General features: G+C 67.9%; 91 protein-coding genes, 2 tRNA genes and 4 pseudogenes. 38 read left to right on the top strand and 59 right to left on the bottom strand.

The annotated features are described in order from the left end of the window. Positions 1–125: 125 nt before the first annotated feature. The 6 genes from X946_RS08545 to X946_RS35435 all read right to left on the bottom strand — a co-directional run bounded on the left by X946_RS08545 (position 126) and on the right by X946_RS35435 (position 5,866). The gene (locus tag X946_RS08545) at positions 126–1,232 is read right to left on the bottom strand and encodes an MraY family glycosyltransferase (protein WP_038745820.1); all 1,107 of its coding nucleotides are present in this window, start codon (positions 1,230–1,232) and stop codon (positions 126–128) included. Positions 1,233–1,259: 27 nt separating this feature from the next. Continuing rightward, the gene (gene galE, locus X946_RS08540; protein ID WP_038745818.1) at positions 1,260–2,282 is read right to left on the bottom strand and encodes a UDP-glucose 4-epimerase GalE; all 1,023 of its coding nucleotides are present in this window, start codon (positions 2,280–2,282) and stop codon (positions 1,260–1,262) included. Positions 2,283–2,296: 14 nt separating this feature from the next. After that, positions 2,297–3,433 carry a glycosyltransferase family 4 protein gene (locus X946_RS08535; RefSeq protein WP_038745816.1) on the bottom strand — a complete coding sequence of 379 codons (1,137 nt, stop codon included), beginning with the start codon at positions 3,431–3,433 and terminating at the stop codon, positions 2,297–2,299. 67 nt (positions 3,434–3,500) lie between these two features. Next, positions 3,501–4,337: a glycosyltransferase gene (locus tag X946_RS08530; RefSeq protein WP_038745814.1), complete on the bottom strand. Its 837-nt coding sequence runs from the start codon at positions 4,335–4,337 to the stop codon at positions 3,501–3,503. Continuing rightward, complete coding sequence (locus tag X946_RS08525) at positions 4,334–5,668, bottom strand: lipopolysaccharide biosynthesis protein (protein ID WP_186448567.1); 1,335 nt, start codon at positions 5,666–5,668, stop codon at positions 4,334–4,336. Before X946_RS08525 ends, X946_RS08530 begins: the two co-directional genes overlap by 4 nt. Then, positions 5,669–5,866: a hypothetical protein gene (locus X946_RS35435; RefSeq protein WP_162483261.1), complete on the bottom strand. Its 198-nt coding sequence runs from the start codon at positions 5,864–5,866 to the stop codon at positions 5,669–5,671. Between X946_RS35435 and X946_RS08520 the strand changes: the two genes are divergently transcribed. The 4 genes and pseudogenes from X946_RS08520 (at position 5,826) to waaA (ending at position 10,742) form a co-directional block, all read left to right on the top strand. Further along, positions 5,826–7,244, top strand: a complete 1,419-nt coding sequence (locus X946_RS08520; protein WP_081989442.1) for a phosphomannomutase/phosphoglucomutase — start codon at positions 5,826–5,828, stop codon at positions 7,242–7,244. The genes X946_RS35435 and X946_RS08520 overlap by 41 nt on opposite strands. A gap of 132 nt (positions 7,245–7,376) precedes the next feature. After that, positions 7,377–8,419 (top strand): annotated as a pseudogene (gene waaC / locus X946_RS08515) (lipopolysaccharide heptosyltransferase I). 15 nt (positions 8,420–8,434) lie between these two features. Continuing rightward, entirely contained in the window at positions 8,435–9,319 is an 885-nt protein-coding gene (locus X946_RS08510) for a Kdo hydroxylase family protein (RefSeq protein ID WP_038745812.1), read from the top strand. 37 nt (positions 9,320–9,356) lie between these two features. Beyond that, the gene (gene waaA, locus X946_RS08505; RefSeq protein ID WP_038745810.1) at positions 9,357–10,742 is read left to right on the top strand and encodes a lipid IV(A) 3-deoxy-D-manno-octulosonic acid transferase; all 1,386 of its coding nucleotides are present in this window, start codon (positions 9,357–9,359) and stop codon (positions 10,740–10,742) included. A 142-nt stretch (positions 10,743–10,884) separates the two neighbouring features. Here waaA and ureG read toward each other — a convergent pair whose 3' ends face one another. The 12 genes from ureG to urtA all read right to left on the bottom strand — a co-directional run bounded on the left by ureG (position 10,885) and on the right by urtA (position 22,404). Continuing rightward, a complete protein-coding gene (gene ureG / locus X946_RS08500) occupies positions 10,885–11,535 on the bottom strand; it encodes an urease accessory protein UreG (RefSeq protein ID WP_038745808.1) in 651 nt (216 codons plus the stop codon). A 30-nt stretch (positions 11,536–11,565) separates the two neighbouring features. Next, a complete protein-coding gene (locus X946_RS08495) occupies positions 11,566–12,246 on the bottom strand; it encodes an urease accessory protein UreF (protein WP_038745806.1) in 681 nt (226 codons plus the stop codon). Continuing rightward, entirely contained in the window at positions 12,233–12,862 is a 630-nt protein-coding gene (ureE, locus tag X946_RS08490; RefSeq protein WP_038745804.1) for an urease accessory protein UreE, read from the bottom strand. The genes X946_RS08495 and ureE overlap by 14 nt, the downstream gene beginning before the upstream one ends. A 17-nt stretch (positions 12,863–12,879) precedes the next feature. Further along, on the bottom strand, positions 12,880–14,586 hold the full coding sequence (gene ureC / locus X946_RS08485) for an urease subunit alpha (RefSeq protein ID WP_038745802.1): 1,707 nt from the start codon (positions 14,584–14,586) through the stop codon (positions 12,880–12,882). Between the two features lie 60 nt (positions 14,587–14,646). Next, positions 14,647–14,952 (bottom strand): urease subunit beta, encoded by a 306-nt coding sequence (locus tag X946_RS08480; protein ID WP_038745800.1) that lies wholly within the window; start codon positions 14,950–14,952, stop codon positions 14,647–14,649. 89 nt (positions 14,953–15,041) lie between these two features. Further along, a complete protein-coding gene (ureA, locus tag X946_RS08475) occupies positions 15,042–15,344 on the bottom strand; it encodes an urease subunit gamma (RefSeq protein ID WP_009889615.1) in 303 nt (100 codons plus the stop codon). A gap of 221 nt (positions 15,345–15,565) precedes the next feature. Then, positions 15,566–16,441: an urease accessory protein UreD gene (locus tag X946_RS08470; protein ID WP_038745798.1), complete on the bottom strand. Its 876-nt coding sequence runs from the start codon at positions 16,439–16,441 to the stop codon at positions 15,566–15,568. A 195-nt stretch (positions 16,442–16,636) separates the two neighbouring features. Then, complete coding sequence (gene urtE / locus X946_RS08465; protein WP_038745796.1) at positions 16,637–17,329, bottom strand: urea ABC transporter ATP-binding subunit UrtE; 693 nt, start codon at positions 17,327–17,329, stop codon at positions 16,637–16,639. A 4-nt stretch (positions 17,330–17,333) separates the two neighbouring features. Further along, the gene (gene urtD, locus X946_RS08460) at positions 17,334–18,197 is read right to left on the bottom strand and encodes an urea ABC transporter ATP-binding protein UrtD (RefSeq protein WP_038745794.1); all 864 of its coding nucleotides are present in this window, start codon (positions 18,195–18,197) and stop codon (positions 17,334–17,336) included. Continuing rightward, complete coding sequence (urtC, locus tag X946_RS08455) at positions 18,194–19,378, bottom strand: urea ABC transporter permease subunit UrtC (RefSeq protein ID WP_038745792.1); 1,185 nt, start codon at positions 19,376–19,378, stop codon at positions 18,194–18,196. Before urtC ends, urtD begins: the two co-directional genes overlap by 4 nt. 1 nt (position 19,379) lies before the next feature. Next, positions 19,380–21,008, bottom strand: coding sequence for an urea ABC transporter permease subunit UrtB (gene urtB / locus X946_RS08450; RefSeq protein ID WP_038745790.1), 1,629 nt, complete (start codon positions 21,006–21,008; stop codon positions 19,380–19,382). An 88-nt stretch (positions 21,009–21,096) separates the two neighbouring features. Continuing rightward, the gene (urtA, locus tag X946_RS08445) at positions 21,097–22,404 is read right to left on the bottom strand and encodes an urea ABC transporter substrate-binding protein (protein WP_038745788.1); all 1,308 of its coding nucleotides are present in this window, start codon (positions 22,402–22,404) and stop codon (positions 21,097–21,099) included. A gap of 342 nt (positions 22,405–22,746) precedes the next feature. On the opposite strand from urtA, the gene X946_RS08440 reads away from it, so the two are divergent. Next, entirely contained in the window at positions 22,747–24,075 is a 1,329-nt protein-coding gene (locus tag X946_RS08440) for an aspartate aminotransferase family protein (RefSeq protein WP_038745786.1), read from the top strand. A gap of 69 nt (positions 24,076–24,144) precedes the next feature. Here the strand turns inward: X946_RS08440 and X946_RS08435 are convergent, their stop codons facing one another. From X946_RS08435 to hemN, 4 genes are all read right to left on the bottom strand, one after another. After that, a complete protein-coding gene (locus tag X946_RS08435) occupies positions 24,145–24,468 on the bottom strand; it encodes a rhodanese-like domain-containing protein (RefSeq protein ID WP_038745784.1) in 324 nt (107 codons plus the stop codon). Between the two features lie 14 nt (positions 24,469–24,482). Beyond that, on the bottom strand, positions 24,483–25,136 hold the full coding sequence (locus X946_RS08430) for a protein-L-isoaspartate O-methyltransferase family protein (protein ID WP_038745782.1): 654 nt from the start codon (positions 25,134–25,136) through the stop codon (positions 24,483–24,485). A gap of 107 nt (positions 25,137–25,243) precedes the next feature. Further along, positions 25,244–25,501: a hypothetical protein gene (locus X946_RS08425; protein WP_038745780.1), complete on the bottom strand. Its 258-nt coding sequence runs from the start codon at positions 25,499–25,501 to the stop codon at positions 25,244–25,246. Between the two features lie 68 nt (positions 25,502–25,569). Next, positions 25,570–26,964 (bottom strand): oxygen-independent coproporphyrinogen III oxidase, encoded by a 1,395-nt coding sequence (gene hemN / locus X946_RS08420; protein ID WP_038745776.1) that lies wholly within the window; start codon positions 26,962–26,964, stop codon positions 25,570–25,572. Positions 26,965–27,136: 172 nt separating this feature from the next. Between hemN and X946_RS08415 the strand changes: the two genes are divergently transcribed. From X946_RS08415 to X946_RS08405, 3 genes are all read left to right on the top strand, one after another. Beyond that, on the top strand, positions 27,137–27,466 hold the full coding sequence (locus X946_RS08415; protein ID WP_038745838.1) for a YkgJ family cysteine cluster protein: 330 nt from the start codon (positions 27,137–27,139) through the stop codon (positions 27,464–27,466). Next, entirely contained in the window at positions 27,463–28,044 is a 582-nt protein-coding gene (locus X946_RS08410; protein WP_038745775.1) for a DUF1439 domain-containing protein, read from the top strand. The genes X946_RS08415 and X946_RS08410 overlap by 4 nt, the downstream gene beginning before the upstream one ends. A 76-nt stretch (positions 28,045–28,120) precedes the next feature. Further along, a complete protein-coding gene (locus tag X946_RS08405) occupies positions 28,121–28,951 on the top strand; it encodes an undecaprenyl-diphosphate phosphatase (protein WP_038745774.1) in 831 nt (276 codons plus the stop codon). A 168-nt stretch (positions 28,952–29,119) separates the two neighbouring features. Here the strand turns inward: X946_RS08405 and trmB are convergent, their stop codons facing one another. From trmB to X946_RS36660, 3 genes are all read right to left on the bottom strand, one after another. Further along, positions 29,120–29,914: a tRNA (guanosine(46)-N7)-methyltransferase TrmB gene (gene trmB / locus X946_RS08400; RefSeq protein WP_038745773.1), complete on the bottom strand. Its 795-nt coding sequence runs from the start codon at positions 29,912–29,914 to the stop codon at positions 29,120–29,122. Positions 29,915–30,072: 158 nt separating this feature from the next. Next, positions 30,073–30,147: transfer RNA gene (locus tag X946_RS08395), tRNA-Gly, on the bottom strand. Positions 30,148–30,160: 13 nt separating this feature from the next. Continuing rightward, a complete protein-coding gene (locus X946_RS36660; protein ID WP_326929476.1) occupies positions 30,161–30,859 on the bottom strand; it encodes an alcohol dehydrogenase catalytic domain-containing protein in 699 nt (232 codons plus the stop codon). On the opposite strand from X946_RS36660, the pseudogene X946_RS08385 reads away from it, so the two are divergent. Next, positions 30,801–31,943, top strand: a pseudogene (locus tag X946_RS08385) (SIR2 family NAD-dependent protein deacylase). The gene X946_RS36660 and the pseudogene X946_RS08385 sit on opposite strands and share 59 nt — an antisense overlap. Before the next feature lie 30 nt (positions 31,944–31,973). Here X946_RS08385 and X946_RS08380 read toward each other — a convergent pair. Both X946_RS08380 and X946_RS33480 read right to left on the bottom strand, forming a co-directional pair. Continuing rightward, positions 31,974–33,194 (bottom strand): S53 family peptidase, encoded by a 1,221-nt coding sequence (locus tag X946_RS08380; RefSeq protein ID WP_038745769.1) that lies wholly within the window; start codon positions 33,192–33,194, stop codon positions 31,974–31,976. A gap of 272 nt (positions 33,195–33,466) precedes the next feature. Next, entirely contained in the window at positions 33,467–33,790 is a 324-nt protein-coding gene (locus X946_RS33480; RefSeq protein ID WP_145986737.1) for a hypothetical protein, read from the bottom strand. Positions 33,791–33,801: 11 nt separating this feature from the next. On the opposite strand from X946_RS33480, the gene crcB reads away from it, so the two are divergent. Beyond that, positions 33,802–34,188 carry a fluoride efflux transporter CrcB gene (crcB, locus tag X946_RS08375; RefSeq protein WP_038745834.1) on the top strand — a complete coding sequence of 129 codons (387 nt, stop codon included), beginning with the start codon at positions 33,802–33,804 and terminating at the stop codon, positions 34,186–34,188. Positions 34,189–34,209: 21 nt separating this feature from the next. Then, the gene (locus tag X946_RS08370; RefSeq protein WP_038745767.1) at positions 34,210–34,569 is read left to right on the top strand and encodes a DUF190 domain-containing protein; all 360 of its coding nucleotides are present in this window, start codon (positions 34,210–34,212) and stop codon (positions 34,567–34,569) included. A gap of 4 nt (positions 34,570–34,573) precedes the next feature. On the opposite strand, the gene X946_RS08365 is transcribed toward X946_RS08370, so the two are convergent. Together X946_RS08365 and X946_RS08360 are read right to left on the bottom strand one after the other, a co-directional pair. After that, complete coding sequence (locus X946_RS08365) at positions 34,574–35,137, bottom strand: YggT family protein (RefSeq protein WP_038745765.1); 564 nt, start codon at positions 35,135–35,137, stop codon at positions 34,574–34,576. 82 nt (positions 35,138–35,219) lie between these two features. After that, positions 35,220–36,239: a Rossmann-like and DUF2520 domain-containing protein gene (locus tag X946_RS08360; RefSeq protein ID WP_038745763.1), complete on the bottom strand. Its 1,020-nt coding sequence runs from the start codon at positions 36,237–36,239 to the stop codon at positions 35,220–35,222. A gap of 422 nt (positions 36,240–36,661) precedes the next feature. Between X946_RS08360 and X946_RS08355 the strand changes: the two genes are divergently transcribed. Together X946_RS08355 and X946_RS08350 are read left to right on the top strand one after the other, a co-directional pair. Further along, on the top strand, positions 36,662–36,958 hold the full coding sequence (locus X946_RS08355; protein ID WP_038745832.1) for a hypothetical protein: 297 nt from the start codon (positions 36,662–36,664) through the stop codon (positions 36,956–36,958). 167 nt (positions 36,959–37,125) lie between these two features. Then, positions 37,126–38,109, top strand: a complete 984-nt coding sequence (locus tag X946_RS08350; protein WP_038745761.1) for a threo-3-hydroxy-L-aspartate ammonia-lyase — start codon at positions 37,126–37,128, stop codon at positions 38,107–38,109. A gap of 384 nt (positions 38,110–38,493) precedes the next feature. On the opposite strand, the gene X946_RS08345 is transcribed toward X946_RS08350, so the two are convergent. Further along, complete coding sequence (locus tag X946_RS08345; RefSeq protein WP_186448569.1) at positions 38,494–39,174, bottom strand: LysE family translocator; 681 nt, start codon at positions 39,172–39,174, stop codon at positions 38,494–38,496. Positions 39,175–39,211: 37 nt separating this feature from the next. Further along, entirely contained in the window at positions 39,212–40,771 is a 1,560-nt protein-coding gene (locus X946_RS08340) for a UbiD family decarboxylase (protein ID WP_038745759.1), read from the bottom strand. Between the two features lie 581 nt (positions 40,772–41,352). Here X946_RS08340 and X946_RS08335 point away from each other — a divergent pair. Then, positions 41,353–42,456: a lytic transglycosylase domain-containing protein gene (locus X946_RS08335; protein ID WP_038745757.1), complete on the top strand. Its 1,104-nt coding sequence runs from the start codon at positions 41,353–41,355 to the stop codon at positions 42,454–42,456. Positions 42,457–42,942: 486 nt separating this feature from the next. Here the strand turns inward: X946_RS08335 and X946_RS08330 are convergent, their stop codons facing one another. The 8 genes and pseudogenes from X946_RS08330 to X946_RS08290 form a co-directional block, all read right to left on the bottom strand. Then, positions 42,943–44,136 carry a pyridoxal phosphate-dependent aminotransferase gene (locus X946_RS08330; protein ID WP_038745755.1) on the bottom strand — a complete coding sequence of 398 codons (1,194 nt, stop codon included), beginning with the start codon at positions 44,134–44,136 and terminating at the stop codon, positions 42,943–42,945. A gap of 64 nt (positions 44,137–44,200) precedes the next feature. Continuing rightward, positions 44,201–44,638 carry a transcription antitermination factor NusB gene (gene nusB, locus X946_RS08325; RefSeq protein WP_038745753.1) on the bottom strand — a complete coding sequence of 146 codons (438 nt, stop codon included), beginning with the start codon at positions 44,636–44,638 and terminating at the stop codon, positions 44,201–44,203. Further along, a complete protein-coding gene (ribH, locus tag X946_RS08320) occupies positions 44,635–45,159 on the bottom strand; it encodes a 6,7-dimethyl-8-ribityllumazine synthase (protein ID WP_038745751.1) in 525 nt (174 codons plus the stop codon). Before ribH ends, nusB begins: the two co-directional genes overlap by 4 nt. 80 nt (positions 45,160–45,239) lie before the next feature. Beyond that, entirely contained in the window at positions 45,240–46,376 is a 1,137-nt protein-coding gene (ribBA, locus tag X946_RS08315; RefSeq protein WP_038745749.1) for a bifunctional 3,4-dihydroxy-2-butanone-4-phosphate synthase/GTP cyclohydrolase II, read from the bottom strand. Between the two features lie 328 nt (positions 46,377–46,704). Further along, positions 46,705–47,319 (bottom strand): riboflavin synthase, encoded by a 615-nt coding sequence (locus X946_RS08310; protein WP_038745747.1) that lies wholly within the window; start codon positions 47,317–47,319, stop codon positions 46,705–46,707. Positions 47,320–47,336: 17 nt separating this feature from the next. After that, positions 47,337–48,470, bottom strand: coding sequence for a bifunctional diaminohydroxyphosphoribosylaminopyrimidine deaminase/5-amino-6-(5-phosphoribosylamino)uracil reductase RibD (ribD, locus tag X946_RS08305; protein ID WP_038745745.1), 1,134 nt, complete (start codon positions 48,468–48,470; stop codon positions 47,337–47,339). Between the two features lie 28 nt (positions 48,471–48,498). Continuing rightward, a pseudogene (gene hemL, locus X946_RS08300) lies at positions 48,499–49,920 on the bottom strand (glutamate-1-semialdehyde 2,1-aminomutase); the annotation flags it as partial. Positions 49,921–50,235: 315 nt separating this feature from the next. Continuing rightward, entirely contained in the window at positions 50,236–50,694 is a 459-nt protein-coding gene (locus X946_RS08290) for a hypothetical protein (protein ID WP_038745739.1), read from the bottom strand. Positions 50,695–51,091: 397 nt separating this feature from the next. Here X946_RS08290 and X946_RS08285 point away from each other — a divergent pair, with 397 nt between their 5' ends. Next, on the top strand, positions 51,092–52,327 hold the full coding sequence (locus tag X946_RS08285; RefSeq protein WP_038745737.1) for a Bcr/CflA family multidrug efflux MFS transporter: 1,236 nt from the start codon (positions 51,092–51,094) through the stop codon (positions 52,325–52,327). Positions 52,328–52,549: 222 nt separating this feature from the next. On the opposite strand, the gene X946_RS08280 is transcribed toward X946_RS08285, so the two are convergent. The 7 genes from X946_RS08280 to zwf form a co-directional block, all read right to left on the bottom strand. After that, the gene (locus tag X946_RS08280) at positions 52,550–53,569 is read right to left on the bottom strand and encodes a D-cysteine desulfhydrase (RefSeq protein WP_038745735.1); all 1,020 of its coding nucleotides are present in this window, start codon (positions 53,567–53,569) and stop codon (positions 52,550–52,552) included. A 57-nt stretch (positions 53,570–53,626) separates the two neighbouring features. Then, positions 53,627–54,352, bottom strand: a complete 726-nt coding sequence (locus X946_RS08275) for an amino acid ABC transporter ATP-binding protein (protein WP_038745733.1) — start codon at positions 54,350–54,352, stop codon at positions 53,627–53,629. 64 nt (positions 54,353–54,416) lie between these two features. Then, complete coding sequence (locus tag X946_RS08270) at positions 54,417–55,076, bottom strand: amino acid ABC transporter permease (protein WP_038745731.1); 660 nt, start codon at positions 55,074–55,076, stop codon at positions 54,417–54,419. Between the two features lie 72 nt (positions 55,077–55,148). Then, complete coding sequence (locus X946_RS08265) at positions 55,149–55,949, bottom strand: transporter substrate-binding domain-containing protein (RefSeq protein WP_038745828.1); 801 nt, start codon at positions 55,947–55,949, stop codon at positions 55,149–55,151. 383 nt (positions 55,950–56,332) lie between these two features. Beyond that, entirely contained in the window at positions 56,333–58,258 is a 1,926-nt protein-coding gene (locus X946_RS08260; protein WP_038745729.1) for a bifunctional transcriptional regulator/glucokinase, read from the bottom strand. Then, positions 58,236–58,916, bottom strand: a complete 681-nt coding sequence (gene pgl, locus X946_RS08255) for a 6-phosphogluconolactonase (protein WP_038745727.1) — start codon at positions 58,914–58,916, stop codon at positions 58,236–58,238. Before pgl ends, X946_RS08260 begins: the two co-directional genes overlap by 23 nt. 92 nt (positions 58,917–59,008) lie before the next feature. Then, positions 59,009–60,478 (bottom strand): glucose-6-phosphate dehydrogenase, encoded by a 1,470-nt coding sequence (gene zwf, locus X946_RS08250; RefSeq protein ID WP_038745725.1) that lies wholly within the window; start codon positions 60,476–60,478, stop codon positions 59,009–59,011. A 461-nt stretch (positions 60,479–60,939) separates the two neighbouring features. Between zwf and X946_RS08245 the strand changes: the two genes are divergently transcribed. The 4 genes from X946_RS08245 (at position 60,940) to X946_RS08230 (ending at position 65,358) form a co-directional block, all read left to right on the top strand. Continuing rightward, on the top strand, positions 60,940–62,187 hold the full coding sequence (locus X946_RS08245; protein ID WP_038745724.1) for an ABC transporter substrate-binding protein: 1,248 nt from the start codon (positions 60,940–60,942) through the stop codon (positions 62,185–62,187). A gap of 154 nt (positions 62,188–62,341) precedes the next feature. Continuing rightward, complete coding sequence (locus tag X946_RS08240; RefSeq protein ID WP_038745722.1) at positions 62,342–63,280, top strand: carbohydrate ABC transporter permease; 939 nt, start codon at positions 62,342–62,344, stop codon at positions 63,278–63,280. Next, positions 63,270–64,127, top strand: coding sequence for a carbohydrate ABC transporter permease (locus X946_RS08235; RefSeq protein ID WP_038745720.1), 858 nt, complete (start codon positions 63,270–63,272; stop codon positions 64,125–64,127). Before X946_RS08240 ends, X946_RS08235 begins: the two co-directional genes overlap by 11 nt. Before the next feature lie 112 nt (positions 64,128–64,239). After that, complete coding sequence (locus X946_RS08230; RefSeq protein ID WP_038745718.1) at positions 64,240–65,358, top strand: ABC transporter ATP-binding protein; 1,119 nt, start codon at positions 64,240–64,242, stop codon at positions 65,356–65,358. 197 nt (positions 65,359–65,555) lie between these two features. On the opposite strand, the gene X946_RS08225 is transcribed toward X946_RS08230, so the two are convergent. The 3 genes from X946_RS08225 to trxB all read right to left on the bottom strand — a co-directional run bounded on the left by X946_RS08225 (position 65,556) and on the right by trxB (position 68,068). After that, positions 65,556–66,176: a trimeric intracellular cation channel family protein gene (locus X946_RS08225; protein ID WP_038745717.1), complete on the bottom strand. Its 621-nt coding sequence runs from the start codon at positions 66,174–66,176 to the stop codon at positions 65,556–65,558. A gap of 25 nt (positions 66,177–66,201) precedes the next feature. After that, positions 66,202–66,945, bottom strand: a complete 744-nt coding sequence (locus X946_RS08220) for a Smr/MutS family protein (RefSeq protein WP_038745715.1) — start codon at positions 66,943–66,945, stop codon at positions 66,202–66,204. 160 nt (positions 66,946–67,105) lie between these two features. After that, entirely contained in the window at positions 67,106–68,068 is a 963-nt protein-coding gene (gene trxB, locus X946_RS08215; protein WP_038745713.1) for a thioredoxin-disulfide reductase, read from the bottom strand. 318 nt (positions 68,069–68,386) lie between these two features. On the opposite strand from trxB, the gene X946_RS08210 reads away from it, so the two are divergent. The 3 genes from X946_RS08210 (at position 68,387) to X946_RS08200 (ending at position 72,983) form a co-directional block, all read left to right on the top strand. Further along, on the top strand, positions 68,387–70,693 hold the full coding sequence (locus X946_RS08210; RefSeq protein ID WP_038745711.1) for a DNA translocase FtsK: 2,307 nt from the start codon (positions 68,387–68,389) through the stop codon (positions 70,691–70,693). A gap of 58 nt (positions 70,694–70,751) precedes the next feature. Then, complete coding sequence (gene lolA / locus X946_RS08205) at positions 70,752–71,462, top strand: outer membrane lipoprotein chaperone LolA (RefSeq protein WP_038745826.1); 711 nt, start codon at positions 70,752–70,754, stop codon at positions 71,460–71,462. 210 nt (positions 71,463–71,672) lie between these two features. Further along, the gene (locus tag X946_RS08200; protein WP_038745710.1) at positions 71,673–72,983 is read left to right on the top strand and encodes a replication-associated recombination protein A; all 1,311 of its coding nucleotides are present in this window, start codon (positions 71,673–71,675) and stop codon (positions 72,981–72,983) included. Positions 72,984–73,007: 24 nt separating this feature from the next. On the opposite strand, the gene X946_RS08195 is transcribed toward X946_RS08200, so the two are convergent. Beyond that, positions 73,008–73,274: a DUF2164 domain-containing protein gene (locus X946_RS08195; RefSeq protein WP_038745708.1), complete on the bottom strand. Its 267-nt coding sequence runs from the start codon at positions 73,272–73,274 to the stop codon at positions 73,008–73,010. 373 nt (positions 73,275–73,647) lie between these two features. Between X946_RS08195 and serS the strand changes: the two genes are divergently transcribed. The 4 genes from serS (at position 73,648) to X946_RS35035 (ending at position 75,667) form a co-directional block, all read left to right on the top strand. After that, a complete protein-coding gene (gene serS / locus X946_RS08190) occupies positions 73,648–74,949 on the top strand; it encodes a serine--tRNA ligase (protein ID WP_038745706.1) in 1,302 nt (433 codons plus the stop codon). Between the two features lie 110 nt (positions 74,950–75,059). Continuing rightward, positions 75,060–75,150, top strand: a tRNA-Ser gene (locus X946_RS08185). Between the two features lie 46 nt (positions 75,151–75,196). After that, positions 75,197–75,400, top strand: a complete 204-nt coding sequence (locus tag X946_RS33470) for a hypothetical protein (protein ID WP_152611656.1) — start codon at positions 75,197–75,199, stop codon at positions 75,398–75,400. 123 nt (positions 75,401–75,523) lie between these two features. Continuing rightward, the gene (locus X946_RS35035) at positions 75,524–75,667 is read left to right on the top strand and encodes a hypothetical protein (protein ID WP_156440099.1); all 144 of its coding nucleotides are present in this window, start codon (positions 75,524–75,526) and stop codon (positions 75,665–75,667) included. A 30-nt stretch (positions 75,668–75,697) separates the two neighbouring features. Here X946_RS35035 and X946_RS33465 read toward each other — a convergent pair whose 3' ends face one another. Continuing rightward, the gene (locus tag X946_RS33465) at positions 75,698–76,120 is read right to left on the bottom strand and encodes a hypothetical protein (RefSeq protein ID WP_152611655.1); all 423 of its coding nucleotides are present in this window, start codon (positions 76,118–76,120) and stop codon (positions 75,698–75,700) included. 182 nt (positions 76,121–76,302) lie between these two features. On the opposite strand from X946_RS33465, the gene X946_RS08180 reads away from it, so the two are divergent. Next, positions 76,303–76,665: a hypothetical protein gene (locus X946_RS08180; protein ID WP_038745704.1), complete on the top strand. Its 363-nt coding sequence runs from the start codon at positions 76,303–76,305 to the stop codon at positions 76,663–76,665. A 436-nt stretch (positions 76,666–77,101) separates the two neighbouring features. Here the strand turns inward: X946_RS08180 and X946_RS36655 are convergent. Beyond that, positions 77,102–77,296, bottom strand: a pseudogene (locus X946_RS36655) (hypothetical protein); the annotation flags it as partial. Here X946_RS36655 and X946_RS08175 point away from each other — a divergent pair. From X946_RS08175 to X946_RS08155, 5 genes are all read left to right on the top strand, one after another. Further along, positions 77,228–77,764, top strand: coding sequence for a GNAT family N-acetyltransferase (locus X946_RS08175; RefSeq protein WP_317135469.1), 537 nt, complete (start codon positions 77,228–77,230; stop codon positions 77,762–77,764). The pseudogene X946_RS36655 and the gene X946_RS08175 sit on opposite strands and share 69 nt — an antisense overlap. A gap of 153 nt (positions 77,765–77,917) precedes the next feature. After that, positions 77,918–78,730 carry a septum site-determining protein MinC gene (gene minC / locus X946_RS08170; protein WP_038745700.1) on the top strand — a complete coding sequence of 271 codons (813 nt, stop codon included), beginning with the start codon at positions 77,918–77,920 and terminating at the stop codon, positions 78,728–78,730. A 58-nt stretch (positions 78,731–78,788) separates the two neighbouring features. Continuing rightward, positions 78,789–79,604 carry a septum site-determining protein MinD gene (minD, locus tag X946_RS08165; RefSeq protein WP_038745698.1) on the top strand — a complete coding sequence of 272 codons (816 nt, stop codon included), beginning with the start codon at positions 78,789–78,791 and terminating at the stop codon, positions 79,602–79,604. 12 nt (positions 79,605–79,616) lie between these two features. Next, a complete protein-coding gene (minE, locus tag X946_RS08160) occupies positions 79,617–79,871 on the top strand; it encodes a cell division topological specificity factor MinE (RefSeq protein WP_004186076.1) in 255 nt (84 codons plus the stop codon). Positions 79,872–80,038: 167 nt separating this feature from the next. Continuing rightward, entirely contained in the window at positions 80,039–80,413 is a 375-nt protein-coding gene (locus X946_RS08155) for a YXWGXW repeat-containing protein (protein WP_038745696.1), read from the top strand. Between the two features lie 117 nt (positions 80,414–80,530). Here X946_RS08155 and X946_RS08145 read toward each other — a convergent pair whose 3' ends face one another. Then, the gene (locus X946_RS08145; RefSeq protein ID WP_038745692.1) at positions 80,531–82,189 is read right to left on the bottom strand and encodes a chloride channel protein; all 1,659 of its coding nucleotides are present in this window, start codon (positions 82,187–82,189) and stop codon (positions 80,531–80,533) included. Positions 82,190–82,340: 151 nt separating this feature from the next. On the opposite strand from X946_RS08145, the gene waaC (X946_RS08140) reads away from it, so the two are divergent. Then, positions 82,341–83,363 (top strand): lipopolysaccharide heptosyltransferase I, encoded by a 1,023-nt coding sequence (gene waaC / locus X946_RS08140; protein WP_038745690.1) that lies wholly within the window; start codon positions 82,341–82,343, stop codon positions 83,361–83,363. Positions 83,364–83,406: 43 nt separating this feature from the next. On the opposite strand, the gene X946_RS08135 is transcribed toward waaC (X946_RS08140), so the two are convergent. The 4 genes from X946_RS08135 to X946_RS33455 form a co-directional block, all read right to left on the bottom strand. Beyond that, complete coding sequence (locus X946_RS08135) at positions 83,407–83,589, bottom strand: hypothetical protein (protein WP_038745688.1); 183 nt, start codon at positions 83,587–83,589, stop codon at positions 83,407–83,409. Positions 83,590–83,765: 176 nt separating this feature from the next. Beyond that, a complete protein-coding gene (locus tag X946_RS08130) occupies positions 83,766–85,079 on the bottom strand; it encodes an MFS transporter (RefSeq protein ID WP_038745824.1) in 1,314 nt (437 codons plus the stop codon). Positions 85,080–85,432: 353 nt separating this feature from the next. Then, complete coding sequence (locus X946_RS08125) at positions 85,433–85,927, bottom strand: TonB family protein (protein ID WP_038745686.1); 495 nt, start codon at positions 85,925–85,927, stop codon at positions 85,433–85,435. A gap of 281 nt (positions 85,928–86,208) precedes the next feature. Beyond that, positions 86,209–86,592: a hypothetical protein gene (locus tag X946_RS33455; protein ID WP_152611653.1), complete on the bottom strand. Its 384-nt coding sequence runs from the start codon at positions 86,590–86,592 to the stop codon at positions 86,209–86,211. A 13-nt stretch (positions 86,593–86,605) separates the two neighbouring features. On the opposite strand from X946_RS33455, the gene X946_RS08115 reads away from it, so the two are divergent. Beyond that, on the top strand, positions 86,606–87,076 hold the full coding sequence (locus X946_RS08115; RefSeq protein ID WP_038745682.1) for a GFA family protein: 471 nt from the start codon (positions 86,606–86,608) through the stop codon (positions 87,074–87,076). Between the two features lie 511 nt (positions 87,077–87,587). Here the strand turns inward: X946_RS08115 and X946_RS08110 are convergent. Both X946_RS08110 and X946_RS08105 read right to left on the bottom strand, forming a co-directional pair. After that, positions 87,588–87,962 carry a hypothetical protein gene (locus X946_RS08110; RefSeq protein WP_038745680.1) on the bottom strand — a complete coding sequence of 125 codons (375 nt, stop codon included), beginning with the start codon at positions 87,960–87,962 and terminating at the stop codon, positions 87,588–87,590. Between the two features lie 135 nt (positions 87,963–88,097). Beyond that, positions 88,098–88,373, bottom strand: a complete 276-nt coding sequence (locus X946_RS08105) for a hypothetical protein (RefSeq protein ID WP_038745822.1) — start codon at positions 88,371–88,373, stop codon at positions 88,098–88,100. 1,229 nt (positions 88,374–89,602) lie between these two features. Here X946_RS08105 and X946_RS35430 point away from each other — a divergent pair. The 4 genes from X946_RS35430 to X946_RS08090 all read left to right on the top strand — a co-directional run. Further along, a complete protein-coding gene (locus X946_RS35430; protein ID WP_152611652.1) occupies positions 89,603–89,926 on the top strand; it encodes a hypothetical protein in 324 nt (107 codons plus the stop codon). After that, entirely contained in the window at positions 89,923–90,018 is a 96-nt protein-coding gene (gene kdpF, locus X946_RS08100; protein WP_038745678.1) for a K(+)-transporting ATPase subunit F, read from the top strand. The genes X946_RS35430 and kdpF overlap by 4 nt, the downstream gene beginning before the upstream one ends. Next, positions 90,015–91,823 carry a potassium-transporting ATPase subunit KdpA gene (kdpA, locus tag X946_RS08095; RefSeq protein ID WP_038745676.1) on the top strand — a complete coding sequence of 603 codons (1,809 nt, stop codon included), beginning with the start codon at positions 90,015–90,017 and terminating at the stop codon, positions 91,821–91,823. Before kdpF ends, kdpA begins: the two co-directional genes overlap by 4 nt. A gap of 22 nt (positions 91,824–91,845) precedes the next feature. After that, a partial coding sequence (locus X946_RS08090) for a P-type ATPase (protein ID WP_038745674.1) occupies positions 91,846–92,430 on the top strand: 585 nt, incomplete at its 3' end.

Here is a 92,430-nt window from a genome sequence, read left to right as displayed (position 1 = left end):
TCGATCGAGCAATTGCTTCCTCCGACATCCTTAAAATCAGGTGTCAGATTATGCAATCGCTCGAAAACCCTCCACGGTTTCCTGCGATGAACCTTTTTTTTGCCTGCCGTTGTGCCGCCGCCGCGTTACCGCCTCGGCTGATGCTTGCGGACCACCATCCAGCGCGGCGACTTGAACCGGACGATGCTCACGTAAAGCCACACGTACGTGAGCGCGAACACGATCACGAACGCGAACAAATGGATCGTGTGCTGCCAGAAGAGCGTCGCGGGAATCACCGCGACGAGGCAGAGCAGCCACAGGTACGGCGACGTCAGCGAATTCCGGCGCGTGAGCTCGTGCGCGGCGCGCGTGCCGACCGCCCAGCGCATCAGCCGCTTGTAGACGAGCATATGCAGGTGCACGCCGTCCGGGATGCCGGGCGACATGCCGCGAATGAATTTCTTCCGATAGATCGAGAAGCAGGTCTCGAAGATCGGATACATGAAGAGCAGCACCGGATACCACGCGGACACCTCGCGGTGCCGCATCACGAGCGAGATCGCGAGCTCGGCGAGCATGAAGCCGATGAAGTACGCGCCGCCGTCGCCGAGGAAGATGAGGCCCGCCGGAAAGTTCCAGATGAAGAAGCCCATGATCGCGCCCATCATCACGATCGAGCCGGACATCACGACCGGATCGCCGACCTGGAACGCGACGTACGCGAGCGACGCGAACATCATGAACGCGACCATCGATGCGAGGCCGTTGAAGCCGTCGATGATGTTGACCGCGTTCGCGAGCGCGGCGACGGCGAGCACCGTGACCGAGGCCGAGATCGCCGCGTAGCCGAGCAGGAAATCGAGGGGCGGCACGCTGATGCGCGTGATCGCGATGCCCATCAGCACGAACGCGAGCGCCGCGGCCGCCATCGTGCAGACAAGCCGCGCGGCGGGCGTCACTTTCTTCGTCAGATCCTCGATCAGCCCGGACGCGAACGCGGGCAGCCCGCACGCGGCGAGCCCGAGAATGCTGCCCGCGATCGCCGGATACCGGCGCGACAGCAGCGCCGTCGCGACCACGAGCCCGATCAGAATGCCGATGCCGCCCACCCGCGGCACCGGCCGCGCATGGAATTTCTGCACGCCGGCGAGATCGTTGTCGATCGAGAATTTCTCGTGCAGGTGCGCATAGCGGACGATGAGCAGCGTGACGAGAAGCGAGACGATGAAGCCGACGGCGAAGCTGAGCATGGGCGTGCCCGGAAATTGGACAGCGGATTATACAAAACCGCGCGGGTTGTTTTCCTGCCAGCGCCAGTGGTCCGCGCACATCCGGTCGAGGTCGCGCTCGGCCTTCCAGCCGATGATATCGGCCGCGGCGGCGGGGTTCGCGTAGCACTCGGCGACGTCGCCCGGGCGGCGCGCGACGAGCTCGTACGGCACGGGCCGCCCCGACGCCTTCTCGAACGCGCGCACGACTTCGAGCACGCTGTAGCCGCGGCCCGTGCCGAGGTTGACGGTGAGGCTCGCGTCGCGGCGCTCGAGTGCGTCGAGCGCCGCGATGTGGCCGCGCGCGAGATCGACGACATGGATGTAGTCGCGTACGCCGGTGCCGTCGGGCGTCGGGTAGTCGCTGCCGAACACACGCAGCTTCTCGAGCTTGCCGACCGCGACCTGCGCGACGTACGGCATCAGGTTGTTCGGAATGCCGGCCGGGTCCTCGCCGATGAGGCCGCTTTCGTGCGCGCCGACCGGATTGAAGTAGCGCAGCGTCGCGACGCGCCAGGCCGGATCGGCGAGCTCGACGTCGCGCAGGATCTGCTCGGCGATCAGCTTCGTCTGGCCGTACGGGTTGGTCGCCGAGAGCGGGAACGTTTCGTCGATCGGCGAGCGCTCGGGCACGCCGTATACGGTCGCCGACGAGCTGAACACGATCCGCTTCACGTTGCGCTCGCGCATCACGCGCAGCAGCGACAGCAGGCCGTCGAGGTTGTTGCGGTAATACTCGACGGGCTTCGCGACCGATTCGCCGACCGCCTTCAGCGCGGCGAAGTGAATCGCGGCCGTGATCGGATGCGCGTCGAACACCCGCGCGAGCGCGCGCTCGTCGCAGACGTCGACTTCGTGGAAGGCGGGCGTCTTGCCCGTGATCTTCTCGATCCGTGCGATCGCCTCGCGCTTGCTGTTGACGAGGTTGTCGGCGATCACGACGTCGTAGCCGTGCTCGAGCAGCTCAACGGCGGTGTGCGAACCGATATAGCCCGCGCCGCCGGTGACGAGGATCGTGCCCTTCGTGCTCATTGCTGATTGCTCCGTCAAAGTGTGACGCCCGTCAGGGCGGAAATGGTCTGATGATAACGTTCGATGACTTTCGCTTCGTCGAATTCCGCGGCGACCTTCCGCCGGCCGCGCTCGCCCATCGCGCGCCGCTCGGCGGCGCTCATGTCGAGCATCCGCGCGAGTTGCGCGGCGAGGCTCGCGCTGTCGCGCGCCGTGCACAAGAGGCCCGTGTCGCCGTCGGCGACGACGTCGCGGCAGCCCGGCACGTCGGTCGCGACGATCGGGCGGCCCATCGCGGACGCTTCCATCAGCGTGCGCGGCACGCCTTCGCGATACGACGGCAGCACGACGCAGTCGGCGCGGGCGATGTGCGGCCGCACGTCGTGCGCCTCGCCGAGGTAATCGATCACGCCCTCGCGCACCCACGCGTCGACGTCGGCGCGCGAGATCGCGCTCGGATTGTCGACGCCGACGGGGCCGAGCAGCGCGAAGCGCGCCTGCGGATAGCGCGTGCGCAGCGCGCGCGCCGCGTCGACATATTCGCGCACGCCTTTGTCCCACAGCAGGCGGCCAATCAATACGAACGTGAACGTGTCGCGCTCGGGCAGCGGCGCGAGCGCGAACTGCTCGAGGTCGACGCCTTCGCCGTGCAGGAGGCGCGCGCGCTGCGGATGCGCGAGGAGCCGCTCGTGCGCGAACGTGTCGAGATCGTCGCGGTTCAGGAACCAGATTTCGCGCGGGAAGCGGAACGCGAAGCGGTACAGCGCCTTCGCGACGCGTGCGGCGCGGCTTCTCTGGATGAATACGTAGCCCAAGCCCGTCGTCACCGCGATCGACGGCACGCGCGCGAGCCATGCGGCGATCGATCCGTAAATGTTCGGCTTGATCGTGTAATGGAACACGAGATCGGGCCTGATTTCCCGATAGTGCCGATAGAGCGCGGCGAGCGTGCGCAGGTCCTCGCGCGGGCTCGTGCCTTTCGATGCGACGGGCAGCTCCGCGTAGCGGCAGCCCATCCGCACGAGCGGCTCGACCGTGCGGTCGCGCGGCGCGAGCACCGTCACCTGCGCGCCGCGCGCGATCAGCATGCGCAGCAGGCCGTGCCGGTACGTGTAGATCGCCCACGCGGTATTGCAGACGAGAACGATGCGCAGGGCGGAAGCGGAACTCATGTCGGGCTGAAAAAAATAATCGGATGCGCGGGCCAGTCTGAGCGGGCGCGTGAGCGGGCGCGGCGCGTCATGCGGCGCCGCGCGGGGCGAACAGCAGGCGCTTCGCGCGCTGCAGCGTCGAATAGGGCGTCACGAAATGAAGCAGATTTTTCGCGACGCCGAGCCAATCGTAAGGATTGAGCGGATCGAAGTAATGCAGCGCCAGCGCGAGCGTCGACGCGATCTGCCGCCGCCGCTTCGTCGCGCTGATGCCGCCTTCGTTCAATTCGTAATACAAACCGAGCTCCGGCAGGTTCGCGCAATCGTAGCGTTCCATTAACCGTAAAAAAAGATCGAGGTCTTCCGCCGCGCGATATTTGATTCGATAGTTGCCGGCCTGTTTCACCGCCGCGATGTCGAGCATCATCGACGGATGGACGAACGGCGAGCGAAAGAAGCGCGTGCGGCGCAGCGTCGCGGGATCGGCGGCGGGCGTCAGCATGAAGAGCGGCCGGCCGTCGCGCGACACGACCTGCGTCCACGTGCCGAGGCCCGCCACGTGCGGATGCGCGTCGAAGTACGCGCGCTGCTTCGCGAGCCGGCCGGGCGCGGCGAGGTCGCCCGCGTCGATGCGCGCCGCGTAGCGGAAGCCGCGCGCGGCGAGCGCGTCGATGCCGGCCGCGAGCGCGCGCTCGATTCCGCCGTTTCGCGGCATCCGCAGCACGTCGATCGCGAGGCCCGGCAGTTCGGGCGCGGCGATCGGCGGCGTGCTGCCGTCGTCGACGACGAGCACGCGCACGGGCGCGTCCTCGCGAAACGACATCAGCGTGCGCAGCAGGTCGTCGTGCGCGTTGTATGCCGGAATCAGCACGGCGACGTCGTCGAGCGGGCGGGCGGCGCCGGGCGGGGCGAGGGAAGGCGTCATGGGCGCAGCTTCAGGCTGATGTAGTAGAAATTGACCGACGCGGCGGCGAGATAGCCGGCGGCGAGGCCCGCGAGCGCGCCATAGAGGCCGAGTGCGGGAATCGCGATCAGGTTGACGAGCGCGGCGAGCGCGAGCGCCGTCGACCATTTCGCGAGCAGCACGAACTTCGCCTGATACTTGAGCACGACGAGATTGCCGATCGCCTCGATGCCGGCCGGCACCGACAGCCACACCGCAAGGCGGAACACGTCGACCGACGTCTCGAAGCCGGGGCCGAACACCTTGCGGATAATGAAGCCCGCGAGCAGGTCGAGCACGAGCGCGCCCGCGGCCATCAGCGCGGCCGTCATGCCGATCAGGCGCCACACGTTGCGGCGCAGCCGCGGCGCGTCCTGCACGCGGTAGACGAACGCGGGCGCGATCGTTTGCGCGAGCATCAGCGCGAGCGTGATCCAGTTCTCGTTCAACTGCTGCGCGGCCGCGTAGCGGCCGAGCTCGGCGAACGACACGTAGCGCTCGAGCATCAGCCGGTCGAGCTTCAGGAACAGGTACATGCAGACGAGGCCGAGCCAGAAGACGGTGCCTGTCGTCGCGAACTCGCGCACGAGCGGGCGCTCGACGCGCCAGCCGAGCGCGCCGCCGTTGCGGCCGCGGTAATACCAGATCAGCGCGGCCGCGATCGCCGCGGCCTCGAGCGCCCACAGCCAGCCGAAGCGCGCGGGCGCGGCGGCGGCGCGCACCAAGAGCCACACGAGCGCCATCTTCGCGATCGCCGCCGCGATGCTCGCGAGCAGTTGCGGCTTGCTGTACGTCATGCTCTGCAGCCACGCATTGACGATGCCGACGAACGGCTCGCGCAGCACGAGCGTCACCGCGAGCCCGGCGAGCATCGCGCCGACGAGCGGATCGAACGCGCCCAGGGCGATCGCCGCCCACGTGAGCGCGAGCGCGGCGACCGACACCGCGAAGCGCAGCGCGAACGCGCTGCCGAGCACGGCGCCCAGTTGCGCGCCCGTGCGCTGGACGATCGTCGGCACGAGGATCTCCGCGCCGCACACCCAGGTGAGCGGCGCGAGGACGAGGAGGAGCGTATTCGCGTATTGCCATTTGCCGAACGCGTCGGGGCCGAAGTAGCGGGCGAGCAGGCCGCTCACGACGATCGCGACGCCGATCTGCGTGAGCCGCTCGAGCCCGAGCCACGCGAGGTTCGCGACGGCCTTCGCGACGTCGGGATTCGAAAGCCTGGATTTCAGCATGACGCGCCGCGGGCAAACGTGCGCGAGATGACCGGGCCGGCCGACCGCGGGAGCGGTTTTGCTGCGATGAAGCATTCAGGCATTAAAATGGGCGCGATCGGCGTAGCTGAAACCAGCGATTATAAGTTGGATCGGATTCGCTTCCGGCATCGGCAGAGCCATGCGTTGCCGCTCGCCGGTCGGTTCGGGCGACAATTTTTTACGCATTCGCGTTGAGGCGGCCAAATTTTTTATGGACGACACTGAGAGTGAATCGATGATCTCCCAATCCATCTTCAAGGCATACGATATTCGGGGCGTGATCGGCAAGACGCTCGACGCCGACGTCGCGCGCGCGATCGGCCGCGCGTTCGGCAGCGAAGTGCGCGCGCAGGGCGGCGACGCGGTCGTCGTCGCGCGCGACGGCCGCCTGTCGGGCCCCGAGCTCGTCGGCGCGCTCGCGGACGGGCTGCGCGCGTCGGGCGTCGATGTCGTCGACGTCGGCATGGTGCCGACGCCCGTCGGCTACTTCGCGGCGAGCGTGCCGCTCGCGCTCGCCAACGGCGAGCGCCGCGTCGACTCGTGCATCGTCGTCACGGGCAGCCACAACCCGCCCGACTACAACGGCTTCAAGATGGTGCTGCGCGGCGCCGCGATCTACGGCGACCAGATCCAGGCCCTCTACAAGCGCATCGTCGACGAGCGCTTCGAAGCCGGCAGCGGTTCGTATGAGCAATACGACGTCGCCGACCAGTACGTCGAGCGCATCGTCGGCGACATCAAGCCCGCGCGGCCGCTCAAGCTCGTCGTCGACGCGGGCAACGGCGTCGCGGGCCCGCTCGCGACGCGCCTGTTCAAGGCGCTCGGCTGCGAGCTCGTCGAGCTCTTCACCGACATCGACGGCAACTTCCCGAACCACCACCCGGACCCGGCGCACCCGGAGAACCTGCAGGACGTGATCGCGAAGCTGAAGACGACCGACGCCGAGATCGGCTTCGCGTTCGACGGCGACGGCGACCGCCTCGGCGTCGTCACGAAGGACGGCCAGATCATCTACCCGGACCGCCAGCTGATGCTGTTCGCGCAGGAAGTGCTGTCGCGCAACCCGGGCGCGCAGATCATCTACGACGTGAAGTGCACGCGCAACCTCGCGCACTGGGTGCGCGAGAAGGGCGGCGAGCCGCTGATGTGGAAGACGGGCCACTCGCTCGTGAAGGCGAAGCTGCGCGAAACGGGCGCGCCGCTCGCGGGCGAGATGAGCGGCCACGTGTTCTTCAAGGATCGCTGGTACGGCTTCGACGACGGTCTCTACACGGGCGCGCGCCTGCTCGAGATCCTCGCGCGCGTGGCCGATCCGAGCGCGCTTCTGAACGGCCTGCCGAACGCGGTGTCGACGCCGGAGCTTCAGCTCAAGCTCGAAGAGGGCGAGAACGTGAAGCTGATCGACAAGCTGCGCGCCGATGCGAAGTTCGACGGCGCCGACGAAGTCGTGACGATCGACGGCCTGCGCGTCGAGTATCCGGACGGCTTCGGCCTCGCGCGCTCGTCGAACACGACGCCCGTGGTCGTGCTGCGCTTCGAGGCGACGTCCGACGCGGCGCTCGCGCGAATCCAGGACGATTTCCGGCGCGCGCTGAAGGCCGCGAAGCCGGACGCGAACCTGCCGTTCTGAGCTTGACTTTCGCGCGTCGCGCGGCGGGGGCGGCCCGAGCGGCCTTGCGCTGACGCAAGCCTTGTCGAAAAAGCGGCGACGCATTCGTGCGTTCGCCGCTTTTTGTCTGTGCCGGCCGTCCGGCGCGATAAAATCCGTCCTTTCGGTCTGTGCCGGCGGCTGCCGGCCATTTTTTCAGCGTGCAAAAAATTCTGATCGTGCGCGTGTCGTCGCTCGGCGACGTCGTGCATAACATGCCGGTGATCGCCGACATCCGCCGGCGCCATCCCGACGCGCAGATCGACTGGCTCGTCGAGGAAGGCTTCGCCGATCTCGTGCGGCTCGTCGACGGCGTGCGCAACGTGCTGCCGTTCTCGCTGCGGCGCTGGCGCAAGCGCCTCGGCACGCCCGGCACGTGGCGCGAGATCCGCGCGTTCCGGCGGCGGCTCGCCGAAGAGCGCTACGACCTCGTGATCGATTGCCAGGGGCTCATCAAGACCGCGTGGGTCGCGAGCTGGGCGCGCGGGCCGCTCGTCGGCCTCGGCAACCGCACCGACGGCGCGGGCTACGAGTGGCCGGTGCGCTTCTTCTACGACAAGCGCGTGCCGATCGTGCCGCGCACGCATGTCGTCGAGCGCTCGCGGCAGCTCGTCGCGGCCGCGCTGGGCGACCCCGCGCCGGCGCCTGCCGATGCGATCGATTTCGGCGTCGACACGCGCGGCGCGTCGCAAGCGCTCGCGTCGCTCGATCTGAACCTGCCGGTGCCGTACGTCGTGTTCGTCCACGCGACGTCGCGCGCCGACAAGCAGTGGCCCGACGACGCATGGATCGGCCTCGGCGAGGCGCTCGTGCGGCGCGGCGCGTCGCTCGTGCTGCCGTGGGGCAGCGACGCCGAGCGCGCGACGAGCGAGCGTCTCGCGAAGGCGTTCGGCGCGGCGGCGATCGTGCCGCCGAAGCTGTCGCTGCCCGCGGTCGTCGGCCTCATCGACGGCGCGGCGGCGACGGTCGGCGTCGATACCGGCCTCGTTCACATCGCGGCGGCGCTGAAGCGTCCGACCGTCGAACTGTACAATTTCGCGACAGCCTGGCGCACGGGCGGCTACTGGTCGCCCAACGTCGTCAATCTCGGCACCGCCGGCGCGCCGCCGTCCCTTTCGCAGGTGAAGGACGCACTCGCGTCGTTCGGCCTCTTGTAATCCCGACAGGCGATCATGAGCGAATCCCAGATCATCGAAATTGCGTCCGCCGACTGGAGCGGCCAACATCTGTCCGTGCCGCGCGAGCAGCTGCTCGCCGGCCTCGAAGACGGCAAGGTGCTGTTCTTTTCACATCTGCGCTTCGCGATCGAAGGCGGCGAGGAAGCGCTGCTCGATCCCGCGTTCGCCGATCCGAAGCGCAAGAACATCAGCCTCGCGCCGAACGGCGGCGCGCTCGCCGGCGTGGCGGGCGACGCCGTCACGCAATCGGCCGTGCGCGCGCTGATCGCGCGTTTCCAGCAGCAGGCGGGCACGCTCGTCGACGGCCTCTTTCCCGAGTATCGCGGCAAGCTGCGCGTCGCGCCGACGAGCCTGCGCCTGATGCAGGTCGAGACGCGCGAGACGTCGTGGCGCAAGGACGACAGCCGCCTGCACGTCGACGCGTTTCCGTCGCGGCCGAATTACGGCGAGCGGATTCTGCGCGTGTTCACCAACGTGAACCCGGCGGGCGTGCCGCGCGTGTGGCGCGTCGGCGAGCCGTTCGAGGACGTCGCGAAGCGCTTCTTGCCGCGTATCAAGCCGCAGGTGCCGGGCTCCGCGTGGCTGCTCGAATTGCTGCACGTGACGAAGTCGCGCCGCAGCGCGTACGACCACCTGATGCTGAATCTGCACGACAGCATGAAGGCCGATCTCGACTATCAGAAGAGCAGCCCGCAGCAGACGATGCCGTTCCCGTCGGGCAGCGTGTGGGTGTGCTTCTCGGATCAGGCGTCGCACGCGGTGATGTCCGGCCAGTTCATGCTCGAGCAGACTTTCTTCCTGCCGGTGGACGCGATGGTCCGTCCGGAGCGCGCGCCGCTCGGCATTCTCGAACGCCTGCAGGGCAGGGCTCTCGTTTGAGCGCGAGCGACGTTTCCTTCGACGGAGCCGCCGCGCGATGCTGAGAGCGATCTATCGCGCGCTGTGGTGGCTGATCGCGCCGCTCGCGGTGCTGCGCCTGCTGTGGCGCTCGCGCAAGGAGCGCGGCTATCGCGAGCATATCGGCGAGCGCTTCGGCTTCGGGCCGGGCCGCGCGCTTGCGCGCCACATCGACGAATCGACGCCGATCGTCTGGGTGCACGCGGTGTCCGTCGGCGAGACGCGCGCCGCGCAGCCGCTCGTCGATGCGCTGATGCGCGCGCGGCCCGACGTGCACGTGCTGCTCACGCACATGACGCCGAGCGGCCGCGCGACGGGCGAGCAGATCTTCGGCGAGCGCGTCTCGCGCTGCTATCTGCCGTACGATCTGCCGCATCTCGTGCGGCGCTTCCTGCATGGGTGGCGGCCGTCGCTCGGCCTCGTGATGGAGACCGAAGTCTGGCCGACGCTCATCGACGAGTGCCGCCGCGCCGACGTGCCGCTCGTATTGACGAACGCGCGGATGTCGGCGCGCTCGTTCAGGCGCGCGGCGAAGTTCGGCTCGGCCGCGCGCGAAGTGTTCGGCGGCTTCTCGCGCGTGCTCGCGCAAAGCCCGGCCGACGCGGAGCGCCTGTCATCGCTCGGCGCGCGCAACGTCGCCGTGCTCGGCAACCTGAAGTTCGACATGACGACGCCGCCCGAGCTCGCCGCGCGCGGCCGCGCATGGCGCGAGGCGATCGGCGGGCGGCCGGTGTGGGTCGCGGCGAGCACGCGCGACGGCGAGGAGGCGCTCGTGCTCGACGCGTTCGCCGGGGTGACGACGCCGGGCGCGCTGCTGATTCTCGTGCCGCGCCATCCGCAGCGCTTCGCCGAAGTCGCGGCGCTCGTCGAGCGGCGCGGCTTGCGCCACGCACGCCGCACCGAATGGGCGGCCGACGCGGCCGCCGCCGCGGCGGGCCAGCCGGCCGCATCCGCGTTGCCGGCAAACGTCGACGTGCTGCTCGGCGATTCGATGGGCGAGCTGGGCGCGTACTACGCGGCCGCCGACGTCGCGTTCATCGGCGGCAGCCTGCTGCCGCTCGGCGGGCAGAATCTGATCGAGGCGTGCGCGGTGGGCGTGCCGGTGCTGATCGGGCCGCACGTGTTCAACTTCACGCAGGCGACGGCCGATGCGGTCGCGGCGGGCGCGTGCGCGCAGGTGCGGGATTCGGCGGATCTTGCGTGCACGCTCGACGAACTGTTCGCCGATCACGCGCGCCGCACCGCGATGGGCGCGGCGGGCGCCGCGTTCGCCGCGCGGCATCGCGGGGCGACCGCGCGCACGGTCGACGTGCTGAATGCGCTGTTGCCGCCGCCGCGCGCCGTGTCGGCGGCAAGCGACGAAGGCGAGGGCGGCGGGCGCGACACGGGGGCTGCGCGCGACTGAGCGCCGCATCGCGCCGTGCGTGGTTGCGAGACGGCGGCGTCATCGCAGCCGCGGCCGCCACGGCCGCCGCATCGCGCGATCGCGGTGTCGCGCCGCTCCGCGATCGCGCGAGCCCAGGCCGCGAACATCGCGCGCCGCGCGCTCAGACCGTCAGCAATCCTTTTTTCTCGATGAACGCGATCACGTCGGCGACGCCGTCGAGCGCCTTCAGATTGCACATCACGTACGGGCGTTCGCCGCGCATCTTCTTCGTGTCGGACGCCATCACGTCGAGATTCGCGCCCACGAGCGGCGCGAGATCCGTCTTGTTGATCACGAGCAGATCCGACTTCGTGATCCCCGGGCCGCCCTTGCGCGGAATCTTCTCGCCGCCCGCGACGTCGATCACGTAGATCGTCAGGTCCGACAGCTCAGGGCTGAACGTCGCCGCGAGGTTGTCGCCGCCCGATTCGATGAACACGATGTCCGCGTCCGGAAAGCGCGACAGCATCCGGTCGACCGCCTCGAGATTGATCGACGCGTCCTCGCGGATCGCCGTGTGCGGGCAGCCGCCCGTCTCGACGCCCATGATCCGTTCTTCGGGCAGCGCGCCCGCGATCGTCAGCAGGCGCTGGTCTTCCTTCGTGTAGATGTCGTTCGTGATCGCGACGAGGTCGTAGCGCTCGCGCATGCCCTTGCAGAGCATTTCGAGGAGCGTCGTCTTGCCGGAGCCGACGGGGCCGCCGATGCCGACGCGCAGCGGCGGGAGCTTCTTCGTGCGGCGGGCCGCCGCCGCGGAATGGGGTGCGTTCATGATTCGGTGCGTGAGAATGCTCTGGGATGCTTATGAACGGAACAGGCGCGAATACTGCGATTCGTGCCGCGCGGACAGGATGCCGAGCTGCGGCGCGAACGTGTTGATCGCGTCGGGCGGCGTCGCGAGCGCGCGGCGCACCGCGGCGCGGATCGGCTCGCGCAGCGCGACGATGATCTTCTGGCCCGCGAGCTGGCCGAGCGGCACCGCCTTGATCGCGGCGGCCGTCTGGTTCTCGACCCAGCCGAACGCGTACGCGGCGAGCGTCGCGTCGGGCGTCGCGCCGTGCGCGGCCGCCGCGAACGCGAACGCGCTCGGCAGCGCGATCGGCGAGATCGACGCGAGCGTCGCGCGGCGCGCGGCGTCGCCCCATTCGAGCGACGCGCACAGTTGCGCGAGCGACCAGCCCATCTGCTCGGTTTCGCGGCGCAGCTCGGACGATTCTCGGCTCGCGACGAATTCGTCGTTCGCCTCGGCGAGCGCCGCCGCGTCGTGCGCGTGCCAGCGCGCGAGTTGATGCGCGAGGAACGGCAGCTCGCCGTGCGCGAGCACGTCGGCGAGACCGCTCGCGATCCAGTCGCGCGCGTCGTCGGCGTTGCGGATGAGCGGCGCGTCGAGCGCGGCCTCGAGGCCCTGCGAATAGCTGAACGCGCCGATCGGCAAGGCCGGCGACGCGAGATGCAGCAGCGCGACGAGCTCAGCGGTGTCCATGGCCATGACCGTGCGAGCAGGACGGACCATGCTGATGATCGTGATCGTGATCGTGATCGTGATCGTGCGAGTGCGAGTGCGAGTGCGAGTGCGAGTGGCCGTGGTGCTCGCCGAACACCTGCTGCGCGAGCGCGTAATCCTCGGCGAACGTCGCGTCGTGCCCGTGCCGATGCCCGCCGCCGTATGCGCCGGCTTCCGGCTGGAACGGCGCGTTCGCGCGCTCGATCGTCGCGCCGAGGCGCGCGAGCATGTCGGCGAGCACGGGATCGTATTCGAGCTTCAGGTAATGCGCGCCGACCTCGACGGGCGTATGCCGGTTGCCGAGATGGTACGCGGCGCGCGTGAGCGTGAGCGCGTCGGGCGCGCGCACGAGCAGCACGGCTTCGTCGGCCGCGGCGACGCGCACGAGCGCGCCGTCGTCGGCGACGAGCACGTCGCCGTCGGCGAGCACCGTGCCGCGCGGCAGCACGAGCGCGATTTCCTCGCCCGTGTCGAGCGTCGCGGCGAGCCGGCTCTTGCAGCGCGCGTCATAAGCGAGCGTGAGCGCCGGCGCGCGCGCGACGAGCGAGGCGGCGAGTTTCACGTTCGGGGCGATGCGTTTGTCGATCGTGCGCATGATGATTCGTCAGGACTTCAGAACAGGAAATAGCGTTGCGCCATCGGCAGCACGGCGGCGGGCTCGCAGGTGAGCAGCGTGCCGTCGGCGACGACGTCGTAGGTTTCGGGATCGACGCTGATGGCGGGCCGCCACGCGTTGTGGATCATGTCGTTTTTCGTCACGGTGCGGCAGCCGCGCACCGGCACGAGCCTTTTCGCGAGCCCGTAGCGTTGGCCGATGCCCGCGTCGAGCGCGAGCTGCGACACGAACGTGAGCGACGTGCGCGCGAGCGCGCCGCCGCGCGTCGCGAACATCTCGCGGTAATGAACGGGCTGCGGCGTCGGGATCGACGCGTTCGGGTCGCCCATCTGCGCGAGCGCGATCATGCCGCCTTTCAGGATCATCGCGGGCTTGATCCCGAAGAACGCGGGCTCCCACAGCACGAGGTCGGCCCACTTGCCCGGCTCGATCGAGCCGACTTCGTGTGCGATGCCGTGCGTGAGCGCCGGATTGATCGTGTACTTCGCGACGTAGCGCTTCGCGCGGAAGTTGTCGTGGCGCACGCTGTCCTCGGCAAGCGCGCCGCGCTGCACCTTCATCTTGTGCGCGGTCTGCCACGTGCGGATGATCACTTCGCCGACGCGGCCCATCGCCTGCGAATCGGACGAGAGCATCGACAGCGCGCCGAGATCGTGCAGGATGTCCTCGGCCGCGATCGTCTCGCGGCGAATGCGCGATTCGGCGAACGCGAGATCCTCGGCGATCGACGGGTCGAGGTGATGGCACACCATCAGCATGTCGAGGTGCTCGTCGAGCGTGTTGATCGTGTACGGACGCGTCGGATTCGTCGACGACGGCAGTACGTTCGGCTCGCCGCACACCTTCAGGATGTCGGGCGCGTGGCCGCCGCCCGCGCCTTCGGTGTGGTACGTGTGGATCGTGCGGCCCTTGAACGCGGCGACCGTCGCTTCGACGAAGCCGCCTTCGTTCAGCGTGTCGGTATGGATCGCGACCTGCGTGTCGGTGTCGTCGGCGACCGCGAGGCAGTTGTCGATCGCGGCGGGCGTCGTGCCCCAGTCCTCGTGCAGCTTGAGGCCGATCGCGCCGGCCTCGATCTGCTCGACGAGCGGCTGCGGCCGGCTCGCGTTGCCCTTGCCGAGGAAGCCGAGATTGATCGGCCAGCCGTCGGCCGCCTGCAGCATGCGCTCCATGTGCCACGGTCCCGGCGTGCAGGTGGTCGCGTTGGTGCCGGTCGCGGGGCCCGTGCCGCCGCCGATCATCGTCGTCACGCCGGAAGCCAACGCCTCGTCGATCTGCTGCGGGCTGATGAAGTGGATGTGCGTGTCGATGCCGCCCGCCGTCACGATCAGGCCTTCGCCCGCGATGATCTCGGTCGCCGCGCCGATCGCGATCGTCACGCCCGGCTGGATGTCCGGATTGCCCGCCTTGCCGATCGCGGCGATGCGGCCGTGCTTGATCGCGATGTCCGCCTTCACGATGCCCCAGTGATCGAGGATCACCGCATTCGTGATCACGGTGTCGGCCACGTCGGCCGCGCTCAGTTGCGATTGCCCCATGCCGTCGCGGATCACCTTGCCGCCGCCGAACTTCACTTCTTCGCCGTAGATCGTATAGTCGCGCTCGATTTCGATCAGCAGCTCGGTGTCCGCGAGGCGAATGCGGTCGCCCGTCGTCGGCCCGTACATTTCCGCGTACGCGCGGCGGCTCAAACGTAATGTCATGTCGTCGAATCCTTCGGATGCCCGTGCGGGCGTGTCAACGAGTCGCGTCGGGGCGGGCGCTCAGAGCGGCCCCATCACCTTGCCCTGGAAGCCGTAGACGGCGCGCGCGCCCGCGAGCTCGACGAGCTCGACCGTGCGCGACTGGCCGGGCTCGAAGCGCACCGCGGTGCCGGCCGCGATGTTCAGCCGAAAGCCGCGCGCGGCCGCGCGATCGAACGACAGCGCGTCGTTGACTTCGTGGAAGTGATAGTGCGAGCCGACCTGCACGGGGCGATCGCCCGTGTTCGCGACGGCGAGCTCGATCGTCTTGCGGCCCGCGTTCAGCTCGTGCTCGCCTTCGTCGATGAGGATTTCGCCGGGGATCATGCTGCCCTCCGGCCAAGCGTGCGTGCGGCGCGGAATCCGTCAGCGGAATGCGCGGGGAAATGAACCATGCGGTGAATCATGATGCGCCTTCACGGAATCGGGTGGTGGACGGTGACGAGCTTCGTGCCGTCGGGAAACGTCGCTTCGACCTGGATGTCGGGAATCATCTCGGGCACGCCTTCCATCACGTCGTCGCGCGTGAGCAGCGTCGTGCCGTAATGCATCACCTCGGCGACCGTCTTGCCGTCGCGCGCGGCTTCCATCAGCGCGGCCGTGATGAACGCGATCGTCTCCGGGTAGTTGAGCTTGAGCCCGCGGGCTCGGCGGCGCTCGGCGAGGAGCGCCGCCGTGAAGATCAACAGCTTGTCTTTTTCTCGGGGAGTCAGTTTCATGAAAGAAACATTTTGGAAAACGTAATATTCGGGCGGCGCGCTGCGCGGCGGGCGCGAAGATATCGTAGCACTGCGAACGTGCGCGTGCGGCGAGGCCTGCTGAAGCAAGAGAGCAAGGCACGTGCCACGCGTTTTATCCGCGCGTTCGTGCCGCGCGGCGGTGCGGCGCGCACCGAGATGGCGCGTTTTTCTGAAAGGCGTGCGTCAGGAACGTGCGGCGATCAGGTCTGCCAGAGACGCAGCGGCTTCGCGTCGACGCCGTGGACGATCGGGCGCAGCGCAAGCCATTGGTCGATGAACAGGCGCTGCAGCGTTTCCATCGAATGGGCGAGCGCGCGAATCAGCATCACGCCGGGCGCGACGCACGTGACGCCGGCGCGCAGCGCGTCGTCGAACGGCAGCGCGGGCGCGATCGATTCGGCGAGCGCGTCGGTGCATGCGGCGCCGAGCGCCCACAGCGTGCCGTAGACGGGAAAGCCGCCGAGCCCTTGCGGCGCGGCGCGCAGCGGATCGGCCGCGTCGAGGCGCGCGCGCTCGACCCACCATGGCCGCCCCGACGGGCCGACGATCTTCGAGAACGATGCGATGCTGCCCGTCGACCACGCTTCGCCCGCCGCCTGGCGGCCGAGCTGCGTCGCGTCCCAGCCGAGCGCGCTCGCGCCGTCGCCGAGCTTCAGCACGAATTCGAGCGACGCGTGCGCGGCGTCGAAGAACAGATTGTTCTGCGGCAGCCAGTCGAGCTTCGCGTGCGCGCCGACGTCGATGTCGATCCGCTGCCGCGCGTCGAGCCCGTTCGACTTGTACCACTTCGTCGCGCCGGGCGTCGTCAGCACCGCGTGCGTGCCGGCGTCGAGCCTCACGTCGATCTCGAGGCGGTCGCCGCCGGCGACGCCGCCCGGCGGATGAACGATGACCGCGTGGCAGATCGCGTCGCCTTCCGGATAGAGCGCGCGCTGCACGCGCAGCGGCCCCGCGTGCCGGCGATGGGCGAGCGCGGTGCGCCCCGCCGGCTGCCGCTCGAAGCCGAGCTCGAGGCGGGCGTGCCACGCCTTGGCGGCGGGGCGGACGAGCGTGGCGTGGGGTTCGTGGGCGGACATCGGTCGAATCTGGAAAGCGGGCGCATCAATGCTACAGGATACCCGGCGTGCGGGCGCGGCCGGGCGCGATGGTTGCGCGCGACGATTTCGCGCGAGCGAGCCGCGTCGCGGCGCAGCCGCTTGCCGCTCGCGGATTGACGCAATGCGCGTTCGGCACGGGCGCGCTCGGCTCGCCTTCGCCGCGAAGCGCGCGGCTCAAACCGCGATCATCTCACGCACGCCGTGCGCGTCCATCTCGCTGCCCGCGCCGCCCGCGACGATCTCGCCGCGGCTCATCACCCAGTAGCGATCGGCGATCGAGCGCGCGAAATCGTAGTACTGCTCGACGAGCAGCACCGTCATCTTCGATTCGTCGACGAGCTGCCGCAGCGTGCGGCCGATGTCCTGGATGATCGACGGCTGGATGCCTTCCGTCGGCTCGTCGAGGATCAGCAGTTGCGGCTCGCTCATCAGCGCGCGGCCGATCGCGAGCTGCTGCTGCTGGCCGCCCGACAGGTCGCCGCCGCGCCGCGCGCGCATGTCTTTCAGCACCGGAAAGAGATCGTAGATGCGGTCGGGCACCTTGGACGGCGCCTTGCGGCTCGCCGCGCCGACGAGCAGGTTCTCCTCGACGGTGAGCCGCGGAAAGACGTCGCGGCCCTGCGGCACGTAAGCGAGGCCCGCGGCGACGCGCGCGTAGGGCGGCAGCGCGCCGAGCGGCTTGCCGCGCCACGCGATGCCGCCGCTTTTCGTCGGCACGACGCCCATCACGCAGCGCAAGAGCGTCGTCTTGCCGACGCCGTTGCGCCCGAGCAGCACGGTGAGCTTGCCGTCGCCGGCTTCGAGCGTCACGTCGCGCAGGATGTGGCTGCCGCCGTAGTATTGGTTCAGCGCTTCGATCGTCAGCATCGCATCATCGTCCGAGGTAAGACTCGATCACCGCTTCGTCGCGCTTCACCTGATCGAGCGTGCCTTGCGCGAGCACCGCGCCTTCGGCCATCACGGTCACGCGGCCCGCGTCGCCCGCGAGCGCCGCGACGAACTCCATGTCGTGCTCGACGACCATCATCGAGCACGTGCCGCGCAGCGTGTTCAGCAGCTCGGCGAGCGCCATCGTCTCGTGGTCGGTCATGCCGGCCGCGGGCTCGTCGAGCAGCAGCAGCGCGGGGCGCTGCATCAGCAGCATGCCGATCTCGAGCCGCTGCTTCTGCCCGTGCGACAGCTCGCCCGCGAGCCGGTACGCGCTGTCCTCGAGCCGGATCAGCGCGAGCGTCTCTTCGATCCGCGCCTGCGCCGCGCGGTCGAGCCGCGCGCGCAGCGACGCGAACCAGCGCTTGTCGGCCGCCATCGCGAGCTCGAGGTTTTCCCATACCGGGTGCTGCTCGAACACGGTCGGCTTCTGGAACTTGCGGCCGATGCCGGCGCGGGCGATCTCCGGCTCGTTCATGCGTGCGAGGTCGAGCGTCTGGCCGAGGAACACCTTGCCCGCGTCGGGGCGTGTCTTGCCGGTGATCACGTCCATCATCGTCGTCTTGCCGGCGCCGTTCGGGCCGATCACGCAGCGCAGCTCGCCGACGTCGATCGACAGCGACAGCTTTCTCAGCGCCCGAAAACCGTCGAAGCTCACTTCGACATCCTCAAGATAGAGGATCGTGCCGTGCGACGTGTCGATCGCGCCGGGCGTGACGACGTGCGACATCGGCGCCGTGCCGCTGACCGCGCGCAGATCGACGCCGTCCGGCTGCGCGAGGTCGGGAATCATCGCGTTCTCGTTCATCGTGGCGTTCCCTTGCGCGTGACGGTGTCGACGAGGCCCATGATGCCGCGCGGCAGCACGAGCGGCACGAGCACGAAGATGAGGCCGAGGAAGAACAGCCAGTATTCGGCGAAGTACGCGGTGAACACGCTCTTCGCGCCGTTGACGGCGAACGCGCCGACGATCGGGCCGATCAGCGTGCCGCGGCCGCCCACCGCGACCCAGATCGCCATCTCGATCGAATTGCCGGGCGACATCTCGCTCGGGTTGATGATGCCGACCTGCGGCACGTACAGCGCGCCCGCGATTGCGCACAGCACGGCCGACACGACCCACACGAACAGCTTGTACGCGAGCGGGCTGTAGCCGAGGAACATGATGCGCGTCTCGCCGTCGCGGATCGCGGTGACGACGCGGCCGAGCTTGCTCGTGACGATCGCGCGCGCGGCCACGAACGACGCGACGAGCGTCGCGAACGTCATCAGCAACAGCGCCGTGCGCGTGCCGGGCGACGTGATCGCGAAGCCGGCGATGCGCTTGAAATCGGTGAAGCCGTTGTTGCCGCCGAAGCCCGTCTCGTTGCGATAGAAGAGCAGCATCGCGGCGAACGTCGTCGCCTGCGTGATGATCGACAGATAGACGCCCTTCACGCGCGAGCGGAACGTGAAGAAGCCGAACACCCACGCGACGGCGGCAGGCACGAGCACGACGAGCGCGAGCGCATACGCGAGATGCTCGGTGCCGCTCCAGTACCACGGCAGCCGATGCCAGTCGAGGAACACCATGAAGTCGGGCAGGTCGCTGCCGTACTTGCCGTCGCGGCCGATCGCGCGCATCAGGTACATGCCGATCGCGTAGCCGCCGAGCGCGAAGAACAGGCCGTGCCCGAGGCTCAGGATGCCGCAGTAGCCCCAGACGAGATCGAGCGCGAGCGCGGCGATCGCGTAGCACATCAGCTTGCCCGCGAGCGTCATTGCATAGGATGACAGATGAAAAGCGCTCGACTCGGGCGCGACGAGCGCGGCGAGTGGCACGCCGACGCCCACCGCGACGCACAGCGCGACGAGCGCGAGCCACGCGCGCCGCGACAGCAGCGCGGGGCGCGGCGGCAGGCCGAGCGCGAAGCGCGGCGCGGCGGGGGCGGCCGCCGCGGGGGAGGCGGCGCTCGGCGCGACGCAAAGGGATTGGATCGTCGAAGTCATGTCAAGCCTCCGCGCTGCGGCCCTTCAGGGCGAACATCCCTTGCGGGCGTTTCTGGATGAACAGCACGATCATCACGAGCACCGCGATCTTCGCGAGCACGGCGCCCCAGAACGGTTCGATCGCCTTGCTGACGAGCCCGAGGCCGAAGCCGCCGAGCACCGTGCCCGCGATCTGTCCGACGCCGCCGAGCACGACCGCCATGAACGAATCGATGATGTAGCTCTGGCCGAGATCGGGGCCGACATTGCCGATCTGCGACAACGCGCAGCCGCCGAGCCCCGCGATGCCCGCGCCGAACGCGAACGCATACGAATCGACGCGCGCCGTCTTCACGCCGACGCACGCGGCCATCCGGCGGTTCTGCGTGACCGCGCGCACGAACAGGCCGAGCCGCGTCTTCGTGAGCACCGCCCACGCGACGCCGGCGACGGCGAGCGCGAACGCGAGGATCGCGAGCCGGTTGTACGGCAGGATCAGGTTCTGCATCACGGTCACGCCGCCGCTCATCCATGACGGATTGACGACTTGCACGTTCTGCGCGCCGAAGATCATTCGCGTCGCCTGGATCAGGATGAGGCTCACGCCGAAGGTTGCGAGGAGCGTCTCGAGCGGGCGGCCGTACAGGTGCTTGAGCACCGTGCGCTCGAGCACGGCACCGAGCGCGGCCGCCGCGAGAAACGACGCCGGAATCGCGGCGAGCGGATACCAGTCGAACGCGCCCGGCAGGTAGCGCTGCACGAGCGTCTGCACGACATAGGTCGCGTATGCGCCGATCATCAGGAATTCGCCGTGCGCCATGTTGATGACGCCGATGAGGCCGTAGGTGATCGCGAGGCCGAGCGCGGCGAGCAGCAGCACGCTGCCGAGCGACAGGCCCGCGAACAGCGTGCCCGCGATCTCGCCGCGGCGCTGGATCGTGTGCAGCGCGTCGAGCCCTTGCTGTGCGGCGTCGCGCACGCGCGCATCGGGCTCCGCATAGCTGCCGTCGGCATTTTTCGCGGCGAGCGGGCGCAGTTGCTCGATCATGTCGAGATCGCGGCGCGCGGCGACGAGCCGCACCGCTTCGAGGCGCTTCGCCGGATCGGCGTCGTGCAGCGCGGCGATCGCCCGCAGCGCGTCGAGGCGGCGCTTGAGCGTCGGGTCGGTCTCCTTCGCGCGCGCCGCGTCGATCATCGGTTTCAACGATGCGTCGGGGCTCTTCAGCAGCGCATCGATCGCGCCGCGCCGCGTGTCGGGATCGGGCGAAGCGAGATCGAGCCCGGACAGCGCATTCGCGATCTTCGTGCGCAGCAGGTTGTTGAGCATCACGGGTTGCGCGTCGCCCGCCTGCGCGGGGGCGTTCGTCAGCGCGTCGCGCGCGGTGTCGCCGCTCTGGATCAGGATGCGTCCCGCGTCGGTCGCGAGCGCGTCGCCGTTCGCGAGCGCGTTCAGGAGCGCGACGGCGGCGGCGTCGTGCTCGGCGGCGAGATGGTCGACCGCGGCGGTCTTCGCGTCGAAGTCGTCGCCGGCGAGCGCGGCGACGTCGGCAGCCGTGACGGCGAGCGCCGCGCGGGGCGCGCCGAGCGCGAACGCCGCGCACGCGGCGAGCGCCGCGAACGCACGGGCGGCGCGGCTCAAAGGCGTGGGCATCGGTATGTCCTCGCGAAGGGAGAGGGCGCGCGCGGCGCGGCCGCGCGCGATGAAGACGCCGCGCTTTCGCGCGGCGCGTGCGCAGGCGTCAGGCGAGCGCCGTGCGGCGGCGGCGCAGGAACTCGGAAATCGAGCCGACCACATCGGGCTTGCCCTGATTGCCCGCGATGAACGGGCTCCACGGCTGCGCGCGGACGGCCGTCTTCGTCTTCCAGACGACGTTGAACTGGCCGTCGCCGCGGATCTCGCCGATCATCACCGGCTTGTGCAGATGATGGTTGCCGTCCATCGTCAGCGTGAAGCCCGACGGCGCGGCCACGCTCTGGCCGATCATCGCGGCGCGCACGCGGTCGACATCGGTGCTCTTCGCCTTCTCGACCGCCTGCTTCCACATGTGGATGCCGACGAACGTCGCTTCCATCGGATCGTTGGTCACGCGTTTCGCGCCGCCCGGCAGGTTCTGCGACTTCACCCACGCGGCGAACTGCTCCTTGAACTTCGCGTTCGCCGGCCCCTTCACCGACATGAAGTAATTCCACGCGGCCAGGTGCCCGACGAGCGGCTTCGTGTCGATGCCGCGCAGCTCTTCTTCGCCCACCGAGAACGCGACGACGGGCACGTCGGTCGCCTTGAGCCCCTGATTGCCGAGCTCCTTGTAGAACGGCACGTTCGAATCGCCGTTGATCGTCGAGATCACCGTCGTCTTGCCGCCTTGCGCGAAGGTCTTGATGTTCGCGACGATCGTCTGGTAATCGCTGTGCCCGAACGGTGTGTAGACTTCCTGAATATCGGAATCCTTGACGCCCTTCGATTTCAGGAACGCGCGCAGGATCTTGTTGGTCGTGCGCGGATAGACGTAATCGGTGCCGAGCAGGAAGAAGCGCTTCGCGCCGCCGCCTTCCGAGCTCATCATGTATTCGACGGCCGGAATCGCCTGCTGATTCGGCGCGGCGCCCGTGTAGAACACGTTGCGCGACATCTCTTCGCCCTCGTACTGAACCGGGTAGTAGAGCAGGCCGTTCAGCTCCTCGAACACGGGCAGCACCGATTTGCGCGACACCGACGTCCAGCAGCCGAACACGCACGCGACCTTGTCCTGCGTGAGCAACTGGCGCGCCTTCTCGGCGAAGAGCGGCCAGTTCGAGGCGGGATCGACGACGACGGGCTGAATCTGCCGCCCGAGCACGCCGCCGTTCTTGTTGATGTCGGCGATCGTCATCAGCGCGGTGTCCTTGAGCGAAGTCTCGGAGATCGCCATCGTGCCCGACAGCGAATGCAGGATGCCCACCTTGATCGGGCCTTTGCCCGCATCCGCCGCGCGCGCGAGCGGGCTTTGCCCCGCGAGCGCCATCACGCCTGCCATCGATCCGAACTTCAAAAGACTGCGACGTTTCATCGAATTCCCCTTGCCTGTTGGAGTGTGGGCGCGCACCGGAGCGGACACGCGGCGAACCGATTACGCAAGGCATGTGCCAGAAGCGGCGCGGCGCGCGTGCGCGCGCCCGTCGGCGGGGCTTTCGGCGATGCGCCGCGGTGCCTGTGATGCCCGCGTTCGCGCATCGCGTGGTCCGTCGCGGTGCAGCGCCGGGCGCGCGCATGCTGCATGGTTGTGCATCGCGTGCCGCGTGCTTACACTCTCAATGCGAATTCCCCGCGGTGCGGCGCTCGGGCGCCGCGCCCGTCAGCGCGCATCAAGACGTATTCCAGGCATCGTTCGATCGATCTCCGAGGAGCCTCCATGGCCGAACACGTTTCGAAGACCCCCGACCTATCCGCGTTCTGGATGCCGTTCACCGCGAACCGGCAATTCAAGGAAGCGCCGCGCCTGCTCGTCGCGGCGAAGGGGATGTACTACACGTCGCACGACGGCCGCCGGATTCTCGACGGCACCGCGGGCCTCTGGTGCGTGAACGCGGGGCACGGGCGCGACGAGATCGTCGCCGCGGTGAAGGCGCAGGCCGAGGAGATGGATTTCGCGCCGACGTTCCAGATGGGACACCCGAAGGCGTTCGAAGCGGCGACGAAGATCGCGCGCCACACGCCGGGCGACCTGAAGCACATCTTCTTCACGAATTCGGGCTCGGAGGCGGTCGACACCGCGCTGAAGATCGCGCTCGCGTATCACCGCGCGCGCGGCGAAGGCGAGCGCACGCGCTTCATCGGACGCGAGCGCGGCTATCACGGCGTCGGCTTCGGCGGCATCTCGGTGGGCGGCATCGCGCCGAACCGCAAGGCGTACTCCGGGGCGTTGCTGCCGTCCGTCGATCATCTGCCGCACACGCTGAACCTGAAGGAGGCCGCGTTCTCGAAGGGGCAGCCCGCGTGGGGCGCGCATCTCGCGGACGAACTGGAGCGGCTCGTCGCGCTGCACGACGCGTCGACGATCGCCGCCGTGATCGTCGAGCCGGTCGCGGGCTCGACGGGCGTGCTGATTCCGCCGCAGGGCTATCTCGAGCGGCTGCGCGAATTGTGCGACAAGCACGGCATCCTGCTGATCTTCGACGAAGTGATCACCGGCTGGGGGCGGCTCGGCGCGCCGTTCGCATCGCAGTTCTTCGGCGTGACGCCCGATCTGCTGACGATGGCGAAGGGCACGAACAACGCGGCCGTGCCGATGGGCGCGGTGGCCGCGAGCGGCGCGATTCACGACGCGATCGTGAACGGCGCGCCCGCCGGCATCGAGCTGTTCCACGGCTACACGTATTCGGGGCACCCGCTCGCGGCCGCGGCGGCCGTCGCGACGATCGATCTCTACGAGCGCGACGGGCTGCTCACGCGCGCCGCGCAGATCGCGCCGACCTTCGAGCGCGAGATCCACCAGCTGAAGGACGCGCGCCACGTGATCGACGTGCGCAATCTCGGCCTGGTCGGCGGCGTCGAGCTGAAGCCGCGCGACGGCAAGCCGGGCGCGCGCGCGTACGAAGTCTTCGTCAAATGCTTCCAGAAGGGCGCGATGATCCGCTACACGGGCGATATCCTGGCGTTCTCGCCGCCGCTCATCGTGGAGGAGGCGCAGATCGTCGAGCTGTTCTCGATCGTCGCGCAAGCGCTGAAGGAAACGGAGTAGGCGGGACGGGAAGCGGGCGGGACGCTCGGGCGAAGCGGCGCGCATCGCGCGCGCCGCCGCGATGCGCGCTCAGTAGCGCGGCACCGACGGATCGACGTCGCGCGACCACGCGTCGATCCCGCCTTGCAGGTTGTAGAGCTTCGTGAAGCCGCGCGATTCGAGGAACATCGCGACTTGCGCGCTGCGCATGCCGTGATGGCACATGCAGACGATCTCCGCCTCGTCGTCGAGCTCCTCGCTGCGCGCGGGGATCTGCTGCATCGGGATCGATACGCTGCCGTCGATCTTCGCGGTCGCGATCTCCCACGGCTCGCGCACGTCGAGCACGACAGGCGCCGGGCGCGCCGGGTCGCGCAGCCATTCGGCGAGGGCGGAAGCGGTCAGGATCTGCATCGGCACGCGCTGCCTCAGAACTTGAAGCGCGACGGCTCGATCGCGTTGACGAGGTGCTCGACGTAGGTCTCGAACACATCGGCGACGCGGTATTGCTTCTCGTCGATGCGCGTGATGATCTGCGCCTCCATCACCGGCCGGCCGCCGACGAACGCGGCGAGGCGGCCGCCCACCTTCAGTTGCTCGAGCAGCTCCTGCGGGACGACGGGCAGGCCGCCCGACACGCAGATCACGTCGTACGGCGCTTTCGCGGGCCAGCCGCGCGAGCCGTCGCCGAGCGCGACTTCGACGTTCGTCACGCCGTTCTTCTTCAAGTTTTCCTCGGCGAACTGCGCGAGCTCCGGATCGATCTCGACCGTCGTCACGCGCTGGCCGCGCGCGCCGAGGAGCGCCGCCATGTAGCCGGAGCCCGCGCCGATCTCGAGCACGTTCTCGTGCTTCTTCACCGCGAGCTCCTGCAGGATGCGGGCCTCGACGCGCGGGAACAGCATCTTCTGGCCGTTCGGCAACGGCAGCTCGATGTCGGTGAACGCCAGCTCGCGGTACGCGGCCGGCACGAAGTTTTCACGCTTGACGACCGACAGCAAGCTCAAGACGTCGTGATCCAGTACGTCCCAAGGGCGGATCTGCTGTTCGATCATGTTGAAACGCGCTTTTTCGATATTCATGGTGTCATGCGGGCCTGGACGGCCGTCAGCGAGGGGACGAAGAACTTTCGAATTGTACCAAACGGGGTTGAGGTCTTGCCTTCAGAACGCCTGCAGCCCGAAACCGGCTAGCGCTTGCTGTTCTTGATCTGCTGCTCGAAGGCGACGTCGAGCTTGCTCGCCTTGCGCGGCTTCTTCGGGCCGAGGCCGTCGACGAACGCGACGAAATCCTCGAGCGGCAGCGGCGCGCAGAGCTTCTCGGCGGCGCCGCTTGCCCGGTCGACGAGGTAGAAGAGGCCGCCCGGCATGCCGACCGCCGAATACTGCGGGTTGCCGGCGCGGGCTTTCAGGCGTTCGACCGCGCGGGTCGCTTGCGTGGTGCGCATCGTGCGTCAAAACGGAGTGCGATGAAACCGTCACTTTATCAACAACGCGGGCCGAGCGCGCGCCGCGCTCAGACCGTCTTCGAATAACGGTTTTCGGACGCGCCCGACAGGTATGCGTCGAACACCATCGCGATGTTGCGCACGTAGAGGCGTCCCGCCGGATGAATCGTCAGACGATCGCCGCCGATCGACAGCAGGCCGTCGCGCTCGAAGCCGCGCAGCGTGTCGAGCTCGCGCGAGAATTTGTTCGCGAAGCGCACGCCGTACGCCGCCTCGAAATGCGAGAACGGCAGCACGAGGTTGCACATCAGGTGCGAGATCACGTCGCGCCGCAGCCGGTCGTTCGCGGACAGCCTCACGCCGCGCGCGATCGGCAGGCGCTGGTCGGCGAGGGCCGCGCCGTAGCGCGGCAGATGCTTCGCGTTCTGCGCGTAGACGTCGCCGACCTTGCCGATCGACGACGCGCCGATGCCGACCAGATCGGCGTCCGCGCGCGTGCTGTAGCCCTGGAAATTGCGCTGCAGCGTGCCGTTGCGCTGCGCGCGGACGAGCTCGTCGCCCGGCCGCGCGAAATGGTCCATGCCGATGTACGCGTAGCCCGCGCGAGTGAGCCGCTCGATCGCGAGGCCGAGGAGCGCGATCCGCGTCGCGGGCGGCGGCAGCGCGGCGGCGTCGATCTGCCGCTGCATCTTGAACAGATGCGGCATGTGCGCGTAGCCGAACACGGAGAGCCGGTCGGGCTCGAGCTCGACGATCGTGTCGAGCGTGCGTGCGAAGCTCGACACCGTCTGGTGCGGCAGCCCGTAGATGAGATCGACGCTGACCGAGTGGTAGCCCGTCGCGCGCGCCGCGCGAACGAGGTCCGACGTCATCTTGAGCGGCTGCACGCGGTTGATCGCGCGCTGCACGTCGGGATCGAAGTCCTGCACGCCGAGGCTCACGCGGTTGAAGCCGATCGTGCGCAGATGAACGATCGTCGCGGGCGACGCGGTGCGCGGGTCGATCTCGATCGAGAATTCGCCCGTGCGGTCCGACGCGAGCGTGAAGTATTCGCGGGTCGCCGCCATCAGCTCGGCCGTCTCGGCGTTCGACAGGAAGGTCGGCGTGCCGCCGCCCCAATGGAGTTGCGTGACGGTCCGCTCGGGGTCGAAGAGCGCCGCCTGCAGCGCGATCTCGTGCGTCAGCTGATCGAGATAGGGCCGCGCGCGCTTGCGGTTGCGGGTCGCGATCTTGTTGCAGCCGCAGTAGAAGCACGCGGCCGCGCAGAACGGGATGTGGAAATAGAGCGACAGATCGCTTGCCGATGCGCCCGGATCGGCCGCCGCGCGGATGTAGTCGGCGGGATCGAAATCTTCGCGGAACTGCAACGCGGTGGGGTAGGACGTGTAACGAGGGCCGTTCGCCGTGTATTTGGCGAGCAAGTCGGGTCGAAACAGCGCTTCGGACGGGATCGGCGGCGTCATGCTGGAAGCTCGAATCGTGCTCTGTGACGCCGGTCAGTATATAAATCGGCGCTTTCATTGAATTGTGTAATAACGTCGCAGCGGCGGATGGCACAATACGGCTTTCGTTCGACGCGGGCCCGCGATCCCGCATTTTGCGGCGGTTGCGGCTTGTTATGGGATGTTTGATGTGATGATTGGCGAAGTTGCCGTGATGTCGGGGAAGGCGCCCGCGCACGCGTGCCGCGAAGGCTGCGGCGCGTGCTGCATCGCGCCGTCGATCTCGAGCCCGATTCCCGGCATGCCGAGCGGCAAGCCGGCCGGCGTGCGCTGCGCGCAACTCGCCGACGGCGAGCGCTGCGCGATCTTCGGCCGGCCGGAGCGGCCCGCGTGCTGCTCGGGCCTCAAGCCGAGCGACGAGATGTGCGGCGCGTCGCGCGCCGACGCGCTCGCATGGCTCGCCCGCCTCGAAGCCGATACGCGGCCGGCCGCGCCGCTTGCCTCAGCAGGAGATTCCGCATGACCCAGACGAGCGCGCCCGACCGGCGCCGCTTCCTGATCGCCGCGTGCGCGGCGGCGGGCGTCACCGTGTCGCTTGCCGCGTGCGCGTCGACGTTCCCGTTCATTCCCGATCACTACACGTTCTCGCAAGGCGACGTGCAGCGCGCGGTCGCCCGCAAGTTCCCGTATCAGAAGACGGTCGCGCAGGTGATCGACGTCGCGCTCGCGAATCCGGTCGTCGGGCTGCTGCCCGACCGGAACCGCGTCGCGGTGCGGCTCGACGCGCGCTTCGGGACCCCGTTCCTGCGCGAGCCCGTCAACGGCAAGTTCACCGTGTCGGGCCAGCTCGCGTACGACGCGCCGAGCCGCTCGGTCGTGCTGAAGGCGCCCGCCGTCGACAGCGTGAGCGTCGACGGCGACGCGCAACTCTATACGCAGCAGATCAGCGCGGCGGCTGGCCTGCTCGCGACCCAATTGCTGACCAACTATCCGATCTACACGTTCAAGCCGGAACAATTGCAATTTGCCGGCGTGAATTACGAACCCGGTACAATCACAATTCTTACAAACGGCATACGCGTGGCGATCGTCGAGAAGTGACGTCGCGCCGCGCGCGGCCGGATCGGCCGCGGCGGTTCCGTGGCCTCGGTTGATTCACTTTGGAAACGGGCCACGGATGGACTGGATACTGATTTGCAAAGCGCTGGCGCTTGGCATCGTCGAGGGACTGACCGAATTCCTGCCGGTGTCGAGCACCGGCCATTTGATCGTCGCAGGCAGCTTTCTGCGCTTTCATCCCGAGCAGGCGAAGACCTTCGACGTCGTGATCCAGTTCGGCGCGATTCTCGCGGTGTGCTGGGAATACCGCCGCCGGATCGTCGACGTCGTGACCGGCCTGCCGGCGCAGCGCGAAGCCAGGCGGTTCACGATGAACGTCGTGATCGCGACGCTGCCGGCGATCGCGCTCGCGCTCCTGTTCGAGAAAACGATCAAATCGGTGCTGTTCGCGCCCGTGCCCGTTGCGGTCGCGCTCGTCGTCGGCGGCGCGGCGATCCTGTGGGTCGAAGCCCGGCAGCGCGAGCGAGGCGCGCCGGCGCGCGTGCAGTCGATCGACGAGCTGACGCCGCTCGACGCGCTGAAGGTCGGCCTCGCGCAATGCTTCGCGCTGATTCCGGGGATGTCGCGGTCCGGCTCGACGATCATCGGCGGGATGCTGTTCGGGCTCGAGCGGCGCGTCGCGACCGAATTCTCGTTCTTTCTCGCGATCCCGGTGATTTTCGGCGCGACGCTGTACGAAACCGCGAAGGATTGGCGCGCGTTCAGCGTCGATTCGATCGGCCTCTTTTCGATCGGCCTCGTCGCCGCGTTCGTCAGCGCGTTCGCGTGCGTGCGCTGGCTGCTGCGCTACGTCGCGTCGCACGATTTCACCGCATTCGCGTGGTACCGGATCGCATTCGGGCTGTTCGTGCTGCTCGTCGGCTATAGCGGCTGGGTCGAGTGGAGCTGAGGCCGCGGTTCTGAATTTTCGCCCGGGTAGTCGACGAGTTTGACGGCGGCGGCGAGCGAGCCGCCATCGCCGCCGAGCCGTGCGGTCGCCGCGACGCGCGGCGACCGTATTGGACGTTCAATCGACCGGATTCTCTTTCCCCGGTCTGCGCCGCGCGCGAGTCGCGCGTCAGCCCGCGCGCTTCCGGAACACCAGATCCCACACGCCGTGCCCGAGCCGCAGCCCGCGGCGCTCGAACTTCGTCACCGGACGATAGTCGGGGCGGGGCGCATAGTCTTGCGCGGTGTTCTCGAGCGTCGGCTCGGCGCCGAGCACCTTGAGCATCTGCTCCGCGTAGTTCTGCCAGTCGGTCGCGCAGTGCAGGTACGCGCCCGGCTTGAGCCGCGCCGCGAGCTGCGCGACGAACGGCGGCTGGATCAGCCGGCGCTTGTGGTGGCGCGCCTTGTGCCATGGGTCCGGGAAGAAGATGTGCGCGCCGTCGAGGCTGCCGGGCGCGATCATGTGCTCGAGCACTTCGACCGCGTCGTGCTGAATGATCCGGATGTTCGTCAATTGCTGCTCGCCGATCAACTTCAGCAGCGCGCCGACGCCGGGCTCGTGCACCTCGACGCCGATGAAGTCGTCGCCCGGGCGAAGCGCGGCGATCTCGGCCGTCGACGTGCCCATCCCGAAGCCGATCTCGAGCACGCGCGGCGCGCGGCGGCCGAAGATCGCGTCCCAGTCCGGCTGCGTGCTGCCGTACGGGACGACGAAGCGCGGACCGAGCTCGTCGAGCGCGCGGCGCTGGCCCGTCGACACGCGGCCGGCGCGCGTGACGAAGCTGCGGATGCGGCGGAGATGGAGCGGGTTCGATTCGTCGTCGGCGTTGCCGGCTGCCGGCGCGGCGTCGATGGCCGGTGCGGAGGCTGCGTCGTTGGCGTCGTCGTGCGGCACGCCGGGGGCGTTCGGGTCGTCGTGAGTCATCGTGACAATGAAAGGCGAGTGGCGGGCGTGGCGCCGCGGCGCGCGACGGCGTCGCGTTCGACGGGCCGCCCGATACTGCGTACGAAATACGAAAAAGCCGCCTTCGACGAGGCGGCTTCGCGTGCTTCGGCGGCGGATGGCATCCACGGCCGGGAAAGTGGAGCGGGCGATGGGAATCGAACCCACGTCATCAGCTTGGGAAGCTGAGGTAATGGCCATTATACGACGCCCGCAGAACGCGTGATTCTACAGGGTTTGAAGCGGGGATGGCAATGGGCCTGGTTTGCCGATGGCGGAAGCCGGTGCCTGGCCTCCGTTCGATGCATACGCCGCTGCCCGCTGCTGCTGCCGCCGCTCGACGGGCATCCTGATGCGTTGTTGTACGCGTCGCCGGCATCGTCGGACGAGCGGGCAGCGCGCATGGAAAGGATATTCGCGAGCCCGCACGACGCACGACGCACGACGCGCGACGCACGACGCACGACGCACGACGCACGACGCACGACGCACGACGCACGACGCACGACGCGCGCGAGCGTCGCGCGTCGTCATCGTCCGCGTCACACGGTCAACATCACGCTTCCCGTTGTCTTCCCCGCCTTGAGCTCCGCGTGCGCGCGCCGCATCGGTCAGCGCATAGCGCGCGCCGATCGGCGCGACCATTCCGTCGACGAGCGCATCGAGCAGATCGCTCGCGCCGCGCGCGTACAACTCCGGATCGTTCGCGTGCGCAAGCGAGCCCGGCCGCAGGCGCGTGACCTCGCCGCCCGCCGCCTCGACGACGCCCGCGCCTTCGAAGCCGAGCACCGCGGGCAGCGACGCGACCGGGTACGGGCCGCTGCGAAAGTCGGTGTCGACGAAGTTCGCGCCAATCACCGTTTGCTCGATGCGCACGTCGAGCGGCCCCGGCGGGGAACGTCGACGTCGATGGCCTTCAGCCTTCATCGTCGAGCTGCTGCGAGGCGCGCCGGCGCTGCAGCGCGCGAGTGCGGCGGCGAAGTGAAGGGGATCGCGGAGCGACCGAGCCGGCGGCCGCGCGTCGGCCGACAGCGCGCGCGCCATGATCGCTCGGTGTCGAAAACGCTTCTGAGCGCGCGCCGCGCGGGCGTATGATCGTGCCGACTTCGATCGACGATTCCGAGCCATGTCCGACTCACGCCGCGCATCCTTTGGCACATCGCCCGACGCATCCGACGCCGCGGCGCGCATCGCCCCCGAGCGCGTCGACGCGGCCGTACGCGCGCTGTCCGGCGCCGACGCGCTGCTCGTCGCGGCGGGCGCCGGCATCGGCATCGATTCCGGGCTGCCGGATTTTCGCGGCGCGGAAGGACTGTGGCGCGCCTATCCGGCGCTCGGCCATGTCGGCTATGCGTTTCACGAGATCGCGTCGCCGCGCGCGTTTCGCGAGCGGCCGCGCCTCGCATGGGGCTTCTACGGCCATCGGCTCGCGATGTATCGCGCGGTCGTCCCGCACGAGGGATTCGGCATCCTGCGGCGCTGGGCCGGGGCAATGCGCAACGGCGCATTCGTGTTCACGAGCAACGTCGACGGCCACTTTCAGAAAGCGGGCTTCGATGCCGTGCGGATCGTCGAGATCCACGGCTCGATCCATGCGATGCAGTGTCTGCGCCCGTGCTCGGCGCACACCTGGAGCGCCGCGTCGTTCGTGCCCGTCGTCGACGAGCCCGCGTGCAGTCTCGTCGGCGATGTCCCCACGTGTGCGCATTGCGGCGGGATCGCGCGGCCGAACATCCTGATGTTCGACGATGCCGAATGGCTCGGCGCGCGCTACGACGCGCAGCACGATGCGTTGCGCGACTGGCTCGCGCGCGCGGGGCGCGTGGTGGTGGTCGAAGTCGGGGCCGGGACGGCGGTGCCGACGGTGCGCTTCTTCAGCGAGCGAATCGGCGACGACGTGATCCGAATCAATCTTCGCGAAGCGCATGCGCGGCGAGCCGACGTGATCGGACTGCCGGGCGGCGCGCTCGAGACGCTGCGCGCGCTCGATGCCGCGTGGCGGCGAGACTGACGAGCGGCCGCCCGCGCCGCCGCGCGCCCGTCACGGTTGCGCGACGAGCCCTTGAACCAGGTCGAGCGCGCGCGGCGAGCCCAATCCCGTCACGTAGTCGTAGCCGCCGCTCGCGGTGCAAACCATCCCGCAGGTGCCATTGGAGCCCGACGTCACGTCGTGATAGTCGCTGCCGTACGCGGACTTGCCGGCCGTGTAGAGCAGGTTGTACGAGCCGGCGAGCTTCGCTTTGCCGGCGGCGGCGCGCATCGAGTTCGCGATCGCGAAGAGCGCCGCCCATTGGGGCGCGCCCGCGCTCGTGCCGCCGACGACGAACCATCCCGACTGCCCTTGGTAGGTCACCGAGTCGTACACCGCGAAGCCCGAGCTCGGATTCGCGTTGTAGGCGACGTCGGGCACGCCGCGGCTGCCCGCGTACGGAATCGGCCACAGCGCCTGTCCGGACGGCTCCGGCTCGTACGTGCCGACGCCGCCGCCGCTGCCGCTCCACGCGGTTTCGCCGATGTAGTTGCCGGACGCGTCGGCGGACAGCGTCGTGCCGCCGACCGCGACGACGTACGGCGACACGGCCGGATATTCGGTGCCGTTGCCGCTGTCGCCGGACGATGCGACGAACGTGACGCGCTGCGGCGAGCTGAAGTGGCCGTCGAAGCCCGTCTCCCCGCTGAACTCGCTGCCGCCGAAGCTCATCGAGACGACGGATGCGCCGGCGCCGACCGCGGCGTCGACCGCGGTCATCAGGTCGTTGAGGCTGTTCGACGCCGCCTCGACGAGCACGATTTTCGCTTTCGGCGCGATCGCGTGCACCCATTCGACGTCGAGCGACATTTCGAGCGACCAGCCTGCGTCGGCGCGCGGCTTGCCGCCGCTCGCGTAGATCTTCTTGAAGCAGCCGTTCAGCGTCGTGCACGGCGGCAGCGAGAAGTTCTTGCTGAACACGCCGAGATCGGATTCGATCCTCGGATCGTCGTAGGCGTCGACGATCGCGACCACCATGCCGTCGCCCTGATTCGCGATCGAATCGAAGCCGTATGCGTGCCGCACGGCGGCGGGCGCGAGGCCTGCGACGCCGGTGGTCGAGAAGCGCGTCGGATTCGTGTGGAACGGCGGTCGCGCGTAGCCTTTCGGCACGCGGGTGCCTTCGACGTACGAGGGCGAATGGCCGTCGCCTTGCGCGAGCGCGGCCGACGTCGCGAATGCCTGAATGCATGCGGCCGCCATCAGGACGGACAGCAAGGGTTTGTTTTTCATGTTGAATTCTCCATATCAATAAATGGAGTGGTCTGTTTGAATTCTACGGGGCGGAAGATTTTTTTTGTATAGGAATGAGAGAATTGAGGGAATTCCCCGAGCCCATTTCGATATTCAGAGGATGGGGATCGTTGTTCTTTTCGAATCGATCGGACGGCTCGGGAGATTGGCGGTGGCGGGCGATCGTCAAGCGGCGGGGAATGCGCTGGAGCGGGCCGTACGATATCCGGAGTAACCCAGGGGAGAGTTTCTTGATAATCCGAATGGTTGATCTATTGGTTTTTCGATTGCGTTTTATTTGACGCTTCGAAAATAGAACGAACGGAAGTTTTATTCGGGATTTTTTCATGACGATGACGAACGGTCGAAGCGGTGCCGCCGATGCGGCCGGCGAGCGAAACCGCGGGCGCATTCGGGGGGGCGGCCGATATCGCGCGCGTCGACCGATTGCCGGACATCCCGCAATCCGCATAAAGTTGAGCGTGCGCGGCCGATGCGGGCGCGTCCGGCGTCACGCGCCGCCGATGCGGCGCGGGATGCGTGGCCCTTGCCGCATGGGCCGCACGGGCCGCGCGCGGATCTTCCCCGTCAATCATGAGGTATGGCCTTGTTCTATTCGATCGTCGCGATCTTCGTCGGCGCCGGGCTCGGCGCGCTGCTGCGCTGGTTCCTGAGCCTCGCTCTCAACGCGATCTTCCCCGACGTGCCGCTCGGCACGCTCGCATCCAACCTGATCGGCGGTTATCTGGTCGGCCTCGCGGTCGTCGCGTTCACGACGCGGGCGGGGCTGCCGCCCGAATGGCGGCTCTTCGTGATCACGGGCTTCATGGGCGGGCTCACGACGTTCTCGACGTACTCGGTCGAAGTGATGACGCACGCGGCTCAGGGCGAGTTCGGCTGGGCGCTCGCCGTGGCTGCCCTACACTTGATAGGTTCGTTCACATTGACGGGGCTCGGCATGTGGACCGCGCGGGCGTGGCTCGCGCCGGCCTGACCGGCGCCGGCGGAGACGGCTATGGACGCGATCTTCCTGCGTTTTTACGTACACGAGAATCACCGGCTGCACTGGAAGCCGCTCTGGGAGTGGCTGCTCGAGGAGGCGAACCGGATGGGCATCGGGGGCGGCTCCGCGTTTCGCGCGATGGCCGGGTTCGGCCAGCACCGGGTGCTGCACGAGGACCGCTTCTTCGAGCTGCAGGGCTCGCTTGCGATCGAGATCGAATTCATCGTCACGGCCGAAGAGGCGCAGCGGCTCGTCGAGCGCGTGTCGCGCGAGAAGGTGCGCGTGTGCTACGCGACGATTCCCGCGCGCTTCGGCGTGATCGACAATCTCGGCGACGGCGCGCCGGCCGCCGCTGATTCGCCGAAGGGATAGCGCGTCAGATTCCGAACAGCGTGAGCGACACCGCCGCGCGCGTGACGACCATGATCAGCACCTGGACGATCACGAACAGCAGGATCGGCGACAGGTCGATGCCGCCGAGATGCGGGATCAGCCGGCGCAGCGGGTTCAGGAACGGCGCCGTCAGCTGATACAGGATCGCCATCGCGGGCGAGCGCGGATTCAGCCACGACAGCAGCGCCATCAGGATCGTCAGCCACAGCATGAGATTGAGCGCCCACTTCACGACGGTCAGCAGCGCGACGATGAGGATCGTCGGGATGATCGACAGCGCGTCGACGCCCGCCATCGTCACCATCAGCGCGACGTAGACGAGCGACGTGACGACGGCTGCGGCGATGCTCGCCCAGTCGACGCCGCGCACGCCCGGGACGATATGCCGCAGCGGCAGCACGATCCAGTTCGTGGCCTGCAGCACGGCCTGCGTGACGGGGTTGTACGGCGGCACGCGCACGGCCTGCAGCCAGACGCGCAGGATCAGCGCGGCGCCGAACAGCGTGAAGACGGTATTGAGCAGAAAGCGGGCGATCTCGCCGAACATCTTTGAATCCTTTTCGTTATCCAGGCCAGTCGGGTAGCGTGCCGTCGCCGCCCGTGGGCGGCGCGCATCGGGCGTCACCTTATCACGGCTCGCCGCGGGCGGGGCGTGCGAGGTCGAGCGAACGTGCGAGCGATGCGTCGACGGCTTGCTCGAGCGCGTCGAGCGACGGGGGCGGCGACGCGCGCTTGCGCGCGAGCGCGACCGCGCGACGGGTGTTGAGGGCATAGAGCGTCGCGTGGTCGCCGCCGAGCGATTCGAGGAGCGCGAGCTGCCGCTCCACGATACCGACGTCGCCGCGCGACACGGGCCCCGCGAGCGCGTTCGCGAGCCCCTTGTCGCGCGCCGTTTCGATCGTGCCGGCGAGCATCGGCAGCAGTGCGCGCAGCGCGTCGCCCTCGGCGAAGCCGAGCGAGCGCCACAGCTCGACGCATTCGGCGAGATTGCAAAGCGCGAAGCTCGCCGCGTAGTTGGCGGCCGCGTGATAGAGCATCCGGCCGCCCGCCGGGATCGACAGCGGATGGCAGCCGAGCGCGGCCGCGAGCGCGACGAGCGCGTCCTTCAGCGCGCCGTCGGCCTCGATCGTCACCGAGCAGCCGTCGATCCGCGCGAGATCGGCGTCGCCGCCGCCGAACAGATAGAGCGGATGGAAGCCGCCCGTCGCCGCGCCCTGCGCGCGTGCGGGCGCGAGCAGCTCGACGCTCGACGCGCCGCTGCAGTGGACGAGCGCCTGAGCGCCCGCGCGCGCCGGCGAGAAGCGCAGCTCGGCGGCGATTCGGCCGAGCGCGTCGTCGGGCGCGGTGATGAAGACGAGGTCGGCGGCGTCGACGACAGCCTGCGGCGAATCGGCCGCCGCGCAGCGCGCGTTGGGCGTCGCGCTTGCGCGATGGCCGTCGTGGCCGGCGGGTGCGGCTGCGGCGGCAGCGGCGGCGACGCGCACGGCGAGATCGGCGTCGATCTGCGCGGCGAGCGCCGCGGCCGACGCGTTCGAACGGCTCGCGATCGCGGTGACGGCGTACCCGGCGCGCGCGAAGCGGCGGGCGACGCAGCGGGCAAGGCGGCCCGCGCCGATGAAGCCGATGCGGGGCGTGGCGGACAAGGACATGGCGGCGATCCGTAATCTGCGGCAAACCGTCAGTATCGCGTATTCGGTCGCGACGGCGTTCGCTCTGGCCCCAAGGCGGCTCGCTTTAGGGGACGGAACGAGGGGCGGAGTCGTCCGTCTCGCGCCGTCCACAAGCTGTCTCTAATTTGTAATCGTTCATTACCGTTCGCCGGACGGGCGGCGGGGCCCGCCGAGCGGCGCGTTCGGCGACTTCCCGCCATCCGCCGAATTGCCGCCGGATCGCACCCGCGCGGCGGCGTCCGATTTCGCGCATCGCCGCGCCGCGAGGCTTTGTGCAATTGCAATTTGCAACAAATGGGCGTGGCTCGCGATCCCGGATTTCGCTACATTCGTCTCATGCGGCAAGCATGCCGTCGCTGTTGATGTGGCGGGCACCGAAGCCCGCCGCCAGGAGAACCAAAGTGAAAAAGCTCATTCCGTTGATCGCCGTCGCAGCACTGGGCCTCGGGGCTGCGGCCGCCGTGCAGGCGCACGTGTCGATCGGTGTCGGCATCGGGGTGCCGATCGCGCCGGCTTACCCGGTCTATGCCGCGCCGCCGCCCGTTTATTACGCGCCGCCCCCGCCGCCCGTCGTCTACGCGCCGGCGCCCGTGTACTACGGGCCGCCCGCCGTCGTGGTCGGCGGCGGCTACTACGGCTACGGCCGCCCGTACTGGCGTCATCACGGCTACTACGGCCGTCCGTACTGGCGTCGCTGATAACTGACGTCGACGCGCCGCCCGGCCGGCGGCGCGCCTGATGCCACGGCGCGGCACGGCGAAGGTTCGTGCCGCGCCGTTTTCCTTTCGGGCTGCTGCGCGAGTCGAGCGAAGCTGGGACAATGATTGTTCCCTCGTCCAACGATGCGTTTTTCGCTCTCGCCGCCATGCCTGTTCAATCCGCCTCCGATCTCGTTCTCCCGACCTTCGCCGACGTGACCGACGCAGCCGCCAGGCTTGCCGGCGTCGCGCATCGCACGCCCGTCCTCACGTCGAGCACCGCCGACGCGCACACCGGCGCGACGATCTTCTTCAAGTGCGAGAACTTCCAGCGGATGGGCGCGTTCAAGTTCCGCGGCGCGTACAACGCGATCTCGCACTTCGACGCCGAGCAGCGCCGCGCGGGCGTGCTCACGTATTCGTCCGGCAACCACGCGCAGGCGATCGCGCTCGCCGCGCGCCTCGCGGGTATCCGCGCGACGATCGTGATGCCGCACGACGCGCCCGCCGCGAAGGTCGCGGCGACGAAAGGCTACGGCGGCGAAGTCATCACCTACGATCGCTACACCGAAAACCGCGAGGAGATCGGCGCGCGGCTCGCGCAGGAGCGCGGGATGACGCTCGTGCCGCCGTACGACCATCCGCACGTGATCGCGGGGCAGGGGACGGCCGCGAAGGAACTGATCGACGAAGTCGGCGAGCTCGACCTGCTCGTCGCGCCGCTCGGCGGCGGCGGGCTGCTCGCGGGCAGCGCGCTGTCGGCCGCCGCGCTCGCGGCCGGCTGCGCGGTGATCGGCGTCGAGCCGGAAGCGGGCAACGACGCGCAGCAGTCGCTCGCGCGCGGCGAGGTCGTGCACATCCCCGCGCCGCGGACGATCGCGGACGGCGCGGCGTCGACGCACGTCGGCGCGTACAACTTTCCGATCATCCAGAGGCTCGTCAAGCAGGTCGTCACGGTCAGCGACGCGCAATTGATCGACACGATGCGATTCTTCGCGCAGCGGATGAAGGTGGTCGTCGAGCCGACGGGCTGCCTCGGCGCGGCCGCGGTGCTCGACGGCGTGCTGCCCGTCGCGGGCAAGCGCATCGGCGTGATCGTGAGCGGCGGCAACGTCGATCTGGCGCGCTACGGCGAGTTCCTGCGCGGGTGAGCGGGGGGATGGGCGGCGGCGGTGCGCCGCCCGTTGCCTGAAACGTTCGCGCGCACGCGACGGGCGTGCATGCGATGCTGGCGGGCGCGATGATCGACCGGCGGTGCGGTGTCGTCGCTCGTCGGCGGGCGTGCGTGTGCGAGCGGCATCCTGCGCGGCAGGTCGATTCGGTCGGCGATGCGATGCCGCTCGGCACGGATGCCTCCGATGGACGCCGAGCGGACGGCCGCGAAGCGGCTTGGTTCTTGATCGCGGTGGCCGTGTCGGTGTCGGTGGCGGCTCGGCGCGAGAGGCCGACGCGCGTGAAAGGGGCGCGCGAAAGGGGCGCGCGGATCGCCGTGCGCCGCCTCGCGGGCGAGGCTGGCGAGGCTGGCGAGGCGGGTGTCAAGCCGCCGCGTTCAGGATCAGGTCGCGATAGCCGCCGACGATCACGCTGTACGAGAAATACGCGAAGAGCAGCGCGGACACGACGTGGCACGCGCGCATCAGTCCCGCGCCCGCGCGCTTGCGGCCCTGGCTCGCGAGCGTGCAGAGAAAGAGCGTCCACGCGAGCCCGCCGAGGAAGAAGCCCGACAGGAATATGGATGCCGTCGAGGGCGTCGTCGCGCCGGCCTTCGCGATCAGCGCGCCGCCGACCGCCGCGAACCACAGGATCGCCGACGGCGACGACATCGCGAGCAACATGCCGCGCGCGAAATGGCGCCAGGTGCTCGCTTGAACGGGCGCGGCGGGCGTGTCGTTGCCGCCGGTGGCGGGCGCCGGCGCGGGAAGGAGCGCCTCGCGCGCCATCTTCCATGTGAGGACGAGCAGCACCGCGCCGCCGCCGAGCCATACGGCCCAGCGCACTGCCTCGAACTGCAGCAGCACGGCCATCCCGGCGAGCGCGAGCGCCGCATAGACGAGATCGCCGATGCACGAGCCGATGCCGAGCCAGAAGCCCTGCTTGAATCCGTGCGACAGCGTGAGCGACAACATCGCGACGTTCGCGATGCCGATGTCGAGGCAAAGGGAAAGCGACAGGAAAAAGCCGTCGGACAACATCGACGTGGGCGCGAAGCTCATCATGGGGTGTGTCGTTATCGAAGATTGGAGGCGCGCCGGCTCACGACAGGCCGATTTCGGTCCACAGGCGATCGACGCGCGCCTTCACGGCGGCGTCCATCTCGATCGGCCGGCCCCATTCGCGCTGCGTTTCGCCCGGCCACTTGTTGGTCGCGTCGAGTCCCATCTTCGAGCCGAGGCCCGCGACGGGCGACGCGAAATCGAGATAGTCGATCGGCGTGTTCTCGACGAGCACGGTGTCGCGCGCCGGATCGACGCGCGTCGTGATCGCCCAGATCACTTCCTTCCAGTCGCGCACGTTCACGTCCTCGTCGACGACGACGATGAACTTCGTATACATGAACTGCCGCAGGAAGCTCCAGACGCCGAACATCACGCGCTTCGCGTGGCCCGCGTAGCTCTTCTTCATCTGGACGATCGCCATTCGGTAGCTGCAGCCTTCGGGCGGCAGATAGAAGTCGGTGATCTCGGCGAATTGCTTCTGCAACAGCGGCACGAACACCTCGTTCAGCGCGACGCCGAGCACGGCCGGCTCGTCGGGCGGCTTGCCGGTGTAGGTCGAGTGGTAGATCGCGTCGCGGCGCATCGTGATCCGCTCGACCGTGAAGACCGGAAACCATTCCCGCTCGTTGTAGTAGCCGGTGTGGTCGCCGTACGGGCCTTCGAGCGCGTGCTCGTAGGCGGCCGCGGCGCCCGCGGCCGGGCGCGGCGGCGCGCCTTCGGGCGCCGCCGCGGGCGAGCCCTGCTGCGGATGGATGAAGCCTTCGAGCACGATCTCGGCGCGCGCGGGCACCTGCAGCGTGTCGACGCCGGGCGTCAGGCATTTCGCGAGCTCGGTGCGCGCGCCGCGCAGGAGCCCGGCGAACTGGTATTCGGACAACGTGTCGGGTACGGGCGTGACGGCGCCGAGCGTCGTCGCCGGATCGGCGCCGAGCACGACGGCGACCGGATACGGCTGGCCGGGATGCTTGAGCGCGAATTCGCGAAAGTCGAGCGCGCCGCCGCGATGCGCGAGCCAGCGCATGATCAGTTTGTTGCGTCCGATCAGCTGCTGCCGGTAGATGCCGAGATTCTGGCGCGTCTTGTTCGGCCCGCGCGTGACCGTGAGGCCCCACGTGAGAAGCGGGCCGGCATCGCCCGGCCAGCAGGTCTGGATCGGCAGCTTGTGCAGGTCGACGTCGGCGCCTTCCCAGACGATTTCCTGGCACGGCGGCGCGGACACCGTCTTCGGGCCCATGTCCCACACGGCCTTCGCGAGCGACAGCAGCTTGCCCGCGTCCTTCAGGCTCTTCGGCGGATCGGGCTCCTTGAGCGCGGACAGCAGCCGGCCGATGTCGCGCAGCGACGCGAGCGCCGCTTCGTCGTCGGCGTCGACGCCCATGCCGAGCGCGACGCGCCGCGGCGTGCCGAACAGGTTGCCGAGCACCGGAAACCGGTAGCCCGTCGGCGCGTCGAACAGGAGCGCGGGGCCGCCCGCGCGCAGCACGCGGTCGCAGAGCTCGGTCATTTCGAGCACGGGCGACACGGGTTGCGCGACGCGCCGTAACTCGCCGCGCTGTTCGAGGCTGTGGATGAAATCGCGTAAGTCTTTGTATTTCATGAAGGATGTCCGGGCCGCGCGCGGCAGGCGGGCGGCGGTGGGGGGCGGGCACGGCGTCCGCCCGGAAACGAGCGCCGATTTTACCCGGCCGGACGGCCAAGCGATGAAAACGCAAAAAATGGCGGCGGATCTGAACGCCAGACGGCACGAGGCTCCCGATTCCGACCCGTAACAAATCATTACTTTTTGTTATGAAATCGTATTTCTATAGTGTTGACGATCTATAAAACCCTGCTAGAATCCGCTCACATTGGTTGCAGGCCCCAGTGTTGAACCTTCAATCTTTGGTCCTATAGACGCAACGCGTCGCCGTCCGCCGATACCTGCACGGCCTTCTGACGGTCTGTTTGTTGTCCTAGCCAGCGCCCAGTCGACGCTGGTTTTTTGCGTAGGAGCCTCGCGCGTCCGCCTGCCGCAAGTGCAGGCCTTGTTTCGACGTGGCTCTGAACGGTACTTATACCGTTTCTCCGATACCGATGCGGTCCGACCAAGACGCTCGGTGTCTTGATTCCGCGGCAGCGCGTCATGTCTCGTCTCGAGCGCCGAGCGAGCCGCATGAATCATGTCCATGGAGGATCTGAATGAATGCTTGGTTATCGTGGCGTCCCAGTGAGCGGCATGCGCAGCTGTTGCGCGCAGCGCTGCGTCGCGGGACGCGTGTCAGTCACCATCTATTCAGCGTGGTCGGTTGTTGTGCGGTAGCGATCGGGCTTGCGCTGTGGCTGCTGCCCAACGTGCGCGGCACGCTCGCAGCGAAAGTCATGCCGTTCGTGTCGGCGGCCGTGCAGGCCGGTCCGGCGCGGCTTCTCACCGGTCATCCGGTGCCTGCTTTCGGCCCGGCGAACGCCGAAGAAAGCGAATCGATCAGCGCGGACGCAACGCCCTCGTCGACGGCCTCGCCCGTCGACGCCGCCGCGACCCTCGACGCCGCGCGCAACGGCCCGTCGCCCGTGTCGCTCGCGAAGCTCATCCCGATGCAGCGAGTCGCCGCCGACGCGCGCGACGACCGCGTGCTCGCGTCGAACCGCGAACAGGCGCTCGTCGCCACGTACCTCGCGCGCCGCTATCGTGTCGCGCAGGAGCCCGTCGGCCAGCTCGTCAAGGCGGCGTTCGAGACGGGGCGCGACGTCGGGCTCGACCCGCTGCTGATCCTCGCCGTGATGGCGATCGAATCCGGCTTCAATCCTTATGCGGAAAGCGGCGTCGGGGCCCAGGGCCTGATGCAGGTGATGTCGAAGGTGCATTCGGACAAGTTCGAGTATTTCGGCGGCACCGATGCCGCGCTGCAGCCGCTCGTCAACATCCAGGTTGGCGCGCTCGTGCTGAAGGACTGCATCGCGCGGGGCGGCTCGCTCGCGGGCGGGCTGCGTCTGTACGTCGGCGCGACGACGCCCGACGACGGCGGCTACGGCGCGAAGGTGGTCGGCGAGCGCGACCGGCTGCGCGACGTCGCGCGCGGCCGCAAGGTGTCGATCTACGCGTCGCAGCAGCCGGCGCAGGGCGCGGTGACGGTCACGACCGTGTCGACGTCGGGTGCGACGCAAAAGCGCGTGCGCACGACGCTCGACGGCGCGCACCCGCTGACGATCAAGTCAGCCACCGCGCCGAAGGCGCCGCAGCAGGACGACGCGAGCGTCGACACGGCGGCGAAGCACGATGCCGCCGCTTCGGAGCTCGGCACCTGACGACGCGCGAACGGCGGATTCGCCGCAGCGGCAGGTTGCTTCGGCCGCGAGCGCGAGTGGGTGGAAGATCGGGAATCATCGAAAAGGCCGGGTCCTGTGTTGAGCGGGGCTCGGCCTTTTTGCCTTTGCGGGCGGCGACGGTGGTGCGTCATGAATGCAACTAACCGAAGGCGACGCGGTGGTGGCGCAGTGACGCTGAATTGTTGCGATTTGTTGCGACTGTGGCCGGCCGTGCGAATTGCGCCGGAGTCCGAAGTCTTCGACTTTCAAGCTTCGAGCTTCCGAAGCGTCGAACAGTCGGGCCGAAGCGTACGCCGCGACGACAGATGCGAAAACCGACAAATAAAGAAGCGCGAAAGCGAAAGAGGCGGGCGCCACGCTATAAATAGCGTGCGACCTGCCGCGCACGCCGGGCGCGATCGACTCGCTACGCGCGCGGCGGGTTTGCGCATGAGGTTGCGCGTTAGCGCACAGCCGTCGCCCGTTCTATCGTCCGAAGAGCGTGCCGAGACGCTCGACGGCCTCCTCGAGCCGTGAGTACGCGGTCGCATAGGACAGCCGGATATAGTCGCGCGGCGCATGGACGCCGAAATCCATTCCCGGCACGAGCACCACGCCCGCGTCATGTAGCATCGCGTTCACGAGCGCGGCGCTGTTTCCCGCCGCAGGGTGCGCGACGCCGCCGCATTGCGCGTAGACGTAGAACGCGCCGTCCGGCATCACGGGCACCTTGAAGCCGAGCGATTCGATCGCCGGCACGATGAAGTCGCGGCGGCGCTGGAATTCGGCGCGGCGCGCCTCGTAGATGTCGAGCGTGTCCGGTTCGAAGCACGCGAGCGCCGCGTGCTGCGCGAGCGCCGACGGGCAAATGAACAGATTCTGCGCGAGCTTTTCGAACGTGCCGACGAGCGCGGGCGGCACGACGAGCCAGCCGAGCCGCCAGCCCGTCATGTTGAAATATTTCGAGAAACTGTTGACGGTGACGACGTCGTCGCCGAACGACAGCGCGGAGACGGGCGCGCCGTCGTAGCTCAGGCCCTGGTAGATCTCGTCGACGATCGTGAAGCCGCCGCGTGCGCGCACCGCGTCGACGATCCGGCCGAGCTCGGCCGGATCGAGCGACGTGCCCGTCGGGTTCGACGGCGACGCGAGCAGCACGCCGCGCGTGCGCTCGCCCCAGCGCGTCTTCACGTCGTTCGCGGTCAGCTGGAAGCGGGCTTCGGGGCCGCTCGGCACGAGCACCGCGCGGCCTTCAGCCGTCGCCACGAAGTGGCGATTGCACGGGTAAGACGGATCGGGCATCAGTACTTCGTCGTCGCGCCCGACGAGCGCGAGGCACGCGAGCAGCAGCGCGGCCGACGCGCCTGCCGTCACCACGATCCGTTCCGGCTCGATCGACAGGCCGTACGCACGCGCGTAGTGCGCGGCGATCGCCTCGCGCAGCGGCGCGATGCCGAGCGCACTCGTGTATTGCGTGACGCCGCGGCGCAGCGCCGCGGCGGCCGCCTCGACGACGGGCTCCGGCGCGGTGAAATCCGGTTCGCCGATGCTCATGTGAATGATGTCGCGGCCGGCGCGCTCGAGAACGGCGGCCTCCTTGACGATTTCCATCACGTAGAACGGCTCGATCGCGTCGACGCGCGACGCAAGCCTCAGGAGCGAATCGGCAGCGGTATTCATCGTCGAATCAAAGCGGTGCGGAAAGAGCGAAAAGCGGGCGCGCGCCGCGCGCCCGCGAAGGGGGTTACGCGTCGCGTCGCGCGTGCGTTTCGGCCGGGCGCAGCTTGACGGCCAGCTTGTCGAGCACGCCGTTCACGTACTTGTAGCCGTCCGAGCCGCCGAACGTCTTCGCGAGCTCGACGGCTTCGTTGATGATCACGCGGTACGGCGTTTCGATCTGATGCGTGAGCTCGTACGTCGCGATCAGCAGCACCGCGCGCTCGACGGGCGACAACTGATCGATCGGACGGTCGAGATTCGGCGAGATTGCCTCGGCAAGCGTCGCATGCTCGCGGATCACGCCATGCAGGATCGTGTCGAGCAGCGTCTTGTCAGCCTTGTCGTAACCCAGCGCGCCGCGCAATTGCGCGTCGATCTCGCCCGGCGCCGCGTTCGACAGCAGCCACTGATACAGGCCCTGCGTCGCCAGCTCGCGCGATTGTCGGCGGGCGCTCTTCTTCATGCGCGCTCCTCTTCGTCTTCGTCGTCCTCGTCTTCGTCCTCTTCGTCTTCATCGTCGCTCAGTTGATCGAGCGTCATCGTGAGGTTCGCCATCTCGATGGCGACGCGCGCGGCGTCGCGGCCCTTTTCGGTCATCCGGGCGATCGCCTGCTCGTCGGTTTCGGTCGTGAGGACGGCGTTCGCGATCGGCGTGTTGAAGTCGAGCGCGATGCGCGTGATGCCTGCGCCGCTCTCGTTCGACACGAGCTCGAAGTGATACGTCTCGCCGCGGATCACCGCGCCGAGCGCGATCAGCGCGTCGAACTGGTTGCTTTCCGCGAGCTTTTGCAGCGCGAGCGGGATTTCGAGCGCGCCCGGAACCGTCACGAGCAGCACGTCTTCGCCGGAGACGCCGAGGCGCTCCAGCTCTTCGACGCACGCGTCCGCGAGGCCGTTGCAAACGGGTTCGTTGAAGCGCGATTGAACGATGCCGATACGCAGGCCATCGCCTTCGAGGTTCGGTTGATATTGTCCGATTTCCATATTCTTTCCGTGGAGTGGATGAGCGGTGATAGGGGCTGCAGCACAGGCTGACAACGGTACGACACTACGACACGAAACCGTCACGCGGCGTCGCAGGCGGATGCCGCGCCGCCCGGCATCGGCGCGAAGCCGGTGACTTCGAGACCGTAGCCGGACATGCTGCCGAGCTTGCGCGGATTCGACAGCACCTGCATCTTGCCGACGCCGACGTCGCGTAAAATCTGCGCGCCGATGCCGAACGTCTTGAAATCGACCGGCCGGCGCTTGAGCACGGCCGCCTTTTCCTTCTCGTCGAACGCGCGGAACACGTCGACGAGATGCTCGCTCGTGTCGCCGCAGTTCAGGAGCACGATCACGCCGAGCTCGCGCGAGGCGATTTCCTTCATCGCGGCGTCGAGCGTCCACGAGTGGGTCGACACGCCGGTCTCGAGCAGGTCGAGCACCGACAGCGGCTCGTGCACGCGCACGGGCGTTTCGTCGTGCGGCGCGGGCTTGCCGCGCACGAGCGCGATGTGCGGCGAGCCCGTCGGGTGATCGCGGTACAGCACCGCCTTGAACGGGCCGTGCGCGGTCTGCATCGTGCGTTCGGCGACGCGCTCGACGATCGATTCGGTGCGGCTGCGATAGTGGATCAGATCGGCGATCGTGCCGATCTTCAGGTCGTGCTCCTTGCCGAATTCGATCAGGTCCGGCAGGCGCGCCATCGTGCCGTCGTCCTTGATGATCTCGCAGATCACCGCGGCGGGCGTCAAGCCCGCGAGCGCGGTCAGGTCGCAGCCCGCCTCGGTGTGGCCCGCGCGCACGAGCACGCCGCCCGGCTGCGCCATGATCGGGAACACGTGGCCCGGCTGCACGATGTGCTCGGCGCGCGTGTCGTGCGCGACCGCCGTTGCGATCGTGCGCGCGCGGTCCGCGGCCGAGATGCCCGTCGTCACGCCTTCGGCCGCCTCGATGCTGACCGTGAACGCGGTGCCGTACTGGGTGCCGTTGCGATACGTCATGAGCGGCAGGTTGAGCTGCTTGCAGCGCTCCTGCGTGAGCGTGAGGCAGATCAGGCCGCGGCCGTAGCGGGCCATGAAGTTGATCGCTTCCGGCGTGACGAACTCGGCGGCGAGCACGAGGTCGCCCTCGTTTTCGCGGTCTTCTTCGTCGACGAGGATCACCATCCGGCCGGCTTTGAGCTCGGCAATGATGTCGGGCGTGGAGGCGAGCGTCATAAAAGGATCAGGGCAAGGGAAAGCGCGTATTTTACGCCACGCCGGCCGGGTTTTAGCCGGATGCGGCGAGGGCGGCCGGCGCGTTGGCCGAATGGCCGACGGCGGCGCGTGCGACGATGCGGCCGGATAGCCCGGCGGCGGCCGTCCGGCGGGTGTTTGCGAGCGTCGGTGAAGATCGGCGCGCGATGCGTCGCGCACGGCGAGCAGGCGTAAAGGGCGCCATGCGCGCGCCGAAGAGCCGATCGTTCCGATGCCCGGTCGCGCGCGCATGCGTCGCACCCCGGGCGCGTCCGGCGGCGCGCGGCGCCGGACGTGTCGGGGCGGGCGCTTATTTCGGCGCGGTCGTCATCCGCTCGACATACCGCGCGATCATGTCGATTTCCAGATTGACCTTCGCTCCCGGCTTCAGATGCCGCAGCGTCGTCACCTCGACCGTATGAGGAATCAGGTTGATCGAGAATTCGCAGCCGTCGTCGCGGTCCTCGACGGCGTTGACGGTGAGGCTCACGCCGTTGACGGTGATCGAGCCCTTGTAGGCCAGGTAGCGGCCGAGCTCGCGCGGCGCGAGCACCCGTAGTTCGTGCGATTCGCCGACGGGCGCAAAGCGCGTGACGGCGCCGAGCCCGTCGACGTGCCCGGACACGATGTGGCCGCCCAGGCGATCGTGCGCGCGCAGCGCCTTTTCGAGATTCACGTCGCCGGGTTCGGCGAGGCCGACCGTCTTGTTCAGGCTTTCGCGCGACACCTCGACATCGAACGTGTCGGCCGTCTTCGCGACGACCGTCATGCACGCGCCCTGGATCGCGATGCTGTCGCCGAGCGCGACGTCGGCGAGGTCGAGCCCGCCCGCGCGCAGCGTGAGGCGCACGCCCGCGTCGGGCGAGGAGGCGATCGGCTCGATCGTTTCGATGCGGCCGACTGCCGCGACGATTCCGGTAAACATCGTGTCGGGTTCCGTTATCAGTGAGTGGGGGGCGCGCTCGCGTGTGCGGGCGCGAAGCGCGCGAGGATGCGCAGGTCGTCGCCGACGCGCTCGACGCTGTGGAACGCGAGGCGCGTGCGATCGGCGAGCGACGCCGGCGCGGCGAGATCGAACATCGCGGCCGCGTCGGCACCGAGCAGGCTCGGCGCGAGATAGACGAGCAGCTCGTCGACGCAGCGCTCGCGCAGCAGCGAGCCGTTCAGCTTGTGGCCCGCCTCGACGTGCAGTTCGTTGATCCCGCGTTCGCCGAGCACGGCGAGCATCGCGGGCAGGTCGACCTTGCCGCGCGCGTTCGCGAGCGGCACGATCTCCGCGCCGCGCTCGCGCAGCGCCAGCGCGCGCGCTTCGCTTTGCGAATCGAGCGCGCCGCAGAAGATGAGGAGCGAGCCGCCTTCGAGCAGGCGCGCGGTGAGCGGAATGTCGAGGCGGCTGTCGATCAGCACGCGGCGCGGCTGGCGCGGCGTGTCGACGCCGCGCACGTTCAACTGCGGATCGTCTTCGCGCACGGTGCCGATGCCCGTCAGGATCGCGCACGCGCGCGCGCGCCACTTGTGGCCGTCGTCGCGCGCGGCGTCGCCCGTGATCCATTTGCTTTCGCCGGAGGCGAGCGCCGTGCGGCCGTCGAGCGACGCGGCCGTTTTCATCCGCACCCACGGCCGGCCGCGCGTCATTCGCGACACGAAGCCGATGTTCATTTCGTGCGCCTCGTGCGCGAGCAGGCCGCAGCGCACGTCGATGCCCGCGTCGCGCAGCATCGCGAGGCCGCGCCCGGACACCTGTGGGTTCGGGTCCTCCATCGCCGCGACGACCTTGCCGACGCGCGCGTCGATCAGCGCGTGCGCGCACGGCGGCGTGCGGCCGAAGTGGCTGCACGGCTCGAGCGTCACGTAGACGGTCGCGTCGCGCAGGTCGTGGACGCGCGCGCGCGCGTCCTTCAGCGCCTGCACTTCGGCGTGATCCTGGCCCGCCGGCTGCGTGAAGCCCTCGCCGATCACGACGTCGTCCTTGACGATCACGCAGCCGACGCGCGGATTCGGTGTCGTCGTGTACATCCCGCGCGCGGCGAGCGCGAGCGCGCGCTGCATGTGGGTGAAGTCGCTTTCCGAGAACATCGATTCGTCCTGTCAGTCGTGCGGCAGATCAGGGGCGCAGCGCCGCGAACGCGCGGCGTGCGGCGGCGAGCGTCGCGTCGAGCGTGTCGTCGTCGTGCGCGCTCGACACGAAGCCCGCTTCGTACGCGGAAGGCGCGAAATACACGCCTTCGTCGAGCATCAGATGGAAGAAGCGGTTGAAGCGCTCGGTGTCGCTCTTCGTCACGTCGGCGAAGCTCGCCGGCACGTGCTCGGTGAAGTAGAGGCCGAACATCCCGCCGATCGCGTCGGCCGAGAACGGCACGCCGGCCGTGCGCGCTTCGGCGGCGAGACCGTCGGCGAGCCGGCGCGTCTTTTGAGCGAGCGCGTCGTAGAAGCCGGGCGCCTGGATCAGCTTGAGCGTCGCGAGGCCCGCGGCGACCGCGATCGGGTTGCCCGACAGCGTGCCCGCCTGATAGACGCCGCCGAGCGGCGCGAGATGCGACATGATGTCGCTGCGGCCGCCGAACGCGGCGGCCGGCATTCCGCCGCCGATCACCTTGCCGAGGCACGTGAGGTCCGGCGCGATTCCATAGTGCTGCTGCGCGCCGCCCAGCGCGACGCGAAAGCCGCACATCACTTCGTCGAAGATCAGCACGGCGCCGTGCTTCGTGCAGAGCGCGCGCAGCGCGTTCAGGAACTCGGGCGTGCCGCGCACGAGATTCATGTTGCCCGCGACGGGTTCGACGATCACCGCGGCGATCTCGTCGCCGAACGCGGCGAACGCTTCGTCGAGCGCCGCGACGTTGTTGTATTCGAGGACGGTCGTGTGCTTCGCGACGTCGGCGGGCACGCCCGCCGAGGTCGGATTGCCGAACGTGAGGAGCCCCGAGCCCGCCTTCACGAGCAGGCTGTCCGCGTGGCCGTGATAGCAGCCTTCGAACTTGACGATCCGGCTGCGGCCGGTGAAGCCGCGCGCGAGGCGCAGCGCGCTCATCGTCGCTTCGGTGCCGCTCGACACCATCCGCACCTGTTCGATCGACGGCACGAGCTTGCAGATTTCCTCGGCGATCTCGATCTCGGCCTCGGTCGGCGCGCCGAACGAGAAGCCGTCGGCGAGCACGCGCTGCACGGCGGCGAGCACGTCCGGATGCACGTGGCCGACGATCATCGGGCCCCACGAGCCGATGTAGTCGATGTAGCGTTTGCCGTCCGCATCCCAGAAGTACGCGCCTTGCGCGCGCGCGACGAAGCGCGGCGTGCCGCCGACCGAGCGGAACGCCCGCACCGGCGAATTGACGCCGCCCGGGATGGTTCGCTGAGCGCGTTCGAAGAGAGTCTGATTGTTCGACATGAATTGGACCTGCGAGAGAGTGCGCGCGAGCGGCGAAGCGCCGCGGCTCGCGTCGGGCGTATCGATCCGACCGATTGTACCGGAGACGCGCGGCGCGGGCTTTCCCGGCGCTGCGGCGGTTCGGCGCGCGGGGCGGGGCGTGTGGGCGGAGCGCGGGCAACGCGGGTCCGGGCGACGCCGCGGCGCGGCGTATCGAGGAACGGTTCGCGATCGACGCTCGGGCGCGGCGAGATTCGCGCGATTCCTGCGGTGCCGGACGGATTCGTCGCGTCGATCGACGAATGGGTCGTGGTTCGGTGCCGATTGACGTTGTTCGCCGCGGCGAACGGCGGGATGAGGCGCGGGGCGAATCGCCGCGCGAATTGCAGCACGAATTGCAGCGCGAATTGCCGTACGAATCGCTGTACGAATCGCCGCCCGACGGGCGGCGCGTGACGAGCGGCGGTGCGCCGGCTATGCGCGCTTCGGTGGCTTGCGCTTGCCGGTGAGTTCGGCCCAGCGTTTTTCGAGCGCACCCTCGACCATCGGCTTGATCGACGTGCCCGACGTCTGCGCGTCCCACGTCTGCACCGAGAACGGATGCGCGCGCAGCGCGTCGCGCGGGATCACGACTTCGCTGTGGCCGTCGACGAGCCAGTCGTAGACGAAGTCGATGCAAAGCCGGTAGCCGCGCTTCGTCTGCGGATCAGGCACCTCGTACGGCTCGCGCGTCACGTAGCCGGAACCGAACACGCCCTTCGGCTCTTTCGCGACACGATGCAGGAACACGCGGTCGCCCGGCAGGATGCTGCGCGAGAAGCCGCAGCCCCAGACGTCGGCGACCGCTTCGCCCGCCTTCACGCGCGCGGCCATTTCGGGCAGCTCGGGCCAAGGCCATTTCTTGGGGCTCCAGATCAGCAGGAAGGCGGTCATGTCGGCAGCTCGGCGCGGAATCGTCCAACGAAAACGCCGAGCTTAACCGATGCGCGGACGCCGCGCGACGGCGGCGCGCGGAGACGATGGCCGGGATCATGAAACGCGGCGTGGGCCCGCCGACCCGCCGCTCGCCGACCTGCCGACTCGCCGACCTGCCGACCTGCCGACCTGCCGACCCGCCGACCCGCCGACCCGCCGACCCGCCGACCCGCCAAACCGCCAAACCGCCATGCGCCGGACATCACGCCGGCCACTCCAGTCGGCCCTGCATCAAGAACGCCGGCAACCGGTCGCGTACAATCGAGCCTCGCGGCGGCCCGACCGGGCGCCGCCCTCCTTGCCTGGCCGTCGCGCGCGCCCACCCGCGCACGGCGGCCGCTTCCGTGGAATTCCAATGCCTCACGTCGCAAGACGCCGGCCGGACGGCCGGCTGATCCTGTTGCTCGGCGCGCTCGCCGCGTGCGGGCCGATCGCCACCGACATGTACCTGCCGAGCCTGCCCGCGATCGCGGCCGGCTTCGGCGTGAGCGCCGCCGCCGCGCAGCGCACGCTGACGAGCTTCATGGCCGGCTTCTCGATCGGCATGCTGCTCTACGGACCGCTGTCCGACACCTACGGCCGCCGGCCCGTGCTGCTCGGCGGCATCGCGCTCTTCACGCTCGCGAGCGTCGGCTGCTTCGTCGCCGCGTCGATCGACATGCTGGTCGTCGTGCGCTTCCTGCAAGCGTTCGGCGCGGGCGCGGCGTCGGTGCTCGCGCGCGCGATCGCGCGCGACGCGCACGAGCCGGCCGACGCGGCGAAGGTGCTGTCGATGGTCGCGATCGTCACCGCGATCGGGCCGCTCCTCGCGCCGCTCATCGGCGGGCAGGTGCTGCGCTTCTCGGGCTGGCGCGGCGTGTTCGTCGTGCTCACGCTGTTCGGCGCGGTCTGCGCGACGGCCGCGTTCCTGCGCGTGCCCGAGACCTGGCCGCGCGAGAAGCGCGCGAGCTCGGCCGTGCTCGCATCGTTCTCCGCATACGGGCGCATCGTCGCCGATCCGGTCGCGTGGGGCCATATGCTGTGCGGCGGAATGGCGTTCGCGTCGATGTTCGCGTACATCACCGCGACGCCGTTCGTCTATATCGATTACTTCCACGTGTCGCCGCAGCATTACGGGCTGCTGTTCGGGTTGAACGTCGTCGGCATCATGCTCGGCAACTTCCTGAACACGCGCCTCATCGGCCGCGTCGGATCGCTGAAGATCATCGCGGGCGCGTCGCTGCTGAGCTGCGCGGCGTCGCTTGCCGTCGCGTTCTTCGCGCTGACGGGGCTGGGCGGATTGTGGTCGATCGTCGCGAGCCTCTTTTTCGTCGTCGGCGTCGTCGGGATTCTGTCGGCCAATTGCACGACCGACCTGATGCACCGCTATCCGCACAACGCGGGCGCCGCGGCCGCGGTGTTCGGCGCGATGCAGCTCGCGCTCGGCGCGCTCGCGAGCGTCGCGATCGGCGCGCTCGCCGACGGCACGCCGTTCGCGATGGGCGTGACGATCGGCGTCTCGGGCCTCTTGTGCCTCGGCGGGCGCATGCTCGTGCTGCGCTGGCATGGCCTGCCGGTGAAGGGCAGGTTCCGCAACGTCGACGTCGCGTAGCGAAGCCGGCGGCTTGCGCGCGCCGCCGCCGGCATGCGGCTTTTCGTTGCCGCTGGCGCCGGTTGCCGCGCGGCACGAAGGGCCGCGTTCGGCGTCGCGCGGTCACGACGCGTGCGCGACGCGTGCGCGACGCCGTATTGCGACGACAGATAGCGCCGGATGCCGTCGGGCGCGGCGATGTGCGCGAACGCGGGGTGACGGCGCTTCAGCGTTCGCGCGACGTCATGCGTTCGCGCCGCACGCGTCGCGATACGCGAACAGCGCGGGCGCGCCGCCCGTATGCAGGAACAGCACCGGGCCGTTTCCTTCGATGCGGCCGCTCGCGATGCCGTCGAGCAGGCCGGCCATCGCCTTGCCCGTGTACACGGGATCGAGCAGCAGCCCCTCGGTTCGCGCGAGCAACCTGACTGCGTCGTTGCCCGCGCGATTGGGCTCGCCGTAGCGCGGCGCGAAGTAGTCGTCCCACAGATCGATGCGCGTCTCGGCCGGCGTTTCGACGCCGAGCAATGCGCTCGCCCGGTCGAGCAGTTGCCGCACCTTCGGGCGCTGCGCGGCATCGGTGCGCGACACCGTGACGCCGATCACGGGCAGCGATGGCAAGGCATGCGCGAGCGCCAACGAGAGGCCCGCGTGCGTGCCCGCGCTGCCGGATGCGAGCACGACGGCCGAGAAGTCGAGCGACGCGGCGCGGATCTGCTGTTCGAGTTCCAGCCCCGCGCGCACGTAGCCGAGCGCGCCGAGCGCGTTCGAGCCGCCGATCGGAATCACGTACGGGCGACGTCCTTCGTCGCGCAGCCGTTGCGCGGCCGCTTCGAGCTGCCGGTCGGCGTCGTCGAGGTTGTCGACGTCGTGCACGCGCACACGGAACAGATCGAGCAGCAGCCGGTTGCCGCTGCGCAGGTAATCGTCGCGCGCGGTCCCGATCGGGTTTTCGAGCAACGCGACGCAGTCGAGGCCGAGTTGCGCCGCGAGCGCTGCGGTCTGCCGGACGTGATTCGACTGGATCGCGCCTGCCGTCACGAGCACGTCCGCGTTTTGACGGAGCGCGTCCGCGGCGAGGAATTCGAGCTTGCGCAGCTTGTTGCCGCCCATCGCGAGCGGCGTGCAATCGTCGCGCTTCACGTAGACGTCGCGGCCGACGTGCGCCGACAGGCGCGGCAGCCGTTGCAGCGGCGTCGCCGCATCGATCAGATTCAGGCGGGCGAAAGTGTTCAGTTTGGTTGAAAGCGTCGTCGTGTTCATGCCGGGTGGAGGTGTCGGGTCGTCATGACGCCGCCGGGCGGCGGCAGGCCAAGCGGGTCAGTGCAGGATCTTGTCGAGAAAGTCGCGCGCGCGCTCGGAGCGCGGCGTGCTGAAGAACGTCGCGCTCGCCGCGTCTTCGACGATCACGCCGCTGTCCATGAAGAGCACCCGATTCGCGACCTTGCGTGCGAATCCCATCTCGTGCGTGACGCAGATCATGGTCATCCCTTCGCGCGCGAGCTCGACCATCACGTCGAGCACTTCGTTGATCATTTCAGGATCGAGCGCGGATGTCGGCTCGTCGAACAGCATCGCGATCGGGTTCATCGACAATGCACGCGCGATCGCGACGCGTTGCTGCTGTCCGCCCGACAGCTGGCCGGGAAACTTCTGCGCATGCGCTTTCAGGCCGACGCGATCGAGCAGGCGCAGCCCGATGTCGCGCGCCTCGTCCTGGTCGCGGCGCAGCACCTTGATTTGCGCGAGCGTCAGGTTCTCGAGCACGGACAGGTGCGGAAACAGTTCGAAATGCTGAAACACCATGCCGACGCGCGCGCGCAACTGGGCGAGCTTGATCGACGGATCGCCAAGGCGCGCGCCGTCGACGATGATATCGCCCCGCTGGAACGGCTCGAGGCCGTTGATCGTCTTGATGAGCGTCGACTTGCCCGAGCCGGACGGCCCGCAGACGACGACCACTTCGCCTTTCGTGACGGTTGCGCTGCAACCGGTGAGGACTTGATGGGCGCCGTACCACTTCGATACGTTGTCGAGAGTAATCATGTTCGGAAACCTTGCGAATTGCACAACGCGCGGCCGTGCCGCGATCCGGACGGCCGCCGCATGTTCAGTGCGCCGACGGTAGCACGCAGCGCTTTTCGACGCGCACCTGGAGCCGCGACAGCAGCGTACTCAGGACCCAGTAGATGGCCGCGGCCGCGAGATACAGCGGAAGCGGCTGGAACGTCGATGCGATGGCTTCCTGCGTCGAGCGCAGCAACTCCGTCACGGTGATGACGGAGACGAGCGACGTGTCCTTGATGAGGCTGATCAGCGTGTTCCCGAGGCTCGGCACCGCGAGGCGCAGCGCCTGCGGGCAGACGACGTGGCGCAGCGTCTGCACGTGCGTGAGGCCGAGGCTGTGCGACGCGGCCCACTGGCCGCGGCCGATGCCGAGGATCGCGCCGCGCATGCTTTCGGACAGATAGGCGCCCGCGTTGAGCGTCAACGTCAAGATGCCGGCCGAAGTCGGGTCCAGCGAGATGCCGATGTCGGGCAGCCCGTAGTAGACGACGAACATCTGCACGAGCAGCGGCGTGCCGCGCATCAGGCTGACGTAGCCTTGCGCGATGGCGGACAGTATCCGGTTGTTGCCGATTCGCACGATCGCGACGACGAGGCCGACGATCAGGCCCAGCACCATCGACGCGAGCGCGAACTTCATCGTCAGAATCGCGCCGTTCGCGAGCACGGGGAGGGCGTGCACGACCACATCGAACGCTTCCATGAATTGGACTCCAAAACATTTACGGGCGCGCCGGCGGCCCCTGGGCGTGCCGACGCGCGCGGTTGGTGACGGTTATTGCGCGTTGGGGACCGACGTGTCGACGCCGAACCACTGCACCGAGATCTTCTTGAGCGTGCCGTCTTTGCGCATCGAGGCGAGCGCGTCGTCGATCGCCTTCGCGAACTTCGGATTGCCCTTGCGGAACGGGATGCCCATCTGCGTCTCGCCGCCCTTGACCGTCGCGCCCGGCCGCAGCGGCATGTGCGCGTTCTTGATCAGGTACGGCAGCATCAGCCGGTCGTCCATGCTGACGTCGATGCGGCCCGCCGCGACGTCGCGCAGCTTCTCCGGCGCGCCCGGGTACGTCTTCACGTCGACGCCGGGCAGCGTCTTCGCGAGATCGGCGAAGTTCGTGCCGAGCGTGACGCCGAGCCGCTTGCCCTGCAGCGCGCCCGGCGCGCCGTAGTCGAACTTGTCGTCCGCACGCTGGATCAGTTGCGCGGCGGAGTACACATACGGCTGGCTGAAGTCGAGGGCCTGCTTGCGCGCCGGCGTGATGCCGACCTGGTTCACGATCACGTCGAACTTGCCCGCCTGCAGGCCGGCGAGAATCCCGCTCCATTCGGTCGTGATGAATTGCGGTTTCACGCCGAGCCGCGCGGCGACTTCCTTCGCGACGTCGACGTCGAAACCTTCGAGCTGGCCGTCGCTGTTGCGGTAGTCGAACGGGGGGTAAGTGCCTTCGAGCGCGATCTTGAGCACGCCGGCCTGCTTGACGCTGTCGAGCAGGTCGGCTGCGTGCGCGGAAGCGGCAGCGATGCCGAACAGCGCGGCGGCGAGTGCTGACGTGAACATCGGTTTGAATGCCTTCATCTTCAATCTCCGTGGGACAAAACTGAGCGAGTGATTTTACGGCTGCGTCGTCGCATCGACGGCGTTCGCCGCCCGCGCGGATTCGTGCGGCATCGGTGCGGACGGCAGTGACGAATGCGTGCCGAGTGAAGGCAAGCATAGTTTTGTCAAAATGGAAAATGTTTCCAAAGAATCCCGGATTTACACGGCCGCGTGGAAAGTTCTTCTATCGTTCGCGTGGGTTGCGCAAGTGCTCCGCTGTCGGCGCAACCGGGTGCAATCGTGGGGAAGCCGAGTCGACGCGTTGCCCGTCGGTTCCGGGCCGCGCAACCAAAAAAAAGCCGGAGCCCGAAGGCTCCGGCTTGCGGCGATCCGCGAGGCGCGGCGCGCGTCGAATGCTCTCGTCAGTCCTTCGCCGCGGGCGCCGCGCCGTGGCTCAGCCAGTCGAGCACGTCGGCGGCCTCGTCGTCCGCGCTCGCGCCCGCGCGCGCCTTCGCGCGCGCCATCGCTTCGGCGAGCTCCGCGTTCGGCGCGGCGCGGCGAATCGCGACGCCGACCGCGAGGATGTCGATCATCACGAGATGCAGAATCCGCGAGATCATCGACAGCTGCGATTCGCGCATCTCGATGTGATCGGTTTCGAGCGCGACCGTCGCGCGTTTCGCGAGCGGCGTGTTGCTCGACGTGATCGCGATCACCTTCGCGCCCGCCTGCATCGCGACGTCGAGCACGCGCAGAAGCTCCGGCGCGCGGCCCGACTTCGACACCGCGACGATCACGTCGCCCTTGCCGAGAAGCGCCGCCGACGCCGCCTGCATGTACAGGTCGCCGTAAGCGATCGTCGGGATGCCGAAGCGGAAGAACTTGTAGTGCGCATCCTGCGCGACGATGTTCGAATTGCCGAGCCCGTAGAACTCGATGCGCCGCGCGTTGTTCAGGATGTCGATCGCCTGCTCGACGTGCTCGAAGTTCAAGTGTTCGCGCAACTGAAGGATCGCCGACACCGTGTTGTCGAGCACCTTCGCGCCGAAGTCGGTGGCGGTGTCGCCGAGATGCACCTGGCTGTGGCTCATCGGGATCGTGCCCGTCAAGCCCGTCGCGAGCTTCAGCTTGAAGTCCGACAGCCCCTGGCAGCCGAGCGAGCGGCAGAAGCGGATCACCGTCGGCTGGCTCACGTCGGCCTTGCGCGCGATGTCGACGATCGGATCGTTGATGATCGAGCGCGGATGGTTGAGCGCGAGATCGGCGACGCGCCGCTCGGCGGGCGTCAACGCATCGCGCATCTGGCGGATTCGTTCGAACACGGCCGACGACGCGCCGCCCGTGCGGTTCGACAACTGCTCGGCGAGAATCGCCGACACGCCGAGGAACGCCGGATACTCGGCGGTGATGAGATAGGTCGGGATGTTCGCGAGATATGCCTCGAAGCGGCCCTTCGCCTCGAAGCGCGCGCGGAACGACGAGCGCAGGAACAGCTCGCCCAGCTTCGGCACGACGCCGCCGCCGATGTAGATGCCGCCGAGCGCGCCGAGCGTCACCGCGAGATTGCCGGCGAACGTGCCGAGAATTCCGCAGAAGCACTCGACCGCCTCGAGCGCGAGCGCGTCGCCCGCGTGCGCGCGCTCGACGATGTCGGCCGTGTCGACGTTCGCGGCCACCCGCTTCTTGTCGCGCGTGGCGAGCGCGCGGTAGATGATCTCCATGCCCGGGCCCGCGCACACGCGCTCGAACGAAACATGCGGATACTTGCGGCGCGCGTACTGCAGCACCAGATCCTCGCGCTCGTCCATCGGCGCGAACGTCGCGTGGCCGCCTTCGCTGCCGAGCGCGATCCAGCGGTCGTCGGCGGGGATGAGCCCGGACACGCCGAGCCCCGTGCCCGGCCCCATCAGGCCGATCACGCTGTTCTGCCGGCGCGCGCCGCCGCCGATCTGCACGCGCTGCGCGTCGGTCAGGCCGGGCAGCGCCATCGCGAGCGCGGTGAAGTCGTTGACGACGAGCAGCGTGTCGAAGCCGAGCGCGCGGCGCGTCGCCTCGATCGAGAAGCTCCAGTTGTGATTCGTCATCCGGACCTGATCGCCGTCGACGGGGTTCGCGATCGCGATCGCCGCGTGATTCACGCGGCCGATCTTCACGTCCTTCAGATACCTGCGGATCGCGTCGGTGAGCGTCGGATAGTCGGCGCCCGGGTACACGCGGATCTGCGTGATGTCGCCCGGGCCCGTCTCGAGCGCGAAGCGCGCGTTCGTGCCGCCGACGTCGGCCAGTAGGCGCGGCCCGTCGGCGTGCTGGGCCGCGGCGGCGGCCTTAGTTTGCGCACCAGTAGACATCGAGCTTCGTCCCCTTGTCGTTGGCCAGTTGCGAAATCGCGTTCTTTTGCGGCGCGGCCGCGGCCGCCTCCAGCACCTCGCGCTTGCGGCTTCCCGCGATCAGCAGGAACAGGCGCTCGATGCGCTTCAACGCATCGAGCGACAGGCTCACGCGCGCGTGCGGCGCGGCGCCGGGGTGGACGGCGACGAAGCGCTCGGCCGTCGCGATCGCGCGGTCCCATTCGGGCGCGTCCGCGAAGATCGACGCGGTGTGGCCGTCCTCGCCCATGCCGAGCACGGCGACGTCGGGCAGCGGGTGCGCGGGGCTCTGGTTGAGCGCCGCGATCTGCGAGTCGAGCGACTCGCGCACGTCGACGAGCGGCGCGAAGCGCGCTTGCGCGGCCGCGTTGCGCAGCAGCGTCTCGCGCACGAGCTTCGCGTTGCTCGCGTCGTCGGTGTCGGGCACCCAGCGGTCGTCGACGAGCGTCACGTCGATCCGCGGCCAGTCGAGCGCGGCGCCCGACAGCGTTTGCAGGAACGGCCGCGGGCTCGTGCCGCCCGACACGGCGAGCGTCGCGCGCGCGCTGCGCGCGAGCGCCGCCGCGAGCGCCTCGCCGACCGCTTGCGCGAGCGCTTCGGATTGCGCGCGCGGGGTTTCGAAAGCGTGAACCTCGATCACTTCTCCTCCAGACTGCTTTTATTGAATTGAATGAATTCGGTGGGAACCGTCGGGCGGCGCGCGGGCGAAGGCCGCACGCGCGCCGCGTTACGTCAGTTTTCTTCTTCGAGCCAGCAGGTGCCGTGCTGCGCGAGCATCGCGCTCGCGGCGGCGGGGCCCCAGGTGCCGGCCGCGTACGGCTTCGGCGGCTTCGCCGAGCGCGCCCATTCGTTCAGGATAGGCTCGACCCAGCGCCACGCGGCTTCCTGCTCGTCGCGGCGCACGAAGAGCGCGAGCCGGCCGTTGATCACGTCGAGCAGCAGGCGCTGGTACGCCTCCATCTGGCCTTCCTTGAAGAACTGATCGAATGCGAGATCGAGGTGCACGCTCGCGAGGTTCATCCCTTCGCCCGGCTGCTTCGCGAGGCAGTACAGTCGAATCGACTCGTTCGGCTGCAGCCGGATCACGAGGCGGTTCGCGCCCGCGCGCAGCGCGGTGGGCCCAAGCGCCGAGTGCGGCACCGGCCGGAAGTTGACGACGATTTCCGCGACGCGGTCGGCGAGGCGCTTGCCGGTGCGCAGGAAGAACGGCACGCCGGCCCAGCGCCAGTTCTCGATCTCGACCTTCAGCGCGACGAACGTCTCGGTCGGGCTCTCGGGCTTCACGCCCGGCTCGGTCGCGTACGCGGGCACCTGCGCGCCCCTGATCACGCCCGCGTGATACTGGCCGCGCACGGCGACCTTGCCGATGTCGCGCGGATCGACGGGCTTCAACGCGCGCAGCACGCGCAGCTTCTCGTCGCGCACCGAATCGGAATCCATCGAGTGCGGCGGCTCCATCGCGACGATCGACAGCAACTGCAGCAGGTGGTTCTGCACCATGTCGCGCAGCGCGCCCGTATTGTCGTAGAAATCGCCGCGCGCCTCGACGCCGAGCTCCTCGGCGATCGTGATCTGGATGCTCTCGACCCACTCGCGGCGCCACAGCGGCTCGAACAGCGCGTTGCCGAAGCGCAGCGCGAGCAGGTTCTGCACCGGCTCCTTGCCGAGATAGTGGTCGATCCGGTAGATCTGGTCTTCGGCGAAGATCTCGCCGACCGCGTCGTTGATCGCGTTCGACGAGCGCAGGTCATAGCCGAGCGGCTTCTCGAGCACGATCCGCGCGCCTTCGTTCAGGCCCACGGCGGCGAGCGCCTTGCAGATCGGCACGAAGAGCGACGGGCCCGTCGCGAGGTAGAACACGCGGATGCCGGACAAGCGTCCGACCGTGTCGCGCAGCAGCGCGTAGTCCTCCGCGCGGCCGAGGTCGAGCTTCACGTAGACGATGCGCTCGAGAAAGCTCTGCCAGACCGCTGCGTCGAACGCGCCGCCCGCCGCCTTCGCCGCATGCGGCTTCACGTGCTCGTCGATCCACTGCAGGTAGCCGTCGCGGTCGGCCGCATGGCGGGCCACGGCGACGATCCTGCCGGCCTCCGACAGCATGTTCGCGCGGTGAGCCTCGAAGAGCGCGGGGAGGATCTTGCGCATCGACAGATCGCCGGTGCCGCCGAAGAGAACGAAGGTGAAGCTCGAATCGGTATGCATGTGTCTCCGCCGTTTGGGGATGCCCGCGACGCGGGCCGTAGTGCGATAAAAATATTTTTGACACTGAATTGTAGTTTAACTACAATCCGCCGCAAGGGGTAGCACCCGAACGAAGAAAAGAAGCGCACGGCATGAAGAGGCGCGGTCTTCGGGCGGGCCGTGCGGCGCGCGCGCCGCACGCGGCAAATGTTATCGGACATTGATGAAGCGCATGTTCGCGCGGCGTCGCTGCCCCGGGTTCGAGCCGCGAGGCGGCGGAACCGGTTAGCCCAAAGAGGAGACGGTCGTTGAATTTCGAGTCACTCAGTTCCTAAGAGCCCGCGGCCGGCATCGGCCCGAACGCATCGATCATGCGTCGTTCGCGGCTCGATTTCCCGTGTCGTTCCGTAGCAAAGCCGGCTTTCGCGCATCCGCGTAGTCGAAAGCCTGACGAATCGATCCAAATCTGGAGGAGATAACTGATGAAAATTCGCGCGATCATGGGCGCGCTCGGCGCCGCAGGCCTGTTGTTCGGCGCCGCCGCGGCGCAAGCGGCAGAAAACGTCACGGTGCTGCACTGGTGGACGTCGGGCGGCGAATCGAAGGCGGTCGGCGTGCTGAAGGACGACCTGCAGAAGCAGGGCTACGTCTGGAAGGATTTCGCGGTCGCGGGCGGCGCGGGCGCCGCGGCGATGACCGCGCTGAAGACCAAGGTCATCAGCGGCGACGCGCCGTCGGCCGCGCAGATCAAGGGGCCGCTCATCCAGGATTGGGCGGACCAGGGCGTGCTCGTGAACATCGACGCGGCCGCGGGCGACTGGAAGCAGAACCTGCCGCCCGAGATCGACAAGATCATCAAGTACAAGGGCAACACCGTCGCGGCGCCGTTCTCGGTGCACCGCGTGAACTGGCTCTACATCAACAAGGCCGCGCTCGACAAGATCGGCGCGAAGCCGCCCGCGACGTGGCCCGAATTCTTCCAGGTGGCCGACAAGCTGAAGGCGGCGGGCATCCAGCCGGTCGCGATGGGCGGCCAGCCGTGGCAGGACCTGACGCTGTGGGAAGACGTCGTGCTGTCGCAAGGCGCCGACTTCTACAAGAAGGCGCTCGTCGACCTCGACCAGAAGACGCTCACGTCCGACAAGATGCTCGAAGTCTTCAACACGGTCCGCAAGATCCAGGGCTACTTCGACTCCGGCCGCAACGGCCGCGACTGGAACCTCGCGACCGCGATGGTCATCAACGGCCGCGCCGGCATGCAGTTCATGGGCGACTGGGCGAAGGGCGAGTTCGAGGCGGCCGGCAAGAAGTCGGGCAAGGACTACATCTGCGCGGCGGTGCCGGGCACGGCGAATGCGTACACGTTCAACGTCGACTCGTTCGTGTTCTTCCAGCAGAAGGGCCAGAAGGCGGCGACGCCCGGCCAGATCGCGCTCGCGAAGACGATCATGACGCCCGCGTTCCAGGAGCAGTTCAGCTTGCTGAAAGGCTCGATCCCCGTGCGTCTCGGCGTGAAGATGGACAAGTTCGACGATTGCGCGAAGAAGTCCTACGCTGATGAGCAGACGGCGATCAAGGCCGGCGGCTACGTGCCGTCGCTCGCGCACGGCATGGCGCAGAGCGACGCGACGGCGGGCGCGATCACCGACGTCGTGACGAAGTTCATGAACTCGCAGCAGGACTCGAAGAGCGCGGTCGCCGCGCTCGCGCGAGCCGCGAAGGTGAAGTAACGCACGGCGCGAGCGCCCGGATTCGCGCATCGTCGCGCCGGGCGCTGCGTGCTGCACCCGCAGCAAACGGGCCGCGAGCCGGCCCGCGCCGTACCCGCCGCCCGCGCCGGCTTCGTGCCCGCGCGCGGCGATCTCGTCCCAGGAGTCGAAACACGTGGCTGCCCCTCTTAGCGGAAACGGAACCAGCGCGGCTGCCGCGCACCGCACGTCGCCGCTGTCGGCGTTCGCCGACCGCTGGATTCCGAAACTGGTGCTCGCGCCCAGCATCGCGATCGCCTTGGTTTTCATCTACGGCTTCATCGTCGTCACCGGCTATCTGTCGCTGACGAATTCCCGGCTGTTGCCGAACTACGATTTCGACGGCTTCGGCCGCTATTCGGACCTGTTCCAGAACGACGTCTGGTGGACGTCGGCCGCGAATCTCGGCTGGTTCGGCATCCCGTTCGTCGCGATCTGCGTCGTGCTCGGGCTCTTTCTCGCGATCCTGCTCGACCAGAAGATCCGCAACGAAGGCGCGCTGCGCGCGGTGTTCCTGTATCCGATGGCGCTGTCGTTCATCGTCACGGGCACGGCCTGGCAGTGGATACTGAATCCGGGCCTGGGCCTCGAGAAGGTGATGCACGACTGGGGCTGGACGAATTTCTCGTTCGGCTGGCTCGACGATCCGGACAAGGCGATCTTCTGCGTCGTGATCGCGGCCGTGTGGCAGTCGACGGGTTTCGTGATGGCGCTCTTCCTCGCCGGCCTGCGCGGCGTCGACAGCGAAATCTTCAAGGCCGCGCAGGTCGACGGCGCGACGCTGCCCACGATCTACCGCAGAATCGTGATTCCGAGCATGCGCCCGGTGTTTTTCTCGGTGCTGCTGATCCTCTGCCACATCACGATCAAGACCTTCGACCTCGTCGTCGCGCTGACGGCGGGCGGGCCGGGCACGTCGTCGTCGCTGCCCGCGATGTTCATGTACACGTATTCGTTCAACCGCGGGCAACTCGGCGTCGGCGCGGCGTCGTCGGTGATGATGCTCGCCACCGTCGTCGCGGTGCTCGTGCCGCTCATGTATCTGGAATCGAGGAGCACCCGCAATGCAGCCTAAGATGACCCTCAGTCGGGCAGTCATTTACGCGGCGTTGATCCTGTTCGCGTTGTACTTCCTGTTCCCGATCTACGTGATGCTGTCGACGTCGTTCAAGGATCTCGACCAGTTGCGCACGGGCAACCTGCTGACGCCGCCGTCGAACTGGACGGTCGCGCCGTGGGCGAAGGCGTGGAGCGAGGCGTGCACCGGCGTGCGCTGCGACGGGATGAAGCCGTTCTTCTTCAACTCGATCAAGATGGTGATTCCGGCGGTGCTGATCTCGTCGCTGATCGGCGCGTTCAACGGCTACGTGCTCACGCACTGGCGCTTTCGCGGCGCGGATGCGCTCTTCACGATGCTGCTCGTCGGCTGCTTCATCCCGTTCCAGGTGATCCTGCTGCCGATGGCGCGCGTGCAGGGCTTCTTCGGAATGGCCAACACGATTGCGGGCCTCGTGTTCGTGCACGTCGTGTACGGGATCGCGTTCACGACGATGTTCTTCCGCAACTTCTACGTGAGCGTGCCGGCGGAACTCGTGAAGGCGGCGCGCATCGACGGCGCGGGCTTCTTCACGATCTTCACGAAGATCCTGCTGCCGGTGTCGCTGCCGATCTTCATGGTGTGCCTGATCTGGCAGTTCACGCAGATCTGGAACGACTTCCTGTTCGGGATCGTGTTTTCCGGCGTCGATTCGATGCCGATCACGGTCGCGCTGAACAACCTCGTCAACACGTCGACGGGCGTGAAGGAGTACAACGTCGACATGGCGGGCGCGATCATCGCCGCGCTGCCGACGCTCGTCGTCTACGTGATCGCCGGGCGTTACTTCGTGCGCGGCCTGACGGCGGGCGCGGTGAAGGGCTGAGCTCGGCACGAACGACGCGAACGGGCGGGCGCCGCGCGCGGCGCAACGATACGAGACATACGAGACACGACGCGGCGCACGCGCGCCGCACTGAAGACAGAGGATTCACAGCATGGCAAGCCTTTCCATCCGCGACGTGTACAAGACCTACCCGAACGGCGTGCCTGTCCTGAAGGGCGTCGACATCGACATCGAGGACGGCCAGTTCCTGATTCTCGTCGGCGGTTCGGGCTGCGGGAAATCGACGCTCCTCAACATGATCGCGGGCCTCGAGACCGTGACGAAGGGCGAGATCCGGATCGGCGAGAAGGTCGTCAACGACCTGTCGCCGAAGGATCGCGACATCGCGATGGTGTTCCAGTCGTACGCGCTCTATCCGTCGATGACGGTGCGCGAGAACATCTCGTTCGGCCTGAACATCCGCAAGGTGCCGAAGGGCGAGCAGAAGCAGATTGTCGATCGCGTCGCCGCGATGCTGCAGATCGAGCACCTGCTCGATCGCAAGCCGGGGCAACTGTCGGGCGGCCAGCGGCAGCGCGTCGCGATGGGCCGCGCGCTCGCGCGCGATCCGGCGCTGTTCCTGTTCGACGAGCCGCTCTCCAACCTCGACGCGAAGCTGCGCATCGAGATGCGCGCCGAGATCAAGCTGCTGCATCAGCGCCTCGGCACGACGATCGTCTACGTGACGCACGACCAGATCGAGGCGATGACGCTGGGCGACCGGATCGCGGTGATGAAGGACGGCGTCGTCCAGCAGTTCGGCGCGCCGCAGGACATCTACGATTCGCCGTCGAACCTGTTCGTCGCGGGTTTCATCGGCGCGCCGCCGATGAACTTCATCAACGGCAAGCTCGTCGAGCAGGGCAGCGGCGTGGGCATCGAGCTCGACACGGGCGCGATGCGCGGCGTGCTGAACCTGCCGTTCGACGCGAAGCGGATGAACGGGCACGTCGGCCGCGACGTGATCCTCGGCCTGCGGCCGGAGCGCATCACCGATGCGCGGAGCGCGCACAACGGCGAGAGTTCGCGCCTGCAGCCCGTCGATGTGACCGTCGACGTGACCGAGCCGACGGGCCCCGACACGCACGTGTTCGCGCAGGTCAACGGCAAGCGGATCGTGAGCCGCGTGCACCCGGCCGCCGATCCGAGGCCGCAGCAGAAGCTGTCGCTGTTGTTCGACGTGTCGAAGGCGGTGTTGTTCGATCCGTCGACGGAGGCGCGGATCGCGTGATTCCGCGCGCGCGGGCTGCGGCGTCGGATGACGGCGCCGCACGCGCGACGCGTGCGCGGCTCGATCGCCGCGCCGATCGCGGGCGAAACCCGAACGGCGGTGAGACGGCAAGGGAGCGGGGAAGAGAAGGGCGGACGTGCCGGCACGGGCCGCCTTTTTTTCGCCTGCGTCGCATGCCGCGAGCGCAGCGAGCGCCGCTAGTGCGGCAGCCGGATGTCGAGCTTGTACGTGACGAGCCGCGCGACGAGGATGAAGGCCGTCGCCGCGAGCACGCTGTAGACGGAATCGAATTGCAGCCACACGAGCAGCAGGTAGATCAAGCAGCCGGCGAACGCGCAAGTCGCGTACGGCCGCGAATCGCGCAGGATCAGCGGAATGTCGTTGCACAGCACGTCGCGGATGATCCCGCCGAGCACGCCCGTCGTCACGCCCATCATCGCGGCGACGAACCACGGCATCTGCGCGTCGAGCGCGATCGACGTGCCGGAGATGCTGAAGATTCCGAGGCCGACCGCGTCAGCGACGAGCAGCAGCCGCTCGGCGGACAGCCGCGACGCCATCCTGAGCACGAGCGGCGCGGCGAGCGACAGGCCGAAGATCGCGATCATGTAGCCCTGGTGCTCGACCCAATAGAACGGGCGCCGCTCGAGCAGCACGTCGCGCATCGTGCCGCCGCCGAACGCGGTCGCGAGCGCGACGACGAACGTGCCGACCGAGTCGAGCCGGTTCTTGCGCGCCTCGACGAAGCCGGAGATCGCGAACGCGAGCGTCGCGATCGCCTCGAGGACGGCGATCGCGAGCGCGAGCCTGGGATGCACGCTGCCGCCCGTCTTGGTTTCGCGCTTAGGCCGGCTGCAATAGCACGAGGACGGCGCCCGCGCCGCCGTCGTGGCCGCGCGCCTGGCAGAACGCGATCACCTCGTCCTTCTGCACGAGCCACGCGCGCACCTTGCCCTTGAGCACCGGCTCCTTGCCGACCGAGCCGAGCCCCTTGCCGTGAATCACGCGCACGCAGCGCAGGCCTTTCTTGCCCGCGTCGCGGATGAATTCGGCGAGCGCCTCGCGCGCCTCGTCGCGCCGCATCCCGTGCAGGTCGAGCTGCGCCTGGACGATCCATGCGCCGCTTCTGAGCTTGCGCACGACGTCTTGGCTCACGCCGGGGCGGTGGTAGTACAGCGTCTCGTCGGTGTCGAGCAGCGTCTCGGGATCGAATTCGTCGGACAAAGTCTCGGACAGCACCGCCTCCTCGTCCTGCTGCGTGTGCTTCGGCACGGGCTCGGGCACCGGACGGCCGCTCGCGGCGCGCGGCGGCGCGGCGAGCGGCTTGATCTCGCCGATCTCGCGGCGAAACAGATCGGCGTCGGCGTTGGCCTGGCGGGCCGCCTGCTTCGCCTGCGCCGCTTCGCGCGCGCGGCGCTCGGATTCGCCGGCGAGCGACGCGCGCAGCGCGCCGAGCCCGGTGAGGCCCTGGCCGCGCAGCGCGGCGGGCGACGGTGGCGGGCTCGCGGGCGCGGGCGCCGGTTCGACCGCCCGTGCGGCGGCTTGCCGCTTCGCGGGGTCGCTCGGGTGAGGCTGGTTCTTCGCCATGATGAATCGAATGCGGGGAAGGGCGGGCGCGCCGACGCTGCGGATTCGCCCGACGGACATGAAAAAGAAAAAGCCGCTGCGCGATGCACAGCGGCTGCGGTGTGTCGGACCCGGCAGGCGGCGCGCGGCGAGACGCCATTGTAGCGCCCGCGCGGCGCGCTTACTTGCGGTCGTGCAGGCTTTCGAGATAGCGCTGCGCGTCGAGCGCCGCCATGCAGCCCGTGCCCGCGCTCGTGATCGCCTGGCGGTAGATGTGGTCCTGCACGTCGCCCGCCGCGAACACGCCCGGCACGCTCGTACCCGTCGCGTTGCCCGACAGGCCGCTGTTCGTGATGATGTAGCCGTCCTTCATCTCGAGCTGGCCCTTGAAGATGTCGGTGTTCGGCTTGTGGCCGATCGCGACGAAGAGGCCCTGCACCGCGACATCCTCGGTCGCGCCCGTCTTCACGTGCTTGACGCGCACGCCCGACACGCCGGAATCGTCGCCCGTCACTTCGTCGAGCACGTGGTCCCACTTGATCTCGACGACGCCTTCCTTCTCCTTCTCCAGCAGGCGGTCGACGAGGATCGGCTCCGCGCGGAACTTGTCGCGGCGGTGGATCACCGTGACCTTCTTCGCGATGCCCGTCAGGTAGAGCGCTTCCTCGACGGCCGTGTTGCCGCCGCCGACGACCGCGACGTTCTGGCCGCGATAGAAGAAGCCGTCGCAGGTCGCGCAGGCCGATACGCCCTTGCCCATGAACGCTTCTTCCGACGCCAGGCCGAGATACTGCGCGGATGCGCCCGTCGAGATGACGAGCGCGTCGCACGTGTATTCGCCCGCGTCGCCGACGAGGCGGATCGGCTTCTCGTGCAGCTTCGCGGTGTGGATGTGGTCGAACACGATTTCGGTGTTGAAGCGCTCCGCGTGCGCGAGAAAGCGCTGCATCAGCTCGGGGCCCTGCACGCCGTCCGGATCGGCCGGCCAGTTTTCGACGTCGGTCGTCGTCATCAACTGGCCGCCTTGCGCGATGCCCGTGATCAGGAGGGGCGACAGGTTCGCGCGGGCCGCGTAGACGGCCGCCGTGTAGCCGGCGGGGCCGGAACCGAGAATCAGGACTTTCGCGTGTTTGGGCGTGGACATGTGCAGGATCCGTAAAAAGCGGCCGGCCGGGCGGATGACGCTGCCGGGCGGCCCGTTGCGAGCGGGATACCGTCGCAGATGGGTGCAAAGCTCGCATTATAAAGGGCTGTCTGCTGCGCTGCCGAATGGACTTTTCAATCGACGCGATAGCTTCGCGCGGCGCCAACTGTGGTAACGCGTGCACATTCCCGGCGCGAGTCGGCGGGGCGTTACCGTCATTTACACTTGGCGCGGCGGCGCAGCGTTTACAATAGATCGGATCGAACGATCGGCCGTCCTGCCGCGCGCAGGCCGCCTCATCGCCCTCTTGACGGATTCATGGCAAAAGCACCTTACACCGCTCAGGCCCAAGCGCTGCCGCATCGCATGTCGCGCCTACTGACCGAGATCCGCTGGATTCTCCAGGTCGCGCTGCTCGCGTTCCTGCTGATGGCGCTCCTGAGCTACAGCCGGCGCGACCCGAGCTGGACCCACGCCGCGCAGGTCGACCACATCGCGAATTGGGCAGGGAGGGTCGGCGCGTGGACGGCCGACATCATGCTGCTGCTCTTCGGCCTCTCCGCGTATTGGCTCATCGTGCTGCTCGGGCGGCGCGTCGCCGCGAATTATCGGCGGATCACCCGCCACGACACGCTGCCGGACGAGCCGGCACGGCCGGCGGGCTGGCTCGCCGAGGGCTTCGCGTTCGTTCTCGTGCTGCTCGCGAGCGACGGCATCGAGGCGCTGCGGATGTGGTCGCTGAAAGTGCAACTGCCGCGCGCGCCGGGCGGCGTCGTCGGCGAGGCGCTCGCGCGCGGCGTGTCGCACGCGTTCGGCTTCACGGGCGGCACGCTCGCGCTGCTGATCGCGCTCGCGATCGGGCTGTCGCTGTATTTCCGTTTTTCCTGGCTGTCGGTCGCCGAGCGCGTCGGCGATGCGATCATCAACGCGTTCACGCTCGCGAAGCTGCGCCGCGAGGCCGAGCGCGACCGCAGGCTCGGCGAGGCCGCGGCCGTCAAGCGCGAAGGCAAGGTCGAGGAGGAGCGCGTGCGCATCGAGGAGCACGAGCCCGTCACGATCGTGCCGCCCGTCGTCACGCCGGCGAAGTCCGAGCGCGCGGAGAAGGAGCGTCAGCAGCCGCTCTTCACCGATCTGCCGGGCGACTCGACGCTGCCCGCGATCTCGCTGCTCGATCCCGCGCCGACGTCGCAGGAGACGATCTCCGCCGACACGCTCGAATTCACGTCGCGCCTGATCGAGAAGAAGCTGAAGGATTTCGGCGTCGAGGTGAGCGTCGTCGCCGCGTACCCGGGCCCCGTCGTCACGCGCTACGAGATCGAGCCCGCGACGGGCGTGAAGGGCAGCCAGATCGTCAATCTGTCGAAGGATCTCGCGCGCGCGCTGTCGCTCGTGTCGATTCGCGTCGTCGAGACGATCCCCGGCAAGAACTACATGGCGCTCGAGCTGCCGAACCAGCGCCGGCAGACCGTGCGCCTGTCAGAGATCCTCGGCTCGGAAGTCTACGCGGACGCGCCGTCGATGCTCACGCTCGGCCTCGGCAAGGACATCGGCGGCAAGCCGGTTTGCGCGGACCTGGCAAAAATGCCGCACCTGCTCGTGGCCGGCACGACGGGCTCGGGCAAATCGGTTGGGATCAACGCGATGATCCTGTCGCTGCTCTACAAGGCGAGCGCCGAGCAGGTGCGCGTCATCCTGATCGATCCGAAGATGCTCGAAATGAGCGTCTACGAAGGCATTCCGCATCTGCTGTGCCCGGTCGTCACCGACATGCGCCAGGCGGGCCACGCGCTCAACTGGACGGTCGCCGAGATGGAGCGCCGCTACAAGCTGATGAGCAAGCTCGGCGTGCGCAATCTCGCGGGCTACAACAACAAGATCGAAGACGCGAAGAAGCGCGAGGAGAAGATCCCGAATCCGTTCAGCCTGACGCCGGACGATCCGGAGCCGCTCGGCCGGCTGCCGAACATCGTCGTCGTGATCGACGAGCTGGCCGATCTGATGATGGTCGTCGGCAAGAAGGTCGAGGAGTTGATCGCGCGGATCGCGCAGAAGGCGCGCGCGGCGGGCATTCACCTGATCCTCGCGACGCAGCGCCCGTCGGTCGACGTGATCACGGGCCTCATCAAGGCGAACGTGCCGACGCGGATCGCGTTCCAGGTGTCGTCGAAGATCGATTCGCGCACGATTCTCGACCAGATGGGCGCGGAGTCGCTGCTCGGCCAGGGCGACATGCTGTACCTGCCGCCCGGCACCGGGCTGCCCGTGCGCGTGCACGGCGCGTTCGTGTCGGACGACGAGGTGCATCGCGTCGTCGAGAAGCTGAAGGAGCACGGCGAGCCGAATTACGTCGAGGGGCTCCTCGAAGGCGGCACGGCGGACGGCGACGAAGGCTCGGGCGCGGGAACGGGCGATGCGAACGGCGAGTCTGATCCGTTGTACGACCAGGCGGTCGAGGTCGTCATCAAGAACCGGCGCGCGTCGATCTCGCTCGTGCAGCGCCATCTGCGGATCGGCTACAACCGCGCGGCGCGCCTGCTCGAGCAGATGGAGCAGTCCGGGCTCGTGTCGGCGATGTCGTCGAGCGGGAATCGCGAAATCCTCATGCCCGCGCGCGATGCAGATTGAATTCGCGCCGGCGCCGTCGGTCGAACGCACGCCGGCCGTCTACGGAGAAAACCTTAACATGCAGCATCAGTCGTTGGCAGTTCACCCCGCTTTTCGCGTCGCGCCGAAGCGCACGTTCGCGCGCACGCTGCGCGCCGCGCTCGCGGGTGCGGCGCTCGCGCTCGTCGCGTCGCACGCGTTCGCGAGCGGCACCGAGCAGTTGAAGGCGTTCGTCGCGAAGGTGCACGCGGCGAAGGGCGATTTCACGCAGCAGATCGTCAAGGCGCCGTCGAAGGCGGCGAGCGGCGCGGTGCCGACCGTGAAGCCGACCGACAACTCGAGCGGCAGCTTCGTGTTCTCGCGGCCCGGCAAGTTCATCTGGACGTATCAGAAGCCGTACCAGCAGGTGCTGCAGGCCGACGGCGACAAGCTCTACGTGTACGACAAGGATCTGAACCAGGTCACCGAGCGCAAGTTGGCGGGCGCGCTCGGCGCGAGCCCCGCCGCGATCCTGTTCGGCAGCAACGATCTCGAGAAGAACTACACGCTGCGCGACGCGGGCGAGAAGGGCGGGATCGACTGGCTCGAGATGGTGCCGAAGGCGCAGGACACGCAGTTCCAGCGGATCGGCATCGGCTTCAGGAACGGCGTGCTCGCCGCGATGGAACTGCACGACGTGTTCGGCAACGTGACGCTGCTCACGTTCTCGAACATTCAGACGAATCCGCCGCTGAAGGCCGACCAGTTCAAGTTCGTCGTGCCGAAGGGCGCGGACGTCGTCACCGGCTGAGCGCGGCCGGGGCGCATCGACCGACGACCGGGCCCGCCAGCGATGGCGGGCCCGGTTCGTTTGGGCGCGCGCCACGTCGCGTCGCTGCCTCGCGCGCCTAGCCGCCGCGCCGCTGCCCGGCCCGCCGTGGCAGCGGGCGGCGCGGCTGTCATAATGTCCGGTCCGGCGGCGAACGCTTGCCGCCATCGTTTTTCGTGGGAGCCAAGGTCCATGTCCGACCTGTTTGCAGTCGAACCGCGCCGGCCGCTCGCCGAGGCGCTGCGCCCGAAGACGCTCGCCGACGTGATCGGCCAGACGCATCTTCTCGGCGAAGGCAAGCCGCTCAGGCTCGCGTTCGAATCGGGCAAGCCGCATTCGATGATTCTCTGGGGGCCGCCCGGCGTCGGCAAGACGACGCTCGCGCGCCTGACCGCGCTCGCGTTCGACTGCGAGTTCATCGCGCTGTCCGCCGTGCTGGGCGGCGTGAAGGACATTCGCGAGGCGATGGAGCAGGCGCGCGACATGCTGAACCGCACCGGCCGCCACACGATCCTGTTCGTCGACGAGATCCACCGCTTCAACAAGGCGCAGCAGGACGCGCTGCTGCCGTTCGTCGAATCGGGGCTCGTCACGTTCATCGGCGCGACCACCGAGAATCCGAGCTTCGAGGTGAACTCGGCGCTCTTGTCGCGCGCGCAGGTGTACGTGCTGAAGTCGCTGACGGAAGACGAACTGCGCCAGTTGCTCAAGCGCGCGCAGGACGCGGCGCTCGAAGGGCTCGCGTTCGACGACAAGGCGGTCGACACGCTGGTCGGCTACGCGGACGGCGACGCACGGCGCTTCCTGAACCTGCTCGAGCAGGCGCAGACGGCGGCAACGTCCGCGGGCGTGACGACGATCGACGCGGCGTTCGTCGAGAGCGCGATGACGATGAATGCGCGCCGCTTCGACAAGGGCGGCGACAACTTTTACGATCAGATCTCCGCGCTGCACAAGTCGGTGCGCGGCTCGAGCCCGGACGGCGCGCTGTACTGGTTCTGCCGGATGCTCGACGGCGGCGCCGATCCGAAATACCTCGCGCGGCGGATCGTGCGGATGGCGTGGGAGGACATCGGCTTGGCCGATCCGCGCGCGATGCAGATCGCGAACGACGCGGCCGGGACGTACGAGCGGCTCGGCTCGCCGGAAGGCGAGCTCGCGCTCGCGCAAGCCGTGCTCTACCTTGCGTGCGCGGCGAAGAGCAACGCCGGCTACAACGCGTACAACGAGGCGATGGCGTTCGTGCGTCAGGACAAGTCGCGCGAGGTGCCGGTGCATCTGCGCAACGCGCCGACGAAGCTGATGAAGGAGCTCGGCTACGGCCACGCGTACCGCTATGCGCACGACGAGCCGAACGCGTATGCCGCGGGCGAGACTTATTTGCCGGACGGGATGCGCGAGCCGCGCTGGTACAAGCCGGTGCCGCGGGGGCTTGAAACGAAGATCGCGGACAAGCTCGCGTGGCTGCGCGAGCTGGATCGCGACGCCGGCAAGAAGGATTAGCGGCGGCCGCGGCCGGCTGCCCGTTCAGCGCTTGCGCGCGGGCTGCTTCTTCCAGTAGTCGAACGGCTCGTGATGGCAGTCGATGTCGAGCTCGGCGACGCGCGCTTGCAGGCTCGATTGCGCGTCGGCGACTGCGAGGTTGTAGATCGCGGGCCCGATTTCCTGGACGAAGAAATGCAGCAGCGCGCCGGCCTGGATGTTGCCGATCGGCTCCTCCATGTTTTCGGTGAAATAGCGTTGCAGCGACGCGATCGCGCGGTCGCGCACGTCCTTGTCCAGTTCGATGCCCATCGTTTCTCCGTGTCGACCAGAGTTAGCGCTTTAGCGCTTACTCTGGTCCCATGCACCGCAGTCGACGAGAGTTAGCGCTTTAGCGCTTACTCGGGTCCCATGCGCCGCGGTCGACCAGAGTTAGCGCTTTAGCGCTTGTTCAGGTCCCATGCACCGCGGTCGACCGGGGTTCGCGCGCCAGCGCTCGCTCCGGTCCCATGCTTCGCAATCCGGTCCCATGCAAAGCGGCTTCGCGGCGCGCGGCACGCATGCCTGAAACGCGATACTGCCACGAACAGCGGTCCGTTTGCGACGCCGGCCGTCCGGCCGACGCCGTGGCGGTCGCGCGGTGCGTTAGAATTCTCCTCTTACACAACGATTCTCCTGTCCTCCCATGCTCGACATCCAGTTGCTGCGCAAAGACCTCGACGGCGTCGCGAAGCGCCTAGCCGATCGCGGCTACACCCTCGACGTCGCCGCGTTCTCCGCGCTCGAATCGGAGCGCCGCGCGATCCAGACCCGCACCGAAGAGCTGCAGGCGCGCCGCAACAGCCTCTCGAAGCAGATCGGCGCGATGAAGGGGCGGGGCGAGGACACGTCGGCGGTGATGGCCGAAGTGGGCGGCATCGGTGACGAGATGAAGGCGTCGGCGGTGAAGCTCGACGAGATTCAGGCACGTGTGTCCGATCTGATGCTGCAGATGCCGAACCTGCCGCACGAAAGCGTGCCGGTCGGCCGCGACGAAACGGAGAACGTCGAAGTGCGCCGTTGGGGCACGCCGCGCCAGTTCGATTTCGACGTGAAGGACCACGTCGACGTCGGCGCGCCGCTCGGCCTCGATTTCGAAACGGGCGCGAAGCTGTCGGGCGCGCGCTTCACGGTGCTGCGCGGTCCGATCGCACGGCTGCATCGCGCGCTCGCGCAGTTCATGCTCGACACGCACACGCAGCAGCACGGCTACAGCGAAATGTACACGCCGTACATCGTCAATCCCGACGTGCTGTACGGCACGGGCCAGTTGCCGAAGTTCGCCGACGACATGTTCCGCGTCGAGAAGGGCGGCGCGGAGAATACCGTCACGCAATACCTGATCTCGACGTCCGAGATCTCGCTGACGAACACCGTGCGCGATTCGATCGCCGAGGCGTCCGCGCTGCCGATCAAGCTGACCGCGCATTCGCCATGCTTTCGCTCGGAGGCGGGCTCGTACGGCCGCGACACGCGCGGGATGATCCGTCAGCACCAGTTCGACAAGGTCGAGATGGTGCAGATCGTCGCGCCGGAGGCGTCGTACGCGGCGCTCGACGAGATGGTCGGCCATGCGGAGGCGATCCTGCAGAAGCTCGAGCTGCCGTACCGCGTGATCACGCTGTGCACGGGCGACATGGGCTTTGCGGCGGCGAAGACGTTCGACCTCGAAGTGTGGCTGCCGGCGCAGAACACGTATCGCGAGATTTCGAGCTGCTCGAACACCGAATCGTTTCAGGCGCGCCGGATGCAGGCGCGGTTCCGCAACGCGCAGGGCAAGCCGGAACTCGTGCACACGCTGAACGGCTCGGGTCTCGCGGTCGGCCGCACGCTTGTCGCGGTGCTGGAGAATTACCAGAACGCCGACGGCTCGGTGACGGTGCCGGTCGCGTTGCGGCCGTACATGGGCGGCGTCGAGCGGATCGATGCGCCGTCGAACGCGGCCTGAGCGGGCTTCCGAGCGGCTTCGAAAAATATTTGAGAAAAAACTTGGAAGTCGGCAAAAGGGTGTTCTATAATCTTCGCTTCGCCGGGACGACCTACCGGTGAGCGAAAAAAGGAAAGGTGGCAGAGAGGTCGAATGCGCCGGACTCGAAATCCGGTATACGGTTATACCGTATCGTGGGTTCGAATCCCACCCTTTCCGCCAGATGAGAGAGCAATCTCGGATTGCTCTTAAGGAAGCGCCGGATTCTATGGAAGAATCCGGCGTTTTTTTATGCCATACGAGCATCGATTACGCCGGAGTTTCCGCTCAAGAACAGGAAACGCGTGCGCGGATCGAAGCGTCGGCGAAGACCGGCGTCGACGCATTCCACAAGAAAAACGGCTCCGCGCAACGCTGCGACGACCCGTTCCAGACACGCTCCCCAGAAATCTCAAGCGCGGCGACACGCTAGCCGTCTACCAGCTCGACCGCATTGCGCGGTCAAACACATGCTGAGCAGCATCGATGGGATGCAGGAACGCGGCGTGGGATTTTGAGAGCCTGGCCGGGCGCATCGACACCAGTTCCCCCGCCGATGAGTACCGCGTCGCCATCCTTCACGCTGAGCGACGATTCGAACTCGCGCGTGTTCTTCGTCGGCGAATTACTGACGCCGGTCGTCGTGCGCACGAAATCGTTTATCTCCTTTGTCACAGTCAAGCCGATCATGCTCGCCTGAGCGGTTGGCTGAACCGGGAAGATCGCGTCTTCATTCCGATACTTCAGGCTCCATGCCGGCGCGCGCCGTCGCGCCGGGATACGGCGCGGCACCACGATCGGCGCCGATTGCTCGACGTTTCAACATGTCAACGCATACCTGCCTCGATCGCACGCGCAGATTCGGCGAAGTCACAACCTTGAGTCGCGAATCGCGATTCAATGCCGCAATCGCGGCTTCGAACCTACCCGCAAGCAGCCGTGTCACGTTCGAATCATCGCCGACGCGGCCCGCGCCGACGAGGCGCGAGCCCCCGACGCATCCACCCAAGAGACTCAGCGCAAACCGGAACGCGGAGTCGTGATTCGCTTGCTCAGTAACCTCATGCGCCCGCGGCTTTGCCGTCGTCGTTGTAACGTCGCGCGTCGACGAAGCGCCCGGCTTTGCACCGCGCCGGCGCCACGAGTTTTCCATGCGACAGAGCGATGATGCAGGGGCGACTTTCGGTCTCCCTATCATTTCTGGTAGTTGCACCGCCAATTCGATTGCGAGCCCAATGAGAAGAGAGGGCGATGCGCCGGCGATGCGACTGGCCGACGCTTGTCGCCCTCACCAGAGGTTCTAAATGTACGTGTACTCGGTAAAAGGAGAATCACATGAACATCAATGGAACTTATAAATCCCAGGACGGCGCTTTCACGTTGACGATCGCCAACGCAAACGAAGGGAACGGGACATTCGGCGGAAGCTACGTTTCGAAATACACGCCGCAGGGGCAGCAGACCTTCGGCGTGCTCGCCGGAATCTGGAACTACGTGGGCAACGTGACCACGCCCAACAGCATCGCGTTCATCGCGAATATTCGGCCTGCCAACTGGCCTTATTGCATTCAGGACACGTGGAGCGGCGTCATGACTCAGCAAGGGCAGATTTTGCTGAACGGCGTTCGCTCATATCTGAACGCAGACGGCACGTACGTGCTGTCCTCGTTGGGAACGATGCCCTTTAGCGCCCAATAGGGCGGGGCGTGCGCCCGACGCAACGCGAGGTGGCGGTTCGCCCGTGCGCCGCAGCTGTTGGTTCCGGGCGGAAACCGGCCCGCCGCAAGCCGACTGCGCACGCGGCCTCCTGCGTTGCAAGTGGAAAGCCCGCGACGTTGCGGGCTTTTTCATACGCTACGCGGCTTTGCGCCTTCGGGAACCACCGGATTTCCGTGCCGCAGCCGCTCGATGCCCCTGCATCCATGGGGCAGGGCGCTTCGGGCCCGGACGGATGCGCGTCGTTTCGTTCCGCGTCGGCCCGCCGATGAGCGCGGCGTTGCCGTTACCGACACGGCTCGCCGGTTCGGGCATTCGGCGCGGACGTGCGCGGCCGTGCGCATGGTCGCCCTCGTGTCGGCGGACCGGTGAGGCGACGTCCGCGCCCGTGCGACGCGACAGCCGGCAGATCGGTTCATCGCATATTGCTGCGCTGCCGCATAAGCGCGAAATTGCGCGCGATATCGTGCTTATCGACGACATTTCGCAGCCATTCGAAAATTACGATTTGACTCATGCCCCGCTTTCGGTTGAAGCTAACGGCTTGCTGTCCGAAGGGGGCTGTGCCTGCATGAGTTCGACCTTGACTGTTCGTCGTATTGCCGCGGATCAAGGCGGCGTGTATCGCGAACTGCGCGCCGCCTCGCTGCGCGAGCCCTATGCGAGCGGCGAGACGCCGGAAGCCGAGCTGGCCGTCGACGCCGCGAGAGCGGCGGCGATCGCGCAGCAGCGCGCGACGTCCGACGAATCGACCACGTTCGTGTTGTACACCGAAGGCCATCCGGCCGGCATGATCGGCGCGTATTTCGACAGCACGCCCGCGCGTCGCGCGTTCGTGAGCGAGCTGTGGGTCGCGCACGCGGTGCGTCACCTGCGCGGCGGCGTGCTGCTCGTCGACACGGCGCGCTCGTGGCTCGCGTCGCGCGGCGCCGTCGAGATCTGCGCGTGGATCGCCGACCAGAACCGCAGCGCGATCCGTTTCTACGAGCACGTCGGCTTCGCCGACACCGGCGAGCGGGCGCCTATCACCCGCGTGCCCGGCGCGATGAAATCGCTGTTTGTCTGGCGCGAGCACGCGTAAGCGGCGTGCGAACCGATCCCGTTCCCTCCTTGCCGCGCCCGGACCGGGCGTCGCGGGCGGGCGCCGCGCCGCGCGGGCGCCCGGCGCGCCCGAAAATGATGGCCCCCGGCGTGGACGCCTGTAAAATACGCAAAATTTTTTTGCAGGACGTCCATGTCGCTTAAAAAATCGCCATTCTTCGAACTGCGCAGCGGTTCGGTCGACACGTTGCTGTTCATCGTGAAAACCGCCGACCTCGATGCGTTGCGCGCCGAGTTGGTCAAGCGTTTCGAAGCGACACCCGAATTTTTTGCGGACGACGTCGTCGCGATCGACGTGCGGCGGCTCGCGGACAACGAACGCGTCCCGCTCGACGAAATTCGCCGGATGCTGAACGACGTGCGGATGCGGACGATCGGCGTGGTCGCGCAGCCCGGCCAGCACGCATGGGCGGCGGGCGGGGACTTGCCGCTTCTCGAGGCGCGCGACCGGCGCGCGTCGGCGCCGAAGGCGGCGGACGACGCGCCCGCGCAGCCGGCGGAGCAGGACGCGCCGGCCGCCGGGCAGGCCGCGCTCTTCGCCGAAGCCGGCCCGTCCGGCGTCGAGGCGCCCGCGCAGTCGGCGAGCGCCGCGCCCGCCGCCGCGCCGCAATCGGCGACGCTCGTCATCGACAAGCCGCTGCGTTCAGGACAACAGATTTACGCGAAGGGAGATCTCGTGGTGCTCGGCCCGGTCAGTTACGGCGCCGAGGTCATCGCGGAAGGCAACATCCACATCTACGCGCCGTTGCGCGGCCGCGCTCTCGCGGGCGTGCACGGCAATCACGACGCGCGCATCTTCTGCACGTGTCTCGAACCGGAGCTGATCTCGATCGCGGGTATCTATCGGACCACCGAGAACCCGCTGCCGGCCGACGTACTCGGCAAGTCGGTGCAGATCCGGTTGGAACAGGAAAAACTGATGATCGAACCGCTGCGCCTCACGTAACACGCGTGGCGCGGCAATCGGGTCGGTCGGTCCTCATTGACGAACACAGGGTAGGTAAATGGCAAAAATCATCGTGGTGACTTCGGGCAAGGGCGGCGTGGGCAAGACGACGACGAGCGCGAGCTTCGCTTCCGGTCTCGCGCTGCGCGGTCACAAGACGGCCGTGATCGATTTCGACGTCGGTCTGCGCAATCTCGACCTCATCATGGGCTGCGAGCGCCGCGTCGTCTACGATCTCGTCAACGTGATCCAGGGCGAAGCGAACCTGAACCAGGCGCTCATCAAGGACAAGAAGTGCGAGAACCTGCACATCCTGCCCGCGTCGCAGACGCGCGACAAGGAAGCGCTGACGCGCGAGGGCGTCGAGAAGGTCATCAACGACCTGATCGCGATGGATTTCGAATTCATCATCTGTGATTCGCCCGCGGGCATCGAGTCGGGCGCGCTGCATGCGATGTACTTCGCGGACGAGGCGCTCGTCGTGACGAACCCGGAAGTGTCGTCGGTGCGCGACTCGGACCGCATCCTCGGCATCCTGTCGTCGAAGACGAAGCGCGCGACGGAAGGCAAAGATCCGATCCGGGAGCACCTGCTCATCACCCGCTACAACCCGAAACGCGTGACCGAAGGCGAGATGCTGTCGCTCGACGACATCAGCGAGATCCTGCGCATCAAGCTGATCGGCGTCGTGCCGGAGTCCGAAGCAGTGCTGCACGCGTCGAACCAGGGCCTGCCCGCCGTCCACCTCGACGGCACCGACGTCGCGGAAGCCTACAAGGACATCGTCGCGCGCTTCCTCGGCGAGGACAAACCGCTGCGTTTCACCGACTATCAGAAGCCGGGCCTGCTGCAGCGCCTCTTCGGCTCCAAGTAACGGAGGCGCGTCATGTCGATTCTGTCGTTTCTGCTCGGTGAAAAGAAGAAGTCCGCGGCCGTCGCGAAGGAGCGCTTGCAGCTCATCATCGCGCACGAACGCGTGGGCGGCCGCCCGCCCGCCGATTATCTGCCTGCGCTGCAAAAGGAGCTCGTCGCGGTCATTTCGAAGTACGTGAAGATTTCGAACGATGACATCCGCGTGAGCCTCGAGCGCCAGGACGATCTGGAAGTGCTCGAAGTGAAGATCGAGATTCCGCAAGCCTGACGCATTTCCCGCCTCATCGCGCGCGGTGCGTCGCCGCCGCGCGCGGCCTTACTTCTCGTTGCACTTTCGGGCCTCCCGTAACGCAGCGCCTGTCCGCCGTTACGCCTTCCCGAGCATTGAATGGGTACGCTCTCGTCGCGTATTCAATCACATTCTCGGAGGCAAGGATGTCTTTCTCTCTTCATCGTGTCGCGCTGCCGTTCGTCGTCGCGGGCGCGGGCCTTTGCGCGCTCGCCGCGCCGCTCGCCGCGAGCGCCGACGAGATCATCGTTGCGCAGGCGGCGCCCGGCGTCGTCGTCGAGCCGGCCGCCGCGGAAGTCGTCGTCGTTGCGCCGAGCGCGCCGCCGCCCGTGCGCTACGAGGTCGTGCCCGAGCCGCGTGTCGGCTATGTGTGGGATCGCGGCCACTGGCGCTGGGATCACGGCCGCTACGTGTGGATCGCCGGGCATTGGGAAGCCGAGCGCGTCGGCCTGCACTGGGAGCCGGGCCACTGGGCGCAGCGCGGGCCGGGCTGGGTCTGGATTCGCGGCCACTGGGCTTGAGGAGGGCCGGGCGATGAAACGAACCTTGTTCGCGCTTGCGCTCGTCGCGCTGACGCTGGCCGGCTGCGTCATCGTGCCGGCGCGGCCGGTGTACTACCGGCCGGCGCCCGTCGTGATCTATTGAGCCGGGCGATGCGGCGGCTCGCGATGCGGTGCGCCGTTCGACTGCGGCGGGGAGGCGTCGGCGCGCGCCGTCGGCTCGCCGTCTGCGTCGAGCGCCGAAGCCGAGTCCGCTTGCGCGAGCGGGGCCGCACGCGAGGCGTCGGCCTCGCTCGCCGCATCGGCGGCGTGCGTCGCGGCATTCGCGCCGCCGAGCTTTTCCATCGTCGTATCGTTCGCGTCGGCGGCCGGCGTGCCGTCGTCGCGCAGCGTATCGAGCGGATCGGCGGGCGCCGACTCGGCGTCTTCGGGCATCTTGAGCGCCGTGATGCCGGTGTGCGCGGGAGCGGCGGCGGCGGGCGCGGCCGCCGCGTGCTTCGGCTGCGGCGGCTTCAGATAGCGCTCGGCGAGCGTTTCGTAGAGGGGCGGCACGAACAGGCGCGACACGCGGCTCGCGATCAGCGCGGTCGCCATCAGCGAGATCACGAGCGCGTGGCCGTTGATCATCTCCATCACGATCACGAACGACGTGATCGGCGATTGCGTGACGGCCGCGAGATAGCCGACCATCGCGAGGGCGATCAGCATCGGCAGATGCATCCCGCTGAACACGTAGTGCAGCAGATTGCCGAAGCCCGCGCCGATCGACAGCGACGGCGCGAAGATCCCGCCCGGAATCCCGGGCAGATACGACGCGACCATCGAAGCCATTTTGAGCAACGGATACAGGACGGGCAGTTGTTCGCGGCCGTCGAGGAGCCCGCGCGCCTGCGCGTAGCCGCTGCCGAACGTCGTGCCGCCGGATGCGACGCCGACGGCGGCGATCGCGACGCCGCACGCCGCCGCGAACACGATCGGACGCTCGCGGTAGAGCGTCAGCAGCCGCGCGGGCAGCCAGCGGCCGGTGTTGAGCAGCAGCCAGCCGAACAGGCCGCCTGCGACGCCCGTGACGAGCGCCGTGAGCAGCACGGCGGGCGCGAGCATTTTCGGAAATTGCAGGCCGATGTCGATCGTGCCGAAGTACGTGTAGTTGCCGTTCATGCCGAGCGCGATCACGCCGGCGATGATGATCGCGGTGATGAGCACGCCGCTCGCGCGCGCCGAGAAGCTGCGGCTCAACTCCTCGATTGCGAACACGATTCCCGCGAGCGGCGTGTTGAACGCCGCGGACAGGCCCGCCGCCGCGCCCGCGAGCACGAGCTGCCGTTCGATCAGCGCGTTCGAGCGCGGGTAGAAGCGGCGCAGGTTGAACATCAGCGATGCGCCGATCTGCACGGTCGGCCCTTCGCGGCCGATCGTGAAGCCGCCGACGATGCCGAGCCACGAGATCAGGATCTTGCCGAACAGGATGCGCAGCGTTAGCAACCGCGAGCCGAACGCGCTAGGCTGTGCGTGCAGCGTGGCGATCACCTGAGGAATCCCGCTGCCTTCCGCGCCGCGAAAGAAGCGGCGCGTGAGCCAGACGGACAGCGCGGCGACGGCGGGCGTCAGCAGGAACGGCAGCCACGGGCGGCCGCGCTCGAGCGTGCGGAACGCATCGTAGCCCCAATCGATGAGCCGCGCATACATGACGGCCATCAGGCCCACCGCGATCGCGCCGAGCCAGAACACGCCGTACTGGCGCCAGATCCGCTGCGTGCGGCGCGTGAGAGTTGGAATCAGGCGAGGGCGTTGCATGGGCAGTGATGCGAGCAAAAACGAAATTATAAGGAGCGCAATGCATGGCCGCGACGACGTCGAGTGATCGTAATTTGATTGTAATTTTTGTCTTCTGCGATTCGATCTAATTAGAATGCCAAACTAACAAGCTGGAGACATCCACATACAAATGAAACGTATTCTCATTGTGAAGGTGACATCGCTCGGCGATGTCGTGCAGACGCTGCCCGTCGTCGCGGACATCCATCGCGCGTTTCCGGGCGTGCAGGTGGATTGGGCCGTCGACGAATCGTGCGCCGACGTCGTGCGCTGGAGCACCGGCGTGAGCCGCGTGCTGTGCGCGCCGCTGCGGCGTTTCAAGAAGGCGCGCAGCCGCGCGGACCTGCAGGTGATCGCGGCTTCGATCGGCGAGCTGCGCGCATACCGTTACGATGCGGTGATCGACCTTCACGGAGTCTACAAAAGCGCGATCATTTCGTTTCTCGCGCGCGCGCGCCGGCGCTACGGCTACCGGAATCAGGATCTCGGCGAGCTCGGCGCGATGTTCGCGTACAACGGGCGCTTCGGCCCGCGCCCCGCTTGCGATGCGTGGCACGGCATGCGCGTGAGCGCCGGCGAGGCGCTCGGCTACGAGCCGCAGGGCCGCGCCGATTACCTGCTCGAAGTGCCGCCGGAGTCGCGCGAGCCGCATACGGCGCCGCTCGCGGCGCACGCGGAGCCGGCCGGGCCGTATGCGCTGTTCTTTCACGCGACGTCGAACGACGACAAGCGCTGGCCGGCCGATCACTGGGGCGCGCTCGCGCGCGAGATGCTCGCCCGCGGGCTGCACGTGCTGCTGCCGTGGGGTGGCGAGCACGAGCGCGAGGAGGCGCAGCGGATCGCCGCGCACGCGCCGGGCGCCGTCGTGCTGCCCAAGCTGACGCTCACGGACGTCGCGCGCAAGATCGATCGCGCGACGCTCGTCGTTGGCGTCGATACCGGCTTCGTTCACATGTCGCACGCGCTCGAGAAGCCGACCGTCATGATCTTTCGCGCGACGTCGCGCCAGCATCTGGGCGTGGGCGGCGCGCCACAGTCGCTGTCGATCGGGGACGAAGGCTCCACGCCGAGCGTCGACGACGTGCTCGGCGCGGTCGAGCGCGTCTATCCGGCGGGCACGATGGAGGAGCCGCGGCGCGTCGCCGCGATGTAGGCGTGCGCGGGCATGCGCGGCCCGTTCGCCGGGCGCGGCGCGCTCAAGACATCAGTAATTCGAACGCGATCACGGCCGCAATGGCCGCGAGGTTCGCGGCGAGCGCTTCGAGCGCGATGCCGAGCCAGCTTTTCGGCCTGAAGTGCGCGGCAAGCAGCAGCGCGCCGCCGAGCGACAGCGCGAGAATCAACACGAGATCGGAGTTCTGCAGGCGGATGAGGTCCATCGCGGCGGCTCCTGTCGGCTGATGCCGAATGCGTCGCGCTCGCCGCGCTGCGCGGCAGGCGTTCGTCCATCGAGTATAGGCACGGCGACGCGTAACGAAAACGCGGCCGGCCGCCGCTCGTTCGATGCGGGCGGGGGCACGATCCGGATCGCGCGGCCCGCCCGTCGCTCGCGCGTTCAGGTCAGCTTTGCGTCGCGCGTCTCGCGCATCAGCAGCACGCCGACGAGGCTGATCGCCGCCGCGACCGACACGTAGCCGCCTACCCACGCGAGCCCGCCGCGCGCGGCGAGCAGCTGCGCGATGTACGGCGCGATCGACGCGCCGAGGATGCCGCCCAGGTTGTACGCGACGCCCGCGCCCGTGTAGCGGACGTTGGTCGGAAACAGTTCCGGCAGCAGTGCGCCCATCGGCGCGAACGTCACTCCCATCAAGAACAGCTCGATCGTCAGGAACAGCGCGACGAGCGCCGTCGAGCCGCTGCCGAGAAGGGGCGCCATCGTGAAGCCCGACAGCAGCGCGGCGATCGAGCCCGCGATCAGCACAGGCTTGCGGCCGAAGCGGTCGGCGGCCGCGGCGGCGAGCGGCGTCGCGAGCGCCATGAACAGCACCGCGAAGCACAGCAGGCCGAGAAAGCTCTGGCGCGAGAAATGCAGCGTCGCGACGCCGTACGACAGCGAGAACACCGTCGAGATGTAAAAGAGCGTGTAGCAGACGACCATCGCGAGCGCGCCGAGCAGCGTCGGCCGCCAGTGGTGCGCGACGAGCGCGGCGATCGGCACGCGCACGCGCTCGTGCCGGTCGAGCGCGGCCTGGAATGCGGGCGTCTCGGCGATCTTCAGGCGCACGTACAGGCCGACCGCGACGAGCGCCGCGCTCACGAGAAACGGAATGCGCCAGCCCCACGAGCGGAACTGCTCGTCGGACAGCGTGAGCGCGAGCGCGAAGAAGAGGCCGTTCGATGCGAGAAAGCCGATCGACGGGCCGAGCTGCGGGAACATCCCGAACCAGCCGCGCTTGCCGGCAGGCGCGTGCTCGGTCGCGAGGAGCGCGGCGCCGCCCCATTCGCCGCCGAGGCCGATGCCCTGGCCGAAGCGCAGCACGCAGAGCAGCACCGGCGCGAGCGCGCCGATCGCGTCGTAGCCGGGCACGAGGCCGATCGCCGTCGTCGACACGCCCATCACGAGCAGCGACGCGACGAGCGTCGATTTGCGGCCGATCCGGTCGCCGAAGTGGCCGAACAGGAACGAGCCGATCGGCCGCGCGATGAACGCGATGCCGAACGTGACGAACGCGGACAGCGCCTGCGCGGTCGCCGAGCCGTGCGGGAAGAACACGGGACCGATCACGAGCGCGGCGGCCGTCGCGTATACGTAGAAGTCGTAGAACTCGATCGCCGTGCCGATGAAGCTCGCGAACACGATGCGCCGATGGCTCGTCGTGCCGGCTGCGCGCGGCGCGGCGGCGGAAGCGGAAAGACGGGTATCCGACATGCGGGTCTCCGGTTGTGGCGGTACGACGCCCGGCGGCTCGCGCATCGCTCGTCGCGCGCGAGCGGCGGCCGTCGCTCCTTGATTCGAATCGAGAGTCGGGTGCGACGCGAAGCGGGCGGCGCATGCCGGCGGTTCGCGCGCGGCCGTGCGACGGCGCACGCCATGCCCATGCGGGCCTTTGCGTGCCCGCGTGTCGTCGATGCGTGGCGCGGCTTGCCGGATAGGCGCGACGCGCTAGCGGGCCTTGCGGCCGAACGGGGTGCGGGAAATTATAGCGACGCGGGCGCGAGCCGTCGCGCCGCGTGCGGCGGCGCGCGGGCGGACGGGAACGGCGGTTCGCGCCCGCGTCCGGTTCAGTTGAGCGTCTGCGCTTGCGGCGCCGCTTTCGTGCGCAACTGGAACTGGCCGTTGTCGTTGAAGAGCCAGCTTTCCATCAATTCGACCTGGCCGCGCCCGTCGAGCATCTTCGCGGGCGGCGGCGGCAGCGGCGCGGCGCGGCGCAGCGACGCGAGCGCGATGCCTTCCGCTTCGTCGTCGCCGTTGCTGCGATAGACGGCCGATTTCACGAGCTGCCCGTTGCGATCGACGGTGAACGCGACGACCACGAGCGAGCGCAGCATCGCCTGGGGCGTGCCGCGCAGGATGCGATCCGAATTGCGATTGGCGATGCGCTCGGCGACGGCCGCACGGTATTCGGTGGCGCTCATCGACGGCACGCTCGGCACGACGACTGCGCCGTGCGGCGGCGGCAGCGTGATCGTGCATGCGGCGAGCGCGGCCGCGCACGCGGACAACACCGCGCCGCGCCATGCGGTTCGGATTCGGACGGAGTCGGAGCGCGTCGTCATGATCGCCTCCCTGGGGATCGGCGGAGCACCGATTTCATGATAGGTCCGCGCGCTCGGCGGTGCATCGGGACAAACGATCGACGTGATCGCGAGAACCGGTTCGCCCCCGCCGCGTAATCGCTCCGTTCGCGGTGGCGGCCGCGTTTGCGCTCGCGGCGTAAGGCAATTGTCGCCGCGGCGATGTCGACGAGGCGGTGACGTGGAGCCGCCTCGCGTCGCCGCCGATCGAGCGCCGAATCGTGTGCTCGCGGTCGCATCGATCGAGAGGTTTCTTCAAGCCGCTATCGGCGGCAGCCGGAAGTTCGTGCTGGTGCGAGCGATGTCCGAAGCGATATCCGATGCGCGCCCTTCGACAATGCGACGATGCGATATGGCGGCGCTCGCCGTGCCGCGCGATTTCGCCGTCGAACGGAGCGAATCTGCGCGGCTTGTTCGATCCGCGCCGCGCTCGAAAGCGGGTTTTCGACCGGCACCGTCACGCCGAACACGAAACGCATGCGCTCACGCCGGCGGTTTCGTCGGCGAAGCCGCGACGCACCGGCATCGGCACCGGCTTCGGCATCGGCATCGGCTGCGGCTTCGGCTTCGGCATGCGCGATGCGCGATGCGCGTTGATCGCCTTTCCCGATCCGTAATAGGATGGCCCATCCTCGATTGTCCACCAACGAAGAGAGCGCAATGGAAGACTGGAAATTGCCCTGGACGGGCGGATGCCGCTGCGCAAGGCTGCGCTTCGAGATCACCGCACCGCCGCTGCTGACGATGGCGTGTCACTGCACCGGTTGCCAGAAGATGAGCGCAAGCGCCTTCTCGCTGTCGATGGCGATTCCCACGCAGGGTTTTCGCGTGACTGAAGGCGAGCCGGTTGTCGGCGGCCTGCACGGCGAGCAGATCCGTCACCGGCATTGTGACTGGTGCAAGAGCTGGGTGTTCACCGAGCTCGAACCCAGCATGGGATTCGTCAACGTTCGCCCGTCGATGCTCGACGATTTCGGATGGTTCACCCCTTACGTCGAGACCTATACCAGCGAGGCGCTGCCTTGGGCGAGGACCGGCGCGATGCACGGTTTCGCGACGTTTCCGCCGCTCGAGGATTATGGCCCGATCGTCGCCGAGTTCGCGCGGAAGGGGCCACGCCCTGGGCGATAGGCGGCACATCATGGGCCGCCGCCGGGAGATCGATGCGAGGTTCTCATCCCGTGCGGCGCGCGACGGGAATCGTCGCGCTCGTGCTCGGTGGCTTCGCGGCGCGATGCGCGAGCCGAGGAACCGCCGCGGAGAGCGAGCGATTCGCGATAGAGGCTCGTTGCTCGTTCGCGAAGGACGGTCTTCCCGAATTCGCGGTCGATCGTTTCCGGTTCGTTTCCGATGTGTTTCCTGCGGCCTCGAATCGTTTCGCACGTCGACGTCGCCATTGTGTTGCGAGCCCCCGGCCGGAGTTTGCTGATCGCGCGCGCAGCGCGGACATGCGCGTTGCGCGAAGAACGCATTCGCAGGCGTGCCGATCAGTGCGGCGAAAGCCCCAGCGTTCGTGTCGCAGGCGATCGCGCGCCAGCGCGACGACGGAAACGCCGCGCGGGGCGCAAGCGCCCGAGCCGCTCACCGGGAATCGCGTGGCGGCCGGGCGCCGAACGCTCGTCCGCGCCGCCTTCACTCGCGCCTATTCGCAACGTTTCATCTTCAGGACGCGCGAAACCTGACCAGTCGTGAACCCGCTGTTGCGCACAAAAGGCGTGCAGTCGAGCGGTGCGGTCAACGATTCGCTGACGGCAAACAGGCCGATGAAACGAAACGCGTCCGTCTCCATCTTGATGAACACGGGAATGGCGCCGCCCTGATTGGCGAGCGTCCTGCCGGCGGCTCTTGCCGAAGCGCTGCCGTCGCAGATAATGACATCGGGCGCTTGCGGATTGAGATCCGTCCGCAGGCAGGCGGCGACGACCTTGCCGTTCTTCGTGGGCAAAAACGCCTGCTTGCTGCCGCCGCAGGCCGTGTGGATGAATTCGCGCGTGTAGTTCTTGTTGATTTCAAACATGTCGATGCTCCAGATTCGTCGAATGCAATGCATGCGAGCGGGCATGCCCGTGAATCAAAATCGCTCGAGCCGTCCGGCGCGTGTTGCGGCGATGCACATGTTGCCTCTCACGCGTTCGGCGACGCGCGCTCGAAATCAGGATCGCCGGCTCGGCCGCCCGACGCTCTCCCGCGGGATCAATTCGCTCAGGATGCGCAGCAGGACTTTTCCTTTCCGCGTGATCGAGAACTTGGGCGCGCCCTTTTCCCGATCGATCAGTTCCGCCAGCCCTGCGTCGCGGAGCATCGTCATGTCGAGCGTTCCCCGCTCGATTTCGACGGGCGCATGTTCGAGCAGCATCAGCGCCGCCATTTCATGCGCGCTCAGCCGCGGCATGCTCGCCGGCGCCGAATTTCCATGGAACTCGTTCATCAGCAATCCTTTCTTCAACACGCATGGCGCACATGCGTATCGCATCGTTCGCCACGCGCAAAACGATGCGAAGTCCGAAGGGGCGGGCGAAGAGCAGGAGCCGCGTCGTGTCGACGGTCGGCCCGTCCCGGCTCTCGGGATTCGGCCCGGGCGCGTCGACGCCGTCGGAAGGCCATTGCCAGATATCAGCTCGATGGCGACGTGCCGCGCCTCGGAACGCGGGCATCGTGCGCGCGTTGCGGTTTCCGCGAGCGAACGCAGCCCCGCATGGCGCGCTGCCGCCGGAGTTGCGGCAGCCGGGCCATTCCTGCGGGCCGAAGGACACTCGGGAAGGGTAGCTAGCGGCGCGCACCGCCCGCCTTTCGGCAGGACGATGGCTCGAGGAAAAGAGCTTGCGTCCTGCCTGTCAGGTAGCGATGCAACTTGGGGGACGAGGACATCGGATGGTCATGTCGCCGGCTCTCGGTTGGATTACGGTTGATATTTTATTGAGCCGCGATCCGGTGACAAGTAAAAAGGTCGTAAAGGAGGATGGGTCGGCGCGCTTGTCGATGCGTGTTCCGCGCGTAGCGCGGGGCGGCGGAATGTCGAGAGCGCGATGCAGGCGCGCGCGCTCGGCCGTCGCCGCGGCGCCGCCACGTTCGCGCCGGCGCGCCTCACCGACACGCGGCGCATCGCATCCGGACGAATCATCGTGGTCCGCACGCGGTCGCGGCTTCGCCGACGGTGTGCGTTCACGGTTGAAGAGAGGCGATGGCGTGCCTCTTGCGAATCCGCACGCCTTGCGGATGCCGCTTTCCGTCACCTGCAGTCAGGCGCGGGTGAATGCGCATTCATGCATTCATGCACTCACGCATTCACGACTTGAGCGCGGGAGCGCTAGCGCTCAGGCGTCCCGTCGAAAGATCGCGAATTCTCGCTATCCATTCTTGATTGAGCTCCGAAACGTGAACGGCTATGCATGGCGAGATTCGTGGTGGTCCAACGCCGAACGCCGAACGCTGAACGCCGAATGCCGAATGCCGAACGCCGAACGCCGAACGCCTCCGAGGCGACCTCATCGATACGTCTGCCGGCGTATTGAAGTTCGAACAGAAAACGAAACGAAGTCGAACCGCGTTCGACGCGGCGATGCAAAATTTCGGCGTTGGTCACAGAGTTGACTCACGTCAATTGTCTGTAAAAACGCGTGACTAAGCTACGTCCGAGCGCGGGACGCCGACGCAGGCGTGCTGCGCCGAAGTGATCAGGGGTTCTATTCATTTCGCATCGAGCCGCTCGAAGTTGCTCGACGCTCCGATGCGATGGCGCGCATTCGCTTTCTCTCACCCGACGCCTCCGCCGTTTCTGTTTACGCAACTTTTATAGTCCCGCGCTTCGGTTTTTCGGGAAGTTTACCGTGGCTCTCATACGCTGGGTTTAGCGGGTTTCCGCTTGGAGGCGCGACCATGTATCTCCTTTACCTCATCGCCATCGGCGTATTCGGCGGCTTGATCGCCGCGATGATCGCCGGTTGCGACAAACTGCGCCGCACGTCGGGAGGCCGCTCATGAGTGCCTGGATGATGTGGCTCGCGGGCGCCGCGACGGCCGTCTTGTTCGTCTATCTCCTCTATGCGCTTCTGCGCGCGGAGGATCTCGAATGAACCTGAACAATTCGATCCAGACGGGCATTTTTATCGTCTTATTGATCGCGCTGGCGATTCCGCTCGGGCGATACATGGCGAATGTGCTCGACGGCAAGTCGGCGATCGTGCTCCGCGTAGGGCGACCGGTCGAGACCGCGCTGTACAGGCTAGCCGGCGTCGATTCCGCCGCGGAGATGTCGTGGCGGCAATACGCGATGGCCGTCGTCGCGTTCAACGCGCTCGGCGTCGTCGTCGTGTACGGCGTGTTGCGCATCCAGCAATGGCTGCCGGGCAATCCGCAAGCATTCGGCCCGATGACGCCGGACGCCGCGTTCAACACCGCGGTGAGCTTCGTCACGAACACCAACTGGCAGGACTACACGCCGGAGCAGACCGTCAGCTATCTGACGCAGATGGCCGCGCTGACGGTGCAGAATTTCTTTTCGGCGGCCACGGGCATTGCCGTCGTGGTCGCATTGATCCGAGGCTTCGCGCGCCATACGTCGAAGACGATCGGCAACTTCTGGGTCGACTTCACGCGCATCACGCTCTATATCCTCATGCCGGCCGCGCTCGTCGTCGCCGTCGCGCTCGTGAGCCAGGGCGCGATCCAGAACTTCTCGTCGTATGTCGACGTGCCGACGTTGCAGGTCACGCACTACCAGGCGCCCAAGACGGACGCGCAAGGCAATCCGGTCAAGGACGCGAAGGGCAATGCGGTGATGGCGGACTTCAAGGCCGACAAGCAGACGATCGCGATGGGGCCCGTCGCATCGCAGGAAGCGATCAAGATGCTCGGCACGAACGGCGGCGGATTCTTCAATGCAAACTCCGCGCATCCTTACGAGAATCCCACGCCCGTCGCCAATTTCACGCAGATGATCGCGATACTGATCATCCCCGCCGCGTTGTGCGTCGTGTTCGGCCGTATGGTGGGCGACCGCCGGCAGGGCCATGCGATTCTCGCGGCGATGACGATCGCGTTCGCCGTTGCGTGCTGGGGCGAAATATCCGCGGAGCAGGCCGGCAATCCCGTCTTCACGACGCTGAACGTCGATCAGCGCGCGTCGCCCGTTCAGGACGGCGGCAACATGGAAGGCAAGGAAACCCGATTCGGCATCGCGCAGTCGGGCATCTTCACCGTCGCCACGACGGCGGCGTCGTGCGGCGCGGTGAACAACATGCACGATTCGTTGACGCCGCTGGGCGGATTCGTCCCGCTGATGTTGATCCAACTCGGCGAAGTGATCTTCGGCGGGGTGGGTTCCGGACTCTATGGAATGCTCGTCTTCGCGTTGCTGGCGGTGTTCGTCGCCGGGCTGATGATCGGACGAACGCCGGAGTACGTCGGCAAGAAGATCGAATCGTACGAGATGAAGATGGTGTCGATTGCCGTTCTGCTGACGCCGCTCCTCGTGCTCGTCGGCGCGTCGGTCGCCGTGCTGTCGGCGGCCGGCGTGGCGGGCGTCGCGAATCCGGGCCCGCACGGCTTCTCGGAGATTCTCTACGCGTACAGCTCGGCCGCGAACAACAACGGCAGCGCGTTCGCGGGCCTCTCGGTCAACACGCCGTTCTACAACGTGACGCTCGCGATCGCGATGTGGTTCGGCCGCCTCGGCACGATCATTCCGGTGCTCGCGATCGCGGGCTCGCTCGCGGGCAAGAAGCGCATCGCGGTGACGGCCGGCACGCTGCCGACGCACGGTCCGCTGTTCGTCGTGCTGCTGCTCGGCACGGTGCTGCTCGTCGGCGCGCTGACCTATGTGCCGGCGCTCGCGCTCGGCCCGGTCGTCGAGCATCTGATGATGATCGCCGGTCATTGACGTCGTTCATGGCGAGGTAGACATGATTCAGGATAACCAAGCATCGCAACATCGCCCCGACAACCTCGGGCACGCGCGCCTCGCGGCGCGCTCGATGTTCGATCCGGCCATCGTCCGGCCGGCTTTGGTCGATTCGTTGCGCAAGCTCGCGCCGCGCACGCAGTTGCGCAACCCGGTGATGTTCTGCGTGTACGTCGGCAGCATCCTGACGACGGTCCTGTGGATCGCCGCGCTGCGCGGCGACGCCGAGGCGCCCGCGGGCTTCATTCTCGCGGTCGCGCTGTGGCTGTGGTTCACCGTGCTGTTCGCGAACTTCGCCGAGGCGCTCGCCGAAGGGCGCTCGAAGGCGCAGGCGGCATCGTTGCGCGCCGCGCGGCACGACGTGATGGCGAAGAAGCTCGAGGGGCCGCACCCGAAATCGCCGATCCGCATCATGACCGCGAGCGACCTGCGCCGCGGCGACGTCGTGCTCGTCGAGGCGGGCGACGCGATTCCGGCGGACGGCGAGGTGATCGAAGGCGTCGCGTCGGTCGACGAATCGGCGATCACCGGCGAATCGGCGCCCGTGATCCGCGAATCGGGCGGCGATTTCTCGTCGGTGACGGGC

Origin of the sequence: Burkholderia sp. ABCPW 111, from assembly GCF_000773065.1 — a bacterium.
Classification (GTDB): domain Bacteria; phylum Pseudomonadota; class Gammaproteobacteria; order Burkholderiales; family Burkholderiaceae; genus Burkholderia; species Burkholderia savannae.
The sequence above is the reverse complement of the archived record's forward strand: the minus strand, read 5'-3'. Positions and strand labels throughout refer to the sequence as shown.

Coding starts and splice junctions, on each gene's coding strand:
- X946_RS08545 (WP_038745820.1), bottom strand. CDS start 1,232: ATGCTCAGCTTCGCCGTCGGCTTCATCGTCTCGCTTCTCGTCACGCTG.
- galE (WP_038745818.1), bottom strand. CDS start 2,282: ATGAGCACGAAGGGCACGATCCTCGTCACCGGCGGCGCGGGCTATATC.
- X946_RS08535 (WP_038745816.1), bottom strand. CDS start 3,433: ATGAGTTCCGCTTCCGCCCTGCGCATCGTTCTCGTCTGCAATACCGCG.
- X946_RS08530 (WP_038745814.1), bottom strand. CDS start 4,337: ATGACGCCTTCCCTCGCCCCGCCCGGCGCCGCCCGCCCGCTCGACGAC.
- X946_RS08525 (WP_186448567.1), bottom strand. CDS start 5,668: ATGCTTCATCGCAGCAAAACCGCTCCCGCGGTCGGCCGGCCCGGTCAT.
- X946_RS08520 (WP_081989442.1), top strand. CDS start 5,826: ATGGACGACACTGAGAGTGAATCGATGATCTCCCAATCCATCTTCAAG.
- X946_RS35435 (WP_162483261.1), bottom strand. CDS start 5,866: ATGGATTGGGAGATCATCGATTCACTCTCAGTGTCGTCCATAAAAAAT.
- X946_RS08510 (WP_038745812.1), top strand. CDS start 8,435: ATGAGCGAATCCCAGATCATCGAAATTGCGTCCGCCGACTGGAGCGGC.
- waaA (WP_038745810.1), top strand. CDS start 9,357: ATGCTGAGAGCGATCTATCGCGCGCTGTGGTGGCTGATCGCGCCGCTC.
- ureG (WP_038745808.1), bottom strand. CDS start 11,535: ATGAACGCACCCCATTCCGCGGCGGCGGCCCGCCGCACGAAGAAGCTC.
- X946_RS08495 (WP_038745806.1), bottom strand. CDS start 12,246: ATGGACACCGCTGAGCTCGTCGCGCTGCTGCATCTCGCGTCGCCGGCC.
- ureE (WP_038745804.1), bottom strand. CDS start 12,862: ATGCGCACGATCGACAAACGCATCGCCCCGAACGTGAAACTCGCCGCC.
- ureC (WP_038745802.1), bottom strand. CDS start 14,586: ATGACATTACGTTTGAGCCGCCGCGCGTACGCGGAAATGTACGGGCCG.
- X946_RS08480 (WP_038745800.1), bottom strand. CDS start 14,952: ATGATCCCCGGCGAAATCCTCATCGACGAAGGCGAGCACGAGCTGAAC.
- ureA (WP_009889615.1), bottom strand. CDS start 15,344: ATGAAACTGACTCCCCGAGAAAAAGACAAGCTGTTGATCTTCACGGCG.
- X946_RS08470 (WP_038745798.1), bottom strand. CDS start 16,441: ATGTCCGCCCACGAACCCCACGCCACGCTCGTCCGCCCCGCCGCCAAG.
- urtE (WP_038745796.1), bottom strand. CDS start 17,329: ATGCTGACGATCGAAGCGCTGAACCAATACTACGGCGGCAGCCACATC.
- urtD (WP_038745794.1), bottom strand. CDS start 18,197: ATGAACGAGAACGCGATGATTCCCGACCTCGCGCAGCCGGACGGCGTC.
- urtC (WP_038745792.1), bottom strand. CDS start 19,378: ATGACTTCGACGATCCAATCCCTTTGCGTCGCGCCGAGCGCCGCCTCC.
- urtB (WP_038745790.1), bottom strand. CDS start 21,008: ATGCCCACGCCTTTGAGCCGCGCCGCCCGTGCGTTCGCGGCGCTCGCC.
- urtA (WP_038745788.1), bottom strand. CDS start 22,404: ATGAAACGTCGCAGTCTTTTGAAGTTCGGATCGATGGCAGGCGTGATG.
- X946_RS08440 (WP_038745786.1), top strand. CDS start 22,747: ATGGCCGAACACGTTTCGAAGACCCCCGACCTATCCGCGTTCTGGATG.
- X946_RS08435 (WP_038745784.1), bottom strand. CDS start 24,468: ATGCAGATCCTGACCGCTTCCGCCCTCGCCGAATGGCTGCGCGACCCG.
- X946_RS08430 (WP_038745782.1), bottom strand. CDS start 25,136: ATGAATATCGAAAAAGCGCGTTTCAACATGATCGAACAGCAGATCCGC.
- X946_RS08425 (WP_038745780.1), bottom strand. CDS start 25,501: ATGCGCACCACGCAAGCGACCCGCGCGGTCGAACGCCTGAAAGCCCGC.
- hemN (WP_038745776.1), bottom strand. CDS start 26,964: ATGACGCCGCCGATCCCGTCCGAAGCGCTGTTTCGACCCGACTTGCTC.
- X946_RS08415 (WP_038745838.1), top strand. CDS start 27,137: ATGATTGGCGAAGTTGCCGTGATGTCGGGGAAGGCGCCCGCGCACGCG.
- X946_RS08410 (WP_038745775.1), top strand. CDS start 27,463: ATGACCCAGACGAGCGCGCCCGACCGGCGCCGCTTCCTGATCGCCGCG.
- X946_RS08405 (WP_038745774.1), top strand. CDS start 28,121: ATGGACTGGATACTGATTTGCAAAGCGCTGGCGCTTGGCATCGTCGAG.
- trmB (WP_038745773.1), bottom strand. CDS start 29,914: ATGACTCACGACGACCCGAACGCCCCCGGCGTGCCGCACGACGACGCC.
- X946_RS36660 (WP_326929476.1), bottom strand. CDS start 30,859: ATGAAGGCTGAAGGCCATCGACGTCGACGTTCCCCGCCGGGGCCGCTC.
- X946_RS08380 (WP_038745769.1), bottom strand. CDS start 33,194: ATGAAAAACAAACCCTTGCTGTCCGTCCTGATGGCGGCCGCATGCATT.
- X946_RS33480 (WP_145986737.1), bottom strand. CDS start 33,790: ATGATTGACGGGGAAGATCCGCGCGCGGCCCGTGCGGCCCATGCGGCA.
- X946_RS08370 (WP_038745767.1), top strand. CDS start 34,210: ATGGACGCGATCTTCCTGCGTTTTTACGTACACGAGAATCACCGGCTG.
- X946_RS08365 (WP_038745765.1), bottom strand. CDS start 35,137: ATGTTCGGCGAGATCGCCCGCTTTCTGCTCAATACCGTCTTCACGCTG.
- X946_RS08360 (WP_038745763.1), bottom strand. CDS start 36,239: ATGTCCTTGTCCGCCACGCCCCGCATCGGCTTCATCGGCGCGGGCCGC.
- X946_RS08350 (WP_038745761.1), top strand. CDS start 37,126: ATGCCTGTTCAATCCGCCTCCGATCTCGTTCTCCCGACCTTCGCCGAC.
- X946_RS08345 (WP_186448569.1), bottom strand. CDS start 39,174: ATGATGAGCTTCGCGCCCACGTCGATGTTGTCCGACGGCTTTTTCCTG.
- X946_RS08340 (WP_038745759.1), bottom strand. CDS start 40,771: ATGAAATACAAAGACTTACGCGATTTCATCCACAGCCTCGAACAGCGC.
- X946_RS08335 (WP_038745757.1), top strand. CDS start 41,353: ATGAATGCTTGGTTATCGTGGCGTCCCAGTGAGCGGCATGCGCAGCTG.
- X946_RS08330 (WP_038745755.1), bottom strand. CDS start 44,136: ATGAATACCGCTGCCGATTCGCTCCTGAGGCTTGCGTCGCGCGTCGAC.
- nusB (WP_038745753.1), bottom strand. CDS start 44,638: ATGAAGAAGAGCGCCCGCCGACAATCGCGCGAGCTGGCGACGCAGGGC.
- ribH (WP_038745751.1), bottom strand. CDS start 45,159: ATGGAAATCGGACAATATCAACCGAACCTCGAAGGCGATGGCCTGCGT.
- ribBA (WP_038745749.1), bottom strand. CDS start 46,376: ATGACGCTCGCCTCCACGCCCGACATCATTGCCGAGCTCAAAGCCGGC.
- X946_RS08310 (WP_038745747.1), bottom strand. CDS start 47,319: ATGTTTACCGGAATCGTCGCGGCAGTCGGCCGCATCGAAACGATCGAG.
- ribD (WP_038745745.1), bottom strand. CDS start 48,470: ATGTTCTCGGAAAGCGACTTCACCCACATGCAGCGCGCGCTCGCGCTC.
- X946_RS08290 (WP_038745739.1), bottom strand. CDS start 50,694: ATGACCGCCTTCCTGCTGATCTGGAGCCCCAAGAAATGGCCTTGGCCC.
- X946_RS08285 (WP_038745737.1), top strand. CDS start 51,092: ATGCCTCACGTCGCAAGACGCCGGCCGGACGGCCGGCTGATCCTGTTG.
- X946_RS08280 (WP_038745735.1), bottom strand. CDS start 53,569: ATGAACACGACGACGCTTTCAACCAAACTGAACACTTTCGCCCGCCTG.
- X946_RS08275 (WP_038745733.1), bottom strand. CDS start 54,352: ATGATTACTCTCGACAACGTATCGAAGTGGTACGGCGCCCATCAAGTC.
- X946_RS08270 (WP_038745731.1), bottom strand. CDS start 55,076: ATGGAAGCGTTCGATGTGGTCGTGCACGCCCTCCCCGTGCTCGCGAAC.
- X946_RS08265 (WP_038745828.1), bottom strand. CDS start 55,949: ATGAAGGCATTCAAACCGATGTTCACGTCAGCACTCGCCGCCGCGCTG.
- X946_RS08260 (WP_038745729.1), bottom strand. CDS start 58,258: ATGTCTACTGGTGCGCAAACTAAGGCCGCCGCCGCGGCCCAGCACGCC.
- zwf (WP_038745725.1), bottom strand. CDS start 60,478: ATGCATACCGATTCGAGCTTCACCTTCGTTCTCTTCGGCGGCACCGGC.
- X946_RS08245 (WP_038745724.1), top strand. CDS start 60,940: ATGAAAATTCGCGCGATCATGGGCGCGCTCGGCGCCGCAGGCCTGTTG.
- X946_RS08235 (WP_038745720.1), top strand. CDS start 63,270: ATGCAGCCTAAGATGACCCTCAGTCGGGCAGTCATTTACGCGGCGTTG.
- X946_RS08230 (WP_038745718.1), top strand. CDS start 64,240: ATGGCAAGCCTTTCCATCCGCGACGTGTACAAGACCTACCCGAACGGC.
- X946_RS08220 (WP_038745715.1), bottom strand. CDS start 66,945: ATGGCGAAGAACCAGCCTCACCCGAGCGACCCCGCGAAGCGGCAAGCC.
- trxB (WP_038745713.1), bottom strand. CDS start 68,068: ATGTCCACGCCCAAACACGCGAAAGTCCTGATTCTCGGTTCCGGCCCC.
- X946_RS08210 (WP_038745711.1), top strand. CDS start 68,387: ATGGCAAAAGCACCTTACACCGCTCAGGCCCAAGCGCTGCCGCATCGC.
- lolA (WP_038745826.1), top strand. CDS start 70,752: ATGCAGCATCAGTCGTTGGCAGTTCACCCCGCTTTTCGCGTCGCGCCG.
- X946_RS08200 (WP_038745710.1), top strand. CDS start 71,673: ATGTCCGACCTGTTTGCAGTCGAACCGCGCCGGCCGCTCGCCGAGGCG.
- X946_RS08195 (WP_038745708.1), bottom strand. CDS start 73,274: ATGGGCATCGAACTGGACAAGGACGTGCGCGACCGCGCGATCGCGTCG.
- serS (WP_038745706.1), top strand. CDS start 73,648: ATGCTCGACATCCAGTTGCTGCGCAAAGACCTCGACGGCGTCGCGAAG.
- X946_RS33470 (WP_152611656.1), top strand. CDS start 75,197: ATGGAAGAATCCGGCGTTTTTTTATGCCATACGAGCATCGATTACGCC.
- X946_RS35035 (WP_156440099.1), top strand. CDS start 75,524: ATGAGTACCGCGTCGCCATCCTTCACGCTGAGCGACGATTCGAACTCG.
- X946_RS33465 (WP_152611655.1), bottom strand. CDS start 76,120: ATGGAAAACTCGTGGCGCCGGCGCGGTGCAAAGCCGGGCGCTTCGTCG.
- X946_RS08180 (WP_038745704.1), top strand. CDS start 76,303: ATGAACATCAATGGAACTTATAAATCCCAGGACGGCGCTTTCACGTTG.
- minC (WP_038745700.1), top strand. CDS start 77,918: ATGTCGCTTAAAAAATCGCCATTCTTCGAACTGCGCAGCGGTTCGGTC.
- minD (WP_038745698.1), top strand. CDS start 78,789: ATGGCAAAAATCATCGTGGTGACTTCGGGCAAGGGCGGCGTGGGCAAG.
- minE (WP_004186076.1), top strand. CDS start 79,617: ATGTCGATTCTGTCGTTTCTGCTCGGTGAAAAGAAGAAGTCCGCGGCC.
- X946_RS08155 (WP_038745696.1), top strand. CDS start 80,039: ATGTCTTTCTCTCTTCATCGTGTCGCGCTGCCGTTCGTCGTCGCGGGC.
- X946_RS08145 (WP_038745692.1), bottom strand. CDS start 82,189: ATGCAACGCCCTCGCCTGATTCCAACTCTCACGCGCCGCACGCAGCGG.
- waaC (WP_038745690.1), top strand. CDS start 82,341: ATGAAACGTATTCTCATTGTGAAGGTGACATCGCTCGGCGATGTCGTG.
- X946_RS08135 (WP_038745688.1), bottom strand. CDS start 83,589: ATGGACCTCATCCGCCTGCAGAACTCCGATCTCGTGTTGATTCTCGCG.
- X946_RS08130 (WP_038745824.1), bottom strand. CDS start 85,079: ATGTCGGATACCCGTCTTTCCGCTTCCGCCGCCGCGCCGCGCGCAGCC.
- X946_RS08125 (WP_038745686.1), bottom strand. CDS start 85,927: ATGACGACGCGCTCCGACTCCGTCCGAATCCGAACCGCATGGCGCGGC.
- X946_RS08115 (WP_038745682.1), top strand. CDS start 86,606: ATGGAAGACTGGAAATTGCCCTGGACGGGCGGATGCCGCTGCGCAAGG.
- X946_RS08110 (WP_038745680.1), bottom strand. CDS start 87,962: ATGTTTGAAATCAACAAGAACTACACGCGCGAATTCATCCACACGGCC.
- X946_RS08105 (WP_038745822.1), bottom strand. CDS start 88,373: ATGAACGAGTTCCATGGAAATTCGGCGCCGGCGAGCATGCCGCGGCTG.
- kdpF (WP_038745678.1), top strand. CDS start 89,923: ATGAGTGCCTGGATGATGTGGCTCGCGGGCGCCGCGACGGCCGTCTTG.
- kdpA (WP_038745676.1), top strand. CDS start 90,015: ATGAACCTGAACAATTCGATCCAGACGGGCATTTTTATCGTCTTATTG.